This is a genomic window from Aggregatibacter actinomycetemcomitans (assembly GCF_003130205.1).
GTDB classification, from domain to species: domain Bacteria; phylum Pseudomonadota; class Gammaproteobacteria; order Enterobacterales; family Pasteurellaceae; genus Aggregatibacter; species Aggregatibacter actinomycetemcomitans_A.
In genome coordinates, this window is sequence record NZ_NRDF01000001.1 from 115344 (window position 1) to 230686 (window position 115343).

Consider the following 115343-nt stretch of genomic DNA (forward strand, 5'->3'; position numbering starts at 1 on the left):
GGCGGATTCCTGCGCCTGTTCTTGTGCCAGCCGTTTTTCTTTTTGTTCCAACCAAGAGGAGTAATTGCCTTCCCAAGGAATGCCTTCACCGCGGTCAAGTTCTAAAATCCAACCGGCAACGTTATCCAAGAAGTAACGGTCGTGGGTGATTGCCACTACAGTGCCTTCGTAGTCGTGTAAGAAGCGTTCCAGCCATGCCACGGATTCCGCATCCAAGTGGTTGGTCGGTTCGTCTAACAACAGCATATCTGGTTTTTCTAACAACAAACGACACAAAGCAACGCGACGACGTTCCCCCCCGGATAAATGCTCGATTTTGGCATCCCAGTCCGGTAAACGCAGTGCATCGGCGGCACGTTCTAATTGATTTTCTAAGTTATGCCCGTCGTGAGCCTGGATAATGGCTTCCAGCTCCGCTTGTTCGGCGGCAAGCTTGTCGAAGTTCGCATCGGGATCCGCATATAAGGCATACACTTCATCTAAGCGGGTTAAAGCGCGTTTCACTTCGCCTACCGCTTCTTCAATGGCTTCGCGCACGGTGTGTTGCGGATCCAGTTTCGGTTCCTGCGGAAGATAGCCGATTTTAATGCCCGGTTGCGGGCGGGCTTCCCCTTCGATTTCTTTATCGATGCCCGCCATAATGCGAAGCAGGGTGGATTTACCGGCGCCGTTTAAGCCAAGTACGCCGATTTTGGCGCCCGGGAAAAAGCTGAGTGAAATATTTTTCAGAATATGACGTTTCGGCGGAACTACTTTGCCTACTCGGTGCATCGTATAAACGAACTGTATTGACATAATTATTCTCTGGGTTAAGGGAAAAGTGCGGTCGGAATTCAAGGCGTTTTTTCGGCACCTGATGACCGATGGAATTTAATCATTCGGGGGTTCATTCTACTTGATGTTTCATCTTTGTGCTAATCATTCGCGGAAAACAGATATAAAAAAACCTCTCGCGAGGAGAGGTAGGAAAGTAGTTTAGCTATTTATGATTATTTTATTTAGGAACTTTATGAATATCAAGCAATCACTTGACGCGATTGAATGCTATAGATTTTTTCGTGTGAAGAAAAATACTAAATTAAGTTTTTTTGATATAGATCACAAAACTGAGCGTGTTTTTTTCTTTTTGCTGATTTTTTATACTTGTTCTGTGTAATTTTATTTTATGTTAGAATGCGTTATAGCTATTTTTCGGAAGGTGAATTTGTGAAGAAACTTTTTTTATTGCTATTGTCTTTGTTATCCGCTCAGTATGTTTTTGCCCATCCTCATGCTTTCATTGAGATAAAAACCAAAACCTTGGTAGAGAATCAACAATTAGTCGGTTTTTCAATGCAGTGGATTTTAGACGAGCCAAGCTCTGCAGCGGTTTTATACGATTTAAGACAAACCAAAGGCGATAAAAACGCGCGACAAAAACTCATTGATGAAGTCATGGGCAATGTGGTGAACGAGCATTATTTCAGCTATTTTTTCGACAAGCAGGACAATAAAATTAAATACCGTGCTAAACCACAAAATTACGGCATGAAATCCAACGGTTCACAAGTGATGTACTTTTTCGATTTCATGCTGTCTAAACCGCAGCCCTTGACGGATAACGAATATACTTTAAGCACTTACGATCCAACCTATTATGTGTCTATGTATTATGCCGAACCGACCAAAAGTGCGGTGGATTTTTCCGCGCTTCCGGCAAATTGCCGAGGAGAGGTGCTTGAGCCGCAAGTGGATGAAAAAGTGAAACAATACGCCTCATCATTAGATCAAACGCAACGTGATGAGGACAATACATTGGGTGCGCTATTTGCACAAAAAGTGCGGTTGATTTGCCGTTAGTTTTTTTAGAGTTTTATGAAAGCCCGTTTATTTTATAGCATCGTATTTACTGCCTTAGTTCTCGCCATTATTTATCTTTTCCCCTGGCTATTTAAGCAGGTTGTTTTATGGCAGCGGGAATTTAATCAGCTGATTTCAGGTTATTTGCGCGAAATCAAGCAACAACCCGTGTATGCCGGTAGCCTGCTGATTGCCGTTAGTTTTTTGTACGGCGTGTTTCATGCGCTGGGTCCGGGACACGGTAAATTTATTATTGCCGGTTATTTAGCCACCCACCAAACCAAGCTTGGACGCAGTATGCAAATCACATTCTTTTCTTCTTTAACGCAGGGCGTGGTGGCAATTTCGGCGGTGTCTATAGTGGTTTTGCTGCTTCAGCTTTCTTCCGCTTATTTTAATTTAAGCCAACTATGGCTGGAGCGAACCGCTTATGCGTTAGTGATTTTGTTGGGATTAAATTGGTGTTGGAAGAACGGGAAAACGCTGTTGAGACAACATCGGCAAACGAAGAAGCAACTGCAAATCAAAAAAATTGAAGGCGGTTTGGTAAATGAAATGCGTGTCGGTTCATTGATCGCAGGAAAAAGTGCGGTCGGAATTTCAGGTGTTTTTGCGAACGGGCATACGGAACACCACGAAAATTGCGGTTGTGGGCATCAACATATGCCGAATCCCGAACAACTCAATCAAGGTACCAATATTAAAGAAAGTTTGCTGATTATTTTAAGTATCGGTATGCGCCCCTGTTCCGGCGCGATTTTCGTACTGTTTATGGCGTATATGTTAGATCTCTATGCTTGGGGCGTGATAGCGACGCTGGCAATGGCTCTCGGCACGGGAATGACATTATCGGCCTTTGCGTTGTTGGTGCGCTATGCCCGTTCCACTGCCGTGAAAATGGGGCAGTGGTATCGCCTGCCGTTTGCCAATGTGAATATGGAAGCCTTAATGAAATGCCTTGCCGGTATCATATTGATTTTCTTTGCGATGAGTTTACTTTATGGCACTACGTTGCCGATAAGTGGCGGGGCAGCATTATTTGTTCGATAAGGAAGATTTTGTAAGGTGAAAGAATCTGGTAGAAAAAATAAAAGCCCATAAGGAAGATATGGGCTCAAATTCTTTTGGCATGCTTTAGTTTTATAATAAGGAGATAACTAAAAACTATCCAAAAGAAAAAATTGGCTCCTCCTGCTGGACTTGAACCAGCGACATATGGATTAACAGTCCACCGTTCTACCGACTGAACTAAGGAGGAATAATCTGGTGCCAAAAAAGACAGGCCGCGTATACTACTGATCTGATTCCTGCTTGTCAACACCTTAAATTGAAAATTTTTTGAATATTTTTGAGTGGAATTTTCTATCCACAAAGTCTGTGGATAAGTTTGTGGGTTATTATTTTACGAATGGGCTAATACCCGATGAAATAAGGCTTCAACAAAATCCTAAGAGAAACTGATTGTAAAATAACATTTATTTAATTTTCAAATAGTTAATAAAAATCTAGCGAATTTTTTGAAATTTTTTTCTAAATTTGTGAAGTAACCTGCTTGACAAATATAACTCTGTGTAAAACTTGATTTTTTAACGCTCAATTTAGTGCCTTAACGTGTTAAAATAGCCGCCATTAAAAACAATGCTAAAATCGGTCGCACTTTATGTCAGAAAAAATTAATATTAAACCTTTTATTCTTCATTCCCATTTCAACCCCTCCGGCGACCAGCCCCAAGCCATCGCAAAATTAGCCGAAAATTTAGAAGATGGCTTAGCACATCAAACCTTGCTTGGGGTAACCGGTTCAGGAAAAACCTTTACCATTGCCAATGTGATTGCGCAATTAAACCGCCCGGCGATGGTGTTGGCACCGAACAAAACCCTTGCCGCCCAGCTTTATGCCGAAATGAAGGATTTTTTCCCGGAAAATGCGGTGGAATATTTCGTTTCTTATTATGATTATTATCAGCCCGAAGCCTATGTGCCGAGCAGCGATACCTTCATTGAGAAAGACGCGTCGATTAATGATCAAATTGAACAAATGCGACTTTCCGCCACAAAATCTTTCTTAGAGCGGCGCGATACTATTGTGGTGGCGTCTGTGTCTGCCATTTATGGTTTGGGGGATCCCGATTCCTATTTGAAAATGATGCTGCATTTGCAACAGGGGGCGATTATTAATCAGCGCCAAATCTTGGCAAAATTGGCAGAGCTGCAATATACCCGTAACGATCAGGCGTTTCAGCGCGGAACGTTCCGTGTGCGGGGAGAGATTATTGATATTTTTCCGGCAGAATCGGACGATCGGGCGGTACGCATCGAATTATTTGATGATGAAATTGAACGCCTGAGCTTATTTGATCCGCTCACCGGCAGCAGCTTCGGCGCGGTGCCGCGCTTTACCGTTTATCCGAAAACACACTATGTCACACCGCGCGAGCGTATTTTGGATGCTATCGAAAAAATCAAACTGGAATTGGCAAAACGGCGGGAGTATTTCATTAAAGAAAATAAATTATTGGAAAAACAACGTATCAGCCAGCGCACGCAATTTGATATTGAGATGATGAATGAACTTGGTTATTGCTCGGGTATTGAAAACTATTCCCGCTATTTATCGGGCAGAAATGAGGGCGAACCGCCACCGACCCTATTTGATTATATGCCGTCCGACGCCATTCTGATTATTGACGAATCCCACGTCACCGTGCCACAAATCGGCGGAATGTATCGTGGTGACCGCTCCCGTAAAGAAACCCTAGTGGAATACGGCTTCCGCCTGCCTTCCGCGTTGGATAACCGTCCGTTACGTTTTGAAGAATTTGAACGTTTGGCACCGCAAACCATTTACGTTTCCGCCACCCCGGGACCTTATGAACTGGAAAAATCCGGTGGGGAAATTATCGATCAAGTGGTGCGTCCGACGGGTTTGCTTGATCCGCAAATTGAAATTCGCCCGGTATCCATTCAGGTGGATGATTTACTGTCCGAAGCACGCCAAAGAGCGGATAAAAATGAACGCGTTTTAGTGACTACATTAACGAAGAAAATGGCGGAAGATCTTACCGATTATTTAGATGAGCATGGTATTCGCGTACGTTATTTGCATTCTGATATTGATACCGTCGAACGGGTGGAAATTATTCGTGATTTACGCTTGGGGGAATTCGATGTTTTAGTTGGCATTAACTTATTACGGGAAGGTTTAGATATTCCGGAAGTGTCTTTAGTGGCAATTTTAGATGCGGATAAAGAAGGTTTTTTACGCTCCGAACGTTCATTAATTCAAACCATCGGACGCGCCGCACGGAATTTACACGGAAAAGCCATTTTGTATGCGGATAATATAACTAAATCGATGGAGAAAGCTATTACCGAAACCAATCGTCGGCGTGAAAAACAGGCGAAATATAATGAAGCACAGGGCATTGTGCCGCAAGCATTAAATAAAAAAGTCGGCGAGTTGTTGGACATCGGTCAGGGCGCCAATCAAAAAGCCAAAGCCAATAAACAACGCGGAAAAATGGTGGCGGAACCGACCGCACTTTATACAACACCGAAATCACCGAAAGAATACCAACAACAAATTAAAAAGCTGGAACAGCAAATGTATAAATTTGCACAGGATTTAGAATTTGAGAAAGCTGCTGCAGCGCGCGATCAGTTACAACAATTACGGGAAAGTTTTATGCTATCAAGTGAGTAAAATTTCATATAAAAAGCAATAAAGGAAAGTTGGTTATATTGATCTGAAAAATAAGTGGAATTTGATTTTTTATTTTTTTATAGGATAATACTAAAGCTTTAGCATTTTATTTTAAATAAAGGACTGAATTTACCCAAATAAATCGGTTCAATTTGCCTTTAGTTAAATTAAAAGCTTAAGTTAGCATATTTTTAGTTAATCAAATTAATAATATAGGAGAGCAAAAATGAAAAAAACTGTAATCGCATTAGCTACTACTGCGGCTTTAGCCGCGTCAGTAGCGGCCGTTGTGCAGGCAGCGCCGCAAGCCAATACCTTTTATACGGGAGCAAAAGCCGGCTGGGCATCTGTCCGTCACGGTTTAAATCAATATCAGTATGAACAGGACGGCACAGTAGTGGGTAAAGCCAAGAAAAATTCGGAAGCCTATGGCGTCTTTGCCGGCTACCAAATTACCGATAATTTCGCTGTTGAAGCAGGGTATGAATTTTTCGGTCGCGGTAAAGTAAAAGAAGCTACCGGAGAAAAACGAATTACCGCGCATGGTTCCAGCTTGTCTCTTAAAGCAAGCTATCCTGTATTGCATAATTTAGATCTTTATGCACGTGCAGGTGCAGCATTAATCCGTGTTGATTACAAAGATAACACTTTCGGAGAAACTCATAAATTCCACGATTTAAAAGTTTCTCCGGTATTTGCCGGGGGGCTTGAATATGCCATTCTTCCTGAATTAGCATTACGTTTGGAGTACCAATGGGTGAGCCGAGTAGGCAATTTCGGCAAAGCAGAAAGAAAAGCCAATTATTATGGAAATAATGAATCTGATGTCCGCTATTCTCCGGATATTGGTTCAGTAGCTCTAGGTTTATCTTACCGCTTTGGTCAGGGAGCGGCGCCTGTTATTGCTCCTGAAGTAGTTAATAAAGTATTCAATTTGAATTCGGATGTGACTTTTGCGTTCAACAAAGCGAATTTAAAACCGCAGGCGCAAAACACTTTGGATGGCATTTCCCACGAAATTGCACAAGTAAACAACGCTAACGTTAAAGTTGCAGGTTATACAGACCGTATCGGCTCTGACGCTTACAACCAAAAATTATCTCAAAGACGTGCTGAAACTGTGGCAAACTACCTTGTATCTAAAGGTGTTTCTCAACAGGCAATTTCTGCTGCCGGTTACGGTAAAGCAAACCCGGTTACCGGTAATAAATGTGACACGGTTAAAGGTCGTAAAGCGCTGATTGCGTGCTTGGCTGATGACCGTCGTGTAGAAATTGCAGTAAACGGCACGAAATAATTTCTTTTTAATTGAAGAATAAATAAGTAATAAATCTGCATGCTGTGAAGTATGCAGATTTTTTTATCTCTTTTTTCAGAAAATCGGCCATGAAAAACACCTGATTTTTTGACCGCACTTTACAGCAAGTAAAACAATATGACGTGCTTATAAAAAGTAAAAGGGCGAAAAATTCGCCCTTGTATTTATTTTATTGCAGATTATTGCACCAATAAATAGAAGTTACTATCGCCGCGAATAATGTTTAAGGCAACGGCAGACGGTTTTTTATCTAACTCTTTGCGCAGCTGTCCGAGATTTTCTACTTTTTGGCGATTGATTCCGATAATCACATCACCGGTTTTTAAACCACGTTGTTCTGCCAAAGAGCCGGTTTTTATTTTGCCCACAGATACGCCTTTCAGGCCTTTTTCGTCGTAATTATTTAATTCCGCGCCGTCTAGTGCAGGGAGCAAATTGCCGGCACTGGTTTGGATTTTGTCATCGGATTGTAAGACTACTTTTGTGGTGTTGGACTTGCTATCACGTAAATACGTTAATTCAATTTCTTTGCCTGCACCGGAGGTGGCAATTTTAGCGCGCATTTCGGCGAAACTGGAAATAGATTGTCCGTTTATGGCTGTAATCACATCGCCTGCTTTCAAGCCGGCTTTATCTGCGGCAGAACCCGGAATGACTTCACTTACGAAAGCGCCTTTTTTTGCTTCAATATCGAAAGCCTGTGCTAAATCAGCGTTTAATTCGCCGCCTTTAATACCTAACATGCCACGACGCACCTCACCGAATTCAAGAATTTGTTGAATCAGGTTATTCGCCATGTTGCTCGGAATCGCGAAGGCGATACCCGCATTACCGCCGCTCGGGGAAATAATGGCAGTATTAATGCCGATTAATTCGCCGTTCAAATTGATTAATGGGCCACCTGAGTTCCCGCGATTGACTGCCGCATCAGTTTGGATATAGTTTTCGTACATTCCACTGTCGGACCCTGTGGAGCGCCCTAACGCCGAAACAATCCCGGAGGTCACGGTTTGACCTAAACCGAATGGGTTACCAATTGCCACGGTAAAATCGCCCACGCGTAATTTGTCGGAATCGGCGATTTTAAGTGCGGTCAGATTTTTCGGTTTTTCTATTTGAATTAATGCCACATCGGACAGTTCGTCTGCGCCGATGACTTTGGCTTTAAATTCACGACCATCTTGTAACTGAACAATGATTTTATCCGCATCTTTAATCACATGGTTATTGGTTAAAACGTAACCTTTTTCTGCATTGATAATTGCACCGGAACCGATGCCTCTAAAGTTACGCGGTGCACGATCGCGGTCAAACATATCAGGACCAAAGAAAAATTTGAACTCTTCGGGAATATCGTCAAATTGTTGTGCAGAGCGGCCTTTTTGCTTGCCTTCTACTGAAATGGAAACAACGGAAGGTAACACTTTTTCCAACATTGGTGCCAGACTTGGCATTTGTTGTCCTTCAACAATGGCGGGAATTTCTGCTTGGCTTAACATAGGTGTACTTAACAGGCTCAATCCGAGCGCGATACTTGTTAATACAAAATTGTGTTTTTTCATTAAATGTGTTCTCCAATAAACATTAACATACTCGAAATTTCCATGCGATTTCGGTAACTGCTATGACAAAAAAAATTCTTGAATGTTCGGTGGGTTGTATGGCTTTTCAGATAAAAAATAAAAAAGTGCGGGCACTCCGGAAATCAAATTTTATGACCGCACTTATATTAGTTATTAGTTTTTAGCTTAATAAATAACTATTTTTCCGCTTTGAATAAGCCGGACGATCCTTCCGAATAATCTTTTGGTTGATCGTCGGTATTTTGTGGGTTAATCGGATTGCCTTTGTCGTCTAATAAATTATGTTGGAACAGCGATTTATCATTCAGTTCAGGCAATAATCGGGTAGAGGATTGCGCGAGGTGTTGGTACAGTTTTTGATAATTCTGCGCGAGGGATTTCAGCAAATCGGCGCTTTCCGCAAAATGTTTTTCCAATTGCTGTTTTTGGCTTTCCAGTTGCTCTTTTGCCACGCGTAATTCCGCTTCGGTTTTCACTTGTTTTTTGGCGGATTCTTTGGTGATGCGTAATAAGAAATAGCCGATAATGAAACCGACCACTAAACCGATTAACGCCGCTTGCCACATTTCTGCTGTCCAGGTTTGCATAAATAAACTCCTCTAATTTATGGGAAACAGTCGACCGGATCATAGCTTGAACGTGTTGATATTTCCATGTGTTAGATCACAGAACGAAGATTTACTTAAAAATATTCATGGAAAATAAAAGGGCGAATCAATTTCTTCGCCCTTAAAAATACTTAAAAAAACCACCGCACTTTATTGCCAATTTTCCCGTTTGGCTTTTTGCAATTTGGCGTATGCCGCCAGCAGTTTTTGATGTTCGCCAAACGTGGCGAGGGTTTTGTCGCCGGCAGGCAGGTTGTAGAACGGATTGCCGCCCTGAATGGCATTCCAGGCAAATTCAACGGCGTCGTTGCCGTACATTTTTTCGAACACCATGCGGTATTGTTGCGGATCGCGATTGCCATCCATAAACAATTCAAGGCTGCTGATTAAGCAACGGTAATAATTGGCGCGTTCGGCGGTGAAGACGGAGCCATTCATGTTGTATGTCCAGTTCGCCCAATCCAGCGCCATTTCCAGGTCGCCCAAGGCGAGGTAAAGCATGGATTTTAATTCGCCGATGCGCAATGTCGTCCAGCCACTGCCTTTTGGCGCTACGATGCCGATAAATTCGCGTACGCGGGTGGCGTCGTCAATGCCTTGCTCATCCAGCTCTTCCAACAGTTCCTGGTAGGTTTCTTTTTCATGGTGGAAATGCGGTAAATCCAACAGAATTTCGCGCCAGTCCATGCCCATGTTGCTGTTGGCGTAAATTAAATCGTCCGCAGGATAAATATCGGACATACCCGGCACGATAATACGGCAGGCATAAACCCCTAAGTGGTTGTAGTCCATAATGTAAACTTCTTTGTTTTCCACCCGGAAAATCGTCATCAGGTTGTCGTATTCTTCGTGGGTGTCTTTGCCGGAGAAATTCCAGTCGGCGAAGTCGTAATCCGGCGTATTTTTGAATAAATCCCAAGAAATTAAACCGCTGGAGTCGATAAAGTGGGTCTCCAGATTGGCATGTTCGGCGACATCATCATTATTGAAGGACGGCGGGGCGAATACATCCAAATCTTTTAAGCTGCGACCTTGCAACAATTCGGTAACGGTGCGTTCCAATGCCACTTGGAATTTCGGGTGAGCGCCGAAAGAGGCGAAGCAGGTGCCGTTGGTCGGGTTGAGTAAAATCACACAAATCACCGGATATTTTCCGCCGAGAGAGGCATCATACGCCAGAATCGGGAAGCCTTCCTGTTCCAGCTTTTCAATGGATGCCTGAATGGACGGATAACGCGCCATCACGTCTTGCGGAATAAGCGGCAGGCTGATGGCTTCGGCGATGATTTTGTTTTTTACATAGCGTTCAAACACTTCCGATAAACCTTGCACGCGCGCTTCAAATCGGCTGTTGCCGGCGGACATGCCGTTAGAAACGTACAGGTTGGAAATGATATTTTGCGGAATATACACCGCCTGTTGATCCGATTGGCGTACATAAGGCACGGCGACAATGCCGCGTTCATAATTGCCCGATTGCAAATCTACCAAAAGTTCAGGCGTAAGTTCTTGATTCGGATCGAAATGTTCAAATAAATGATCGTCTAAAATGCCGCGTGGTAACAGGGCTTCATCTTCAATGGGGAACCATTTTTCACTCGGATAATGCACAAAATCGCCGTTGGCAATGTCTTGCCCTAAATAGAAATCCGTCCAGAAATAATTGGTGGAAAGTCGCTCGAAATATTCGCCCAATGCCGATGCCAACGCGGCTTTTTTGCTGGCGCCTTTGCCGTTGGAAAAACATTGCGGGCAGTCTTTGTCGCGAATATGCACCGACCATACGTTCGGCACCGGATTTAACCATGAGGCTTCTTCAATATGAAAGCCAAGTGCGGTCAGTTTTTGCTGAAATTTTTCAATACTTTCCTCAAGGGCGGCATCTTTGCCGGGAATAAAGGTTTGTTGTGTCATAGTCGTTCCTATATTGTGTTTGACATCATAAATGTGTGTAAAAACACGTTTCTTCCTCCGTTAACGGAGGCGTGAAGAAAAGTGAAAAAACTAAGTGGGTAAGCCCGCCAATACAGCATAGCCTGCCTGAACGCCCTGTACGTGGTATTCCGTCTCCGCTTCAATAAACGCCGCCTGTCCTTGCTTCAAGGTGAGTTTTTGCTGTGCGCCTGCCAAGGTCATTTCACCTGCCATCACAAACAGAATCGAACCGTTTAAAGTGCGGTCGGAAAATTTGGTGTTTTTCGCGTAGCGCAAATTGCTCAATGCAAAATCTTCACCGGGTGTTGAATAGGTGTAATAAACGGCGTCTTTCGGTGCCGGTGCGATCACCTGCGGAATTACTTCACGGCAGTCAATGACGTTCAATAATTGCGCAATATCAATGTGTTTCGGTGTTAAACCGCCACGAATCACATTGTCGGAGCACGCCATTAATTCAATATTTTGACCGCGTAAATAGGCGTGCGGAATCCCTGCCGCCTGAAAAATGCCTTCGCCGACGTGTAAATTGACGATATTGAACAAGTAGAAACACATCAAGCCCGCGTCCAGTTTCTCTCTGGAAATATCCATCGCCTGTAAGCTGTAAAGCACCCAATAATCCGGATTTTGCATTGCCAATTGATGTTGTTCGAAGGCGCTTTGTTGCGCGTCAATGATCGGTAATAACCAGCGTGCCAACTGATCCTGTTCCGCCAGCATAATGTCGGCATAAAACGCCGATAAATCCTGTGATTCCAGTTTCGTTGCCAAATCCGCCAATGACGGGCGTTGGCGCAGGGTATCGAGAATTTTATCTTTGGTTTTGAAACCGTGCAGGAGCCAGAAATCGGATAAGGCGATCATCATTTCCGGCTTGTGGTTATCGTCCTTATACGTACGTTTCGGATCGTTCAACGCAACACCGGCGGCATTTTCCTGTGCAAAGCCGATTTCCGCTTGCTTTTTGGTCGGATGCAACTGAATGGAAAGGGGATTGGCAACATCCAGAATTTTGAGTAAATAGGGCAGATTTTCACCAAATAAACCACGGCTTTGCGTACCAAGTGCGGTCGGATTTTGCCGTAAAAAATCACTCAACGGTATTTCACCTTGCGCGGTAACGAGCTGTGACGGCGCGGAAGCGTGTGCGCCGAGCCAGTATTCGGCATAATGTACCTGCGTTTTATTGATATGCAATAAATTCGGAATGTAATTTTCTCCGCCCCACACATAATGTTGAAGGCTACCGTTAAGCGGATAAATACCTGCCATGATGTTCTCCGATGTTTTGTTGGAATGGGCACGCATTCTAGCATATTTTGCCGAGGGCGGTTGTGCCGACGGTTTTTTATAGGAACTTTTAATTGAGGGAAAGAGTCAAAAATATGCCTTTTCGGCAATGAACAAAATAACCGTTAAATAACGATTAAGCCTGGGAGAAATTAAAATGGCACAAGGATATTACGAATTAAAATTGGCAAAAGATGGACAATTTATGTTCAATTTAATGGCAACTAACGGACAAATTATTTTAACCAGCGAGCTTTACAAATCGAAAGCCTCCGCGCAAAACGGCATTGCTTCCGTACAAAAAAACGGAGTGGATGCGAAAAACTTTGAATTTCGTACCACAAAAAATGATCAGCCTTATTTCGTATTAAAAGCGGCAAATCATCAGGAAATCGGTCGCAGCCAATATTATTCTTCGCAAGCTGCCGCACAAAAAGGCGTGGATTCCGTAATGAATAACGCTTCCAGCGAAGACATTCGGGATCTTACCGTATAACATGCAATAATAAATAGATTGGGATTGTCGGCACTTCGGTGCCGATTTTTTTGCTTAAAATGCGATCTCAGTCATGTTTTTTTATCAAGTGTTGAAGTAGTATTTCAAAAAATTGTTGGCATTTATAAATGTAACTCCATAAAAATATTTCAAGATAAATCATAAATTGCGTCGTAAAGAGGAGAGAATTTATGTTTAAACAACTTCAACAGGTCGGAAAGGCATTTATGTTGCCTATCGCCATTTTGCCCGCCGCCGGTTTGCTGTTAGGGATTGGCGGTGCGTTGTCCAATAAAGCCACCGTGCAGGCGTATCCGTTGCTGGATAATCCCGCATTGCAGGGCGTTTTTCAGATGATGTCCGCCACCGGATCCGTGGTTTTCGGCAATTTGGCGCTTTTATTGTGTATCGGTTTAGGCATCGGTTTGGCGAAACGGGATAAAGGTGTGGCAGCATTGGCGGCGGTGGTCGGTTATTTGATCGTGACCGGTACCATTTCAGCGTTAATTCCGCTGTTTTCGCCGGAAACCAAAAGCATTGATACGGGCGTCATCGGCGCGTTAGTGATGGGTTTGATTACGGTAAAACTACATAACAAATATCACAACATTCAGTTGCCGCAAATTTTAGGCTTCTTCGGTGGTTCGCGCTTTGTGCCGATTGTGACGGCATTCGCGGCGATTTTTGTGGGTGCGATTTTCTTCTTAATTTGGCCGACGTTCCAAAACTGGTTATTGTCTGCGGGTGAACATATCGCTTCCATGGGCGCAATCGGTACTTTCTTCTACGGTTTCTTAATGCGTTTATGCGGCGCGGTAGGGTTACATCACATGATTTACCCGCTGTTCTGGTACACCGAATTAGGCGGAACGGAAATCGTCAACGGCGAAACCATTACCGGCGCGCAAAAGATTTTCTTCGCCCAATTGGCGGATCCGAACCATCAAGGGTTATTTACCGAAGGCACACGTTTCTTTGCCGGACGTTTCGACACCATGATGTTCGGCTTGCCGGCGGCTTGTTTGGCAATGTATCACTGCGTGCCGAAAGCGCGACGTAACGCTATCGGCGGTTTATTTTTAGGCGCGGCGCTCACCTCTTTTATTACCGGTATTACCGAGCCTATTGAATTCATGTTCTTGTTCGTCGCCCCGTGGTTATATGTGTTCCACGCCTTTTTAGACGGCGTTTCTTTCTACATCGCCGACATTCTGAACATTTCCATCGGTAACACTTTCTCCGGCGGTTTTATCGACTTCTTGTTATTCGGTATTTTACAAGGCAACGACAACACTAACTGGCTTAAAGTCATTTGGGTGGGCATCGGCTGGGCGGCGTTATATTATTTCAGCTTCCGCTTTCTGATTACCAAATTTAACGTTATGACCCCGGGACGTGCGGAAGAGCAGGACGAGGCGGTTGAACAACAAACTTCCTCGTTAACGGAAAATGCCCATGAGATCATTAACGCCCTTGGCGAAAGTGAAAATATTGAAAACGTGGACGCGTGCATTACCCGTCTGCGCGTGGCGGTGAAAGACGTTAAATTGGTGGATAAACCGCGTTTGAAAGCTTTGGGCGCCATTGATGTGCTGGACGTGGGCGGCTGCGTGCAAGCCATTTATGGTGCGAAAGCTGTGCTGTATAAGAGTGAAATCAATCAGATTTTAGGTAAAGAAGATTAGCCGGCGCATCTTATTAATGCAAACGGTCAGAACGGGTTTTCTGACCGTTTTTTTTCATTTCTACGGATTTTCTCCCGCTTCCTTCAAGGCTTCCGCCGGTTGTAAAAACGCCGGGATTTTTGACCGCACTTTTTGCGGATTAAGGATTAAAGGGTAAGTGCGTTTTTGCGCTACCATCACGGTAAGCGGCGAAAACCAGCCGGCTTGTCGCTCATGCAGCGCCAAATTTTGTTGTTCCAGAATCTCGAAATTCAATAACTCCAACCAATCCGCAACACGCCAGGCGCAGTAATGACGCAGGGGAAATTCTCCCAATTTGGTTTTAAACAGGAAGGCACTCAACGGGTTAAACAAACTGAGAAACAAATAACCGTCGTCTGTCAGCACCCGATGGACTTCACGCAGAATCTGGTGCGGATCCTGTGCAAAATTAAGGGTGTTGGTTAAAATGCAGGCATCGATTTGTTGTTCGATAAAAGGCAATTCGGTTAGTTTGCTTTGCACGACGGAGTGGTAGTCGCCCAAAAGTGCGGTCAGATTCGGAGGTGTTTTTTCATTGAGGCTGATTTGATGACGCAGCGGCAAGTCGCAGGTAATTTCCGCGCTGAGTCCGCCGATTTTCAGAATTTGGTAGCCACAAATTTTTGTAAACCAAGGCGCAAAATAGTCGCTTAATGCGCTACAATACGTACTTCCGTTGGGAAGCTGCTGCCAGCCGCTCGGCATGGTGAGCGATTTTTCATATTTAGCACGCCACATCGTTGTAACTCCGAGGTTCTATGTTAATTCCGATTCCTACCTTAAATGACAACTATATTTGGCTTTATGCCCGAGACAATTTACCGCCGTTAATCGTTGATTTGCCGCAATGCGAGGCGTTATTTCGGCTATTGGATACCCGTCAATTAACGCCGGAAGCGCTGTTGCTGACGCATTTGCATGATGACCACGTCGGCGGCGTCGGCGAGTTTAAAGCGCGCTATCCGAACGTGCCCGTTTACGGTCCCGCCGAATGTGTCGACAAAGGCGCAACGCATATCGTTAATGAAGGCGACATTAACACCGAACATTATCGAATTCAAGTGTTGCCCGCCGCAGGACACACGGCGCAACATGTGGCTTATTTAACGGATGGGCATTTATTCTGCGGCGATGCGTTATTTTCCGCAGGTTGCGGACGGGTATTTACCGGCGATTACGCTGCCATGTTCGCCGCCATGCAACGTTTCGCCCGATTACCCGATGAAACCATCGTCTGCCCGGGGCATGAATATACGTTGAGCAACCTGAAATTCGTGGAAAGCGTTTGGGCGAACAAAAGTGCGGTGGAAAATCAGCGCGTTTTGGTGGAACGGCAACGCGCCGCCAATCAGCCAAGTTTGCCGAGCACCATCGGTTTGGAAAAACAAATTAATCCGTTTTTAACGGCAACGAGTCTGGCGCAATTTACGCAATTACGTCAGGCAAAAGATCATTTTTAGAAATTTGACAATCCGCAATAAAATCGCAGATTGATAGCCTGTTTTTATTGCTTCAATTTGCTCAAAAGCAGGCAATTCAGCTAGAATATGCCCCGTTTTTAGTTTGTATTTTTTAACTTCTGTGGGATGAATTTTAGCCGCTTTGACGTTTCTTAACTATAAAGTGCGGTGACTTTTTCATGTATTTTTTATGACGATTTTAGTTCTGGGTATCAATCACAAAACCGCTTCCGTGGAGTTACGGGAAAAAGTGGCGTTTTCCGATGAAAAGCGCGCTTTTGCCTTGCGTCACATTCAACAAACGCAGTTAGCGGAAAGTGCGGTGATTTTATCCACCTGTAATCGCACGGAAGTTTATCTGCACAATAAAAGCGTTCCGCCGCAAGAGACGCAAACCTGGATCACACTGGTGGTGCAGTGGTTTGCCGACATTCATCAACTAGCGTTGGCGGAGCTTCAGCGTTGTGTTTATACCTACGAAAATCTCCAGGCGGCTAATCACTTAATGGAAGTAGCGTGCGGTTTGGATTCGCTAATTTTAGGTGAACCGCAAATTTTGGGGCAGGTGAAGCAAGCCTACCACACGAGCGAACAGCATTACCAACTGGAACGACAAGCCATTTCCGGCGAATTATCCCGTTTATTCCAAAAAACCTTTGCCACCGCCAAGCGGGTGCGCACCGAAACCAATATCGGCGAAAGTGCGGTGTCCGTTGCCTATGCCGCCTGTAGCCTGGCGCGTCAGATTTTTGAATCCTTACGGGAGTTGACGATTTTATTAGTGGGCGCAGGTGAAACCATTGAGTTGGTGAGCCGCCATTTGTTACGACACGGCGTGAAAAACTTATTTATCGCCAACCGCACGTTGGCGCGTGCCGAGGCGTTGGTGGAAAAACTGGATTCGGCGGCGAATATTCAAGTCTTTTCTCTGGAACAGTTACAGCAGGGCTTAAATCAGGCGGATATTGTGATCAGCTCCACAGGCAGCCCGCACATTCTAATTAGCCGCGACATGGTTCAGCAGGCGCAAACGGCGCGTGATTATCGTCCGATGCTGTTGGTGGATATTGCCGTGCCCCGTGATATTGATGAAAGTGCGGTGGATTTAGACAGCGTTTATCATTACACGGTGGATGATTTGCAAAACATCATTCAGCATAATTTAAATCAGCGTGAACAGGCGTCCGAGCAGGCAAAAGCCATTATTCGGGCGGAATGCGCCGATTTCTTTGAATGGTTGAAAGTACATCAATTTTCCAATTTGATTCGACGTTATCGCGAAAATGCCGAACAAGCCCGGCAGGATTTATTGGAAAAAGCGTTGAGTTCATTACAACAAGGGGAAAATGCCGAACAGGTGTTGCAGGAATTGAGTTATAAATTAATGAATAAATTGATTCATTCGCCGACCCGGGCTATGCAAACTATGGTAAAAAGCGGCAATGCCGGCGGCTTGCAGACCTTTTCAAAAGCCTTGGGAATGGAAGAAGAATAGCTATTTCCAATTGCTTAAATTCTTTTTAAAATAAGCCAACTTATCTTTGCGGGAGAAAAAAATGCGAGAAAATCCTCAAATCGCGAATGTTGATCTAGTGAAACAAATGAATAGTGCGGTTGTGTATAAATTAATCGATCAGCAGGGCCCCATTTCCCGTATTCAAATTTCTGAAATTAGCCAGCTTGCCCCGGCGAGTGTCACCAAAATTACCCGTCATCTCCTTGCCCGCGGTTTAATTAAAGAAGTGGAACAACAGGAATCCACCGGCGGTCGTCGAGCCACTTCTATTGTGGCGGAATATAAGAATTTTCGTTCTATTTTAGTTGGCCTCGGGCGTGAACATTTAACGCTGGCGATCATGGATTTGTCGGCGAAGTTGCTGAAAAAAGAAGTGTTCATGCTGCCAAATCACCAAGCCCCGCAAGAATTTGAGCTGTTTTTATTCCGGCATTTAGATAAATTTATGCTGAATAATCAAACACGAGGTAGTGAATTTATTGCCATCGGCATTACCGTACCGGGCTTTGTAGACATGAAAAGCGGCATGATTGAACAGATACCGCATTTTGTTTTAAGTGAACCTTGGGATTTGGCAAATCATATTGCCGAACGTTTTCATTTAGCCACGTATATCGGGCATGATGTGCGCAGTCTTGCGCTTGCCGAGCATTATTTCGGTGTGACTAAAGATTGTTACGATTCCCTGCTGTTGCGAATTCATCGCGGTGTTGGTGCAGGGATCGTGATTAATCACGAAGTGTTTTTAGGCTACAAAAATAATGTGGGTGAAATCGGGCATATTCAGGTGGATCCACTGGGTAAGCGTTGTATGTGCGGCAATGTCGGTTGTTTGGAAACCGTTGTGAGTAATTCAGCTATTGAAAATAAAATGTCGGAATTGCTGGAAGATGGTTATCAAAGCAAATGGCTTTCTTTGGAAGCCCATGATATTGAAGCTATTTGTAAAGCCAGTAATAAGCAGGACGCGGTGGCGACAGAACTCATTGAACATGTCGGCGTACAAATCGGGCGGGTATTGGCGATGAGCGTAAATATGTTTAATCCGGAAAAAATCGTGATTTCCGGCGAAATTACGCAAGCGAAGAATGTATTATTTGCAGCAATCCGCCGTACATTGGAAAGTCATGCATTGCCTGCATTTGTACAAAATACGCCATTGGTTACATCGGAATTAAGCAATGAAGATGTAATAGGCGCCTTTGCATTAATTAAAAGGGCGTTATTTGACGGCAGTTTATTGCGTCGTTTAATTGAAGAATAAGCGTTTACAGCCTTAAAGTGCGGCGATAAAAAATAGTGTTTTTTGAATGTTGGTTTGCCAATGACGTCAAGGGAATGAGCAAGTTTGTAGAGACTTGTGAATAAAATTAATGCGATTTGTTTAATCTCTATCCGAATGTCTTAATTTTATTTATTTTCCTAAAAAAATGGTTGACGAGTAAAGGCAATATCTGCATAATACGCCCCGCAAAGTCAATGAGATGGTTGCAAAGAAATGGCTATGTAGCTCAGTTGGTTAGAGCACAACACTCATAATGTTGGGGTCACAGGTTCGAATCCCGTCATAGCCACCATATTTGCGGGACTGGCGAAATTGGTAGACGCACCGGATTTAGGTTCCGGCGCCGCGAGGTGTGTGGGTTCAAGTCCCTCGTCCCGCACCATTCATTTTGTTGATAGTCAATATAGTTGTTGGGGTATCGCCAAGCGGTAAGGCACCGGGTTTTGATCTCGGCATTCCTAGGTTCGAATCCTAGTACCCCAGCCACTCTTTTCTTATTTCTACGTCAAATTGTTATTTTGTACTTTTTCTTTTAGTTGTATTTGGATAAATAAAAAGCCATTCCGTGGCTTAAGAATGGCTTTTTCTTCTTGTTAAGGGATTAGTCCAAGATTTTATCTAATTTTTTGCTTACCTCTTCCACTTTTTGTGTGCCGTCTAGGCGGAAATATTGTGTGTTACCCGCTTTAGCTTCAGCTTGGTAGTAGTCAACCAACGGTTTGGTGGTGGTGTGATACACTTTTAAGCGATCTAACACAGTTTCCGGTTTGTCATCGGCACGGATAATTAAATCTTCGCCGGTAACATCATCTTTGCCTTCTGTTTTCGGCGGATTGTAAATGATATGGTAAGAACGACCGGACGGTTGGTGTACACGGCGACCGCTCATGCGCTCTACAATCACTTCATCCGGCACATCGAATTCCAATACATAATCAATGGCGATGCCGGCAGATTTCAACGCATCCGCTTGCGGAATAGTGCGAGGGAAGCCGTCCAGTAAGAAACCTTTTGCGCAGTCCGGTTGGGCGACACGTTCTTTAACTAACGAAATGATTAAATTGTCAGGCACTAATTGACCTGCGTCTATTAAGGTTTTGGCTTGTTTGCCTAATTCGGTACCCGCTTTAATGGCGGAGCGTAACATATCGCCGGTGGAGATTTGCGGAATAGCAAATTTATTCATAATAAATTGGGCTTGTGTACCTTTTCCTGCGCCCGGTGCACCTAATAGAATAATTTTCATGTTGTCCTCTTTATATCGATAAAAAACGCTTGAAAAAACCACCGCACTTTGGGTTCATTAATGAAAAGTGCGGTTGATTTTGAAGATGTTTTAGTAAATCGTCGCGTATGGTTGCGTAATTCCCTGAAAATGTCAATTGTCGGATTTTTCCGCTACCGTTTTTTCGTTCCATGGGGCGACCCAAAACAGGCAAAGCATACCTGGTACGGCTAGCAATAAACAAATCCGGAAAAAGTCATAATAACCGACGACTTTGACCAAATAACCCGAGAGTATTCCGAACCCTTTGCTTGGCAGTGCCGACAGGCTGGTAAATAAGGCGAGTTGGGTGGCGGTGTAAAGCGGGTTGGTTTCCCGTGCCATAAACGCCACAAAAGCGGCGGTGCCGAGACCGACACCGATATATTCGGCCGCAATCACAATGCCGAGTTTCCAAAGTTCGGTTGAGTTAATCTGTGCAAAATGCCCGAAACCGGCAAGCCAAACGAATCCGCCAATGGTGATTAATTGTACGAAACCGAAAACCCATAAGGCGCGATTAATGCCGAGTCTAATCATAATCACGCCGCCCACGAGACCGGCGGAAATACTTGCCCAGAGGGAAGTGCTTTTGACAACCAGGGCAATATCCTCTTTGCCGAAGCCCATATCATAAATAAATTTGGTTTGTAGCGTGGTGGCGAAGGAATCCCCGAATTTATATAAAAACAGGAAGAGTAAAAAGCCCAATGCCTGTATTACGCCTTTACGTTGGAAAAATTCTTGGAGCGGAACCCAAAAGGCAAGATAAGCCGGTTGATCGCGGTTTACAATGGTAATTTGTGGTTCTTTGGCGAGAAATAAGGTCATGAACAAGCTGAACAGCATACAAAGTGCGGTCCATAAAAAAACCGTTTCCCAAGGGTAAAGGGTGGCGAGATAAAGGGAAAGCCCGCCGGGAATCAAGCCCGCCACGCGATAAGCATTAATGTGAATGGTGTTACCCAACCCCAGCTCGCTGTCGCTTAAAATTTCACGGCGGTAAGCATCAAGCACAATGTCCTGCGTCGCCGAAAAAAACGCAATAAGAAAGGCGATATTCGCCACAATGCTCAGCTGCGTGCGTGGATCAAATTGGCTAATGGCATAAAGCAAAATAAGCAAAATGACTTGTGTGATCAACAACCAACTGCGTCGTCGTCCGAGAAAATTGGGAAAGTAGCGATCCAGCAGGGGCGCCCATAAAAATTTTAAACCGTAGGGCAGAGTGACGCCGGTCACTGCACCGATAAGTTCAATAGAAAGCCCTTTGTCCGTCAGCCATATGGGCAACATTTGTAATAAAACGAATAAGGGCAGGCCCGAACTAAATCCGGTAAATACGCAAATCAGCATATTGCGGCTGAAAATTTGTCGGGCTAAGGAAGGTTGTTGGGGAGTTTGAGGCATAATAAATTATTCAACGGCAATTTCTTTAATTCGTAATTCATCACCGCTTTGGCGTTGTAAATGCACACTGCCGCAATTCGGGCAAGTGCTGTTATTGGCTTGAATTTCAACGAATGTTTTGCAATCCCAACACCAGGCTTTGGCGGGAATCGGGATTAGGTGGAGCTTGCAATTTTCGGCAGGCGTGCCTTTGGATGCCATTTCAAAGCCAAATTCCAAGGCGCTGGGTTCAATACAAGAAAGAGCACCGACCTCAAGCCAGAGGCCGGTGACTTTGTTGACGTTGTGTTGTTTGCATTGCTGCTCAACAATTTCAATGATGTTTTGACACAACGATAATTCGTGCATGGTGATTAATCCCGATAACCTTTCGGGTTATTCTTTTGCCAATTCCAAGTGTCTTTCATCATTTCTGTCAAGCTGCGTTCCGCCTTCCAGTTTAACTCTTTGGCAGCGAGGCTCGGATCGGAATAACAGGTGGCAATATCTCCGGGACGACGATCTACCAATTTATATGGGATTTGAATGTCATTTGCCTGTTCAAAGGCTTTCACCATATCCAGCACGGAATAGCCCACGCCGGTTCCCAAGTTATAAATATGTAAACCGGCGTCATCTTGATGGCGATCCAAGGCTTTAACGTGACCGATAGCCAAATCCACCACGTGAATATAATCGCGCACCCCAGTGCCGTCGTGGGTATCGTAGTCGCTACCGAACACGGAAAGCTGCGGCAGCTTGCCGATGGCGACTTGGCTGATGTAAGGCAACAAATTGTTTGGAATGCCGTTCGGATCTTCCCCCATTAAACCGCTGGCGTGCGCGCCTACCGGGTTGAAGTAGCGCAAAATCGTCATGCTGAATTTCGGTTCTGCCTTGGCAATATCGCGCAGGATTTGTTCCACCATGTATTTGGAGGTGCCATATGGATTGGTGGTGCCGCCCACTTCGCAATCTTCGGTAATCGGGATCACTTTCGGATCGCCGTAAACCGTAGCGGAGGAGCTGAACACGAAATTCCACACGCCGGCTTTCTTCATTTCCTGTACCAATACCAAGGAACCGGTGATGTTATTCAAATAATATTCCGCCGGCTTTTGCACGCTTTCACCTACGGCTTTTAACCCGGCAAAATGAATCACCGAGTCAATCTTATTTTCGGCGAAGATTTGCTGCAATAACGCGCGATCTAATACATCCCCCAGATAGAATTTCACTTTCTTACCGGTGAGTTGTTCAACGCGTTCTAAGGATTTCGGGGAGGCATTGCAAAGATTGTCTAAAACCACCACTTCTTTGCCTGTATTGAATAATTCCACGACAGTGTGCGAACCGACATAACCGGCACCGCCGGTGACTAAAATGGTCATAATTTCTTTCCTTCTGAATGAAATAACTGCGGGTTAGTATAGCCCTTTTTAGCGGTGAAGCAAAATTACGGCAATGGTGTTTTGCTCCAATGAGCGGATTTATACGTTAAATCAACGTAGAGTCATTGCTTATTTTATTCAGAATGAATAAAATTCAGCTCCCTTTCACTTACTATAATTAAGGAGCCTAAAAAATGAATTGGTATTTACATGTATTAAAAAATTATGCCACCTTTAGTGGCAGAGCCAGACGTAAAGAATATTGGATGTTTGTGTTGTTCAATTTTATTGCTACTTTCGTATGTATGTTGATTGATGCCGTTATTCAGATGCCTATTTTTCAATTTGTTTACGGTTTTGGTGTTATTATCCCTTATATTGCGGTAACAGTGCGTCGCTTGCATGATACGGATCGTAGCGGATGGTGGATTTTAATTTCTTTTATTCCGCTTGTTGGTTCTATCGTTCTGCTCGTCTTTATGTGTTTTGACAGCCAACCGGGTACAAATCGTTTTGGTGACAATCCTAAAGAAAACGCAGTTTCCAACGAGGTTTCAGAAAAAAGCCGTCTTATCAGTTAATGCTAATAGGGTTAGCCGAAAGGTTAGCCCTTTTATGTAATGATTTGCGCAAACGTTTACTTATTTAATGTTTTCGGTAAAATGCCGCCCTTATTTTATTTTTTCTTCTATCATCAAAGGTAATTTTCAATGTCATCTTCTCGATCAGCTGCTTTAGAACAACGCTTTGAGTTGATTAAACGCGGTTCCACCGTGCGTAAAGAAATCATCGCCGGTTTAACCACGTTCTTGGCCATGGTGTATTCCGTTATCGTGGTGCCGAATATGTTAAGTACGGCGGGTTTCCCGGCGGAATCGGTTTTTATCGCCACCTGTTTGGTTGCCGGTCTCGGCTCCATTTTAATTGGCTTTTGGGCAAACGCGCCTATGGCGATCGGTTGTGCGATTTCCCTTACCGCATTTACCGCCTTCAGTTTGGTTATCGGGCAAAAAGTCAGCATTCCCGTGGCGTTAGGTGCGGTCTTCTTAATGGGCGTTTTCTTTACGTTGATTTCCGCCACCGGCATTCGTGCTTGGATTTTACGCAATTTGCTGGTAGGCATTGCCCACGGCGCCAGCATCGGTATCGGTTTGTTCCTGCTGTTAATCGCGGCGAATGGCGTCGGTTTAGTGGTCGGCAATCAAGCCGGCTTGCTGGTGAAACTCGGTGAATTTACCTCCTTTCCAGTGATGATGTCCTTAATCGGTTTGGCATTAATAGTGGGTTTGGAAAAAAAGCAGGTAAAAGGCGGTATTTTATGGGTAATTATCGCCATTACCATCATCGGTTTAATTTTTGACCCGAACGTAACTTTCAACGGTCAAATGTTCAAAATGCCAAGTTTCGGCGATGAATCCCTGTTCTTGAAATTAGATGTGCTTGGTGCATTGCAACCGGCGATTTTACCGGTGGTGTTCGCCCTTGTGATGACGGCGGTATTCGATGCTACAGGCACCATTCGCGCTGTTGCCGGACAAGCGAATTTATTGGACAAAGACGGTCAAATCATCAATGGCGGTAAAGCCTTAACCTCCGATTCCGTGAGCAGTTTATTCTCTGGTATTTTCGGCACAGCGCCGGCAGCGGTTTACATTGAATCCGCCGCAGGCACCGCAGCGGGCGGCAAAACCGGTATCACCGCTATTGTGGTCGGCGTGTTGTTCCTATTAATGCTGTTCTTCCAACCGCTTGCTTTCTTAGTGCCGAATTACGCCACTGCGCCGGCATTTCGCGGCATTGGTTATCGGACGTGTAGTGAGCGGTGATTTAAAACGCTTAAATATTGGCACGGTGGTGATTGCTACGGTCTTGGTGGCGTTTTACGCTTGCGGTTGGGCGATTTAATCCGACGGCTAAAATAGCAAAGGCGCATCAATATGCGCTTTTTTGTTTGGATTCATGTTGAAAAACGCGGAAAAAACCCACCGCACTTTGTAGCGCATCGCCGTAGAAAATCAGCGGAATCCGTTGCCGCTGCCAAGGTGGCACGTTCAAACCTTGCCATACTTTTTTTATGTCCTGATTCACGCCTTGTTGTGTTAATTTAACTTTGCCCGAATAACCGAAACGGATCCAAACTTTCGTTCCCGCTAACGGTAAACCGAGGGTTTCTTTATATTCCTGCCCATTTTCATCGCGCCAAAGTGCGGTCATTTTTTCCAGTGTTTTTTTCAGGCTTAACGTGCCCAAGTTGTCCGGCAAATTCATGGGATCGTCAAATTGGGCTTCCAAACAGACTGGCGAAATATCCGTAAATACCGGCGTGAGAAACAATCGGTTTTGATAACGGCGAAGGATCTTATCCTCCAAACGAAACTGCGGCTGCGCATCGCTTTTGGCGAAAATGACATCGGAAATGAGCTGCTCCAGTTGTGCCAATGAGGGCATCATCACACCCTGTTCCTGCAACCATAAACGCAGCAACGCCCGTTGTTTCGCCGGAGAATAGGTGGTGAAGTCGTGCACCTTGAAAGTGCGGTCATTTTCCACGACGTTTTTTTGGTATTCCTCCGCCAGCAGTTCATTGAGCAGTTGTTGTTGCTCATAACAATGTTGTGCCGAACGTTGCACCGCGGAATCAAAATGCGCCCAGCGTTGGCGAAATTCAGGCAACACCACATTGCGCAGAAAATTGCGGTCGTATTGATTGTCTTCGTTACTTTCGTCTTCAACCCAAGTCAGCTGTTGCTGTTGCACGAATGCCATCAGTTGCTGACGGCTAAAATTCAATAGCGGGCGAAAAATCGGTACGCCGTAAACGATGCTGTTAGCTTGCATTGCACCTAACCCCTGCAAACCGCTACCGCGTTTGAGCGCAAGAAAAAAAGTTTCCGTTTGATCTTGCTGATGGTGCGCCGTGGCTAGCCATTCTTCGGGCAAAATATGTTGTGCGATGGCTTCATAACGTGCCTCACGGGCACCGGCTTCAATGCCGTTTTGCAAACGCACTTTAACCGGCTGAATCAGCAACGGAATATTCAATTGTCGGCAAATTTGTTGGCAATGTGCCGTCCAGGCATCGGCATTAGGGCTTAAGCCATGGTGAATGTGAATAGCGCGCAACTGAAAGTGCGGTCGATTTTCCCGGTGTTTGGCAAATAAGGTGAGAAGGGCGGTAGAGTCCAAGCCACCGCTAAATCCAATGAGAAATTGCGTTTGATTTGGTGCGTGCCGTTGTAACTGCTGTGAGAATTGTTCGAGAAGCATAGCGGATAACATAGCCTCCCGCTAAGCGGGAGGAAGTGGCAGATTAAGCGATTTTTTGTGCTTTATATTGGCTGCGCGGGTTGATGATAAGATCGCGGGCGGCGATGATTTGTAATTCGTATTCGCCACGTTCCAGGGTGGTTTGCATCACATCGTTGACTGCGTTTGCCATGTGTTCAAAAGCCTCCACATCGGATTTGCCGTTGAGTAAATTGGCTAAGAATAAGCCGGCGGTTAAATCACCCACGCCAACGGGTTCGTGGTCGAACGGATGTAATGGACGGGATAAATGCCAAATGCCCTGTTCGGTAGCAAGCAACATTTCAAATTGATTGGCGTTTTTGCCCACTTTGCTTAAATGTTTCACCAATACTTTTTTCGGCCCTTTTGCCAAAATGGCTTTCACGGCAGCCAATGCCTGTTCAAAATTTTCTACCGGTAAACCGCTTAATTCACGCAGTTCCACCAGATTCGGTGTAATAATATCCGCTTCCGATACAATATTAATCAACCCTTCACGCACACCATCGGCAACGATACAGCCTTTTTCAGGATGGCCCATCACAGGATCGCATAAATATAAGGCGTTTGGATTGATGGCTTTGATTTTATGAACGGCGTTGACTATTTCATCGATTTGCTCGGCGGAACCTAAGTAGCCGGAGACCACGGCATCACATTTGTGCAACGCTTGAATCTCTTCAATGCCACGCACGATTTCGCCGATTTGTTCTTTGGGAATGATAATGCCCGTCCATTTGCCATATTGGGTGTGATTGGAAAATTGCACGGTATTTAATGCCCAAACATCAATACCGAGTAATTGCATCGGGAAGGTTGCCGACTTGTTGCCGGCGTAGCCATAAACCACATGAGACTGAATTGAAAGTACATTTTTCATTGTTATTTTCTCCTTTTAAAATCCTTTTTAAATACAGCAAATACGGTTTTTATAATGATATTTTAAACATAGCCGTAACTCATTAAGCGCTGATAACGACGCTCCAATAACTGTTCTGCATCTAATACGTCTAAATCCGCTAAGTCGGACAAGAGCCGTTTTTTCAGGTTTTGCGCTATTTTTTCATAATTACGATGGGCGCCACCAAGCGGCTCAGATACGATGTTGTCAATCAAACCGAGTTCTTTTAAACGCTTTGCGGTTAAGCCCATGACTTCCGATGCGGTAGAGGCTTTGTCGGCGCTTTTCCATAAGATAGAAGCGCAACCTTCCGGCGAAATAACGGAATAGGTGGAATATTGCAGCATATTCACTTTATCACCGACACCGATGGCCAACGCGCCGCCAGAACCGCCTTCACCGATAACGGTACAAATGACAGGTACTTTTAAGGTGGACATTTCACGTAAGTTGCGGGCGATAGCTTCCGATTGTCCGCGTTCTTCCGCACCTACGCCAGGATAAGCTCCTGGGGTGTCGATGAAAGTAATGATTGGAAGTTTGAAACGTTCCGCCATTTGCATGAGGCGTAATGCTTTGCGATAGCCTTCCGGTGCCGGCATACCGAAGTTGCGTTTTACTTTTTCTTTTACCGTGCGACCTTTTTGGTGACCGATAACCATCACCGGTCTGCCGTCTAAACGGGCTAAACCACCGATAATGGCTTTATCATCGGCAAAAGCACGATCGCCGGCAAGTTCGTCAAAATCGGTGAAAATATGTTCGATATAGTCAAGAGTGTAAGGACGATTCGGGTGACGGGACATTTTGGACACTTGCCACGCATCTAAATTTGCAAAGGTTTTTTCGGTGAGTTCCATGCTTTTTTTCTGTAAACGGGCAATTTCATCATCAAGATTAATGTCGTTATCCTGATCCAAGACGGAGCGTAATGATTCGATTTTCGCTTCAAGTTCGGCAATAGGTAATTCAAAATCTAAGTATTCTTGACTCATTTGGTTGTTCCTGGTTTTGTGAAAAATTTGCACCGCACTTTAACAAGATTTTAGTGTGGGCGCAATCTGACGGGTTATTTTATGTATTTTTTTCACAAATACCATAAAAAATTAATCCGATTACACCGGCTAACACTCTGTAATTACAGTAATTTGTTGTTATCACTGAATAAATTTTCGATGAAGAAATTAGTCAACATATCTTGCAGTATTGATTGACAGTCTGCTAAAACGATTTTATTATGCAGTTACTTTCTGAGTAAGATATTTGAAAGTCAGGATTGTTCTCCTGAAATAAGCGGCTGAAGATATAAAACGCTTTTAGTATGAGTTTTATGTCGCACACTACAAGGCATCATCTGTCAATGGTGGACTAGGTAGAAGTCCGCAGGGATGCGACGCAGTAAACCGCTTACTGTTAAGACCAATTCTGCTTAGTTCACCACCTTTCTTTTAATTATACTTCTTCCTTGTTAATAGGTTTTCAATATCTTAGGCTAGTAAATTTAGGTTTTTACTAGCGAACGGTTTTTAGCTAGAAATGCTAGGTGGGCTATGCCTTATGATTTTCAAAGCATTCTAGGAAAATTTTCTAAAAAAGATCCATTTATTTTAATTCTGAAAAATTAGGGCTGGCAGTAAGAGGGTAACGCATTGCTTACTTCTTTCAAGTCAACTGACTCTTTACGTTTTCGAAAGGTCATTTTTATCTTATTCCTATCCCTGTAGGATTTCAGGTAGTAAAGCCGTTGATGAATTTTGGCGAAGATTATTTAAAGCCAATGGATAGGCGCAGTACGTCATTATTGTATGAGCGACTTAAATAACCAATTTGGTTACGGTAAGTAATAGCAGAATTAGTATGATAATATACAATTTTAGCTAAGAAAGATTTATACTTTACACTAATCCTATGTCTAATAAAGTCCATCTTTGATTTTGAAATGAACAGGGAAATCGTATTTTTTTATAAATTTCTTTTTTCTATAGCGCTGTTTTATCTGAATAAATTCTGTATTGTGTATTTTATTCAGTGAGTAGACTAAGTCAATTTTAAAATAAATTTTAATTATTTGTTAAATTTGTGAACTAGATCACATTTATAATGGGAATTAAAATGTGAAATAAAAGTCTAACCTAAAACCTTGTTTTAAAATTATACACGGAGGATTGAATGAATTTAAAGAGTAAAGTAGCTGGGCTAGCAATGATGTTTGTTGTATCAAGTAGTTTTGCTACAACATACCAGTTGAGTACGCATATTTTAGACATTAATAAAGGAGTGCCTGCACCGAATGTTGGAATTGAGTTGTATAAATTCAATGAAAAAACTGAGGATTGGGTGCAGGTGGCAAAAACTGTCACAGATGGAAATGGTAGAGTTAAAGGATTATTGCCGCTTCAGGACGGAAAAGATAATAAAGGTATCTATAAACTAAAGTTTCAGGTAAAGCAATATCTCGAACAATTATATACGAAGAGTTTTTACCCATTTATTGAAGTACCTTTCGAATTAAAGGATAATACGCATTATCATGTGCCGATTACACTGTCTCCTTATGGTTACTCTACATATAGAGGTAGCTGAGCTTGTTCTTAGGTAAAGAAAAAACGCCTAATTAGGCGTTTTTTAGATTTTCCTTCACAGTGTCATTGCTAGACTGGCTAGCTGGTGTCGAGCTAATATTTAGGTATGTAGTATTATGTTATGACTTATGAATAGTACTAGCGAAAGAAAAATTTAGGTAGATAAAGTAATTTTTACAATTAAAGGAGATTGTATGAAATCACGTGACATTATGTATTTGTCAGGGCTTTTAGAAAATGATTGTAAGAATATTCCGACATTTTCTAGACCTCTAGATGAAAGTGAGCGTATTATCTATAAAGGTTTCTTTCCAAACCTTAACTTATCCACGGCTAAAGCTACTAGCATTAGTACTGAATGTTATAATTGTGTTGCTTGGACTCTGGGTATAACTGATGACTGGTTGTGGCCTGAATTTCACGCATATACGACGGATAAAGATACAACGCTTGAAGATTTTGATAAGTTTTACAAAAAAATGGGATTTGTTCGGGCAGCTAGCGACAAAGAAGCGCATATTACCGCCTGGGGAAATACTACACCTGAAGGTAAATTATATATGACACATGCTTCTGTAACTTATCCAGATTATCAAGGACAATGGGAATCAAAATTGGGTAAGTTTATTAGAATGAAGCATGATCCAAATGATTTACAAGGTAATAGTTACGGTAGGCGCGTTGCTTATTATAAGAAAAGCACTACTCAAGATTTATTACAAACAAGGCTACGCTTAATAAAAGAAAGACGTCCTGTTACCTATGACGAGGCTATAAAGCTTAATGGAAAGTTAGTAATGTTACCTAAGGCGCTTATTGATAGCTTTGATAATAAGTATGAGTTTTGGAAAGAAACTTGGGATGATTCGTCTGATGTATTGGCTACGTTCAGTTCAAATCCTACAACTTTTAAATTATCTAACGAATATCAAGAATTAGTTAAACTGGGTAAAAACAGTGATATCTTACCACTCATTGTTTTGAGGCTTCTGTTTTTTAAAAATGATTTCTTTGCGTTACAGCTTTATGATGAATTACAAGCAAATAAAAGTTTGGTTGTTGAATATGATGATAATTTTCACCTGTTAGAAGGGGAAAAAGGGCGAGCTCACTTGACAGTTAAAAAATATATCTCTTCGCTTTAGTTTTATTTTTAATTAGCCAGAGTTAGTCAGTTTTTATTTTAAGGGAAAAGGCTGCTTAAATTAGTCCTAGTAGCTACGTGAATTAGCTTGCTTCACTAGGAAGGTAGTTGTAAATATAAGTGAAAAAATGCATCAATTCAGAATGAAGTGGTACCCTGCTAACGATAGAAGCTTAATTTGATATATAAGATTGTTCGCTTATAAAAAATTTTTAGGTGTTAGAACCTTAGATATCTGATGGCACTGGAGTAAAAACCTGATATAGATCGTGTGTTGAACGATGTTGTACATTTGATGCTAAAGTGCCCTACTTGGGTATGCTAATTACGTAAGAGCGGTAATTATATAAAACGAATTTAAATAAACAGAAAATTATATGAAATGGGGAAGTATTATTCCCACTCAATCGTTGCTGGTGGTTTTCCGCTGATGTCATATACCACACGGGAAATGCCGTTTACTTCATTGATAATGCGATTGGAAATTCTGCCGAGCAAATCATAAGGCAGGTGTGCCCAATGTGCGGTCATAAAATCGATCGTTTCTACGGCGCGCAGGGAGATAACCCAGTCATATTTACGCCCGTCGCCCATCACACCTACCGATTTCACCGGCAGGAATACGCTGAAGGCTTGGCTGGTTTTCGCATACCAACCGTTGTTATGCAATTCTTCGATAAAAATTGCATCGGCGCGACGTAATAAATCGCAGTATTCTTTTTTCACTTCGCCGAGTACGCGCACCCCTAAACCCGGGCCGGGAAACGGATGACGGTTGATCATTTCTGCCGGTAAGCCTAATGCCAAGCCGATTTTGCGCACTTCGTCTTTGAATAGTTCACGTAACGGCTCAACTAAGCCTAATTTCATGTAATCCGGCAAGCCGCCTACGTTATGGTGGGATTTGATCACATGGGCTTTGCCGGTTTTGCCGGCGGCGGATTCGATCACGTCAGGATAAATGGTGCCTTGCGCGAGCCATTTTACGTTGGTGAGTTTTTTCGATTCGTCGTCGAACACATCCACAAACACCTTGCCGATAATTTTACGTTTTTCCTCAGGGTCGGAAACGCCCGCCAACTCGCTCAAGAAACGGCTTTCTGCATCAACACGGGTAATGTTCAAACCGAATTTATTGCCGAACATTTCCATCACCTGAACGCCTTCGTTTAAACGCAATAAACCGTTATCCACGAACACGCAATGTAAGTTTTTGCCGATAGCGCGATGTAATAACAGCGCCACCACGGAAGAATCCACGCCGCCGGATAAGCCTAAAATCACTTCGTCATCACCTACTTGCGCTTTAATGCGCGCCACGGCATCTTCAATGATGTTTTCTGCCGTCCATTTGGTTTCGCAACCGCAAATGTTTACTACGAAATTGGTTAATAATTCCAAGCCTTTTTTGGTGTGGGTTACTTCAGGGTGGAATTGCACGCCGTAGAAACGACGATTTTCATCAGACATGGCGGCAATCGGGCAGGTCGGCGTGGTGCCGGTGATTTGGAAGTCCTTCGGCAGGCGGGTAACTTTATCGCCGTGGCTCATCCACACATCTAATTTGCTGTCGCCGTCATTTAAATGGGCAAAAAGTGCGGTCGGATTTTCTATTAAAACGGAGGCATAACCGAACTCGCGGTGATCAGAGGTTTCCGTTAAGCCGCCAAGCTGCATTGCCATGGTTTGCATACCGTAGCAAATGCCTAATACCGGCACGCCGGCATGAAAGACATATTCCGGTGCGCGCGGGCTGTTTTCTTCCGTGGTGCTTTCCGGACCACCGGAAAGAATAATCCCCGTTGGGTTGAAATCACGGATTTGTTGTTCGGTCACATCCCACGCCCAAAGCTCACAATACACCCCGATTTCACGCACACGGCGGGCGATGAGTTGGGTATATTGGGAACCGAAGTCGAGGATGAGGATTTTATGGTTATGGATGTTGGTCATGGTTTTCTCTAATATGTAATGGATATGAATTTTATTTAAACACTTCCGAGTGAGAATTTAGCCTTGCAAAATAGAGGGTGTCTGCTTCTATTTTGTAAATTAAAACGAGATCATTTTTGATGTGGCAATCTCGAAATCCCTGCCAATTTCCTTGCAAAGCATGATCTTTATATCGTTCGGGTAGGGATTTTTGATTGAACAGGCAATATAAAACCTCTGCATATTCCGGACCGGATTGAATTTCGACCGGAAGTTTTTTTAAGTCCCGTTTATATTCTTTTGATAAAACGTAATCCATGAAAATCCTTTTTATTTGCTTAAATCACGAATTTTTTGTTGAAATTCATCAAAGGAATCTACGCTAAATCTTTCCCCTTTTCCGCTCATTAATTCATTGATTGCATTAGCTGTTTTTGTATTCGGCTGATAATCCAAACTGAGCGGAATTGTGTTGGTTTTGGCAATTTGGGTCAAAAACATATTTAACACCTGAGCGGGCGTTAAGCCATAGCTTTTAATGACGTTAAACGCTTGCTCTTTGATGTCGGCTTGAGTACGGAAATTCACTGCGCTATCTAACATAATTTTTTCCTCCATGGTGAAATACGAGGAAATTATACGTCAATCGTATTGCAATGCAATACAAAATAGCGCGAATTTTAACCGCACTTGCTTATGATTTTTTGTCTCTCTTGTAAAACGGTGGCGCATTCTACCACTTCCCTTGAATAACGTAAACGATTGCGGTGTTTTGGCAAACAAAAGTGCGGTGGATTTCACGGGTGTTTTTTTAGTGTAGAAAAACATCGGGAAAAACCACCGCACTTTACGGTGAATTAGGCGGGAATGAATAACTCTGTGGCGATAACCACACAAATGAAACCTACCGCCATCGGCACGGACATTCGTTTTACGATTTCAAACGGAGAGATTTTCGCCATGCCGGACACCGCGACCACTACGCCAGACACCGGTGATAAGCCGCGACCTAAGTTGGAGGCTTGTAACATCGGAATAGTTAAATAAGCCGGATTGGCGCGCATTTGCGTCGCTAGTTTCGGAATTAATTCGGCGAAGGCATAGAATGCCGCGTTGCCGGAACCGGTCGCCATGGTGGCTAAAATGGTGATGGCGGCGAGTACCAACATCGTAATTAAGCTGCCGCCGCCGAAAGATTGGGCGGAATTAATGAGATTGGTGATAAAGCCGATAGTGCTTAAACTTTGTGCGAATACGCCTGCAGCGACCAATAACATCACCACGCCAGCAAAGGCGTCCGCCATGCCGCGGTAGGCGATCACCAAGTTATCAAAAGTTTTCTTGGCACTGAAATTACGGGCGAAATCAATCACGGCGGTAATGATGAAACATAGAATAATGATGGTCACAATGTGCAGTTTCGGTAACCCGAATTTGCCATCGAAAAGTAACACGCCGATGATGGGCAAAAGTGGCAGAATAGCGTAGAAATTTGGAGCGATGGTTTTGATTTCAGACGCGTCAACCCGTTCGATTTTGATGCCTTCTTTGCGATCCAAATAACGTTGCCAAAAGAAATGGGCGACGGCGATGCCGCAAATAGCGGAAAGGGAAACCGGCAGGCTGGTGCCGAAGGCAAATTCGCTTAACGGAATTTGGGAGATTTCGGCGGATAACACCACATCACCGGAGGTCGGTGACAAAATAATGGAAATCGGTGAGGCGCAAATGGCCGCTGCCGCACCGCGAGAGATACCCACGTTAACGATAACCGGGAACAGGGTCGCCATTAACAATACGCCCAATCCGGTGGCAGAGGCGACCGCAAAGGACATCAGGCATGCCAGAAAATAGGCGAATACCATTAAGATATACGGCGAACGAATATTTTTTAACGGTTTGGAAACCAGTTTGACCACCACATCGTTGGCGCCTAAATGGGTCATGTAGGCGGAGAAGCCGCATAAAATCATGATCATTAAGCCCAAGCCGCCTGAGCGTTCGGAAAGTAAATATTTGACATATTCCAGAATGTCAAAAAAATCGGAGCCTGTGCTTTTCACTTTTTCCGGCAAAATGGGGTGCCCCAATAGCACGGAAATCAATAACAGCGCCAAGCCGCCGAACATTAATACGCCTGTCGCCGAATAGCCTTTTACTATGTAGTAGGCGACGGCGACAATGGTGATCAAACCGATAATTAAATCCATAATTGCTCCTTAGATGGTGAGATTTATTCGTAGAACATTGAATGTAGCGAAAAAATAAAGCCACTGCAAACGGCTTTATGTACAAAGTTTGAAGTGGATCATAAAAGTGCGGTGGATTTTTTCGGTGTTTTTTATGTTGACTTTTGCTGATTTAAACCTTGCTATTTTCATTACAGATCACTATAATACGCCACATATTTCGGACGCGGGGTGGAGCAGCTTGGTAGCTCGTCGGGCTCATAACCCGAAGGTCGTCGGTTCAAATCCGGCCCCCGCAACCAATCATAAGTTCAGTAAAAAGAACCCCAGTTTTGGGGTTTTTTTATACGATAAATTTGTTGTTTAAATATCAATGATTGATTTTAATTATTTGAAAACTGGGCTGTAAGCCCTTTTTTTACGTCTATCGTTTGAGGGAGGTTGTTTTGGCAACTTTGGAACAAAAATTACAGGATTTATTGCAAAGTTCGGTGGAAGATCTTGGCTGTGAGCTTTGGGGCATTGAATGCCAGCGTGTCGGTCGTTATTTAACCGTGCGTTTGTTTATTGATAAAGAAGGCGGCGTGACGGTGGAGGATTGCGCCGATGTGAGCCGTCAGGTGAGTGCAGTGCTCGATGTGGAAGATCCTATTGTGAATAAATATAACCTTGAGGTTTCCTCGCCGGGATTGGATCGCCCGTTATTTACCTTGGCGCAATATGCCCGTTATATCGGGCAGGAAATCGTGGTGCATTTGCGTATTCCGGTAGCGGATCGTCGTAAATGGCAAGGGGAATTGGCGAAAATTGAAAATGATATGATTACGCTGATTGTGGATAAACAGGAACAGATTTTAGCGTTCGGCAATATTCAAAAAGCCAACGTTGTCGCGAAATTTTAAATTTAAAGAAGGATAGAAACAGCATGAGTAAAGAAATTTTATTAGCGGCAGAAGCCGTATCCAATGAAAAATTATTGCCACGCGAGAAAATTTTTGAAGCGTTGGAAAGCGCAATTGCCCTCTCAACCAAGAAAAAATACGAATATGACGTAGATGTTCGCGTCGCCATTAATCCAAAAACTGGTGAATTCGATACCTTCCGTCGCTGGGTGGTGGTTGAAGAGGTGAATAATCCGACTAAAGAAATCACGTTGGAAGCGGCACGTTTTGAAGACCCTAACGCGCAAGTGGGCGATTATGTGGAAGATCAAATTGAGTCCATCGCCTTTGACCGTATCGCCATGCAAACCGCCCGTCAGGTTATTAGCACCAAAATTCGTGAAGCGGAACGTAGCAAAATTGTTGATCAATTCCGCTCCAAAGAAGGGCAAATTATTACTGCTACCGTGAAGAAAAGTAACCGTGACAGTATTATTTTAGATGTCAATGGCGAAGACGGTAACAAAGCGGAAGCCGTCATGTTACGTGAAGATATGCTGCCGCGTGAGAATTTCCGTCCGGGCGACCGTGTGCGCGGCGTGTTATATCAAGTCAGCCCGGAAAGCAAAGGTACGCAATTGTTCGTGACCCGTGCCAAACCGGAAATGTTGATTGAATTATTCCGTTTGGAAGTGCCTGAAATCGGCGAAGAATTAATCGAAATCAGAAGTGCCGCCCGCGATCCGGGTTCCCGCGCGAAAATCGCGGTGAAAAGCAATGATAAACGTATTGATCCGGTGGGCGCTTGCGTGGGTATGCGTGGTGCGCGTGTCCAGACAATTACCAATGAATTGGGCGGCGAGCGCATTGATATCGTACTTTGGGACGACAATCCGGCACAATTTGTGATTAACGCCATGGCGCCGGCAGATGTGAGTTCCATCGTGGTGGATGAAGATAAACATTCCATGGATATTGCCGTCGAAGAAGCAAATCTGGCGCAAGCCATCGGTCGTAACGGGCAAAATGTGCGTTTGGCGACCCAATTAACCGGTTGGGTGTTGAACGTGATGACGACACAGGAATTAAACGCGAAACACCAAGCGGAAGATGACAAAGTGTTGAACTTGTTCATTGACGCGTTGGAAATTGATGAAGAATTTGCCCAATTATTAATCGACGAAGGTTTCTCTACGTTAGAAGAATTGGCTTATGTTTCCGTCAGAGAATTGACTGCCATTGACGGTTTGGAAGACGAAGATTTGGTCGAAGAATTGCAAACCCGTGCGAAAAACGCCATTACGGCACAAGCTTTGGCGGAAGAAGAAGCCTTGAAACAAGCGAAAATTGAAGATCGTTTACTCAATCTTGAAGGCATGAGTCGCCATATCGCGTTTAAATTGGCGGAAAAACAAATCACCACGCTGGAAGAACTTGCAGAGCAAGGCGTTGATGATTTAGCAGATATTGAAGAACTCGGTGCCGAACAAGCTGCTGATTTAATCATGGCAGCCAGAAATATTTGTTGGTTCACTGAGTAATAGAGGAGTGAAAAGATGGTAGAAGAATTAAAAGGCGCGCCAAAGAAACTGAGTTTACAGCGCAGAACGAAAACCACTGTCAGTGGTACCAGCGCTTCCGGCAAGAGTAAAGAAGTACAGGTGGAAGTGCGTAAAAAACGTACTATTCCGACAGAATCCGCACAAAAAGCCGAAGAAGCGGCAAAATTGAAAGCTAGACAAGAAGCCGAGCAAAAAGCGGTGGAAGAAAAAGCGCAAAGAGCGAAAGCGGTGAAGGAAAAAGAAGCCGCCGAAAAAGCAAAACAGACACAGGCGGTTCAGTCACAAAGTGCGGTCAATAATCAAGTTAAATCTCTGGATCCGGAAAAAGAGAAACGCAAAGCGGAAGAAGCGGAATTGCGTCGTAAAGCGGAAGAGCTAGCCCGCCAAAAAGCGGAAGAGCAAGCGCGTAAAGCGGCGGAAGAGGCGAAGCGTTATGCGGAACTTTCCGATGATAATCATCACGGTAGCAATGCAGAAGATTACTCCGATTACAATTTAACCTCCAGCTATGCCCTTGAAGCAGAAGATGAAGAAGAGCGTCGCAATGAAGGTCGCGGTCGTGGTAAAAATAAAGTTGCCAAGGCGAAAAAAGGCGGACGTGATGATGACAGCAATAAAAATGAACGCGAGTCTAACCGTCGCAACCAAAAAGATGTGAAAGGCGGCAAAGGTAAACAAGCGAAAAAAAGTAGCGCATTACAGCAAGCCTTTACCAAACCGGCGCAAGCGGTTAACCGTGACGTCGTGATCGGCGAAACCATTACCGTTGCCGAACTTGCCAATAAAATGGCGGTAAAAGCCACCGAAGTGATTAAAACCATGATGAAAATGGGCGCCATGGCGACCATCAACCAAGTGATCGACCAAGAAACCGCACAATTGGTGGCGGAAGAAATGGGTCACAAAGTGATCGTGCGTAAAGAAAACGAGTTAGAAGAAGCGGTGATGAGCGATCGTGATGTGGACGCCGAATTGGTTACCCGGGCACCGGTGGTGACTATCATGGGGCACGTTGACCACGGTAAAACCTCCTTGCTTGACTATATTCGTAAGGCCAAAGTGGCGGCAGGCGAAGCCGGCGGGATTACGCAACATATCGGTGCGTATCATGTGGAAACCGACGACGGCAAGATGATCACTTTCTTAGATACCCCGGGACACGCGGCGTTTACTTCCATGCGTGCCCGCGGTGCGAAAGCAACGGACATCGTGGTGCTTGTGGTTGCTGCCGATGACGGCGTGATGCCGCAAACCATCGAAGCGATCCAGCACGCCAAAGCGGCGGGTGTGCCGATTGTGGTGGCGGTAAACAAAATCGATAAACCGGAAGCCAATCCGGAACACGTCGAGCAAGAATTATTGCAATATGATGTTATCGCCGAAAAATTCGGTGGTGATGTGCAATTTGTGTATGTTTCCGCGAAAAAAGGGACCGGCGTTGACGAGTTGCTTGAAGCCATCTTGTTGCAATCCGAAGTGCTTGAGTTAACCGCCGTGAAAAACGGCATGGCGACAGGCGTGGTGATTGAATCCTACTTGGATAAAGGTCGGGGTCCGGTAGCTACCATTTTGGTTCAATCCGGTACTTTAGCTAAAGGCGACATCCTGCTTTGTGGTTTCGAATACGGACGCGTGCGTGCAATGCGCGATGAAAACGGTAAAGAAATCGACGAAGCCGGTCCGGCAATTCCGGTGGAAGTGTTAGGGCTTTCCGGCGTACTGGCGGCAGGTGATGAAGCCACAGTGGTGCGTGATGAGAAGAAAGCGCGCGAAGTGGCGTTATACCGTCAAGGTAAATTCCGTGAAGTGAAACTTGCCCGTCAACAAAAAGCCAAACTGGAAAATATGTTTAGCAACATGGCGGAGGGCGATATGGCGGAATTGAACGTCATTGTGAAAGCGGACGTTCAAGGTTCCGTGGAAGCCATCGTTCAATCTTTAATGGAACTGTCAACGGACGAAGTGAAAGTGAAAGTGGTCGGCTCCGGCGTGGGTGGTATTACCGAAACCGACGCGACCCTTGCCGCGGCATCCAACGCCATTATTGTCGGCTTTAACGTGCGTGCAGACGGCTCCGCCCGCCGCATTATCGAAAGCGAAAACATTGATTTACGTTACTATTCCATCATTTACGAATTGCTCAACGAAATCAAAGCGGCAATGAGCGGTATGCTCCAACCTGAATTCAAACAAGAAATCATCGGCTTGGCAGAAGTGCGGGATGTGTTCCGTCATCCGAAATTCGGCGCGATCGCCGGTTGTATGGTGACCGAAGGTGTCGTGAAACGTAACAACCCAATCCGTGTATTGCGCGACAATGTGGTGATTTTTGAAGGCGAACTGGAATCCCTCCGCCGCTTCAAAGACGACGTCTCCAAAGTGCGCAACGGCATGGAATGCGGTATCGGCGTGAAGAACTACAACGACGTAAAAGTCAGCGACCAGATTGAGGTGTTTGAAGTGGTTGAGGTTAAACGCTCGATTTAATCCTTTAATTGCGGTCGATTTTTATCAAATTTGACCGCAAATTTTATGTTGTAGCTCTTGAAAGGATGAAAATATGTATCTAATTGAGTTAATTTGGAGGCCATGGGATATTTTTATCGTCGCTTGGGCATTCATTAACGCAGTTTGTGTTTTTTGGGGAGCATATACCCGAAAATTTTTGTGTGGTATTGGCTTACCTATCTTCATTAAACTTGGGTTTTGGGGCTATTCATTAACCCTTAGTAGCTCAGATGCAGGATGGATAGTATTTATATTATTTTTCGATATTGTAGCTACCATACTTATTGTGTTAGTAGCTTCATTATTAGGAAGGCGATTTTCAAAATTTGAGAATGAGTTGTAACAGAACCGCAAAATATAATTAATTGGGTAAATTATAATAATTATGCTCAATGAAATATTGAAAAATTACTCTTTCCCTACTAAATCTCTATGTGTAGATTGAGTTGTTACATACTCACGAATTTAATTAATAGTGGGTTAGCAAACCCACCTTACAAGAGATAACAAAATGGCTCGAGAATTCAAACGTAGCGACCGTGTCGCACAAGAAATCCAAAAAGAAATCGCGGTGATTTTACAGCGCGAAGTGAAAGATCCACGAATCGGCATGGTGACCGTGTCCGATGTGGACGTCTCCGGTGATTTGGCGTATGCCAAAGTGTTTGTCACGTTCCTGTTTGATCATGATGAACAAGCCATCGCGCAAGGTATGAAAGGCTTGGAAAAAGCCGCGCCTTATATTCGTACCCTACTGGGTAAAGCCATGCGCTTGCGTATCGTGCCGGAAATTCGTTTTATTTACGATCAATCCTTGGTGGAAGGCATGCGTATGTCGAATCTAGTGACCAATGTGGTGCGTGAAGATCAGAAAAAACACCATGAGGACAACGAGTAATGTCCAAACCGCGTAAACGTGGGCGTGATATTCACGGCGTGTTTTTATTGGATAAACCGCAGGGAATGTCTTCTAACGACATTATGCAAAAAGTGAAACGTATTTTTCAGGCGAACAAAGCCGGGCATACGGGGGCGTTGGATCCGTTAGCTACGGGAATGTTGCCCATTTGTTTGGGCGAAGCCACAAAGTTTTCCCGGTTTTTGCTGGATGCCGATAAACGTTATTTGGTGACGGCAAAGTTGGGCGAACGCACCGACACCTCCGACGCCGAAGGGCTGGTGGTGAAAACCCGGGTGGTGAATGTTAAAACACCTGAAATTTTGACCGCACTTGAGGCTTTTCGCGGCGATATTTTGCAAGTGCCGACCATGTTTTCTGCCTTGAAGCATAACGGCAAACCCCTTTATGAATATGCCCGTGCCGGCATTATGGTGGAGCGGGAAGCGCGTCCCATCACGATCTTTGAATTAAACTTCATTGAATACCACGCGCCGTATTTAACTCTCGAAGTGCATTGTTCCAAAGGCACTTACATTCGCACCCTGATAGATGATTTAGGCGAAGCCCTTGGCTGCGGCGCACACGTCACCATGCTACGCCGCACGGTGGTGGCGGATTACCCGACGGAAAAAATACTGGATTGGAATGCCTTGCAAGCCTTGGCGGAACAACAGGATTTGGCAATATTGGATGCGCTTTTGTTGCCGATGGATACCGCCGTAGCGAAACTCCCAGTGTTAACTTTAGATGAAAGCCAAACCCAAAGTATCGGATTCGGGCAACGCATAAAATTCGATAACCCGAAAAAATTACAAGGACAAGTGCGGTTGTTTTCTCACACAAATCGCTTTCTTGGCGTGGCAATGATTGATGAGAATAATGTGATTCGACCACAGCGGCTTGTGGTGTATTGATGAAAAAAGTGCGGTGAATTTTCACCGCACTTTTTGTGTTATCAATATTGAATTGCTACCTATTAGCTAATCTGCGAGTCTAATTTCCTTTCACTTGTAAGCCAATTTTCCTAATCCGCAAAAAAAGCGGGCAGTCAGCATTTTTTCGCCGTCATTCAGGAAAATTTCCACCATAGAACGATCAAATAACATTTCCATATTTTGCAGATTTTCAATGTTGTAATAGCATTTGCCGCCAAATTTTTCTATGAGTTCTGTTTGTTCCGTTGTGCCGCGATCTAAGTAAAGTACGCTGTTGTCATAAGACAAGTGACTTTTTTCTCTTTGGCGCTTTGAAGAAATCAAGTTTGAAGGCTTGATTGTTTGCATTGAACTTCACATAAGCGCGATCTAAATGGGCGATTTCCGCCTGATTTTCTAAGCTGAGCGCAGAAAGTGCGGTCAGATTTTCATACGTTTTTGCAATCGGGCGCTGATAGATTTTGGTTCCTGCCAAATGTAATTCCTGTGGCATGGTGAGTGTGGAATGCCATTTGAACGGATCTGTCGGATAGGTTACAGCAAACCGCCTACGAAGACATCGCCTGCGCCGGTGGTATCAATCGGTTGTGACAGTTTACCGGCGACAATATTGCGGGTTTGGCTGAGATGATAAAGCATGCTGTCTTTGCCTAAGGTAACGATAATCAATTTTCTGGACAAAGTGCGGTGATTTTTTCAGAAGCTTCGTCTAATGTTTGGGCGTCGGTAAGCAATGTTAATTCTTCTTCCGAGAATTTCAATGCGCCCGCCAATACCTCCGCCACATTTGCCGGCGCACCGCCCGCACAACGCAAATAATGGTTTTCCCCGTCCGGAATTAAATCCACCACGGCATCACCCGGCACTCGGATTTTTTGGTTCAACATATTCTCCCGCAAGCTATAGATTTATATTCTGTTTGAATGCAGAGTTTTGGAAAATCTCTACAGAAAAACACCCGTTTTTTCGATGAAATGATTTTACAAACTGACTCTTTTTCAAATAGTTTTTTATTTCGTGTTGGATAAAACCGTGGCTGACAATACAGCAATCTTGTTTTAGTAAGGTTGGTATTATTTCTTAACTCGCTTTTTTTCTTCACCAATCTTTTTTTGTGTTTTGTTTAGTCCCAGTAACCATAAGATTCTGGAAAGCATAAACCATGAATTAAGCGTTAGTTTTATTTTAGGCATATTTGTTATTTTCAGATCAAACTCTTTTAACTCCTCCAATGTAATTAATTCATGATCCGGGAATAAAGCGTTTGCTGTTTTCTGCGCTCTTATCAGAGGAGAAACAAATATTTTCTGAATTGTGAGAATATTTTGATATGAAGTACTTTGTTTGAAGGAATTTATTTCATCTAATGCCAAGGATTCAGTTTCGTTATATTCAACCAAACGATTTTGAGCAATAGTGGCGTTACATTTACTTCCATCAACTAACGGTGTTACATGTCTGATAAGAACGATTTTAGGCATACTATTTAAAAATGCAGTTACAAAACGCATGGCGTTTTGAGCGTTGGCTTTGCCAACGACTCCTATGGGGTGAGTAAATCAGCTATGCTGATTTACGAATAAAAATAACCGCACTTTATGGCTGGCATGAAAAGTGCGGTCGTTTCTTGTGATGTTTTTATTTCACCGTCACCTTGGCGAACCTGCGTTTGCCCACTTGGTAAACGGCGGTGGAGGCGGTGATGATCAGTTTGGCGTCTTCTGCTTTTTCACCGTCAATTTTTACGCCGCCTTGCTGTACCATGCGATTGGCTTCAGAAGTGGAGGCGACTAAGCTGGCTTCTTTTAACAGGTTGGCAAGCCCGATTTCGCCTTCGAAGGTGAATTCCGGCATGTCGTCCGGCATGGCGCCTTTTTGAAAGCGGTTGATAAATTCTTGTTCCGCTGCGTTCGCATCGGCTTCATTGTGGAAGCGGGCGATGATTTCTTTCGCCAGCAGGATTTTCACATCACGCGGATTTTTACCGTTCGCCACATCTGCTTTCAATTGGGCGATTTCCGTTAACGGGCGGAAGGAAAGCAGGTTATACCAATCCCACATTAGATCATCGGAAATGGACATGATTTTACCGAACATTTCGCTCGGTGCGTCCGTTACACCAATGTAATTACCAAGGGATTTGGACATTTTTTTCTCGCCGTCCAAGCCCACCAACAGCGGCAGGGTAATTGCCACTTGCGGTTTTTGACCGGCGGATTTTTGTAACTCACGACCCACCAATAAATTGAATTTTTGGTCGGTCCCGCCAAGTTCAACGTCGGCTTCTAAGGCAACGGAATCGTGTCCTTGCAGAAGCGGATAAATGAATTCGTGAATGGCGATCGGTTGGTTGTTGGAAAAGCGTTTTTTGAAATCATCACGTTCCAACATACGGGCAACGGTGTAGTTACTCGCCAGGCGAATCATGCCTTCGGTGCCGAGCTTGCCGAGCCAGTCGGAGTTAAACACGATGCGGGTTTTTTGCGGATCCAAAATTTTGTAGATTTGTTGTTTGTAAGTTTCCGCGTTACGCAATACGTCTTCGCGACTAAGCGGCGGGCGGGTGGTGTTTTTACCGGACGGGTCGCCCACCATGCCGGTGAAGTCGCCGATGAGGAAAATCACTTCGTGACCGAAGTTTTGGAATTGGCGTAACTTATTAAGCACAACGGTATGACCTAAATGAATGTCCGGAGCGGTTGGGTCTGCACCGAGTTTCACGCGCAGCGGGCGATTTTCTTTAAGTTTTTCAATTAAATCCTGTTCGGAAAGAATTTCATCTACACCGCGCTTTAGTTCTGCGAGAATGGTATTCATATCAGTCATGTTACTTCCTAATGTTATTCAATTTACAGAAAGGCTACATTATAGAGATTATTCGACAAATTTGAATTTTTTTTACCTCGGTGCGGCAAATTTCAGGCAAAAAAAACGCCTCTTTTGTGGGGGAGGAGGCGCTAAATGTTGGAGTGATTATCCATTTATTGTTTGAATGGTCCAAATGATAATTGTTCTCAAATATGAAGTCAAGCACCTTAGTGAAAATAATTATCAAATAAATGGCGATTCAAATTTAATCCGCTTTAAACGGTGCCACTTTAGTCAGATTAAGTGCGGTGGGAATGCCTTGTGTTTTTTCAAACTCGGCGGCATAAGCATAGGCTTCCACACCTTCTTTCAGCGCCTGATGAAGTAACTCGTCATATTTGGTGTCAATGTGTTTGGCGACTTGGAAATGATCAAAACCATCATGTAGCCCACAGAAGAAAATCACTGCACGATGTCCTTGTTTTTTCATAGTGATCAATTCGCGTAAATGTTTTTGACCGCGAGTGGTTACCGCGTCGGGAAACATACCGAGCTTTTTATCATTATCCACATAAGTGATGGATTTCACTTCCACATAGCAATCAGGCAGATCTTTGCCTTTCAGCAAGAAATCAATACGACTGTTCTCTTCGCCGTATTTCACTTCGGGGTAGATTTTATCATACATGGCAAGTTCAATAATTTGCTTTTTTTGTAGCGCATCAAAGGTGAGTTGATTGGAACGATGGGTATTGATACAAACCAAGTAGCCGTTTGCCAATTGGGTCAGCTCCCAGGAGCTCGGGTATTTGCGCGTGGTGCTGTCGGAGGTGGAATACCACAGAGTGTCGCCTTCTGTGCCACAACCGATCATGGCACCGGTATTAGCGCAGTGCAAGGTAGTGATCTCGCCGTTCGGTAGTTGTACATCGGCGAGAAAACGTTTGTAACGACGAATTAGGGTAGCGGATTGGAGTGATGGTAATTGCATAGTGTTGACCTTTGAAGAATAAAGTGCGGTTGATTTTTTAAGTGTTTTTAGCACGCCAAAGTTAAAAAGCTAAATAGCGGAAAACGATTAGTGCGCTAAAATAGCAAAGTTAGTAGTGAATTTCTAATTTTTTTGCATAAATGAAGTATTGTAATAGGGATTACATATCAAAGAAAAAGCTGAAAAAATTTTTTTACTTTTTCCCCATCAATGATAGAGTTAGTTACAGTTTGGCTGTTTTAGAATAGTCACTTGGGGTGGGTAATTTTACCCGGATTATTAATCAATCAAAGGGAATCATTATGTTAATTGGTGTACCTAGAGAACTACTTGATAATGAAAGTCGCGTGGCGGCAACGCCGAAGACGGTTCAGCAAATTTTGAAGCTTGGCTTTGAAGTGATTGTTGAACATGATGCGGGTTTTAAAGCAAGCTTTGAGGATCAGGCATTTGCGGCAGCCGGCGCGAAAATCGGCGATACGGCGCAGGTTTGGAACGCGGATATAATTTTTAAAGTTAACGCGCCGACTGATGATGAAATTACCTTAATGAAGGAAGGTGCGACTTTAGTCAGCTTTATTTGGCCTGCGCAAAATCCGCCATTAATGGAAAAACTCTCCGCGAAAAAGATCAATGTGTTGGCTATGGATGCCGTGCCGCGTATTTCACGGGCACAAGCGCTTGATGCGTTAAGCTCCATGGCGAATATTGCGGGTTACCGTGCGGTAGTTGAAGCCGCTCATGAATTCGGTAGCTTCTTCACCGGACAAATTACTGCTGCAGGTAAAGTACCGCCGGCGAAAGTGTTGGTGATTGGTGCGGGCGTTGCGGGTCTTGCGGCGATTGGTGCGGCAAATAGCCTCGGTGCCATTGTGCGTGCTTTTGACTCCCGTCCGGAAGTGAAAGAACAGGTTGAAAGTATGGGTGCCAGCTTCCTTGAAATTGATTTCAAAGAAGAAGGCGGCAGTGGCGACGGTTATGCGAAAGTGATGTCCGATGAATTTAATCGTCGCGCGTTAGAACTTTACGCCGAACAAGCGAAAGAAGTGGATATTATCATCACTACCGCGTTAATTCCGGGCAAACCGGCACCACGCTTGATCACTAAAGAAATGGTGGCATCCATGAAACCAGGTAGCGTAATCGTGGATTTGGCGGCAGCCACCGGCGGTAACTGTGAACTCAGCAAAGCAGGCGAAGTGGTGGTTACCGACAATCAAGTGAAAATCATCGGTTACACTGATCTGCCAAGCCGTTTACCAACTCAATCTTCACAGCTTTACGGCACTAATCTTGTTAATTTATTGAAATTACTTTGTAAAAACAAAGATGGTCAAATTGACATTAATTTTGGTGATGTAGTATTGCGTGGCGTGACTGTGATTCGTGACGGTGAAATTACTTGGCCGGCACCACCGATTCAGGTTTCTGCTCAGCCGCAGCAAGCAAAAGCGGCGGTAAGTGCGGCCAAAAAAGAAGATGAAAAACCGGCAGATCCGCGTAAGAAATACGGCATTATGGCAGTAGTCGGTATTCTTTTCCTGTGGCTCACTTCCATTGCACCGGCGGCTTTCTTATCACATTTAACCGTGTTCGTGTTGGCTTGTGTGGTGGGTTATTACGTGGTCTGGAACGTCAGCCATGCGTTACATACGCCGTTAATGGCAGTCACTAATGCTATTTCGGGGATTATCATTGTAGGAGCGTTGTTGCAAATTTCACAAGGTAATCTTTTTATCAGCATGTTGGCGTTTATTGCGATTTTAGTGGCAAGCATCAACATTTTCGGTGGCTTCCGCGTCACTCAACGTATGCTTTCTATGTTTAGAAAAGGCTAAGGAGAAAACGATGTCAGAAGGTTTAGTACAAGCTGCATATATTGTAGCAGCGTTACTCTTTATCATGAGCTTAGCCGGTCTTTCCAAACATGAAACCGCCAAAGCGGGTTGCTGGTACGGCATTATCGGCATGGGTATTGCGCTCATCGCCACGATTTTCGGACCAAAATCCGAAGGTACCTTGTGGATCATTATTGCGATGGTAATCGGCGGTGTTATCGGTATTCAACGTGCATTAAAAGTGGAAATGACCGAAATGCCGGAGTTGGTGGCGATCTTACACAGCTTCGTGGGTTTGGCCGCCGTATTGGTTGGCTACAACAGCTACGGTTTGCATGATATCCCAACCATGCCGAATGGCTTAAACGATGTAGAACAAGCTAAATTTTTGGCTGAACAAGCCGCCCTTACGAGCGTTCATAATGTGGAAGTGTTCCTCGGTATCTTTATCGGTGCAGTAACCTTCACCGGTTCCGTAGTGGCATTCGGCAAATTAAGCGGAAAAATCAATTCCAAAGCCTTGATGTTGCCGCATCGCCATAAATTAAATTTAGCGGCGCTCGTGGTTTCCGCTTTATTGATGGCGGCGTTCCTGAACAATCCGGACAACATCTTCCCGTTGTTAGTCATGACCGTTATTGCCCTTGCTTTCGGTTGGCACTTAGTGGCATCCATTGGTGGTGCGGATATGCCGGTGGTGGTTTCCATGTTGAACTCCTACTCCGGTTGGGCGGCTGCGGCGGCAGGTTTCATGCTAAGCAATGACTTGTTAATCGTGACCGGTGCACTCGTGGGTTCTTCCGGTGCGATCCTTTCCTACATCATGTGTAAAGCCATGAACCGCTCTTTCATCAGCGTTATTGCCGGTGGTTTTGGGAATGACGTACAGGTTTCTTCCGATACGGAACAAGGTGAACACCGTGAAACCAGCGCAGAAGAAGTGGCGGAATTATTGAAAAATTCCGGTTCTGTGATCATCACGCCAGGATACGGCATGGCGGTTGCACAAGCCCAATATCCGGTAGCGGAAATTACGCAAAAATTACGTGAACGCGGCGTCAACGTGCGTTTCGGTATCCACCCGGTTGCCGGACGTTTACCCGGCCACATGAATGTATTATTGGCGGAAGCGAAAGTGCCTTACGATATCGTATTGGAAATGGATGAAATCAACGACGATTTCGCCGACACTGATACTGTCTTAGTTATCGGCGCCAACGACACTGTTAACCCGGCGGCAATGGATGATCCGCACAGCCCAATCGCCGGTATGCCGGTGTTAGAAGTCTGGAAGGCCGCTAACGTAGTGGTATTTAAACGTTCAATGAATACCGGTTACGCGGGCGTACAAAATCCGCTCTTCTTCAAAGAAAACACCCAAATGCTATTCGGCGATGCCAAAGAGCGTGTGGATGACATTTTAAAAGCGTTGTAATTTTTTTACATTGTAATATAAAGATAAAAAGTGCGGTGATTTTTCACCGCACTTTTTTATGGGGCATCCACCTTCCGAAAATAAAATTTTGTGATTCCCCTCCCAAATCGGTCTTATACAGTATAGTTTTCGTTTTTTTTTATGTGTATATTTATCCAGTAAATAATTGGAGTGAATAGACATGGATAATATTCAACTTTTTGAGCAGAAACAGGTGCGCTCCCATTGGGACGAAGAATAGGAGCAATGGTATTTTTCGATTGTGGATGTGGTAGGTATCTTAACAGACAGCCCAAACCCGAGGAAATATTGGAGCGTCTTGAAAACCTGTAATAAATTAACGGACTATTGGAAAGAATCGGATATTGAAAAAACGCCTAAAGAATTTGCCTTGTTAACCAGTAATCTTTTTCAGGTTGGCTAAGACCTCATCATTGGATTTTACTTTAATTTCGCCATTGTCAATTTTAGTGAAAAATACAACTTCTTCTGAAAGCGTCACTTTTTGCGGCAAATAGCCTTCCTTACGATAGGTTTCTTGTGTTGTTATGCTCATAGTTATTTTCTTTTTAAAATTTAGTCGTCATCATCATACTGAAAAACGGTAGTAATGACAATCAACACATAAAAACATACCTATACTAAAAAATAAATTTGTGTAACAACTTTATGCGAAATAAAATCAGGGACTAATCAAATCACTAATAAAATTTTACCGCGCTAAGAGAACAAGTATGAGTAAACTAACACAAGGTCATTAACCAGACAATCCGGGTTATTTATGGGAACGATTGCAAAAACAGTTATGCCACAACTAAACAAAAGAAGAAATGATGGTTGCCAAATAACGTACAACTATCATGAGCCCTGTTATGTTTATAAAGCAGCCAAAAAATATGCATTATTAAATGATATTAATATAAAAGAGTGCTTAATGAGTACCCGCCCAAGATTTAACAGAAAAAGGGATTTTATAAATAAATGCATAAAAACATAATTATGTTTTAGTATGATGGAGTAAATATGAATATCTTAGACGAACTAAAGAAAGTATTGGATTCAAAGCGCCCGATTGACCTCATTACAGCAAAATCCTTACAAGATGATTTTATGCTACGTTATAACCAAGCTTCTAATGCTATTGAAGGTAATCAGCTCACCTTAATGGAAACCCGGGTATTATTGGAAAGCGGGATTACGGCCAAGGGGAAACCGTTTAGAGATCACCTGGATATAATCAACCACCGGGAGGCTATTAATTACCTATTGGATATAGTCAAAATACAGGAATCTTTATCAGAACAACATATTAAAGAATTTAATGCATTATTACTGAAAGGTTCTGAAAAAGAAATCTATGCTGGAAAATATCGCACTGTACCAGTAGCCATTCAGGGTGCTGAGCATATTCCACCACAACCTTATTTATTACAAAGTGCGATGGAAAATCTGATTATAAAAAATCAACAGGCAAAAGATAACGGACAACCAGATATAGACCGAATTGCCGAATTACACGCAGATTTTGTAAAAATTCATCCGTTTGTTGATGGCAACGGACGCACCGGTAGATTAATTATGAATCTCGAACTGATGAGCGCAGGATACAGTATCGCCATTATTGAACCGACAGACAGGGAAGCTTATTACAACGCATTAGCGAAAGCCGATAATGGGAATTACCAGGCTATCACCAGATTAGTAAAAGAAACGGTGCAACGTTCAATAGAACGTGAATTACAGATAGTTTATCCACAGTGGCAAAAGGATTATCCTAAACTTGCCTACCAGCTAGCTAAACAAAAGGAGGTTAGCGAAAAAAGCATGAACTTACCCTTGTTAAAGAGCAGGAAAAATTATATAAAATTTGAATCATAGTCTATTGTAATGGTATCAGTTTAAATTTTTACAAGAATTCTATTTTTATTAATTCCTGAACCGCCGCGTAACTTTTCTCACACGGGAATAATTGGAACATTTTACATATTGGTATAGTTGAGATTAATTTCTCTTACATATAGGGCGCTTTTTCGATGTAATTGGTTCCGTAGATAAACCTAAAGAGGAACATTAATGCCTTCCACTATATACAGCAAATCGAAGAAGTGAAAATGAAATATAATTCATATATATCTGATGAGGAAATAGAAGATGAAAAGATTCAGTATGTAGAAAAGAGGTGCTTAGCTCTAATGTCTGATTTTCATTGAGTATATTTTAAATTCCAAAAATGGATTGGTTTCTATAATCATATTTTTAATGTATTCTAAAAATCACTTTCTAAACAGCTTTTTAGAAAATCATCTGGTAGATACCCTTTTTGGTTTTGCGAAGAAATTGCTTTCAACTAATGAATCCTTAGTACGAGAAGACTATAATCGTGTGGTTCATTGATAAAAAAGGAGCAAAAAATGACAGAACAGGCTTTGCACGGTGTGCAAGATGAAATCACTGCGGATAATATTCGATTGACGCAATACAGCCATGGAGCAGGGTGCGGTTGTAAAATCTCACCTAAGGTATTAGAGCGTATTCTGCACTCAAAAATGGAAAAATTTATTGATCCGAATTTATTGGTCGGTAATGAAACCAAAGATGATGCGGCAGTATATGATATTGGCAATGGTATCGGGATTATCAGCACGACAGACTTTTTTATGCCGATTGTAGATGATCCTTTCGATTTTGGACGCATTGCGGCAACCAACGCCATCAGCGATATTTTTGCTATGGGCGGTAAGCCGATCATGGCGATTGCCGTATTAGGGTTCCCGATTACTAAATTACCCGCAGAGGTTGCCCAACGTATTGTTGATGGCGGCCGTTTCTCTTGTCAGGAAGCGGGCATTGCTCTTGCCGGCGGACATTCCATTGACTCGCCTGAACCAATTTTCGGCTTGGCGGTAACCGGCATTATCGACACGGAAAAAGTCAAACGAAATGCTTCCGCAGAAGCCGGTTGCAACCTGTATTTAACCAAACCACTGGGCATCGGCGTATTAACTACGGCGGAAAAGCAAGGCAAATTAAAACCGGAACACAAAGGCTTGGCAACCAAATGGATGTGCCAAATGAATCTAGTGGGAAGCCAATTTTCAAACATTGACGGGGTAACCGCCATGACCGATGTAACCGGTTTCGGCTTGTTAGGGCATTTAACGGAAATTTGTGAAGGCTCCGATCTGAATGCCGAAGTGGATTTTGCCAACATTAAAACCCTGGATGGGGTGTCTGATTACATCGCGCAAGGTTGCATCCCAGGCGGCACCAACCGTAACTTCGACAGCTACGGACACAAAATCGCCCCAGTTACCGATTTGCAAAAAGCCGTCTTATGCGACCCGCAAACCTCCGGTGGCTTGCTTATTGCCGTCAAACCGGAAGCGGAAAGCGAGGTCTTTGCTGTTGCACAGAAAGCCGGTGTGGCACTTTATCCTGTCGGCAGATTAATTGAACGACAAGCGACACCAGAATTTATTGTGGTGAAATAGCCCTCATCGTTTAACTTTTCGCATTTAAACTGCGGTCAATTTTCTTGGTGTTTTTCAAATAAAAACGTTGAGAAAAACGACCGCACTTTGTTTTAAAGATGTTAATAAATTCAATGAGACCTGTGATCTCTATCACGATTCCAAGATTCTTCCGTCTATTCAATTGACAAGCCAATTCCTGCAAGCATTTAATACATAAGTAAATTCAATAAGCCAAGCTGGAAGGATGTAAAAATGGCAAAACTGGAAGTGAAAAATATCACGAAAAAATTCGGTGATTTTTATGCGGCGAATAACATTACATTTACCGCAGAAGAAGGGGAGTTCGTCACCTTACTTGGTCCGAGCGGTTGTGGTAAGACCTCATTATTGAAATTGATTGCGGGGTTTCATATTGCCGATGAAGGTGAAATCCTCATCGGCGGCAAAAACGTCAATGAGGTGCCGCCGGAAAAACGCAATACCGCCATGTGTTTCCAATCTTATGCACTCTTTCCCCATCTCAACGTCTCCCATAATATCTGCTACGGTTTAAAGCAACGTAAAATTGATATTGAAGAACAAAAACAACGGCTGAATTTGGCGCTAAAGCAAATGGATTTGGATTTTCATAAATTGAAATTACCAAGCGAATTGTCTGGCGGTCAGCAACAACGGGTCGCATTGGCGCGCGCAATGGTCACCCGCCCGGATGTGATTTTGTTTGACGAACCGTTATCCAATCTGGATGCGAAATTACGTGAAAGCGTGCGTTTTGAAATTAAACAGCTTTCCAAACAATATCACCTTACCAGCATTTATGTGACCCATGATCAGGCGGAAGCCTTGACCATGTCCGATAAAATCATTGTGTTGAATAAAGGGGCGATTGAGCAAATCGGTTCGCCGCAGGAAATTTATCACCAACCGAAAAATCGTTTTGTCGCAGACTTTATCGGCATTGCCAACATTGCCGAGGCGCGGGTTGAATCCATCGATGAAAATCTGTATTCCGTCAAATCGATTTTCGGTGATTTCACGGTATTTTCTGCCAAACCGCCTGAATCTGAGCACATTTATATTTGTTTCCGTCCGGAAGATATTGAATTGCTGCCGAATGCGCATAAGCACGCAGAAAATCAAATAACCATAGATATTACAAACACCGCGTTTATGGGTAATATCACGGAAGTGCAGGGCATGGTACAACGGGACGGCGAAGAGAAAAAATTACGTCTGCAATTAACGAAATGCCCGAATTTGAGCGATACGCTGACGTTTACGGTTCCTCGTAATGCTATTAAATTCTTGGAGTCGGTAAAATGAAAAATCTCAAAAATGATTTAAAAGCCTGGCTGCTGTTATGCAGCGGTTTGGGCACGATCCTGTTTTTAATGGGATCCACGTTCTATATTGTTGTGTCGCAGAGCCTTGGCTTATATAGTATGGCGGGCGAGGAAAGCCGGTTTAGTCTGGAATATTGGCAAACCGTATTAAGCAGCCTGGTGTTTCAAAAGTCCTATATTTATTCTGTGAAAGTGTCATTGCTTGGGGCGATTTTTTCCATTATCGTGGCTTACCCCATCGCGATGTGGTTGCGTAAAAAATTGCCGGTGAAAGTCACTATTATCACCATTTTGCGGGCGCCGATGCTGGTGCCTGGCTTGGTTGCCGCATTTCTGTTCGTCAACATGATTTCCTATCACGGTATTTTAAATGAAGTCTTTGTTTATTTGGGTATCTGGGACGAACCGCGTACGTTGCAAAATGACGAATTCGGCTGGGGCGTGGTGATTTTGCAAATGTGGAAAAATATTCCTTTCGCCTTAATTTTAATCGGCGGTGCGGTAAATTCGCTAAAAACCGATTTATTGGATGCGGCGGCAAATTTAGGCTCGACGCCGTGGCAACGATTTCGCTATGTAATCTTCCCGCTGACACTCGGTGCCGTGCAAGTTTCCTTTATTTTGATTTTCATCGGCGCGCTGGGCGATTTTGCCTTTTATAGTATTGCCGGTCCGCGCAGCACCTATTCCTTGGCGCGTTTAATGCAAATGTCCGCTTATGAATTTGAAGAATGGAATCAAAGTGCGGTAATGGCGTTAACGATCATGCTGACTTCCGCCTTTTTCACGATTTTGGTGTCGTTGCTGATTAAGCCGTTGGCGGTGAAACGGGGAGAAGTCAAATGAATAGCAGTGCACAAATTACGACCCAAAACGGTCGATTAATCGCCCGTATTTCCCTCATCTTTTTTATCCTTGCGAATTTTATCTGGTTATTTTTGCCGTTTTTGATGGCTGGCTTGTGGTCGTTGGTGGATCCGTCAAAGCCTTGGAGTTATCCCGACATTTTCCCGCAATCATTGTCTTTTGAACGCTGGAAAATCGTGTGGGAAACCACCTCGTTATCGGAGGCAATGTTCAATAGTTATACCATTGCACCGATGGTTTCGCTGATTACCATCTTGCTTTCACTGCCTACCGCCTATGCCTTCGGGCGCATGGAATTCCGCGGGAAAAAACTGGCGGAGTTGCTGACGTTAATTCCATTGGTGATTCCGGGCATGATTATCGCGTTGTTCTTCAGCCGTATGTTGCTGGATTTTAACATCAACAATCCGTTTATCGGCATTGTTATCGGGCATGTGGTGCTCACGCTGCCTTACGCCATTCGGATTTTGTCGGCGGGATTTTCTTCCGTGCCGCAGGATTTGATTGAGGCGAGTCGCGACCTTGGCGCGTCTAAATTGACTGTGTTTAAAGACGTGTATATGCCGATGCTCAAACCTAGCTTTTTGGCGTCTATTATTTTCTGTCTGGTGAAAAGTATTGAAGAATTTGCCATTTCATTTGTTATCGGTTCGCCGGATTTCATCACCGTGCCGACCATTTTATATTCTTTCCTCGGTTATTCCTTTATTCGCCCGAATGCCGCCGTAGTATCCATTATTCTATTGGTGCCGAACATTATTTTAATGATGATTATCGAAAAACTGCTCAAAGGTAATTATCTCTCTCAATCCACAGGAAAAGCATAATTTTAATAAGGAGAATTTTATGCAAAAAAATATTCGTAAACTTGTTTCTATCGGCTTAACCGCCGCCGCATTCGCCGTAACCAATTTTGCGTTGGCGGCAACGGATTTAAGCGGCAAATCCTGGAGCGAAATTGAAGCACTAGCTAAAAAAGAAGGCAAAGTGACGGTCAGCGTATGGTATTTGCAGCCGCAGTTTCGCAATTTCGTGAAAGAATTTGAAAGCCAATACGGCATTAAACTCAAAGTGCCGGAAGGCACCATGGACGGCAATATCAATAAACTGATTGCCGAGAAAAATCTGGAAACCGGCAAAATGGACGTGGTGGTACTGAACGCGGATCGCCTGAGTAACGTAGCGAAAAACGACACTCTCACCAAGCTGAATCAGTTACCGAATTTCGATAAATTAAATCATCATTTGCAAGGCGTTGACCTGGGCGATGTGGCGGTGGGTTATTGGGGCAACCAAACCGGCTTGGCTTATGATCCGCTGCGTATCAAAGAAGAGGAATTGCCACAATCCTGGCAGGAGATGGAAAACTATATTGATAAAAATCCGAAAAAATTCGGCTATTCCGACCCGAACGGCGGCAGCTCCGGCAACGCTTTCATTCAGCGCGCTTTAGTTTATATCAACGGCGACTACGATTATCGTACCGACAAAATTGATGAAGCGCAAATGGCGAACTGGAAGAAAACCTGGGATTGGTTCAGCAGCAAAAAAGATTCTCTGATTCGCACCGCCTCCAATGCGGATAGCTTAACCCGCTTAAATGATGGCGAATTGGTGATTGTTTCCGCCTGGCAGGATCACTTGTTCAGCCTGCAAAAACAAGATGCAATCACCGACCGCTTAAAATTCTACATTCCGAAATTCGGCATGCCGGGCGGCGGTAATGTGATGACGGTGGCGAAAAACGCGCCGAATCCTGCGGCATCTTTAGTGTTTATCCACTGGATTACGTCCCCTGAAGTGCAACAAAAATTAAGCCAGGAATTTGGGGTTCGCCCGTTGGATAGCCAATCCGGCTTAAAAGACACCCTTTTCTTCTCCGCGCCATGGCGTAAAGCAGAAATGGAATCTTTCACTAAAGAAGTGATTTCACGTTAAGGGGAGCGGGTCTCATTACAATATCGGCACGTTTTTCTAAGGCGGCCTTTCATCTAAAAAGTGCGGTCACAAAAAATGACGTTTTTTGAACGTTGGCTTTGCCAACGGCCCCGTTAGGGGTGAACAAACGAGAGATCGAGTTTGTGAATAATTTTTCCACGTGTTTTTTGACATGAAAAACGTTGTGAAAAAGGACCGCACTTTTTTCCAACCTAATGCTGCAAGGTCTCAAAAATCTTTTCTGCCAGAGCTTTGGAAATACTGGGGACGGAGGCGATTTCGTCGAGGGTGGCGTTTTTGACGCCTTGTAAACCGCCGAGGTATTTCAACAGGGCTTGGCGACGTTTGGCGCCGACCCCTTCAATGCTCTCCAAACCGCTTTGAGTGAAATGTTGTTGGCGTTTTTTGCGGTGTCCGCTGATGGCGTGGTTGTGGCTTTCGTCGCGGATATGTTGGATCAAATGAAGTGCGAGGCTGTCCGCCGGCAAATGCAATTCTTTGTCCCATTTACTCAAAATCAGGGTTTCCAAACCGGCGCGACGATCCACGCCTTTGGCAACGCCGATTAAGTGCGGTCGGTTTTTGTTCCATTTTACGTTGAGTTTTTCAAACACCTGCAACGCGCGGTTGAGTTGCCCCTTGCCGCCGTCGATAAAAATAATGTCGGGAATTTTGTCATCTTCCAGATCTTTGTCGTAGCGTTTTAACAGGGCTTGTTCCATGGCGGCGTAATCGTCGCCCTTGGTAATTCCGCTGATGTTGAAACGGCGGTAATCGGATTTCAGCGGTCCGTCCTGGTTGAAAACCACGCAGGAGGCAATGGTCTGTTCGCCCATGGTGTGACTGATGTCGAAACATTCCATGCGTTTGATGGCATTGATACCGAGTAATTCCTGTAGTGCGACGTAGCGATCGAGCTGTAATGTGGATTGTTTTAATTTGGTGACTAACGCCGCCTTGGCGTTCATTTGCGCCAGTTGCAAATATTTGCTTTTATCGCCTTTGGCATGATCCTGAATGCTGACTTTACGTCCCGCTTGGTCGCTGAGCAGGGTTTCTAAATCGGCTTTTTCGTCCAGTTTTTGATCTACGATGATGGTGTTCGGAATGGTTCTGCCTTGGTGCGCCTGCAAATAAAATTGCCCCACAAAGGTTTCCGTGAGTTCCGCCAGGTTGGTATTGCTCGGTACTTTCGGGAAATAGCTACGATTGCCCAAAATCTTACCCTGACGAATAAACAACACCTGCACGCAAGCCACGCCGAGTTGGTAGGCGATAGCGATAATGTCAATGTCGTCATGGCGATCGTTGGCGACAAATTGTTTTTCAATTACTGCCCGCACTGCCTGAATTTGATCGCGAATGCGCGCCGCTTCTTCAAAATTCAGTTGTTGGCTCGCCTGTTCCATTTGTTGCACCAAATGATCCAACACCTGCTGATCTTTTCCCTGTAAAAACAAACGGGCGAAATTGACCTGCTGCGCATAGGCTTCATCGGTCACGTAACCCTTTACGCAAGGCGCCAGACAACGCCCGATTTGATATTGCAAGCAAGGGCGCGAACGGTTGTTATACACCGAATTTTCACATTGTCGAATGGGGAACAGTTTTTGCAATAAGGACAGGGTTTCACGCACCGCACCGGCATTCGGGTAGGGACCGAAATATTCCCCTTGGATTTTTTTCGAACCGCGATAAGCGGTAATACGCGGGTGGGTTTCTTTGGTTAATAAAATGTACGGATAGGATTTATCATCGCGCAACAGCACGTTATAGCGCGGCTGGTAGGTTTTGATGTAATTGTGCTCAAGAAGCAGAGCTTCCGTTTCCGACGTGGTAATGGTGGTTTCGATATGTTGAATCGACGCCACCAACGCTTCCGTTTTTTTGCTGCTTAACTGCTTGCGAAAATAACTGGATAAGCGTTTTTTCAGATCTTTCGCCTTGCCCACATAAATCACCGTGTTTTTATCGTCATACATCCGATAAACACCCGGTAAGTGCGGTACGTTGGCGAGGAATTTTTTGGCGTCGAAAGTCATAATGAATGATTAAGTTGGTTTTATATTGAAATGATTTTAAAGCATTATGGTCGTTACATCTTTAAAAAATCTTTGATAGTGCACGCTTCCCGGCGTGTGCCGGTCATTATGTTTATCGATTTTTGGCACGCGTTAGGAAACCACTGCTGTTTGAAACATTGTAATATATTGATATTTCAAAAGTATATTGCCTTCCCCCGTTTACGAGGGAAGGTGCCCGAAGGGCGGAAGGGGGGAATTTATCTCGATGTTTTGTTTAAAAATTGAGATTTAGGCCCCCTCAGGGCTTCGCCCAGCCCCCCCGTAAACGAGGGGAGCCAAGTTTTTCTTTTTTTATTAAATAGTTACAATGTTTCGAACAACTGTGGTTAGGAAACGCGCGCCGGCGGAGATTTGTGGTTCCTGATAACGGCGGAAGCGTAAATGGCTTAAATTCATTGATAAACGAATTATTTTCTCCGTTAATTCCGTCTGTCAAATCTCCCCCTGCCCCTCTTTTCTAAAGAGGGGAGAGATGTGCATTAATGAGATTTCTTCGTCAAAATCGACCGCACTTTTTCCAGATCTTCGATGGTGTCCACCCCTACGGCAGGCACGGCTTTGGCGAGTTCCACATGGATTTTTTCGCCGTGCCAAAGCACACGTAATTGTTCCAGTTTTTCGATGTGTTCCAGCGCAGTCGGCTGCCATTGCACATATTGTTTAATGAAACCGGCACGGTAAGCGTAAATGCCGATGTGACGTAAATATTCGGTGTTCAGCCGTAATGTTGCCATATCGCTCATTTGTGCGAATTGATCGCGATCCCAAGGAATCACGGCGCGGGAGAAATAAAGCACATAGCCGTTTTTGTCGGTCAGCACTTTTACTACGTTGGGATTAAACAATTCTTCCGCGTTATTAATTTTTACCGCAAGGCTTGCCATGTTTACGGGGTATTTTGCCAGATTTTCCGCCACTTGTTTCACGATAATGGGCGGGATAAGCGGTTCGTCGCCTTGAATATTGACGATAATTTCGTTGTCGGGCAGTGCCAGTTTTTTCACTACTTCCGCCAGGCGTTCGGTGCCGGAATTGTGGCTTTCGGCGGTCATGCACACTTCCGCTCCGAAATTTTCGGCGGCGGTAGCGACCAATTCGTTATCGGTGGCGATAATGATGCGGTCGGCGCCTGATTGTTTGGCTTGTTCAAAAACATGTTGAATCATCGGCTTGCCGGCAATGTCGGTTAAAGGCTTGCCCGGTAAGCGGCTGGAGGCGTAACGGGCGGGAATGATCACGGTGAATTGTGTCATATTAATTATCCTGTTCTTGATTTAACGGCTGTGCCTGTTCCGCCAGTAATACGGGAATGCCGTTTTTAATCGGGTAGGCGATTTTTTCAAAACGGCAGATTAAACGTTGATGTTGCTCATCGTATTCCAAACGTCCGTGACAGCTTGGACATGCCACGATTTCTAATAATTTTCCATTCATTATGCTGCTCTCGATTTGTTGCTATTTTTGACCGCACTTTTGCACGATCTTTTGAATCAATTGGCGGGCTTTTTCGCCGTGAATTTCTGTCGTCACCGGCACATACCACCAGTTTTTCTGTGCAAATGCAAGGCATTTCACCGCGTCTTTTTCCGTCATCAGAAGCGGTTGATTTTTGTCAAATTGATTGAATAAATCTGCGCTGAAACGTTGGTGATCCTGAAAGGCTTGAGTTGCGGTTAGGGTAATGCCGTACTGTTGCAACATGGCAAAAAAGCGCGGCGGATTACCGATGCCGGCAATGGCGGTCGCCTGCGAAAATTCCGCCAATGGGCGTTGTGCCAGGCTGACTAAATTGACGGCGTATTGCGGTTGCAATGTCATCACCGCGTCGCTGTATTGGTTTTCCGCACCGTTGGTGATGATGAAATCGACGGATTTTAAACGGTTTGGCAACTCGCGCAACGGTCCGGCAGGCAATAAGAAACCGTTGCCGAGACCACGTTGCGCGTCCATGATGACGACTTCGATATCCCGTTGTAATTTGTAATGTTGCAAGCCGTCATCGCTGATAATGACATCGCACTGGGCGTGTTCTAACAGGCATTCAATGGCTTGTTGCCGATTGGGCGAGATACAAACGGGGGCTTGGGTGCGGGTGGCGATTAAGACGGGTTCATCGCCGGCTTCCACGGGATCGCCGGTGGGAGTAACCAACAGAGGATACTGTTTGGCTTGGCTGCCGTAGCCCCGTGAAATCACGCCGACTTTTAAACCGCACTTGGTGAGTTCCTGTACCAACCAAATCACTGCCGGTGTTTTTCCGTTACCGCCGACGGAAAGATTGCCGACGATCACCACGGGAATCGGCGCACGATAAGATTTTAGCAGATTAAAACGAAAGAGCGCGCGGCGAATGGCGGTAATCAGCCAAAATAACAAGGAGAAAGGGCAGAGTAACCATGTGATCCACGAGCGGGAATACCAAAACTGCATACCTTCTCCTTACGCGTTAATTCACTTATTGACTGAATTGCATACTGTGCAATTGTTTGTAAGCGCCACCTTGTGCCAACAAGGCTTGATGATTGCCGCGTTCTTTAATTTGTCCGTGTTCGATGACTAAAATTTCATCGGCTTTTTCGATGGTGGATAAACGATGGGCGATCATCAAAACCGTACGATCTTTTTGGATTTCTTCCAATGCCGCTTGAATAGCGCGTTCGGATTCCGTATCTAAGGCAGAAGTGGCTTCGTCTAAAATCAATACCGGCGAGTTACGCAATAACGCGCGGGCAATGGCTAAACGTTGACGCTGACCGCCGGATAAGCTGGCGCCGTTTTCGCCGATAACCGTATCCAACCCGTTTTCCAAATGCTCGATAAATTCCATGGCGTGTGCCGCTTTTGCCGCTTTGATGATTTCTTCACGGCTGTATTTGTCTTTTGCCGCATAAGCGATGTTGTTGGCGATCGTGTCGTTAAATAAATGCACTTGTTGGGAAACCACCGCACAATTTTCGCGCAAATCGGACAAACGGTAATCCTGAATATTCACGCCGTCCAGCAGGATTTCGCCTTGGTTTATATCATAAAAACGGGTCACTAAATTGGCGATGGTGGATTTGCCGGAACCGGAACGCCCTACCAACGCCACGGTTTCGCCGTGCGGAATCTTGAAGGAAATATTGTCTAAAGCGGGTTCGTCTTTGCCTTGGTAACTAAAGGTGACGTTTTTAAACTCAATGTCGCCTTTTACCTTGTCCGCTTTATAGGTGCCGGTGTCTTTTTCCGTATCCATATCCAAAATGCCGAACAGGGTTTGGCATGCCGCCATGCCGCGTTGGAATTGTGCGTTCACATTGGTTAAAGATTTTAGCGGGCGCATTAAGGCAAGCATGGAAGAGAAAACGACGGTAAATGTACCCGCACTTAAGTTCTGATCCATAATGGAGGGGAAAGTGGCTAAATAAAGTACGGCAGCCAAGGCGAAAGAGGCGATAATCTGCACCACCGGATCGGCAATGGCATCAGCAGCGGTCATTTTCATGCCCTTACGGCGCATATCGTTACTTACACGGTTAAAGCGTTCTTCTTCAATGAATTGTCCACCGAAAGACAGCACCACTTTATGTCCTTTTAACATTTGTTCCGTAGTTGAGGTCAGTTCTCCCATCGAATTTTGCATATTGCGACTTAGCTCACGGAATTTCTTGGAAACCATACGAATTAAAATACCGATAATCGGCCCGATAACAAATAAAACCAAGGAAAGTTGCCAGCTGGTGTAAAGCATAATACTGAGCAAGGAAAGCAAATACGCACCTTCACGTACGATGGTAATGAGGGAACCGGAGGAAGCGCTGGCGATCATTTCGGAATCGTAAGTAATGCGGGAAAGCAAGCGGCCGGAAGAGTTGCTGTCGAAAAAACTCACCGGCATGAACATTAAATGTTTAAACAGACGGCGGCGCATGGTCATCACCACTTTGCCGGAGACCCACGCCAAACAGTAGTTGGAAATAAAGCTGGAAACGCCGCGAAAGAGAATCAGCAGCACCACAAATACCGACATTTGTTTTAAGAAAGAAGCGTCAGCTTTGCCAAAACCATCATCCAATAAGGGTTTCAGTAAGAAAATTAAGCCGGAATCGGTTAACGCGTTTAATATCAGTGCGACACCGGAAACAATCAAACCTGCTTTATACGGGCTAATCATCGGCCATAAACGTTTGAAGGTTTGCATAGTGGAAAGGTCTTGATCTTGCATAATAAATTTTCTGTCTTAGGTCAAAAAATAATGGCGCATTGTACCTTTATTTCGTGCTCAAGCCAATTAATCTGCGATACCAAGGCGAAAATTCCGCACGTGCGGTCTGAATTTTGATTTCATCATTGTAGAACAACAGACGGATTTGCCCGCTATGCGCCGTATTATAAATTTGCGATCCTTGTTGTTGCAGGCGCGCCACCACGTCTTTATGGGGAAAATGCCACGGGTTCCAACGCCCGCTGGAAATCAGCGCAATGTCCGGTTGAATATGCTGCACCAACGCCTGTCCCGTGGAGGTTTTGCTGCCGTGATGTCCCACTTGCAACACATGGATCTTGCCAAGTTTCGGCAGGATCTTATATTCCACACTAAGATCCGCGTCACCCGTCAGTAAGATATGGTGCGCGCCATCACTTAATAAAAGCGTACAGGAATTCGGATTTTCCGCACGGGGCACAATGTTTTCCGGCGATAGAACGGTAAAATGCAACCCCTGCCAATGCCATTGTTTACCGGTTTGACAAAAAGTGCGGTCATTTTTTTCGGCGTTTTGGGAACCGTATCGTCTCTGTGAAGCGGTGGTCAGCTGAATATGAGGATACGCCGCTAAAATGTCTTTGGCGCCGCCCGCGTGATCGTTGTCGTCATGGCTTAATATCAGCCATTCCAAATCAATGCCTTGCCGCTGTAAATAAGGCAGAATTTCCAACTGTGCCATACTGCCGCCCTCCCAGCTCGGTCCGGTATCGTAAAGCACGCCTTTGCCGTCTTTCACGATTAAGGTTGCCAAACCTTGCCCCACGTCCAAGGTTTCCAATTGCCAGTTCGGGCGAGAAATGCGCTGAGAAATTAAGGTCAGGCAACACAGGGCAATAAGCCCGACACCCAGACAATAAGCGCTTTTTCGTAACGGTAAACTTAAGGTACGTTCGGGACTCAGGTGAAATCCCTTAAAGCGGTGCTGCCTTGCCAATGCTAACGTGGACGTTATTGGTTTTGGTGGTTGATAAATAACATAGATCGCCACTAAAAAAAGAAAGGTTAAACAGAGGGTTACCCATAAACTGTGCGGAATGGAAATTGCCAGCCAGTCATCTTGCCAAGGCGTCAAAAGTGCGGTGATTTTTTCTACCAAATCGTTGGCGAGCTGCCACGAATGCCATGCGCCTTGGGTGACTACGGCAAATAACACCAGTGGTACCAATACAAAGCTATAAAGCGGCACGGCGATAACATTAGCAATAAAACTGTTTAACGAAATGCCGTTAAAAAACAACAGCTGAATGGGCGTGAACAGCCAGAGTAAACCGAATTGCAAATGAAACAAGCCGAAAACATACCGCACTTTTCGCCACGGCGAATTGGCAAGGGAATGGCCGCGCCATTGCAATAGAGACAACGGGAAACATTGGTACCAAATAATCAGACAGGTCACTGCGCCCACCGACAACCAAAAGCCGGTGGTAAGCAACATGAGTGGATCGATCAAGATTAACAAGGTAACTACTCTTAACAAGAATTGCCACACCGTCCAATATCGTCGCCAATGCTGGATCACGTAGAGCATGGCTAGCGCCACGATGGCGCGTAACGTGGGGATAGCAAGTCCCGCCAGTTGGCTGTATAACAGCGCAAAAATGAATCCGCAGAGAATAGGAAACGTCGGTCTGATGTAACGCGTCGGCAAGGCAAATTGCAGCAGGCGCGCCAAGGTAAAACCCAGCATCATCGCTAACCCGATATGCAGCCCTGAAATGGCAATTAAATGTGCCGTATTTGTTTTTTGATAAATTTGCCAAGTTTTTTGGTCTAAGCGGAAACGTTCACCAAAACTGAGTGCCAGCAGCAAGCCTTGTTGCGGTAAATTCTCAGTTTGTTGTAAGGCTTGATTGAGGGCGGTTTGGCGTAACGAAAAAACGTTTTCCAATTTGACCGCACTTTTAATCTCCGCCCAAGCGGTGATGCGCTTACCGAAATACCATGGCTGGCGGTCAAAACCGTGAAAGTTCAGGCGGGAAGAAAGCAGTCGCAGGCGTAAATTGCCCGCGTAACGTTCGCCGAGGTTGACTTGTTGTTTGAGTTTCCATTGCGCGTAAATGCGTTGTTCGGGTAGGTTTTCGGCGAGTTTGGCGCGGATAACCAGGGTTTGATAATGCTGCTGATGTAGGATTTCCTCAACGGTAAATTCGCTGTGTACGGTTTTCGGCAGATTGGCAAGATTATCCGCCAGTGTCAGTAAGGAAATTGCCGATTGGTGGACGTAAGCGGACTGAATCACCAAGATCAGCAGCCAGGTGAATATCTGCTTGATTTTTTCTTGCCGCAGGGCATGAGCAAGCAACATGAATGGGCATAACAAGAGGAGTAAATAGCACGCCGTTTGCCACGATAATAAAAAGCGATCGGGCAAAAACAATAATGTTAAACCGCTAAAAATCAGGGCTATAGCCAATTTATCCAACGAAACGCTCACATTTTCAACCGCACTTTTATCATCCGAAGGGCGGCTACTATGGAAGAAATGGGCGAGGCGTAAAACCGGCGGAAGTGAATATTGGAAGCTGAATCACAAAAATAAAATTTTTCATCAAAAAACCCCAATGGATGTGTAAATTTTATTTGATAAATAGGATAAGTTCTGCTATTTATACGCCTTCAAAATTTGGGTCCGTTTTTTAATCGGTTTACTTTGGTAGTAACAACATTAAGCAACACTGATTGTGGGGGCTTAGCAGTATGAAATGGATGAATTTTTTATTAGGAGATACAAATGAGTAAAGCGTCTTTGAGTTTATTAGCTTTAGCCGGTGTTGAGCCGTACAAAGAAAAGAAAGGCGAAGAATACATGAATGAGCACCAAGTGCTGCATTTCAAAAAGATCCTTCAAGCCTGGCACGATCAAATTAGAGATGAAGCTTCTCGAACCGTTGCTCATATGCAGGACGAAGCGTCTAATTTCCCGGATCCATCTGACCGCGCCACACAGGAAGAAGAATTTAGCTTGGAGTTGCGTACCCGCGATCGTGAACGCAAATTAATGAAGAAAATCGAAAGCACCTTGAAAAAATTGGATACGGATGATTTCGGTTATTGCGAATCCTGCGGCGTAGAAATCGGTATTAAACGTTTAGAAGCGCGCCCGACCGCCGATCTCTGCATTGACTGCAAAACCTTGGCGGAAATTCGCGAAAAACAAATGGTAGGTTAATCCTGCTAAATAATGGATAAAAGTGCGGTCAAAAAACACATCATTTTTCGACCGCACTTTCACTTTATTTTTGTGATAAATGGAGATGTATTATCTTTACCTATATTAAAAACCTTTTGAGCAAGAAAACGAAGAACAAAACCCCCGCTCAAAATGAAGTTAAAGTCTCGCCTAAAAAACAATCCGTTATTGAATATGAACCTGTAAAAAACAAGGCTCAAAGTTCTTCCCGTAACAAAAAAAACACGCACAAAAAAGATTTCAAACACAGTATTAAAGCCTCAACGCACGGTATTACGCCACGCATGATCAATCGTCACGCGTTGACCGTGGTGGAAAAATTACAACGCCAAGGCTATGAAGCCTATGTGGTCGGCGGTTGTTTGCGCGATTTATTGTTAGGCAAAAAACCAAAAGATTTTGATGTGGCGACCAACGCCCGTCCGGAACAGATTCAGGCGATTTTTCAGCGTCAATGCCGTTTGGTGGGGCGACGTTTTCGCCTGGCTCACGTCATGTTCGGGCGTGAAATTATTGAAGTCGCCACTTTCCGTGCCGGTCATGCGGAGCATCATAATGAAAAACTCGCCAAACAGAGCGAAGAAGGGATGTTACTGCGCGACAACGTGTACGGCACCCTGGAGCAGGATGCGGAACGCCGCGATTTTAGTGTGAACGCGCTGTATTACAATCCGCAAGACAACACCCTGAAAGATTATTTCAACGGCATTGAGGATTTAAAAAGCGGCAAATTGCGTTTAATCGGCGATCCGGTAACCCGTTATCAGGAAGATCCGGTGCGGATGTTACGTTCCATTCGTTTTATGGCAAAACTGGATATGTTTCTGGACAAACCGAGTGAAACGCCCATTAAAGAGTTGTCACATTTGCTGAAAAACATCCCGCCGGCACGCTTATTTGAAGAAAGTTTAAAATTGTTACAGGGCGGAAACGGTGTGAAAACTTATCGTTTATTGCGCCAATATGGCTTGTTTGAGCAACTGTTCCCACTGTTATCGAATTATTTCACCGAACGTGAAGACAGCATGGCGGAAAAAATGATTCTGCAGGCGCTTACTTCTACCGATGAACGTGTCGTCGATAAATTGCCGATTAATCCGGCGTTCTTATTTGCCGCGTTTTTTTGGTATCCGTTACGTGAACGGGTGGAAATGCTAAAAAATGAAGGCGGCTTGAATAACTATGATGCTTATGCGTTGGCGTCTAACGATTTGTTGGATGTGTTGTGCAATGCCTTAGCCGTTCCCCGCCGTCACACTGCGGTGATTCGTGACATTTGGTCGTTGCAACTGCAATTTTTAAAACGCACGCCAAAATCCGTGCAACGCGTTATGGAACAATCAAAATTCCGCGCAGGGTTTGATTTATTGGTAATGCGTGCGGAAATTGAGGGCGGGGAAGCCGTGGAATTATCCGCGTGGTGGCACGAATACCAATTCAGCAACGATAGCCAACGACAGGATTTGGTTAAAGAATTACCAAGTCAGCCGAAAAAACGCAAATACCATCGTCGCAAACGTAGCTCCACTACGAAAAACACAAATAAGGCTGCTCATGAATAACGTGTATGTCGCTTTAGGCAGTAATTTAGCAGATCCGCAGGCGCAGTTAGTCGCCGCATTACGGGCGATGAATCAACTGCCTGATAGCAAGATAGTGAGCGTGAGTTCTTTTTACCAAAGCAAGCCCCTCGGTCCGCAAGATCAGCCGGATTATGTCAACGCCGTCGCCTGCCTGGAAACGGCACTTTCTCCCCTTGCATTGCTGGACGAATTGCAACGTATTGAGCAGGAACAAGGGCGTGTCCGTCTTCGTCGCTGGGGCGAACGCACATTAGATCTGGATATTCTGCTTTACGCCGAACAAACCATTCAGTCGGAACGTCTTACCGTTCCTCATTACGATATGCACAATCGTGAATTCGTGATTATCCCGTTGGCGGAAATCGCTCCGACACTTTCCCTGCCAAACGGGCAATCCATTAGCGAACTGCTGCAAAAGTTTATTCATCATCAGATGGTGATTGTGAAAACGCAGAGTGAGATTGAATTTTAAAAGTGCGGTCGGTTTAAAAAACGTTTTTTAAATCCACCGCACTTTGAGTGGATGGAGTTTCTTACTTGTGTTTATGTTCGTGATGTTCGCCGACTAAGGTAACTAAAATCACCGTGTCCTCCGTCGCTTCCCCTTGGATAAAGTGCTTGCCGTCAAAATTCAACACTTGACCCATGCTGATGTCATGCTTTTCCGTATCGTCAAGCAATACGCTAATCTTTCCGTTCAGGACGGTAAAAATGACGCTTTCGCCCTCATGGTTATGGCGTTTTAACTGCTCGCCTTTTTTTAATGCTTTTTTCACCACGGTGAAATGATCGCCTTGTAAAATTTTGCCGAACCCATCTTTCACCGTACCGATGTCGGCATTCGTGTAAAATGCGATGGCGAGACCTAACGCCATGCCAAGCATGAATTTTTTCATAAACCGTCCTCTTGCTAATTGATAAATTGCTTATTCTTTGCTCAAGTCTGTTTATTGTGAAAGGTTAACGGTAGGTTTGTCAATGAGAATAGTTATCATATTTTGATATAAAGTGCGGTCGGTTTTTCCCGCGTTTTACATTTATCGACAGGTCGGGTGCAACAACTCCGGGCGATATTCAAAATGTCCGGAATCGTGATGGTACTATTTTCCACTCCAAATAAAGCCGATAATTAAAAATGGTTTTTTCATATTGTGAGTTCAATAGAATAAAGGCTTCCATAATGAAAGCCTTTATTTTTGCACTGAAGTGCGGTCATTTTTTCAAACGTTTTTAATGACGTTTTATTGTGTCGCTTGAATTGCGGTTAAGGCAATGGTGTACACAATGTCGTCAACCAATGCACCACGGGACAAATCGTTCACCGGTTTGCGCATACCTTGTAGCATCGGACCGATGGAAACGAGGTCGGCGGAACGTTGAACCGCTTTGTAGGTGGTGTTACCGGTATTCAAATCCGGGAAGATGAAGACGGTGGCTTGACCTGCAACCGGTGAGTTAGGCGCTTTGGAGCGTGCCACGTCTTCCATCACCGCTGCGTCGTATTGTAACGGGCCGTCGATGAGTAAATCAGGACGTTTTTCTTTCGCAATACGGGTGGCTTCTTTTACTTTTTCTACGTCGGCACCGCTGCCTGATGTGCCGGTGGAGTAGGAGATCATTGCCACTTTCGGATCGATACCGAAGGATTTTGCCGATTCGGCAGATTGAATGGCGATTTCCGCCAATTGTTCCGCCGTCGGATCCGGGTTCACCGCGCAGTCGCCATAGACTAATACTTGATCCGGTAGCAACATGAAGAAGATGGAAGAAATAATGGAGCTGCCTGGTGCGGTTTTGATGATTTGCATCGGCGGACGAATGGTGTTGGCGGTGGTGTGCACGGCGCCGGAAACCAAGCCGTCCACTTCGTTGGCTTCCAACATCATGGTACCGAGCACAACATTGTCTTCCAGTTGTTCACGTGCCATGGTTTCGGTCATGCCTTTGGCTTTACGTAATTCAACCAAACGCGCCACATAGTTTTCACGCACGCTTGCCGGGTCGATGACGGTAATGCCTTTCACTAATTTAACGCCTTGGGATTCCGCCACGCGTTGTACGTCTTCCGGTTTAGCTAACAAGACACATTCTGCAATACCGCGTTCGGCACACAAAATCGCTGCTTTGATGGTACGCGGCTCATCACCTTCCGGTAAGACGATGCGTTTTTGGGCGGCGCGGGCTAATTCAGTTAATTGGAAACGGAATGCCGGCGGAGATAAGCGACGTAAACGGCTTGAGGCTTCCACCAAGCCGTTGACAAACGCCGCGTCTAATTTTTCGCCGGTGTAACGTTTGATGTTTTCGATACGTTCTTTGTCGTCAACCGGTACTTCAAGGTTGAAACTTTGCAGGCTTAAGGCGGTTTGCCATGTGTTGCCTTCAATACGGAATACCGGTAATTTTTTGCTTTCAAAGACGTGTTGGCACAGCTTTTTGATTTGCGGATCCAATTTGTAGCCGCCGGTTAATAATAAACCGCCGATTTCAATGTCGTTAGACACGGCAAGCGCCGCCGCGACGATGACATCAGGTCGGTCTGCAGAGACCACTAATAAGCTGCCGGCACGGAAATGTTCCACCATGTTCGGTAGGCTTCTGGCACAGAAGGTAATGCCGCGAATCCGACGGTTCACATCGCCTTCATTCATAATCGCTGCGCCTAAATGCTTGATTAAATCAATAGCACGGGTGGCGATCAGATCGGCGGACCAAGGAACGCAGGCTAATAATTTAATCGGGCTTTGGGCGAAAAGTCTGACAAGTTCGGATTCGCTGTTGTGGCTGTGTTGGAAGGAATCGAAAATTTCGCTTAAATCAGGGCGTGTTCTGCCGGATTCGTCAACCGGTGCGTTGAATTTGTTCACGATCACACCGAGGAGATTTTTATTGCCTTTACCGCCGAACAAGGAGGCAGCGGCTTCGACACGTTCTTTTAATTGTGCCGGGGTTTCCGTTGATGGGGCGGCAACCAATACAATTTCCGCATCAAGGGCTTGGGCGATTTCGTAGTTAATACTGTTGGCAAAGGTATGTTTACGGGTTGGAATCAAGCCTTCCACGATCACGATTTCGTTGTTTTTAGCCAGTTTTTGGTGGTTCTCAACAATTTTTTCCAATAACACATCGGATTGATTTTGACCGATTAAGGATTCCGCCACGCTTAGCATAAACGGCTCAGCAGTTTCTAAAGCGGTGCCGGTACGCACGATGGAGGTGGTGCGGTCGATAACATCCTCACCGGTGTTCGGTTGGGATATTGGTTTCATAAAGCCGACTTTGGCGCCTTTTTGTTCAAGAGCGTTGATTAAACCGAGGCTTACACTGGTTAAACCTACGCCGGTGCTAATCGGAATGAGAATAATAGTACGGGACATAATTTACCTTTATTTTGTAAGTAAAAAAGAAACTGCCGATTTAATCGGCAGTTCGTTTGATTAATGTTCAAATACAAAGACGTGCAGTATCTTGTGCGATAACGAGTTCTTCGTTGGTTGGAATTACTATAGCAATAGGAGTGTTATCGGCCGTGATGATCCCTTCTTTACCGAAACGGGCGGCAAGATTTTTCTCTTGATCTAGTTTATAACCGAATAATTTTAAGTGCTCCAAGGTGATTTCACGCACATGGGCGGAGTTTTCACCGATACCGCCGGTAAACACAATAGCATCCAGACGTTCACCGATTACCGCCATATAAGAACCGATATATTTGGCTAAACGATAGCAATAGACACCTAATGCACGTTTTGCCGGGATTTCTTTGTCATAATTATCTTCTGCATAACGACAGTCACTGGTCACCTCCGTTAACCCTAATAAACCGGATTTTTTAGTTAACGTATCGTTAATTTCCTTCACGGACATACCCAACGTATCGTGCATATAGAAAATGATAGCAGGGTCGATGTCGCCGGAACGGGTACCCATTACCAAACCTTCCAATGGCGTCAAACCCATTGAGGTGTCGATACATTTGCCGTGACGGATTGCCGATACGGAACCGCCGTTACCTAAATGACAAGTGATCACGTTGATTTTATCTTCCGACACACCTAACCGTTTTGCTGCTTCACGGCTGACATAATAGTGGCTGGTACCATGCGCGCCGTAGCGACGAACACCATGTTCGCGGTATAAAGAGTACGGTAATGCGTATAGGAATACTTCTTCCGGCATGGTTTGGTGGAAGGCAGTATCGAACACCACGACATTTTTATCTTTCAGGTGTGGGAATAATTTGAAAGCCTCTTTGATCCCGATTAAGTGTGCCGGGTTGTGCAGCGGTGCGAATTGAATTGCTTCTTCAATGCCTTTGACCACTTCATCGGTAACGATAACGGAAGAGGTGAATTTTTCGCCGCCATGTACGATACGATGGCCGATGGCAACTACGCCTTTTTGTAATTCGGGATCAAGAGAGAAAATGTTATTAACAATGAAATTTAATGCTTCGGCATGCGCGGCACCGGCACCTAAATCTGCCTGCCCTTTTTCACCGTGCAATTTCCATTTAATACGGGCTTCAGGTAAATAAAATGCTTCGGCTAAGCCGGATAATTTTTCTTCGCCTGTTGCAGGATTAAGAATTGAGAATTTTAATGAGGAACTACCACAATTGAGAATTAGGACTAATTTTTCAGACATAAACGACCTATACTGGTTTGAGTTAAACAAAATCCGTTCAAATAATGAACGAGTAATAGAAAGTTAAACTGCCATAGGATACACCTTTCACCATACAAAATAAATTCTCAACAGTAAAAAACACGACATTAATCGAAAAATTTGATGATTTTGGCGAACGTTAAATTTTGTGATTTACGTTCTGAGCTAAAACACCGGGGGATTATAAAAAATAGCGGCTTTATGTTATGGTGAGCGCCAAGTTAAAAAGAAGGATAAGGTAGTACATGAGCTTTTTCAGCACCCTAAAAACCGGTCAGCAATATTTGAAAAGCTGGCCGTTAGAACCTAAACTTGGTGCGATTTTTCCGGAAAATCGTGTCATCAAAACCACGTTATTCGCCCAAAAATTCATGCCGTTCTTGGCGGTGTTTTCTATCGTATGGCAACAGTTTTATGCGCGAGGTGACGGGATTGCATTGGCGGTAGCGGTTCTGACAGCGTTATTTGCGTTATTTTTACCCATGCAAGGCATTTACTGGTTGGGTAAGCGCGCTAAAACACCGTTACCACCAAAAAGTGCGGTCGGTTTTCAGCGCGTTTATGAGGAGCTGAAAGAAAAACAGGCAGCATTGCCGGTACGTCCCGAAAAGCCGACCTACTTTGATTTAGCATTGTTGTTAAAACAGGCGCAACAAAAATTAGGACGGGATTTCTGGCAGGATCTTTAAGCCCCGTGTTTTTCTATATTTATAAATATAACAATAGGATAGTAACTTCCTTTGGGGTATTTGCTCAAAAGGACGCTTTTTTGAGCGCATAATTTTTTTGCGCAAATGTTTTCGTTTTTTGCTAGAATAGCGCCCATTGCAAATGAAAATATCTTTTTTCAACGCACAGAGATGATTTAATGATTGATTACATTATTGTCGGCATTATTGTTTTTTCCATTATTGTCAGTTTATTACGCGGTTTTGTCCGCGAAGTCATGTCACTAGCCAGCTGGATTGTGGCATTTTTAATTGCAAGCAATTTTTATATGTATCTTGCCGGACTCTTAACATCAATTGAGTCCGTTTATATTCGTAACGGCACGGCTATCGGTATTTTATTTATCGCTTCGCTCATTGTCGGCGCCATTGTCAATTATGTCTTGGGGCAGTTGGTGGATCGTACCGGGTTAAGCGGCACGGATCGTGTGCTCGGCGCCTGTTTCGGTTTATTACGCGGAATTTTGATCGTCGCCGCCATGTTGTTCTTCTTAGATACATTTACCGGTTCAAATCAAACCGATTGGTGGAAAGAATCCAAATTAATACCGCACTTTCGTTTCGTGGTGGATTGGTTCTTCCAACAATTACAAGCCAATTCCGGTTTTTTAAATTCAACCCTGAATTTGGAGCAGATTGCCAACCCTGCAACAAATGCGGTTCCGGCTTCAACTACAAACTAGGGTATCTATTTGGTTGGAGATCAGATGAATGTCCCTTGGAATGGGATTTATTTGAACGCTGGCGGGGTTTAGGTGTTTAAAGTGCGGTGGGTTTCAAAAACGTTTTTAAAACCCACCGCACTTTTCGTTTATATTGGTTATGTCGGTACTTACCCTTTACGTTTAGCATTCACCTCTTTCAGCAATTTCTGAATGTCTTGAACGGCAAAAATCGCGTCGGTGTTTTGCGTTAAACGGCGGCGCCAGTTGGCGTATTGCATACTGGTGCCCGGGATGTTGACCGGTTCGGTCATGCCCAGCCAGTCTTCCGGTTGGAAGCCGAACAGGGCGCTGCTCACATCGGCGACATAAGATTGCAGCTGATGAACAAATTTTTTGTTCACATCGGAAGACAAGGTTTCATCAATGCCGGCGCCCACCTTAATATCATGTTCTTTCAAACGTTGCAGGATCCCCGCTTTCGCTTTCACACGGCCTTTTTTCAGAATTTCCAGAATTTGCGGGTTCGGATACACGCCGTATTTTTGCCCCAATTCAAAATCATAACCGCGCCAATAACCGTTAATGGTTGGCAGGTCGTGGGTGCTTAGGGTGGTCATTGCCTGATACGGATAATCTTGTAAGTCGCGACTTTGTCCCTGTTTATCAAACTCAAAATAGAAGATTTTGTAAGACAAAATGCCGGCATTTTTCAATTTGCTGACGATTTCTTTCGGCACGGTGCCCAAATCTTCGCCGATAATCACGCAGCGACGACGCTGGCTTTCAAGGGCGAGAATGGCAATCAAATCATCGACCGGATAACGCACATAGGCGCCGTTGACCGGGCTGTCGCCTTTCGGGATCCACCATAAACGCAACAACGACATAATGTGATCAATACGCAATGCGCCGCAATGATTCATATTGGCGCGCACCAGGTCGATAAACGGCTGGTAAGCGCGTTGTTTCAGAATGTGCGGATTCATCGGCGTTAAGCCCCAGTTTTGTCCTTGCGGACCTAACACATCCGGCGGCGCGCCCACGGACGCCCGCAGACAGTACAATTCCTTATCGCTCCAGGTTTCCGAACCGCTGCCGGTGACGCCTACCGCTAAATCGCGGTACATGCCGATGGTCATTTGTTGCGCTTTACATAAGGCATCGCATTCGGCAAGTTGTTGGTCGGCGCAGAATTGCAACCAGGCATAAAATTCGATTTCCTCGCCATATTGACGACGGAATTGCGCGACGGTTTCCGTGTGGTAATCACGGAATTCCGGCGCCCAGAAATCCCAGCCCCATTGTTCTGCATATCGGCTGCTCAAATGGGCATGCAGCGCATCAAAAGTGGCTTGCACCTGTAAACTTTCACCACCGTCACGCACGAAATCGGCAAAAGCCTGTTGGGAAGGTGCGGTCGGATTGGCTTTAAATTCGGCAAAGGCAAAATGCAGCCCTTTTAATTTCAGCGCCATCACATCGGCATAATTAATCCATTCGGCGGCGCGTAAGGCTTTCAATTTTTCCTGCACTTCCGCCGAGGTAAACCAACGTTGCGCCGCCGCGCTTTGTTGGAATTCCGGCAGTTGATCGATGTTGATGTAAATGATGTTAAGCCATTTGCGCGAAGACGGGCTGTACGGGCTGGCGCCATCGGGATTGCCCGGGAACAGGGCATGAATCGGGTTTAAACCTAAAAAATCCGCTTGGTACGGCGCAAGTCCGCGAATAAATTCTTTCAAATCACCGAAATCACCCACGCCCCAGTTGCGCGCTGATTTCAGGGTATAAAGCTGAATAAAGCTGCCCCAGAGTTTTTTCTGTTCGGCAAAGGCTTCCGGTTCATAACAACGTTGCGGCGCAACGATAAGGCGGCAATGCACTGCTTCCTTCCCGCCGTGTAAAACCAAATCGTGATAACCCAACGGCAGATCGCGCGGCAGGGTTATGCCATTTTTTTTCACTTTGCCTTCAATGGTGCCGGCATTGTCTTCCAGGTGAAGCTGCCATTTACCCTGCCATGAACGGGTGGCATCGGAAACATTTAACAATAAAAAGTGCGGTTGATTTTGACGGAGAATTTTCACTGGCGGCAGCGGGTGAGTGCGGCTGGTAAGATGACCTTCAAAGGTGGAAAGCAAGGTTTTTTTAATGGCAAGGGGCGCGCGAATTTTCAGCCCGCGTTCGTCAAAAAAGTAGGGCATGATGCCCGCTTGGTCGAATGTTTTTTCTTTGATAGACATAGCGATTCCTTAAAGGATTGTCTGATTTCGGTTGTGTTGGTTTAGCTGATGGTGCGCATCTCCCGACGCGTACCCTTTGTTTGTTCGAGGCACGCGTCGGGAGACGCGCGCCATCGGTGGTTTTACAGTTCGCTAAAAAGTGCGGTCATTTTTTCAGCCAGATTCGTTGTTGATAATCGCGAATGGAGCGATCGGAGCTGAACATGCCTAAACGCGCGGTATTTAAAATGGCGCTGCGTAACCAGGCGTCCTGATCCAAATAGGCTTCGCCGATTTTTTGTTGCGCGTTGACATAGCTGTCGAAATCCGCAAGCACAAGGAACGGGTCATGCTTCAACAAGCTGTCCAGCATCAGTTTGAACATCTGTTTGTCGCCGTGGCAGACTTTGCCTTTGGTTAAGAAATCCATAGCGTTTTTTAACACCGGATTGCGTTTATAGTAATCGCGCGGTTTGTAGCCTTTTGCCAATAACTCGCGCACGCTTTCCACAGTGTGACCGAAAATAAACACGTTTTCTTCGCCCACCATCTCGGCAATTTCCACGTTCGCGCCGTCCAATGTACCCAATGTCAATGCGCCGTTGAGCGCCAGCTTCATGTTGCCGGTGCCGGAGGCTTCTTTACCCGCCATGGAAATCTGCTCGGACACGTCCGCCGCCGGAATGATTTTTTCCGCCAGGCTGACGCGATAATCCGGCAGGAACGCCACTTGCAGGCGATCTTTCATGGCTTTGTCGTTATTGATGACCTCCGCCACGTTGTTAATGGCGTGAATGATATTTTTCGCCAGATAATAGCCCGGCGCCGCTTTACCGGCGAACACGAACACGCGCGGGGTGTAATCCTGATTCGGATTGGCTTTCAGCGATTGGTATGTGGCGATAATGTTCAACAGGTTCAAATGCTGGCGTTTATATTCGTGGAAACGCTTAATTTGAATATCGAAAATCGCATCGGTATTCACGGTAAAGCCCAACGTGCGTTGAATTTCATCGGCTAACACCACTTTGTTGTGATGTTTAATGGCGCGATATTCTTCACGAAATGCCGCGTCGTCCACAAATTTTTCCACGCCTTTGAGCAATTCCAGATCTTTCGCCCAGTCTTTTTTCAGGGTTTTATCCAATAGCGCGCTTAATTTCGGGTTGGTTTGTTGGATCCAGCGGCGCGGTGTAATGCCGTTGGTGACGTTGCAGAATTTGGTCGGGAACAGTTTGTGGTATTCCGGGAACAAATCGCTGACCACCAAATCCGAGTGAATTTGCGCTACGCCGTTGACTTTGAAACAGGTCACCACGCACAGATTCGCCATGCGCACACGGTAGTCGAACAGAATCGCCAGTTTTTCCCACACTTTCGGATCCGCGCCGAATTTCGACCGCACTTTTTCGTGGAAGATGTTATTGATTTTTTCCACAATTTGAAAATGGCGCGGCAATAATTGTTTGAATAAACGCTGATCCCATTGTTCCAGGGCTTCCGGCAACAACGTGTGGTTGGTGTAAGCGAAGGTGTGGGAACAGATTTTCCAGGCGTCGTCCCAGCTAAGATCATGTTCATCCAACAACACGCGCATTAACTCCGGAATGGCGAGGGTCGGGTGGGTGTCGTTCAGTTGAATCACTTGATATTTGGCGAAGTCTTTCAAGGCGTGACCTTCGGCAAAATGGCGCGCCAGAATATCGGCGACGGAGCAGGCGCAGTGGAAATATTGCTGCATTAAGCGCAGTTTTTGTCCCGCTTTGTGGTTATCGTTCGGGTAGAGCACCTGAGTAAGTGCGGTGGCATTGACGATAGTTTTGTCCGCGTTAAGGAATTTACCGTCGTTGAACAACGCCAAGTCGAACGATTGTTCGCTGTCCGCCTGCCATAAACGCAGCGGTTGAATAACCTCGTTTTTATAGCCGACAATCGGCAAATCAAAGGCTTTGCCTTGAATGGTGAGTTTGGGCTCCCAGGCGTATTTGCCGCTTTTAATCGGCGTGATTTTACCGCCGAAGCCGATATTTTGCGTTTTGGACGGATTGTAACGGTGCCATGGATAACTGTTGCGTGACCACAGATCGGCGCTTTCTTTCTGCATTCCATCTTCAAAAGATTGTTTAAATAAACCGTATTGATAATGCAAGCCGTAGCCGGTGGCATTTTGTCCGAGCGCCGCCATGGAATCTAAAAAGCACGCCGCCAAACGCCCTAAACCGCCGTTACCTAAGGCAGGATCCCGTTCCTGTTCCAATACATCCGCCAGTTCCACATCGTATTTTGCCAAATAGGCTTTGATGTCGTCGTAATAACCGAGATTCATCAAATTATTGCCGGTGAGACGACCAATCAGAAATTCCATGGAAAGGTAGTTTACATGACGACCGCTTTTTTTCGCGGCATGCTTGCCATAAGCCAGTTCGAGGGTACCTTCGGCAATCACGCGATACCATTGGTCGAGGGTGAATTGTTGCGGTGATTGCACGTCGAAATAACGGCAATATTTTTTGACAATCGCATCAAATGCGTTGTCATAGGTACGTTGTTTAGGCATAAAGGGGCTCCTGATTAATCAATATTATTTCGTTGTTTTATTATGTTTAATCAAAGTAAAAGGAAATCCTCCCTGCTATAATCTTGCCGGTATGACAACAAGGAAGTAATTCGTTAGACTAGGTAGGAGAAATCCTCCTTCTTTCGCTCCAATTTAATTTACGATTAAAGTTATGTTAATTCCATCAAAGTTAATTTGTTCTTATCGCCTGCAAAACAGTATTCAACGGGATCGTTTAACCCGCCTGCTGGACAAGGCGCATCTTTATCCGCTGGTGCTGATTCATGCGCCGGCAGGCTATGGCAAAACCACCTTAATTTCCCAATGGGTTGTCGGACAAAAAAATGTCGGTTGGTATTCTTTAGATGACAGCGACAATGAAGCGGAGCGTTTCGCCACTTATTTTAGTGCGGCGTTACATCGTGCTATCGGCGCGACATCACCGAGGGTTGAAGAAGGGTTTAATCAGGCGAATTTGCTTTCTTCGTTAAATCAGTTGCTGATGAAAGCCTTGGATTTCAAGGAACATTTTTATTTGATTATTGATGACTATCATTTGATCGACAATGACGAAATCCATGACGCATTAAAATATTGGATTCGCCATCAGCCGGAAAACATGACGCTGATTCTCATTTCCCGCGCCGTACCGCCGTTCGGCATTGCCGGTTTGCGGGTGCAGGAACAATTGCTGGAAATTGATATTCACCAGCTTTCTTTTAATCATCAGGAATCCCTCGCCTTTTTCCACTCCCGTTTAGGGAATGAACTGCCCGAGCAGGAAATCATTGCGTTATGTAACGAAGTGGAAGGCTGGCCGACCGCACTTCAGCTGATTAGCTTATCCGCCAAGCAGGCTATGGATAAATCCGGTGGCGTGTTGCCGTTGCAGGAAATGGAAAAACGGCTGGCAAAATTAAATAATTTCCACATTAACGAATATTTGAGCGATGAAGTGCTGAATCATGTGGACAACGAAACCCGCACTTTCGTGTTGCAATGTTCCATTTTGCGTTCCATGAATGAAAATCTGGTGAAAGAAGTCACCGGTTTAACCAATAGCCGTCGCAAACTGGAGGAATTGGAAAAGCAGGGACTGTTTATTCAGCAAATGGATTCCGACGATAACTGGTGGCGTTTTCACCCGCTGTTTGCCTCTTTCCTGGCGTATTGTTGCGAACTGGAATTAACGGAGCAACTGGAAGAATTACACCGTCGCGCCGCACAAGCCTGGTTAAAACTGGGCTATTTTACCGAAGCGCTCTATCACGCCATGCAATTAAGCGATGTATCTACGTTATTGACCATTTTGCAACAGCACGCCTGGCGCTTGTTCCATCAGGGCGAATTGAAATTACTGGAAGAAAGCCTGAACCGCATTGATTATGCGGCGCTGATTCAACACCCGAATTTGGTATTGTTAAAAGCCTGGTTGGTGCAAAGCCAGCACCGTCATGCGGAAGTGGACGGCATCTTTGCTCATTTTCAGGAAGCTTTGGCAGAGCACAATGTGCAACTGAGCAAAGAAAATCAGGCGGAATTTGATGTGCTGAAAGCGCAGGTGGCGATTAACAGCGGCGATGAAAACACCGCCTTTTCCCTGGCGTCCAAAGCCCTTGCCGATTTGCCGGAGAATTATTGTTACGCGCGCATTGTGGTAACCTCCATTATCGGCGAAGCCTACCATTGTTACGGCAACCTTAACGAAGCGTTAATTATGTTGCAGGGGGCGGAGAAAATGGCGCGCCAACACCATGCCTATCACAATATTTTGTGGTCGTTGCTGCAACAATCGGAAATCCTCATGGCGCAGGGTTTCCTGCAAGCCGCTTACGATATGCTGGATAAAGCCAGTCTATTCGTGAAAGAAAACCACCTGCAAAAAGTGCCGATGTATGAATTTTTACTTCGTCTGAAAGGGCGCATTTTGTGGGAATGGTACAATCTGGATAAAGCGGAAGCCATGGCAAATGCCGGTATCGCCGTGCTGAATGAGCCGAAAGATAAATTACAGTGCATTGCCCTGTTGAGCAAAATTTCCCTGGTGCGCGGCGATTTGGACAACGCCACCCGTTTATTGCGGGAAGCGGAGCAGTTACAAAATGCCTACAACCACCATCATGACTGGCTGGCAAATGCGGATCAGGTGAAATTATTTTTATGGCAAATGACCAACGACGAAGAGGCGGCGCATAATTGGCTGATCCAAAATCAACCGCCGGCAACGGATCGTAATCATTTTACCCAGGTTCAATGGCGCAATATCGTGCGTGCGCAAATGTTGGTGGGGCAGTTTGAAGAGGCTAAACAGATTCTGGATAAACTCATCGCCACGGCGGAAGAATATCATCTCACCAGCGATTTAAACCGTGCCTTGATATTACGTAACCGTTGGTATTTCCTGCAAAACGAAAAACATTTGGCGCAAAAGGATTTAATTGAGGCGTTGCGTTTGGCGCGTCAAACCAATTTCATCAGCGCCTTTGTGATTGAAGGGGAAATGATGGCGCAACAAATTCGCCATCTGTTGCAGCTGAACGTATTGGACGAACTCGCTTTGCATAAAGCACAATTTATTTTGCGTAACATCAACCAATATTACCGTCATAAATTCGCCCATTTTGATGAACAATTTGTCGCCAAACTGCTTGCCAACCCGCAAGTGCCCGAGTTACTCAAAATCAGCCCGCTCACCCAACGGGAATGGCAGGTGCTGGGGCTGATTTATTCCGGTTACAGCAATGAACAAATCTCCGACGAACTGCAAGTGGCAACCACCACCATCAAAACCCACATCCGCAATCTCTACCAAAAAATCGGCGTGGCAAACCGCAGCGAAGCCATTTCTTATACGAAAGATTTGTTGAAGCTGATGGGGTATATATAGTGAGAAAGAAAGTGCGGTGACTTTAAAAACTTAACGACATAGCAGAAAACAAAGTTGCTTTTATTAATTTTTGTTCATAAATTCAAAAAAGTGAGTTAACCCTGTACCGGTATTGTCAGGTCTTAACTCACTTTTTACAAACTATTTAACCTATTGAGCCTATTTCTTCCTTGCCAACATTGTCACAAATTTCATTTTAATTCGATTGCCGCTTTCATCGGTTTTGTGCAATTCGCCCATATTTTCGTTGTACTCAAGAAATTCCCAGTCTTTGTAGTATTGTTTTAATTCTCCTTCGGCTAAGGTGAAAGAAAACGGCAGTGGGCAAGGGACTTCCGGTGTGGACATGGCGGCAACGATTAAATTGTAACCACTCGAGTTGGTGCGATCTTGTATATTTTCGATAATTGCCGGCATGCGGGCGCGATCCAGGAACATGAAGACCACCGTGGAAACGATGAAATCATAGTTTTCTTGAATATTGGCATCGTTGATGTTGTAAAGTGCGGTCTGAATATTCAGATTTTCTTTTTCTTTGATCTCATTTAAAAACATGAGACTGCTTTCATTGTGATCCCAAGAGGTCACGTCATAACCGAGCAAACTTAAATAAAGGGAATTACGTCCTTGTCCGCAGCCTAAATCCAACACCTTGCATGGTTTGATGATTTTGGCGACATTCACCACATCGCCGTGGGTGGCAGTTATGTTGTATTTTTTGCTGAAATAGTCTTCTTTGGCGCAATAGAATTCAAGGAAACATTCTAAATCGTCGGACAGCGCTTCGACACGGTGCCAAAGTTGCGGTTCGATAAACGGCGTTTCATCTCGTGGGGTGAAAATGTGCTCACTGACCACATTGCCGTCTTCGGTCAGTACATAAAATTTTAATTTTCCTTTTAAGATAGTGATTTTGCCCCAAGTGCCGGCTTTGGTGTTGTGCTTTTCCTGAAACATTTTGGGCAATGTGTGTTTAGTCCAAACAGGCATTTTTTTATAAGAAATCAGCTCGCTTTGCATTTTCTTCTCCAACATAAAATAGTTGAGTGTAATGGTAGGTTAATTTGCTTTGCTATGCAATATTTTATGCGCATTATGTGACGGGCAAATAAAATTGGTAAAAGTGCGGTCATTTTTTTGATTACTTTGGCAAATTATACCAATTTGTGATTATTTAAAAATGAACGACAAATAGGATATTTTCTGGCTTAGCGTGAAAAACCGCTATCATTTTTTCAAAAAATCTAATAAGATTCATATTATTTGTTAAAAATTTGTAATGCTTGTTTTTTGTACAGAAATTGTGTAAGAATTTTTGACAGATTAAACATATTTTAGTTATCAATTCGTTGTTTAATTTCTACAAAAGTAGGTTAAACGTACTTCTAACTTAACAAAGATAAGGAAAAAGCTATGTCAGAATTGTTAAAAAATGACGTAGATCCGATCGAAACTAACGATTGGTTGGCAGCAATTGATTCGTTAATTCGTGAAGAAGGTGTTGAGCGTGCGCAGTTCATTATTGATCAAGTGATGCAGCAAGCTCGTATTGGCGGCGTTTCTTTGCCGACAGGGATTACTACAGATTACGTGAATACGATCCCGGTTTCTGAACAGCCCGAGTACCCGGGAAATTTAGACATTGAGCGTCGTATTCGTTCTTATGTCCGCTGGAATGCTGTGATGATGGTGTTACGTGGCCAGAAAAAAGACCTTGATTTAGGCGGTCACTTATCTACTTTTCAATCTGCCGCAACGGTTTATGAAGTTTGTTTTAATCATTTCTTCAAAGCCGCAACCGAGAAAAATGGCGGCGATTTGGTCTTCTTCCAAGGCCACGCTGCGCCGGGTATGTATGCGCGCGCATTCCTAGAAGGTCGTTTGACCGAAGACCAATTAGACAATTTCCGTCAAGAAGTGCACGGCAAAGGTTTGTCTTCTTATCCGCATCCGAAATTAATGTCTGATTTCTGGCAATTCTCAACGGTATCTATGGGTTTAGGTCCGGTCAATGCGATTTATCAAGCCCGTTTCTTAAAATACTTGGAAAATCGCGGTTTGAAAGATACGACTGATCAAAAAGTGTATGCGTTCCTGGGCGATGGTGAAATGGATGAAATTGAATCTAAAGGTGCATTGACATTTGCCGCCCGCGAACATTTGGATAACTTAATTTTTGTGATTTCCTGTAACTTACAACGCTTAGACGGACCGGTAAACGGTAACGGTAAAATCGTTCAAGAATTAGAAGGTTTATTCGTCGGTGCGGGTTGGGAAGTGATTAAGGTCATGTGGGGTAGCGGTTGGGATAAATTATTCGCCAAAGACACCACAGGCAAACTCACCCAATTAATGATGGAAGTAGTTGACGGGGACTACCTTACATTCAAATCAAAAGGTGGTGCCTATGTGCGCGAGCATTTCTTCGGCCGTTACCCTGAAACTGCCGCTTTAGTTGCCGACATGACAGATGATGAAATCTGGGCATTAAGGCGCGGTGGTCATGATTCGAAGAAAGTTTTTGCCGCGTTCAAGAAAGCACAAACAGCGGGCAAACCAGTGGTGATTTTAGTGCATTCCGTGAAAGGGTATAAAATTTCCGAAGCAGAAAGTAAAAATACTGCGCACCAATCCAAAAAAATGTCTATGGATAGTCTTAAAGCCTACCGTGATTATTTCCATATTCCGGTGAAAGACGAAGATTTGGAAAAACTGCCTTACATGACCTTCCCGGAAGGTTCGGACGAGTACAATTACTTACATCAACACCGCAAAGCGTTACAAGGTTATTTACCGGCGCGTCAACCAAAATTTGACATTGAATTCAAGGTGCCTGAGCTTAGCGAATTCGCACCGTTGTTAGACGCCCAACCGCGTCCGATTTCAACCACGATGGCATTCGTGCGTTTCTTAAATACCTTATTGAAAGATAAAAATATCGGTAAAAACATTGTTCCGATCGTCGCGGATGAAGCCCGTACTTTCGGTATGGAAGGCTTGTTCCGTCAGGTGGGTATTTATAACCCGCACGGTCAAAACTATGTTCCTTCAGACCGTGACCTCGTGGCGTACTATCGTGAAGCGAAAGACGGTCAGGTATTGCAGGAAGGTATCAACGAATTAGGTGCGACATCTTCTTGGTTGGCGGCGGCAACGTCTTATTCCATCAGCAATGTGCCGATGATTCCGTTCTTTATTTATTACTCTATGTTCGGCTTCCAACGTGTTGGCGACTTATTGTGGGTGGCGGGCGACCAATTGGCGCGCGGCTTCATGATCGGCGGTACATCAGGTCGTACGACATTGAACGGTGAAGGCTTACAACACGAAGACGGACACAGCCACATTCAATCTTTAACCATCCCGAACTGCGTGTCTTATGACCCGGCATTCGCTTATGAAGTGGCAGTCATCATGCAAGACGGTATTCACCGTATGTACGGCGAAAAACAAGAAGACGTGTTCTATTACATCACCACCTTAAACGAAATTTATGACCAACCGGCTATGCCTGCCGGTGCGGAAGAGGGTATCCGTAAAGGTCTGTATAAATTTGAAAGCGTTGAAGGCAAAGGTAAAGGCGCGGTGCAATTATTAGGCTCCGGTGCGATTTTGCGTCATGTTCGTGAAGCGGCTCAAATCCTGGCGAAAGATTACGGCATCAGCTCCGACGTTTATAGCGCGCCGTCTTTCACTGAAGCGGCTCGTGAAGGTGCAGACGCGGTACGTTGGAATATGTTACACCCAACCGAAACCCCGCGCGTGCCATACGTTGCACAAGTGATGAACGACAAACCGGCAGTGGCGGCAACGGACTACATGAAACTGTTCGCCGAGCAAATTCGTGCCTATGTGCCGTCTAAACACTATCATGTGTTGGGTACCGACGGTTTCGGTCGTTCCGATAGCCGTGAAAACTTACGCGATCACTTTGAAGTCGATGCGCGCCACGTTGTTGTTGCAGCATTAAATGTGTTGGCGCAAGAAGGCACTGTTGATAAAAAAGTTGTTGCCGAAGCAATCGCTAAATACGGTATCGATCCTGAAAGATTGAACCCGCTATACGCATAAAAAAATACACGAAAAAACCACCGCACTTGAGTGCTCGACATGAAAAGTGCGGTCGGTTTTAAAAACGTTTTTTAAAGGTAAAAAAGAAATGGCTAAACAAATTCAAATCCCGGATATCGGTAGTGATGAAGTTACCGTAACCGAGGTGATGGTAAAAGTTGGAGATAGCATCACTGCGGATCAATCCATTATTAATGTTGAAGGTGACAAGGCTTCTATGGAAGTGCCGGCACCGGAAGCGGGTGTGGTAAAAGAGATTTTAGTAAAAGTGGGCGACAAAGTGACTACCGGTACGCCGATGTTGGTGTTAGATAGCGCCGATGCGGCACCGGCTCAGGCGCCTCAAGCTGCGGCACCTGCACCGCAAGCCGCGCCTGCCGCCGTACAAGTAGTGGATGTTAATGTGCCTGATATCGGCGGTGACGAAGTGAACGTGACCGATGTGATGGTGAAAGTGGGTGATCGTGTTGAAGTGGATCAATCCATCATCAATGTGGAAGGCGATAAAGCCTCTATGGAAGTGCCTGCACCGTTTGCCGGCGTGGTAAAAGAAATTTTAGTGAAATCCGGAGACAAAGTATCCACCGGTTCTTTAATTATGCGCTTTGAAGTCGCGGGCGCAGCACCAGCCGCCGCGCCGGCGCTGACTGCACAAGCGACAGCACCACAAGCTGCACCGGCTCCGACAGCACAGGCTTCCGCGCCTGCCACAGCCTCTTCTTCCCAAGCGGATGTTGAAAGTGCGAAAAACTATGTACACGCCACACCGGTGATTCGTCGTTTAGCGCGCGAATTCGGTGTGAACCTGGATAAAGTGAAAGGCACAGGGCGTAAGGGTCGTATCTTAAAAGAAGATATTCAAGCCTATGTGAAAGCCGCCGTGAAAGCTTTAGAAAGCGGTGCTGCGGCAACAGGCGCGGCGAATGGCGCAGGTTTAGGCTTGCTACCGTGGCCGAAAGTAGATTTCAGCAAATTTGGCGAAATCGAAGAAGTGGAATTGAGCCGTATCAACAAGATTTCCGGCGCGAACTTACATCGTAACTGGGTCATGATTCCGCATGTTACCCACTTCGATAAAGCGGACATCACCGAGTTGGAAGCATTCCGTAAAGAACAAAACGCCTTGGCGGAAAAACAAAAACTGGGCGTGAAAATCACCCCTGTGGTCTTCATTATGAAAGCCGTTGCCAAAGCGTTGGAAGCCTTCCCGCGTTTCAACAGCTCCATTACAGAAGATGCACAACGTTTGATCCTGAAAAAATACATCAACGTGGGTGTGGCGGTAGATACGCCGAACGGCTTGGTTGTACCGGTCTTTAAAGATGTCAACAAAAAAGGCATTATTGAGCTTTCCCGTGAATTGATGGAAGTATCCAAAAAAGCCCGTGACGGTAAATTAACCGCAGCGGATATGCAAGGCGGCTGCTTCACTATTTCCAGCCTTGGCGGCATTGGTACAACACACTTTGCACCAATCGTGAATGCACCTGAAGTCGCGATTTTGGGCGTATCCAAATCCGCTATGGAACCGATCTGGAACGGCAAAGAATTTGCTCCGCGCCTGATTCTGCCGATTTCCTTATCCTTCGACCACCGTGTTATTGACGGTGCAGACGGTGCGCGCTTCATCAGCTACATCGGTTCCGTATTAGCCGACTTACGTCGCTTAATTATGTAATTTGCCACGCCTCTCGCATTGAGGGGCGTTGTTACATTGACACTGATCGCTAAAAAGTGCGGTCAGAAATTTCAACGTTTTTACGAGGTAAAAATGAGTAAAGAAATTAAAACCCAAGTGGTTGTACTTGGTGCAGGTCCTGCCGGTTATTCCGCCGCCTTCCGTTGTGCCGACTTAGGCTTAGAAACCGTCATTGTAGAACGTTATTCCACCCTTGGCGGTGTGTGCTTAAACGTCGGTTGTATCCCGTCCAAAGCGTTATTGCACGTTGCGAAAATTATTGAAGAAGCAAGACACGTGGAACATCACGGTGTGGTATTTGCCGAACCAACCATCGATTTAGACAAAATCCGTGCCGGTAAAGAAGGCGTGGTTTCCCGCTTAACTGGCGGTTTGGCGAACATGGCGAAAATGCGTAAAGTGCAAGTGGTGCAAGGCGAAGCGAAATTTGCCGATTCCCACACTTTAGCAGTGACCGATAAAGACGGTAACGTCACCAGCGTGAAATTCGACAATGCTATTATCGCGGCGGGTTCACGTCCGATTGAACTTCCATTCATTCCTCATCATGATCCGCGCGTTTGGGATTCCACCGACGCCCTTGCTTTGCATGAAGTGCCGAAAGATTTGTTAATCATGGGCGGCGGTATCATCGGTTTGGAAATGGGTACCGTGTATGAAGCCCTGGGTTCCAACGTTGACGTAGTAGAAATGTTCGACCAAGTGATTCCGGCGGCAGATAAAGATATCGTGAAAATCTTCACCAAACGTATCGAGCAAAAATTCAATTTAATGCTTGAAACCAAAGTGACTGCGGTCGAAGCTAAAGAAGACGGTATTTACGTGTCTATGGAAGGCAAAGCGGGCAACATCACTAACCGTTATGATGCGGTGTTGGTTGCCATCGGTCGTACGCCGAACGGCAAATTAATCGACGCCGAAAAAGCCGGTGTGAACGTTGATGAGCGCGGCTTTATCCGTACCGACAAACAAATGCGTACCAACGTTTCCCACATCTTCGCCATCGGCGACATCGTGGGTCAACCGATGTTAGCGCACAAAGGGGTACACGAAGGTCACGTTGCCGCCGAAGTAATTGCGGGCAAAAAACACTATTTCGACCCGAAAGTGATCCCGTCCATCGCTTACACCGAACCGGAAGTGGCATGGGTCGGTAAAACCGAGAAAGAATGTAAAGCCGAAGGCGTAAACTACGAAATCGCCAACTTCCCATGGGCGGCTTCCGGTCGTGCAATCGCTTCCGACTGCGCCGATGGTATGACCAAACTGATTTTTGATAAAGACACGCATCGCGTACTTGGCGGCGCCATCGTTGGCACCAACGCCGGTGAATTGTTAGGCGAAATCGGGCTTGCCATCGAAATGGGTTGTGACGCGGAAGACATCGCATTGACTATCCACGCCCATCCGACTTTACACGAATCCGTCGGTCTTGCTGCCGAAGTGTTCGAAGGTTCGGTCACCGACTTACCGAATCCAAAAGCGAAGAAAAAATAATTTGCTTCATTCAAAATAAAAGCCTTTCCGTTTGGGAAGGCTTTTTTGTAAGTATAATTTAATTAACCGATGAAAATCACTTTATCAAACAAATAAAGTGCGGTCGGAATTGAGTGCAAAATCTGCGGCTTGTTTGGTGCGATTGACAATCGTCATGCCGGTAGTGGCCTGTTGTGTGTAGTTCTCAATACGTTGAGAGTCACTAATTATGGGGTATTTCTATATGATAAGAATAAATCCCTTATGAAAATAAGGAGATATAAAACGCCAATAAAAATGACCGCACTTTTAGAACAAGGGTGAAAAAAAGCAGCCCCGAAGGGTTGTATGATGTATGCGTGATAAAAATGCTTACAAATAACTCACCAGTTCACTGCAATTGACGGCTTTTTTATCCCGTTCCGCTTTTTCTTCAGCAGAACCGATCATGACGAAACCGATAATTTTGTCCTGTGCCGAACAATGGAAGGCGTCACGCAATGCGGCGCCGTCCAGCCACGGACCGCTGATCCAAACATTTTTAAAGCCTAAGGCGTTGGAGGCCAGTTGGATGGCGTAAGTGGCGCAACCTGCGCAGAGTAACTGCTCCCATTCCGGCACTTTTTTAATGCTCGGATCCAATTTCGCTACCACGCCGATAATCATCGGCGCGCGGGTTGCCAGATTTTCCGCTTTTTTCAAGCGTTCTTCGCCAAGGTCGAATTCCTGCACGGCATCTTTTAATAACCCGCTGAAGTTATTCATTTTGGCTTGTTCAATGACGATAAAACGATACGGTTGCAATTTGCCGTGATCCGGTGCGCGTAATGCCGCCTGAAAGATCAGATCTAATTGTTGAGGCGTCGGAGCGGGGGCGTTGAGTTTTTTTTCCGAACTGCGTTCGGTGAGTAATTGTAATGCGTCCATTTGTTTTATCCTTTTAATGTGAAAAGTGCGGTGGATTATAACATAGTTTCTTGAATTCAGCGGTTTATTGTACCGGCGGATTGTGGTATTTTAGACGCCGTTTTATTGATTTCCCGAGGTTATATGAAAGTGATTTTTTCGATTATTAAATTTGCTTGGCGCACATTAAATTTTATTCGTGATTTGGTCATGAATGTTGTGTTTCTGGTTTTCGTTTTATTATTGCTGACTGCTCTGCCTTTTGTAGTGGGGCTGGATAAGCAAACTGTGGCATTAAAAGGCGATCAGGGGGCGTTGTATTTAAACCTGGATGGCTATTTGGCGGACAATCGCGATAATCAAGGTGGCGTAAAAACGCTTTTAAAAGAACTGGATAATCAACATATTCCACAACAATATTCCACTTTTGATGTAGTTTACGCTATTGATTCGGCCGCACTGGACGACAAGGTTCGCGGTTTGGTGCTGGATTTGAATTATTTTCAAGGCGGCGATTTCCCTTCGTTGGAATTTGTGGGTGCTTCCATTGAAAACTTCAAGAAAAACGGCAAGCAGGTTATTGCGTATTCCGATAATTACAATCGGGCGCAATATTTTTTGGCCAGTTATGCCGATGAAGTTTATATGAATCCGGTAGGAACGGTATCTATTGATGGCTTGGTGCAGGAAAATCTGTATTACAAAGATATGCTGGATAGCTTGGAAGTAAACCCGCACGTTTTCCGCGTCGGTACATACAAATCGGCCGTCGAACCGTTTTTGCGCAACGACATGTCCGATGAAGCCAAAACCAATTTGCGCCGTTGGTTGGATATTATGTGGAACAATTACAAACAGCGTGTAGCGGAAAATCGTAACGTTAAAGAAGCGGCTGTTGCACCGAATGCGTACACCTATTTAACCGAATTAAAAGCGTTACAAGGCGACATGACGGCTTATGTGAAACAACGTAAGTTGGTTAACGGCGTGTTGGACCGCTTTAATTTAGATAAAAAACTGACCGCACTTTTCGGTGAAAATGAAGATAAGCAGCCGAAAATGGTGGATTACGATACTTACCTGGCGTCTTTGCCGAATCGTATGTCGGGCGACACCAAGAATAAAATTGCCGTAGTGAACGTGGAAGGAGCGATCATTGATGGCGAAACCGATGAAGAAAACGTTGGTGGCGATACCATCGCAAACTTGTTACATAACGCATATGATAATAACGAAGTGAAAGCTGTCGTTCTGCGCGTTAACAGCCCGGGCGGTAGTGCCTTTGCATCGGAAATCATTCGTCAGGAACTCAGCCATTTACAACAAGCGGGCAAACCAGTGGTGGTTTCCATGGGCGGCATGGCGGCTTCCGGCGGGTATTGGATTTCTTCTACCGCCGATTATATTGTGGCGGATAAAAACACCATCACCGGTTCTATCGGCATTTTCGCCGTGTTACCGACATTCGAGAAAACCATCAAGAAAATCGGTGTGTCCGCCGACGGGGTGAAAACCTCCGATTTGGCGTTAGGTTCCGCGTTCTCGCCGTTATCTTCCGAATTAAATGATGTATTACAATTAGAAATTGAACATGGTTACGACGAATTCCTGGCTAAAGTCAGCCAAGGTCGCCGCTTAAGCAAAGCGCAAGTGGATAAAATCGCCCAAGGTCAGGTTTGGCTGGGTTCCGAAGCGATTGAACATAAATTGGTGGATGAACTGGGCGATTTGAATACCGCTTTAGGCAAAGCCATGGAGTTGGTAAACGAAAAACTGGATGAAAGTAGCAAAATTCGGGAAGAAGACTTTTCCGTAGAATGGCTGGATGACGACAGCGGTTCGTTCTTCAAAAAATTCATGCGTGATTTTAAAGGCGATAGCAAAGCATGGGTAACGGGGCTGGTGACTGAAGCCGTCGGCTTACCGAAAGAATTTACGCAGGTGAAAAAACAACTTGGTTTATTGAATACCTTTAACGATCCGAAAGGGCAGTATTTATATTGCTTAACTTGCGGCAAAGTGCAATAAAAGTGCGGTCGTTTTTTCAAATGTTTTTTAGATGGGGATAACATGGAACGCTTGGCGGAATTAAGAGAGCAAATTGATTCATTGGATCAGGAACTGTTACAACTGCTGGCGAAACGTCAACAAGTGGTGCACAAAGTGGGGGAAGTGAAACAGCAACACGGGTTGCCCATTTATGTGCCGCAGCGCGAAGCTGAAATGTTGCAACGCAAGCGTGAAGCCGCCGAGCAAATGGGGTTGTCCCCCAATCTGATTGAAGATGTGCTGCGCCGCATTATGCGTGAATCCTATGTCAGCGAAAATCAATTCGGCTTTAAAACCGTCAATCCGCAAATTCGGAAAATCGTTATCGTGGGCGGACGAGGCAAACTCGGGGGCTTATTCTGTCGCTATTTGCAGGGTTCCGGCTATCAGGTGGAATGTCTGGAACAGGACGATTGGGCGCGCGCCGACCGGATTTTGCAGCATGCCGATGTGGTGATTGTGTCCGTGCCCATTGCCAACACGTTGGCGGTTATCGAACGGCTCAAACCTTATTTAACGGAAAACATGCTGCTGGCGGATTTTACTTCCGTGAAACGCACGCCGTTAGAAAAAATGCTGGAAGTGCACAAAGGCGCGGTGGTCGGCTTACACCCGATGTTCGGACCTGACGTAGCGAGCATGGCGAAGCAGGTCGTGGTGTGCTGCGACGGGCGTTTTAGCGAGCGTTATCAATGGTTGTTGCAACAAATTCAAATCTGGGGCGCAAAAATTTATCAGGTTGATGCCGCCGAACATGATCATCACATGACTTATATTCAGGCGTTGCGCCACTTTTCCACGTTTGTTTATGGCTTGTATCTGCCACAACAACCGGTGGATTTGGACAAATTACTGGCGCTTTCTTCACCGATTTATCGTCTGGAACTTGCCATGGTCGGGCGTTTATTTGCGCAAGATGCGGCATTGTATGCGGACATTATCGCCGACAAGCCGGAAAACCTGGCTGTTATCGAACATTTGAAAAACAGCTACGAGGCGGGTTTCGCCTTTTTCAAACATCACGATCGGCAAGGCTTTATTGAACAATTTAATCAGATTCGTGACTGGTTCGGTGATTATTCCGAGCAATTTTTACAAGAAAGCCGCCAGCTACTTCAGCAAGCCAATGACTCTCGAAATGCTTAGGGAGACCTGAATAAAAGTTATCTTACGCGAAGTTAAGTGTGTATAATGATACGTCTATTTACTCGAGAGTAAGCCAATGAGTCAATTTTTTTATATCCATCCGGAAAATCCGCAAGTTCGTCTGATTAATCAAGCGGTCGAAATTTTGCGCAACGGCGGGGTGATTGTGTATCCCACCGATTCCGGCTATGCCTTGGGTTGTATGATTGGCGATAAGCACGCGATGGACAGAATCGTGCACATTCGTCAATTACCCGAGGGACACAATTTTACGCTGGTGTGCAGCGATTTGTCGGAATTATCCACCTATTCGTTGGTAACCAATTCCGCTTACCGTTTGATTAAAAATAACACGCCGGGGCGTTACACGTTTATTTTAACGGCGACCAAAGAATTGCCGCGTCGCTTAATGACGTCCAAGCGCAAAACTATCGGCATTCGCGTGCCGGATAATCAAATTGCGCTGGATTTGTTAAAAGCCCTTGGCGAGCCGATTTTATCCTGTTCGTTGATGCTGCCGAATGAAGAACATTTGACGCAATCGGATCCGGAAGAGATCCGCGATCGTTTGGAACATCAGGTGGATTTAATTATTCACGGCGGTTATTTGGGACAAGAACCGACAACGGTGGTGGATTTAACCGAAGACACGCCAGTGATTTTGCGTGAAGGCAGCGGCGCGGTTACTCCATTTATTTAAATTAGACACTTAGTTAAATTAACACAGACGCTTGGGAAAGCGACACGAGGATTTATGAAACCCACAACAAAACGCACTCAAAATCGACCGCACTTTTCGTCGAATAAAGATAAAAATGCGACGGTGAAACCGCGTCCGATTGGCAGCACAAACAAAACCTCCGCAGCAGAAGGCGAAAAATTACAAAAAGTGTTAGCCCGCGCAGGGCAAGGTTCGCGCCGTGAAATCGAATCCATTATTGCGGAAAACCGTGTTAGTGTGGACGGTAAAATTGCCACCTTAGGGGATCGGATTAACGTGCATGCCGGCGTGAAAGTGCGTATCGACGGACATCTGATTAATTTAATCCAAGCGCAGAAAGAAGTGTGCCGTGTGTTGATGTACTACAAACCGGAAGGCGAGTTATGTACCCGTCACGATCCGGAAGGGCGCGCCACTGTTTTTGATCGCCTGCCGCGTTTAACCGGCGCCCGCTGGATTGCCGTAGGGCGTTTGGATATTAATACCTCCGGTTTATTGTTATTTACGACCGACGGCGAATTAGCTAACCGCTTAATGCACCCGAGCCGCGAAGTGGAGCGCGAATATTCCGTGCGCGTATTCGGGCAAGTGGATGACGCCATGTTGAACCGCTTGAAAAAAGGCGTGCAACTGGAAGATGGTCCGGCAAATTTTAAAGAGATTAAAGTCGTTGGTGGCGTAGGCATGAACCAATGGTTTGACGTGACCTTAATGGAAGGGCGTAACCGTGAAGTGCGCCGTTTATGGGAATCGCAAGGCGTTCAGGTTAGTCGTTTGATTCGCATTCGTTACGGCAACATTAAACTGATGAAAACTTTGCCGCGCGGCGGCTGGCAGGAAATGGAACTGGCGGATGTGAATTACCTGCGCGAACTCGTCGGTTTGCCGCCGGAAACGGAAACCAAATTGAGCGTCAATAAAACCCGTCATAAACCGAAAGTCGGTCAAATCCGTAAAGCGGTAAAACGTTACTCAGACTTAAATAAACGTTATAAAAAATAGCAAGAATAGCTATGGATAAAAGAGGAACTTATGAAATTTCAGCAACTTCGTTACGTGGTTGAGATTGTGAACCAAAATTATAATGTCACGGAAGCCGCGCATGCGTTATACACCTCCCAGCCTGGAATCAGTAAACAGGTTCGTTTATTGGAAAATGAACTCGGTTTGGAGATTTTTGATCGTCACGGCAAACATATTAAAGGTCTCACGCCCGCAGGCAAAAAAATCGTGGGTATTTCCCGTGAATTGATGGTGAAAATGCAAGCGATTCGCTCCGTGTCCGACGAATATACTAAACCGGATCACGGTGTGTTGCGCATCGCTACTACGAACACCCAGGCCCGTTATATGCTGCCTCATGTGGTAGAACGTTTCGCCAAACGTTATCCTGATGTGAGTTTACACATTCATCAGGGCTCTCCAATGCAGATTTATGATGTGTTATTGTCCGGTGAAGTGGACTTGGCAATTACCACGGAAGCGCAATATTTATTTGATGGCGTAGTGTTGCTGCCATGTTATATGTGGAATCGCTCGGTCATTGTGAAGTCCGATCATCCGCTAGCCAAATGTGAGCTGCTGACTCTCGAAGAATTAGGCAAATATCCTTTAATTACTTATACTTTCGGCTTCACCGGCGTTTCTGATTTGGATTATGCCTTTAATAGTGCCGGTATCTTGCCGAATATTGTATTTACCGCCACCGATGCGGATGTTATCAAAACCTATGTCCGTTTAGGCTTAGGCGTGGGCATTATGGCATCCATGGCACATACACCGGCGGACGTTGATTTAGTGGCTCTAAAAGCGGATCATTTGTTCCGCGCCAGCATGACGCAAATCGCTTTTAAACACGGCGCTTTTCTGCGTAATTATATGTATGATTTTATTAATTATTTTTCACCGCACTTAACCCGCGAAAACGTGGAACGGGCGGAGCGTATGCAAGACAATAATGCGTTGAAAAGATTATTTGATGACGTCAGATTGCAAACCTTGTAATTGAAAAGCCGCCTTTTAATACATTGAATTTGCAACGACAAACACCCGAATCCCCTTTTATTAACATTGATATAGGAAGCAAAATGTCAAACTTACAACAACTTATTGAAAACGCTTTTGAAAAACGTGCTGAAATCACACCGAAAACCGTTGATGCGCAAACCCGTGCGGCTATTGAAGAAGTGATTGAAGGCTTGGACAGCGGCAAATATCGTGTTGCCGAAAAAATCGACGGCGAATGGGTGACTCACCAATGGTTGAAAAAAGCGGTCTTGTTATCTTTCCGCATCAACGACAATCAACTTGTTGACGGTGCAGAAACCAAATACTACGACAAAGTGCCATTGAAATTTGCCGATTACACCGAAGAACGTTTCCAACAAGAGGGCTTCCGTGTCGTGCCGTCCGCCACCGTACGTAAAGGCGCATATATTGCTAAAAACTGCGTGTTAATGCCATCTTATGTGAACATCGGCGCTTATGTGGGAGAAGGCACCATGGTAGATACTTGGGCAACCGTAGGTTCCTGTGCGCAAATCGGTAAAAACGTGCACTTATCCGGTGGCGTAGGTATCGGCGGCGTGTTAGAACCGTTACAAGCCAACCCGACCATTATCGGCGATAACTGTTTCATTGGTGCCCGTTCCGAAGTAGTAGAAGGCGTTATCGTGGAAGACGGATGCGTGATTTCCATGGGCGTATTCATTGGCCAATCCACCAAAATCTACGATCGTGAAACCGGCGAAGTGTATTACGGTCGCGTACCGGCAGGTTCCGTGGTGGTTTCCGGCAGCCTTCCGAGCAAAGACGGCAAATACAGCCTCTACTGCGCGGTTATCGTGAAAAAAGTGGATGCGAAAACCTTAGGCAAAGTGGGGATCAACGAGTTATTACGTTCTATTGAAGAATAACAATTAAGGCGACCGCACTTGAAAAACATTTATCTGTTCAAGTGTGGTTTTATTTTATCTCTACTTTTTTAAATTTAATTTTTCGGCATAGTAGATAAAATATCTCATTTCATTTACGCTTTCCAAACAATATGATACTGCCGATCTTCTTCGCGGTGAGAAATGAGGAATTTAGCCAAGATGTTGTCCATTTCATCTTGTTTGTTTACCAGCCCGATCCAGACTTCCGCGTATTCTTGCGGGTCGATAAGTACGCCGATTTGTTCTTCCCAGTTGTCAGCGGTTTCCACAAATTCTACTGCACCATATTCTTCAAACCGGAGATTGAACAGCATAATATCTGCCGGGTCTAAGTTTTCCGGTGCCATTTCAAGAAAAATATCGTAGGCAATGTCGATGGCTTTATCGGGATCAAGTCGGGTTAATTCTGTCATTTTAGGTTTCCGGTGAGTTAAATTCGGTGCACATCATAGCATAAGATAGCATAAGCCAATAAAAAGTGCGGTCGAAAAAAATGATGTTTTTTCCAACCGCACTTTTGGGGCCTTCGTTCCGATAACTATCTATCGCTTTACTAAAAATCATTGCCGACAATGAACCGCTGGTGACAATGCGCATACCGTACCCTATTAAGGACAATCGCAATCGTATAATAGTTCGCAACTAAAAATGATAATATAGGAATATAGAAAAAGGGCATGTGAATGACGCCCTCATACGGTTTGGCTTAAAGTTTTTTTACCGATTTACGCATTACTAATTCAGGATGAATTTCGATAATTTCCCGTTGATCGGATTTGTGATTAATGCGTTCAAATAATAAATTTACCGCCTGTACGCCCAAGCGGGATTTGGATTGGTGAATGGTGGTCAACGGTGGCGAATAAAAACGGGAGGCGTGAATATTGTCGTAGCCGATAATGGAAATGTCGTCCGGCACGTGTAAGCCTTTTTCGCCGATAGCAGAAATTGCCCCTAACGCCATAACGTCGTTACAACAAAACACCGCGGTGGGTAGGGTTTCCTGACGCAGGATTTTATTCATACATTCATAGCCGTCTTCCGGTTCAAAAAAGCCTTCCATGACCCAGTTTGGGTTAATTGCCAGCCCGGCTTCCTGCATGGCGTGTACGAAGCCTTCATAGCGGGTTTTCGCTGTGGTTTTGTTGAGTTCGCCGGCGATAATGCCGATATTTTTATGTCCGTTTTCAATCAGATGTTTAGTCGCCAGATAGCCGCCGTCGAAACTGTTATCTTGAATAATATCCGTGTGGGCATTCGGGCCCCAATCCATTACCACCATCGGAATAGAAGAAAATGCCGTAAGTAAATCCTGCGGATCCTGCAAATATTCGGAACACATCACCAAAATGCCATCAACACGTTTTTTCGCCAGCATTTCCAAGTGATTTTTGATCTTTTCCGCATTATTTTGCGTATTGCATAAAAACAGAGAATAGCCTTGGCGATAACAATGTTCTTCCACTGCATGAATGATTTCGGCGAAATAAGGGGCTTCACTGGTGGTGACGATCATACCGATGGATTTGGTAGTGTTGACTTTTAAACTGCGCGCCACCGCACTGGGTGAATAATTCAGATCTTTTATCGCCTGCAAAACCTGCTGCTTGGTCTCGGCGGCAACAAAACGGGTTTTATTAATAACGTGGGATACCGTGGTGGTGGATACGCCTGCCATTTTTGCGACATCTTTGATGGTAGCCATAATTTTCTCCGTAAAAAATTTTGGCTATTATAAAGATTGAATAGGTTTTGGTTAAGGAGATTCGCGGGAAATCTGATGAAAAATTACACTTTTTTATATTTGGCTAGTTTTTTCTGAATTTTTTGTTAGAATGCACCGCAAGTTACTGTAAACAGGAAAAATGAGGTAATAAATGGGTACGTTCGGTTATGCAATGATGATGGTTGTGCTTTCTCTCGGCTTAATTCTGGTGTTGGCATTTGCGATTTTCTAATCGAAAAATAACTTGAAATCGAACCGCACTTTAATCACTTAAAGTGCGGTTTATTTTTTTGTTAAATCTTGATTATCTCCCGCCAGTCCGTCACGGATTTTATTTTCAAAAAACGCATAGTCCACTAAAAACGCGTCATGCCCGTAATCGGAGTTGAATTCGTAATAATTCAAGTTAACGCCGTGTTGCTCCAGTAATTGTTTACTTTTGCGTAATTCGGGCAGTTTGAACAGCTGATCGTTATCCACCGACACCAGCGTATAACGGGCTTTGATTCGGGAAAGGGCGGTTTTTAAGTCGGCATAGCCGACACTTGGATCGTATAAATCCAGCGCGCGTAATAAATGCAAATAACTGTTGGCATCAAAACGCGCCAGAAATTTTTGTCCCTGATAGCTTAAATAGGATTCCACCTGAAAATAATCGCCCTGCAAATTCCCTTCCGCTTTGGTGGCGCGCCCGAAGGCTTTGCTGAGTTGTACATCGGTGCGATACGTGAGCATACCGAGCATACGGGCGATGGCTAAACCTTTGTCCGGACGTTCACCGTCATAATAATCGCCGTTATTGAAATTCGGATCGTTAATCACCGCTTGGCGCATGACGTGATTAAAACCGATGGCTTCCGCACTGAAGGAAAGGGAAGAGCATAGATTCACCACATTGGAGACGAAATCGGGATAATCAATCGCCCATTGGGTTGCCTGCATACCGCCGAAGGAACCGCCGATAATGGCGTGTAAATGCGGAATTTCAAGAAAATCCAGCAGTGCTCTTTGCACTTTGATGATGTCTTGCACGATTACCGCAGGAAATTGGCTGCCGTAAGGGCGGTTGGTTTGCGGGTTAATTGAGGACGGACCGGTCGTGCCTTTGCAGCCGCCAAGCACGTTAGAACAAATAAAAAAATAGCGGGAGGTGTCCAATGCCAAGCCGTCGCCCATAAAATTTTGCCACCAGCCTTCCTGGTTCGTGCTTTTATCAAAATAAGGTTCGGCGTCGCCGGTAAGTGCGTGACAGATTAACACCGCATTGCTTTTATCCGCATTCAGTTCGCCATAGGTTTGATAAGCCACGTCAATTTGTTGAAGTTGGCCGCCTAAAACGAGGTGTAAAGGTTGATGGGTAAAAACAGTGGTTTTTTTTATTGTCATTGCCGAGTCCAACGCAATTCTTATTGTTATGGCTAGTGGGGCATAACGTTACATCTTGCCTTATACCTTGTCAAGAAATTTTAGCCGTCTAAACATCTGGAAGTTTTGAAGTCTATAAATAAAGAGATTGGACTTGAATTCTGTGTTTTTTTTCTTTATGTTGGGCACCAGTATTTTTTGACAATAATGCCAATGAAATTGAATTTAAAAGAAAAGTTACAGGCCTATTTAACTGCAGCGCGAATTAAACGGATTGCCCGTTACTTTGCCTCATTTTTTGCGGGTTTTGCTTTGTTATTGATCGTTGTGGATCAAATTATTGGTTATTATGTACGCAAAGATATTTATTATGACATCGACAAAGTGCCAAACCGCCCGTATGGTTTAGTGCTTGGTACCTCAAAATATTTCTCCAATAACACATTAAATCTGTTCTATTATAATCGGTTACTTGCTGCGCAACGTTTATTTGAAGCGAGAAAAGTGGACTATCTGTTGTTAAGCGGTGATAACCGTACATTGCAATACAATGAACCGCGCACCATGTTGCAGGATTTGAAAAAAATGGGTGTACCGCAAGAGTTTATTTATCTGGATTTTGCGGGCTTTCGTACGTTGGATTCGGTGATTCGTGCCGATCAGGTATTTAAAGCCCATTCCCTGACGATTATTTCACAGAAATTTCATTGTGAACGCGCTTTATTCATCGCTAAATTCCATAATATTGACGCCATTTGTTTTGCGGCGGATTATCCGCAGGTGTATTCTTTCGTGCGTGTGCGGGAATTTTTTGCCCGTTTGCAGGCGGTGTGGGATTTATTGGTCGAAAGGGAACCGCACTTTTTGGGGGCGCCGGAACCTTTGCCCCCGCCGGTGACGATTCCCGATGTTAACAGTGATATTTAATAATACTGCGGGTTAACGGCGTCGCATTGACGCTGCTTTTGTGTTTCTTCGACATGGCATCAAAAGTCAACGTCAGTAAAGATTGCGACACTTTGTCATAATCCTGCACGCTGCACAGCACCCTGTTTTCCAGTAGCTTTAACATCTCAACATGCCCGAAGGTGGCAATCACTAAGTCTTTCGGCACCTGTCCAAGTTTTTGCAACAAGACCAATAACACGCCTTCCAACAAGGTAAAAGAAGTGGTGAAAATTGCTGTTGGTAACGGATTATTTTCTAACCATTGGGCAAAACATTGCGCCGCTTCGTTTTTACGGAACATATCGCTGTAAAGATATTCGGCGGAAGCCCTCCGATACCTTAATGCCGAGCGAAATCCTTCTTCCCGTTCCCGGCTTGTCGGCAAATCCGGTAACGCGCCGAAGAACAAAATTCGTTTTTGATGAGGGATTTTCAGCAATTCTTTGGTTAAACGATATGCATCGCCTTCGTCGTCGGTCAGGGCATTGACCACTTTCGGTGAGCTAATACGGCGATCAAAACCAATAATCGGCACGCCAGCGTTTTGGTAAAAATCCGTGTCCGGTGGCAGCGCCGAGGAAACCAACAATGCGTCAACCTGACGTTGTAATAAATGTTTCACGCAATCTTGCTCATTTTCCATTTTGTCGTTAGAGCAGGCAATGAGCAGTTGATAGCCTTTTCCCCGTAAACGATTTTCCAAATTATTGGCGATTTTCGCATAACTGATATTTTCAAAATCGGGAATAATTAAACCGATAGTTTTACTTTTCCCCACACGCAGGCTTGCCGCCATGGCGTTAGGTTTAAAGTCATATTGTTTAATCAAGGCTTGGACTTTTTCGATAGTACTATCGCTTACACGATATTGTTTGGCTTTCCCGTTCACAACGTAGCTCACCGTGGTGCAGGAAACGCCCGCAAGCTTGGCTATTTCATCTAATTTCACATTAACTCCTTAAAATGTCAGAAATAGATAGTTGATTGATTCCGAATTAACTAAATATTGGTTGTTAAAATGAGAGTATAAATCCATGCGGATTATAGCACTTCAGTATGATAAAAATTGAATAAATGTCCACAAAATTATTAAATAATAGAAGAAATTTGCATAATTTGATTTATGTACACAATGTATATTCATAGATAATCATTGATTACGATGAATCTTTACTAGTCGGAAAGAAAATGGGCTTTTAGAATAGACATGCTTGTTACAATAGTAGAAGGTAGAAAATTTACAGAGGTAAATAGCTAGCAATACAAGCTAGGATGTATGTACTATAAAAGTGAACTAAAGAGAATTCTATAAAAAAAGAATAGAAAGTTTTTCATCTGAAATGTGTAAAGAATTAGAGTTTTATGTTTATCGTTTAATTGATCTAAGAAATGGTGAAAATTTTATACTGGTAAATGAAAGGATCACCGTGTTTTTTAACATGTAAACACCTCTGTTTAGTATGATAAAAAAATTTATGATTACTAGGGGAAAGATGAAACTTCCCTCAACTATTTGAGAATTAGAGAAATTCATAATGTAGGTTTAAAGGTCATTCATATTATTGACCGTTATAAAATGACACATAAAATTGCTCATGAAGTTTATGGCGCATTAATTGAGGCTTATCCAGGATTTTCAAATATCCAAAGTAGGCCGCGGGAATAATGAATATAGTGTAATAAATGTTTCTCATATTGAGATAAAGTATAAGATGCTGCGCGCGATAAATTAACTGTTTTTGGTGCGATAAATCAAATTTAATTTTATTGCACATACTGAAATATTGTTACAAAAAGAAGTGTGTTTGTTACAGAGAGAGCCCTTTTTAGTCGCTTTAATTTCGGGTATTTTAAGAAAAAATCTCTGCAATTGTTACAGAATCAAAATTGATAACGCTAGGCCAATTTTGCACACAAACAACGACTAATTCTCTGAACTTTTACACAGCATTACCATATCCACATAAACAAAAACGGCAAGCTATTAACCTTGCTTCTTTTGTCTGCTTATTCAGAAGTTAGACGTCTATACCTCCCCAGCTTAAGTTGACCGCACTCAGTTATTTGTTACCCAATAAAGAGCTATGCCAATTTAACGGAGTAATCCTGTGGTCACGTTAAACAAAATAAGGAACAACAAAATGACAAATATCAACATGAGAACCGGGCGGGAAATAATGCAAGAATTAGCACTAGTTGCCGTAAAAGAACATACCTATGTTATAAATGATGGATCGCAATATACTTTGCCAAATGTGCGCGGACAAAACCTTATGTATAACACCGAATTTTTAGATATTAGATTTGTTGAAGACGGACGCAAAGATAGCGTAGTAAAATCTCTACCCTTGCCCCATCCACTCCGCCGTTTTATTGCTTATTATCCGAATTGAATGAAGAAGAATGATTAATAAGGCTTAGCGAAAAAACTAAGCCTTTATTCTATCTAAAATTATACACTAAATTATCTTCATATTGCCCTTGATAGTTCAGGCTTGTCTTAATCGTAATTTTTTGTGCGCCATCAAATGCCTGCCAATTATTGACTTTATCTTCACACATATACTCAATAAACCGCACGAACTCGCTTTTTGTCGATGAGAAGAAGATATAGGGTGGTCGTGTAATGTTAATTAAGCGTAGGAAGTTGATAAGATCGAAATAATGTGCTTGCTTATAGCTCTCTTGTTTCGTCCACAAATATGGCGGGTCTAAGACGAATACCACTCTTTCGTCATTGATAAAACGCGGAAGTAACGTATGGAATGATTCATTGGTAATCTCTATGCCATTCAAATAGCCATCCATCTGATTGTCTAGTACAATTCCAAAAATCTTTATGATAAAGATCACTAAGTGTTGCGACTTGCTGACCGCTAAATAATAGCCAACCGGCTAAACAGTTTAAATCCTTATAACTATCAAATGGTTAGATTTCTTTGGATGGTTTTCAAGGCACTATAACCATATGTATAATTGCTGTCAAAAATGATTTTAAGATTGTCGGCACAAGTGCGCTGGTAAGTAAGCAAAACTACGATACAGAGATTTGTAAACAGATCGCTTATCAAAATTTGATAAATTGTGATAGCTAGAGGGGTATTTATTAAAACAGCGTATTTATGAACAATGTGACTAAAAAGTTATTCTACGCAATGTTGGTTAATTTACTTAAACCGATTTCGCAAAATATTAACTGTTGAAGATAATATGATAATGAGTTATCTAACTATATGATGATATACCAAAATGGTTTATTTTATTTTGATGTAGAAATTGAATTTGATATAGTGCATAGATAACAAATAAAAGTTCTTTAAAGTCCATTTAAAGACTTTTAAAATTTTAGCGTGGCCAAATAAAAATCAGTATAACTATACCTTATTTCAAAATGAAGAAGGTATGGTATCATCTCAATATTTGCATGGTTCTAAAGACGAAAATTATGTAAATAAAACCGCGACTTTACAATATTGCGGATTACTTATCATGTTGTCTGCCTAGATATATTAACACCCTAAAAAATGTTAAGATGAGTTAAGTTGAAGCGCAGTATTTTAACATAGATTCACGTCTAATGTTAAGACAAAAATTAAATTCTCAGCTGATGAAGTTTAGCCATCTCACGGATACCAAAATCCTGCTCGGCGCTACTTGATAATTTTTAAACGAAATTGATAAGAGTAGGACATAATCCGCACCTCAAATTAGGTGTCAAGGTTTTGGGGAGTAGATCAAAGTGCGGTCAAAAAACACAATGGATTTTGACCGCACTTTTTCGTATTAGGGAATTAATTTCCTGCCAGCTGTTTAATTTGTGCCGTGCCTAAATGTCCTGGTACGGTTTTTTGGATATTCAAATCCGCGTCAAGTAATACGCTGGAAGGGTAACCGCGCACTTTGGCACGTTTGAGGGTTTCGCCATTTTCATCTAACAATACGATGATATTTTTATAATCTAATCCTTTGTACCAATCGATGAAATCTTGCGTTTCTTTTTCCCCTTTTTTGCCCGGTGAAACTATGGTAACCACATCGAAGTTTTTGTTCGGTTCTCCACTTAATTCGTTGATTTCCGATAAGCCGGCCAAGCAAATCGGACACCAAGATGCCCACATTTTGACATAAACCGGTTTGCCTTTGCTGGTTACTTGATCCAGTGTGACCGTGGCGTTGTTAAGATCTTTAAACTGCACATCTTTCAATGAATTTTCTCCTTCTGCGAAGCTGTTTAAGCTAACTGCCATCAGAATTAATGCGATAAATTTTTTCATAATTCATGTATCCTTTTATTGTAATTTATTAGTGATGAGTAGAATCCCCATGACGATAATGAGTAAACCACCGATAATTTTAAATTTGTCTAAGTGTTTGTTTAGTGCTTTGGTGCGTTTGAGTAACTCTTGTGAGAATAAAGAGAATAGCACAAACGGCGTTGCCAAACCTAATACATAAACCAACATCATAGAAGCACCGTATAGAGCGGAACCTTCATCGCCGGACAATGCCAGCACTGATGCTAAAATCGGTCCAATACAAGGTGTCCAGCCAAGGCTGAAGGTAAGCCCTAGGAAAAAGGCTTCAAAAGAGGCACTTTTGCCTTCGGTTTTTACTTCAACTACTTTGGTTCTTTCCAGGAAATTCAATTTGATAATACCTAATTGATGGATTCCCAGAATAATCACGATGATGCCGGCGATAATGCGCACGTTGTCGTTAAAGAATAAATTGCCTAAAAATCCGAAGCTGAAGCCTAGGCTGACGAAGGTTAAAGATAAACCTGCAATGAACAAAAAGGTGTTCACAATTTTTCTACCGCCTTTCGCCAAGATGCCGAAATAAATCGGGATAATGGGGAAAATGCAAGGCGATAAAAAGGAGGCTAAACCCGCTAAGAATACGGTGCCGATTAATAGTTGTTGATCAAACATCCTTTACTCCTTCACAGCATTAGTTAGGTAACCATAGTTTTCTTTTACCATGTCTTCTAACGGAATAAACTTAACTGCGGCACTATTAATGCAATAGCGCAAACCGCCTTTGTCTTTTGGACCGTCATCAAAAACATGTCCTAAATGAGCTTTACCACTGCGGCTTATTACCTCCGTTCTGAGCATGTTAAAACTGTGATCGTCTTGATAGGTAACGACCTCTTTTGTAATCGGTTTGGTGAAACTTGGCCAGCCGCAACCGGATTCAAATTTATCTTTGGAAGAGAAAAGTGGTTCACCGGTGGTGACATCCACATAAATACCCGGTTTAAAGTTATCCCAGTATTCGTTGCTGAAAGAATGCTCGGTATTTTTGTTTTGCGTGACGCTATATTGCAGCGGAGTCAATTTAGCTTTCAGTTCCGCATCGCTCGGTTTCGGATAATCTTTCTCGTCAATAATAACATTATTGGCTTGCTCCAAATCAATATGGCAATAGCCGTTTGGGTTTTTCTTCAAATAATCCTGATGGTATTCTTCTGCCACGATATAGTTATGTAGCGGCTCCACTTCAATCTGAATTTTATTTTTATACTTTCCTTGCAAAGCAGTAATTTCTTTTTCGATTATAGATTTATCAGCAGTATCTTGATAATAAATACCGGTACGATATTGTCTACCGCGATCATTGCCTTGTTTGTTCACGCTGGTCGGATCAATAACTTGGAAATAGTATTTCAACAATTTATCCAAGGAAACTTTATTGCGGTCATAAGTTACTTTGACCGTTTCTGCATGATCGGTAATGCCGATCTTTTGGTAATTGGTTTTATCACTTTTACCATTAGCGTATCCTGAAATCGCATCTTCCACGCCGTAAATGCGCTCCATATAAGCTTCTATGCCCCAGAAGCAGCCACCAGCCAAATAAATTTCGTGAAGATCTTTTTTAGCTTCGGACATATTGCTTTTCTCCATAGTTTGTTGAACGTTATTTTCTGCCATAACGGTTGTCGGGATTGCTGCACAAGATAAAATTGCGGCTAGCGCCACAACTAATTTTGATTTTTTCATAATAACTCCTTCATAATTTAGCATAATGAAAATGGTACCTTTTCATATACGTTAGACGGAGTAGGGCGCAAATGCTTACAGATTATTTTTATTATTTTTCGGTTAGCCGAAAAATTACTATTGGAAATAATAGGTTATGCTAAAAAGAAATTTTATCAAGTAGCGGTTCTGGGCTATACTATGTTCCTTTTTGATTTATCGCAGGAGTAGGAACATATGAAAAAAATAGAACAACTGTTTGCCAATAATTACAGCTGGGCAACCCGTATGAAAGAGGAAAATTCCACCTATTTTCAGGAATTGGCGGAGCACCAGCAGCCCCATTATTTGTGGATCGGTTGTTCGGACAGTCGTGTACCTGCGGAGAAATTAACCAACCTGGAACCGGGAGAATTATTTGTGCATCGTAATGTTGCAAATCAGGTGATTCACACTGATTTAAACTGCCTTTCCGTAGTGCAATATGCGGTGGATGTGTTGAATATTGAGCATATTATTATTTGCGGACATACCAATTGCGGCGGTATTCATGCAGCAATGAACGATCAGGATTTAGGGTTGATCAATAACTGGTTGTTACATATTCGCGATATTTGGTTTAAGCACAGTCATTTGCTTGGTAATCTTTCTTCGGAGCGCCGTGCCGATATGCTGACAAAATTAAACGTTGCGGAACAGGTATATAACCTGGGGCGTTCGTCTATTGTGAAAAATGCCTGGAAGAACGGGAAAAAATTGTCGTTGCACGGTTGGGTATATGACGTAAAAGACGGCTTTTTAATTGACCAAGGCGTGATGGCGACCAGTCGTGAGAGCCTGGAAATTTCTTATCGCAATGCCATTTCCCGTTTGTTGAAATTAAATGAAGAGGAAATGTTGAAAAAGGCGCATGAGCTGGAGGCAGAATAATTTCTGTTTAACGTAGGGACAGGGGTCTGTGCCCGTCCGAATATCTCATACAGAAAAAAGGCGGGTATAAAGCCCGCCCTTGCGATAAAAAACATCTTTAAAAACAACCGCACTTTTTGTGGGTTAGTTTAGGATTAGTTTAAGTAATTGAACACTTTAATGACTTTCGTTACCCCTGCTATGTTACGCGCGATTTCTGCGGCGGCGTTGGCTTGGTCTTGGGTCACGTTGCCCATCAGGAATACTTCGTTGTTTTCGGTGATGACTTTGATGTCGCTGGTTTTCACTTTGGAATCAATCAACATTCTGGATTTGATTTGGCTGGTGATCCAACCGTCTTTGCTGATTTGGGTGAAATTCACTTTCGGTCCGACGCGTACTTCGTTGTACACATCATTGACGTTTGGTACGCCTTTCGCCAAATTGGTGGCGACTTCGCGCAAACTTTCGTTTGGAACCTGGCCGGTCAATAACACACGGCCGCTGTAAGAGGTGACGCTGATACGCGCTTCGGATTTAAGTTGTTGGTCTTTTCTGATTGCCGAATCCACGCGGGTTTCCAGGGTTTCGTCATCAATTTGCGTACCAACGGTTCTCGGGTCGGTTGCCACTTTGGTTGCGCCGGCAACTGCGGCGCCTCCGATGGCAGCGGCAACGCAACCTTGTAATAACATTGCGCTACCGAAAATTAATACCAGTTTTTTTAGTGGACTTGTTAACATGGTCATCTCCTTTATGTGTAACAACCGGGCGCTAGTGTGGCTTGAAACGTCCGATTTTGTCAAGTTATGAATGTGAAAATAATTGAAAATCAATGAGTTCACACATGCTGTTAATTATGAACAAATGGTTCTCCAGTATGCGACTTTCCTTACTGCTCGGCACTGCAATTTGTAAATCTTTGTCTGTCAAAATTCCCTGAATATGATCGTTACTGTTACCCGTTAAGACAATCACATTGATCTCTTTGTTCACGGCATGTGTAACCGTATTGAGCACATTGTTTTCATTTCCTAAAGGCGCGAACGCCACCAAAATATCGCCTGACCGTGCGATGGCGTTGAATTGGTGTTGGTACAGTTTTTCCGGCGTATTGTCGGAAACAAAAGTCGAACCGACCGCACTATCCAGGCTCAATAACACGGAAGGAAAACTCGGGCGTTTTAGCTCATAACGGTTAAGCAAATTTGCCACTAAACATTGTGCATTAATGTAAGAACGACCGTCGCCGCAGACAATGACTTTATTGCCGCGCAACAGGCAGGCAATCAGGTGCTGTGTCGCATCGATGATTTGCGCACTGAGCAGACTTTTGGAATAAATATGAGTTTTGATATTTTCCTCATATAAATCATTGAGTTTGTTTTGCATATTGAAGAATATTAATCAAGAAAGTTGGGGATCCATTGAATGTCTTGCTCGGTTTTACCAAACGCGACCAAATCGAAACGGCAATCGGTGTCTTCTAAACTTTGTTCCCGCTGTGCCAGCCAAAGTGCCGCCGCATTCAGCCAGCGTTGTTGTTTTTGCCAATCTACGCTTTCCACGGCGGAACCGAAATGATCGTTTTTACGTTGGCGCACTTCCACAAATACGATGGTATTTTGTTCCAACATAATCAAATCCAGTTCACCGCACTTGAAATTTTGGTTGGCGGCAAGAAATTTCATGCCTTTAGATTCTAAAAAGAGGCGAGCTTTGTGTTCAAATCTCGCCCCTTGTTGACGTTTTAGTGAGAACATCGGTTCCGCTTAATTCAATACCTGAATACCGCCGTTTTGGTATTGGAACCAGGTCATATCACGTTCGATATTACAATTCGGGCCGGCGCTTAATTTACCGGTTAAACCGTCAATGTTGTAGCCCGGTACTTGGCGAAGTTCATTGAAATGGTTGATTAATAACCAGGAATCGGCACCCATCGCATATAAACGCATTAAGGAATAATCATTATTGGTTTCGGTCGCCACTTTTTGATATCGCGCGGAATCCGTATCTTTAAAGAACGGAATATCGCTGAATTGCAATCCGTTCATCAATAAACGATATTCAGGTCCATTGTTGGAGGAGTTGCTGCGTGAGCTGGCGTACAATTTAATGTTGTTGCCGCTGTTATCAATGACGCTTTTCAAGTCGGATAATTCTTCACTTTTCGCAACGATATACAGCCCTTGTACGCTTTGTCCTTGTAATGCAACGCCGACATCACCGGCTTGGTTGTAATATTTGATATTCGCATCGGTGCCGGATAATTGTTGCCAACGCACATTGAATGCGGTTGCGGTACGCTGTCCTAAATCATTTTGCGGCACGGCGACCATCGGTTCGCGAATGCCGTCACGCCACATTTTGTTGGCGGCGGATTCCGCTTCGTCTTCAGGCGATAAACCGTAGTAACACACCTGACCGATGGCGCGGGCATTCGGGGTGGAATTCAGGGCAAGCACGTCTAAGCCTTGAATGGCGGACGGATTGTTAAAAATAACATCCACATTTTGTTTCAATAACGGACCGATAAGGGCGCGCACACCGGCTTGTCTGGCTTGTTCGATGATTTCGTTCATCGGGGTGGCTACGGTGTCATACACTTGCACCTGAATAGTGGTATCTTCGCCTTTTGCCGCATCAAAACCGGATTTAATGGTGTTACCCAAAACCTGACCGTTACCGCTTAACGGTAAAAGCAAACCGATTTGTGAAAGGGCGGTTTGTTGGAAGTTAAATAAACCCTGTAACTCGGTTGGGAATAAATAGGCGGCGGAGTGGCTCGGATAGGATGACTTCCAGCTTTGTAATGCCTGACTTAATTGAGTCGCTTGATTTAAGTTGTCGTTATAGGCGCGGGCTAATGCCAACCAACCGGCTAAAGCCAAATTGCCTTCATCGGACGTATTATGGATTAAACCACGATTAGTACGACGTAATAATGCCCAAGTGCGGTCATTATTTTCTTGTTTTCTTTGCACATCGCTCAACACCTGATCCATTTCAATGCGCGCTTTCAGCGCATCAATAATGGCATTTTGGTTTTCTGCAACACGGGCTTTCACCGCGTAATAACGCCCGACTTGAGAAGCACTTAATTGGGTTAAATCAATGTCTCTGAGTAAGTTTTCCGCCTCGTTATTTTGACCTTTCACTGCTGCAATATCGGCATCAATCAAGGTTTTATCTAATAACTGTTCCGGATTTAACTCGGTCAATTCATTTAATAAAGATTGCGCTTGCGCCACTTTATTTTCGGTAACTAAAACGCGCGCGGCTAAAAGTTTATAGGTTTGCTGATCTTCAATATCTTGTGTTTGTCCGATTTTGTTCATGTAAAATTCGGAGCTGGCATTCGCATCTTTTTTTAGCTCGCCGGTGAAGCTGCTGCCGAAGAAATTCGTCGTACAACCGGCTAAAAAGAGCGTAAATAAAAAGGGCATTAATCGATTTTTTAAATTAATGCGTTGTAATAGAATAGGCATAATTACTCCATTGGTTTAAACAATCGGAGCGATCTTACTTATCTCACCAACTAAAAGCAAATAAAAGAAGCACGAAATGAGCAATTCAAAAGGAATTTTATACATCGTCGCCACCCCCATCGGCAATTTGCAGGACATCACCCAACGGGCGTTAGACGCCTTCCAAAAAGTGGATTTAATCGCGGCGGAAGACACCCGTCACAGCGGGTTGTTATTAAGCCATCACGGGATTAAAAAGCCGTTTTTTGCATTGCATGATCATAACGAACAACAAAAAGCGGGCGCGTTGGTGGAGAAATTATCACAAGGCATCAACATTGCGTTAATTTCCGACGCAGGTACGCCGCTTATCAGCGATCCGGGCTTTCATTTGGTGCGTCAATGTCGTCAGTCCGGCATTCGGGTTGTGCCGCTGCCCGGTGCTTGCGCGGCAATTACCGCGTTATGCGCGTCCGGCATCGCGTCCGATCGTTTCTGTTTTGAAGGCTTCCTACCGGCGAAAAGCAAAGCCCGTTTGGACAAACTGAAAAACGTCGCCGAAGAAGACCGCACTTTAATCTTCTACGAATCCACCCATCGCATTTTAGACAGCCTTGCGGATATGCAAACGGTGTTCGGTGGCGAACGTTATGTGGTTTTAGCCCGTGAAATCACCAAAACCTGGGAGACCATTCATGGTGATCAGTTGGCGGATTTGCTGGCTTGGCTGCAAGAAGATCCTAATCGCACCAAAGGCGAAATGGTGGTAATCGTCGAAGGCAAAAAGAAAGAAGAAAACGCCGAAGAAATCTCGCCGCAAGCCATAAAAGCCCTTGAGCTCATCAGCCGCGAATTGCCGTTAAAAAAAGCTGCTGCTATTGTGGCGGAGCTTTACGGTTATAAGAAAAATCAGTTGTATCAATTCGGATTGGCATTTTTGAGTTAAAAGTGCGGTGGTTTTCTTCAGTGTTTCTTATTCTCCAAAGGTGTGTTTAGTCAATACATTGGCATGCTATTCTCCCCCAAATTTTTCATTAAACTGGAAACTAAATCCACTATCTGAATTATGAATAGTGTTAAGCGTGATCATGATCACAATATTTGAAAATTGTCCGCGCCTTTGTTTCCTTTGGTTTCGTTTGCTATGCTAAAATGAGCATAAACGAACATTTGGGTTTAAAAATAAACAAATTTACATCAAATTCGAGGTGGAAAATGCAAAGAAATACTGAACTTGAAAAAGTGAAGAGTGCGGATAAGTGGGATTTTATCGTCATCGGTGGCGGCGCCAGCGGTTTAGGGATTGCTTTAGACGCGGCATCCCGCGGCTATAAAACCTTGCTGTTGGAAGGTTATGACTTTGCAAAAGGGACTTCAAGCCGTAGTACCAAATTAGTTCACGGCGGCGTACGTTATTTGGCGGCAGGCGATGTGGCGTTAGTAAGAGAAGCTTTGCGCGAACGCGGTCGTTTAGCAAAAAACGCGTCCCACCTGTTCAAAAATCAGAATTTTATTATTCCTAACTACAATCTTATCGACAGCGTGAAATATCGTGTCGGCTTGGGGTTGTATGATTATTTATCCGGCGATTTAAGTTTGGGCAAAACCATTGCTATTAATAAAGACACCACGATGCAGCGTTTACCAACCTTAAACGGAACCGATTTAAAAAGCGGCGTGGTGTATAAAGATGGTCAGTTTGATGATTCCCGCCTAGCGGTAAATATCGCGCAAACCGTGGTTGAACAAGGCGGTACCGTACTTAACTATGCGAAAGTGACCGAGTTGTTAAAAGACGAGCAAGGTAAAATCAACGGCGTTAAATTTACCGATGAATTAAACGGCGAACAATATAACGTGCATGGTACGGCAGTGATTAATGCCACCGGTGTATTCATGAATGAGGTTTTATCCATGGATCACGGTACCGATAAAAAATTCGTGGTGCCAAGCCAAGGGGTGCATTTGGTATTGGATAAATCCTTCTTACCGAGCGATGACGCGTTAATGATCCCGAAAACCTCCGACGGTCGTGTTTTATTCGCCGTGCCATGGCATGAACGACTGGTAGTCGGGACAACGGATACGCTGGTGAAAGAACCGTCTTACGAACCAATTGCATTGGAGCAGGAAATTCAATTTATTTTGGATACGGCAGGTCAGTACTTAACCAAGAAGCCTACTCGCGATGATGTATTGAGTATTTTTGCCGGTTTACGTCCGTTAGCGGCGCCGGAAAAAGCCGGTCAAAGCACCAAAGAAGTGTCCCGTAGCCATAAAGTGGTGGTGAGCGATAGCGGTTTGGTGACCATTACCGGCGGCAAATGGACGACTTATCGTCAAATGTCGGAAGATACGGTGGATGAAGCCGTGAAAGTGCATCCGCAATTGGCGAAAAAAGCCTGTGTCACCACGAATTTGGCGATTCACGGTAAAATTCCTGCGGAACAGGTGGATTTGAAAAATCACTTATATATTTACGGTGCCGACATCCCGGCAATTAAAGCCTTAGAAGCGGAAAATCCGGAAATGGCGGAAAAAATTCACCCGCGTCACCCGAATACTGTTGCAGAAGTGGTTTGGGCGGCTCGTCAGGAAATGGCGCAATCTGTGGAAGATGTCCTTGCCCGCCGCGTGCGTTTGTTGTTCCTTGATGCCCGTGCGGCGATGGACAGTGCAGCAAAAGTGGCAAATATTCTGGCGAAAGAATTAGGCAAAGATGCGCAATGGGAAAAAGAGCAAACAGAAAAATTCTTAAACATTGCGAAACATTATTTGCTTGTGGATCACACGCCGCAAGTCTAGTCAAGAATATAAGAATACTCAATGAACTCTTAAAGGCAATTCTATATTGCCCTTTTTTGTATTTACATAATGGTAGCGAGGTATTTTACTTTTTTTACAAATCAACCCTAAGCAAAAATAATAAATTGGTGTTAAAATATTGTTAATTAAATTTTGCAATTTTTTTATTTAGTTTAGAGGTAGTTATGAAAAACATCGTTATTGTCGGTGGTGGTGCCGGTGGGTTAGAACTTGCCACCCACTTAGGCAACAAACTTGGATGTCAAAAACGCGCTAATGTCACTTTAATTGACCGTAACCAAACCCATTTATGGAAGCCGTTATTGCATGAATTGGCAACAGGCGCATTAGATGACGGCGTAGAGGCTTTGAGTTATCGTGCCCATGCCTGCAATCATCATTTCAATTTTGAGCAAGGTTCCATGGTTGGCTTAAATCGTCAGCACAAATATGTAGAACTTGCCCCGGTTTACGGTGAAGACGGCGATATGATTGTGGTTTCCCGTCGTATTCCTTATGATTATTTAGTCATTGCCATCGGCAGTAAATCCAACGATTTCAATACCAAAGGCGTGGCAGAAAACTGTATCTTCTTAGATAACCCGTCACAAGCCATGCGCTTCCAACACAAAATGTTGGAGCTGTTCCTTAAATTCCGTGAAAATCAAGCCCTGGATGATATTGGTGAGGAAGAGAGTAAACAACAATTGGTGGAAGACGGGCGTATTAATATCGCCATTGTTGGCGCGGGCGCAACGGGCGTGGAACTTTCTGCCGAACTTTATAATGCGGCAGAGCATTTGTCTTCTTATGGATACGGTCAAATTGACAGCAGCCGCTTAAAAGTCACCTTAGTAGAAGCCGGTCCGCGTATTCTGCCAGCCTTGCCGGAGCGTATTTCTAATGACGCCACGGAAGAATTACGTAAACTCGGCGTAGATGTAAAAACTAATACGATGATTGTTGAAGCGAATAAAAAACAATTGGTGACAAAAGATGGTCAGTTAATTGCTGCAGATTTAATCGTGTGGTCGGCGGGCATTCGCACGTCAACCATTACAAAAAATTTCGATGGTTTGGAAATTAACCGCATTAATCAACTTGTTGTGAAGAAGACGTTACAAACTACAAACGACAGTACGATTTTTGCTATGGGGGACTGTTGTTTCTTGATGCAAGATGATGGAAAACCGGTTCCGCCTAAGGCGCAGGCAGCCCATCAAATGGCAAGTTTATGTGCGAAAAATATGGTTGCTTTATTTGATAATAAACCGTTAAAAGACTTTGAATATAATGATAAGGGATCGTTGGTTTCCTTATCGGAATTCACCGCTTTTGGTGCCTTAAGCGGTAAAATCACGGGCGGTTCTTCGATGACCATTGAAGGGAAAATCGCGCAATGGGTATATGTTTCACTTTATCGTATGCATCAGGCGGCGTTACACGGCTGCTTTAAAACCGGTTTGATTATTGTGGTAGGGCATTTGAATCGCTTCCTGCGCCCATCATTAAAATTGCATTAATAAAAAACGTTGTTTTTTATGACCGCACTTTAATTTCACTGTACTTTAGATAAAAAAGCACCTGTAAGGTGCTTTTTTGTTTCTTATAGAATTAAAGTGCGGCCACAATTTTATCTATTTCTGCTTTCGCTTGCGCTTGTGCTTTTTCAACCGCTTCAGGACCAAAACCAATGCCTTCTGCATACACGAATTGCACATCGGTAATGCCCACGAAACCTAAAATCATTTTTAAGTATGCGGTGACAATATCAGAAGATTGATTTTGATGTAACCCGCCGAATGCAGCTAATACCACGGCTTTTTTGTCTGTTAATAATCCTTCAGGGCCTTTCTCTGTATATTGGAATGTTACGCGAGGGCGTGCAATGAAATCAAAATAGCTTTTTAATTGGGTAGGGATATTAAAGTTATACATCGGTGCATTGATGATAATGGTGTTTGCGTTTTTAATTTCGGCGACCAATTCATCAGATAACG

Annotated in this window: 95 protein-coding genes, 5 tRNA genes and 5 pseudogenes (2 of these 105 cut by a window edge); 54 read left to right on the forward strand and 51 right to left on the reverse strand. The window is 44.3% G+C overall.

What is annotated here, in order from left to right; all coding sequences use genetic code 11:
* Window positions 1-795, reverse strand: the 5' portion of a protein-coding gene (gene ettA, locus DK423_RS00570; RefSeq protein ID WP_032996587.1) for an energy-dependent translational throttle protein EttA. Its footprint begins 876 nt before the window's first position; only the first 795 of its 1671 coding nucleotides appear in the window; it begins with the start codon at window positions 793-795; its stop codon lies off the left edge, out of view.
* A 378-nt stretch (window positions 796-1173) separates the two neighbouring features.
* On the opposite strand from ettA, the gene zevA reads away from it, so the two are divergent.
* Together zevA and zevB are read left to right on the forward strand one after the other, a co-directional pair.
* Complete coding sequence (gene zevA, locus DK423_RS00575) at window positions 1174-1839, forward strand: zinc transporter binding subunit ZevA (RefSeq protein WP_005556576.1); 666 nt, start codon at window positions 1174-1176, stop codon at window positions 1837-1839.
* Window positions 1840-1854: 15 nt separating this feature from the next.
* On the forward strand, window positions 1855-2889 hold the full coding sequence (gene zevB / locus DK423_RS00580) for a zinc transporter permease subunit ZevB (protein WP_005556578.1): 1035 nt from the start codon (window positions 1855-1857) through the stop codon (window positions 2887-2889).
* Between the two features lie 132 nt (window positions 2890-3021).
* Here zevB and DK423_RS00585 read toward each other — a convergent pair.
* A tRNA-Asn gene (locus tag DK423_RS00585) sits at window positions 3022-3097 on the reverse strand.
* 402 nt (window positions 3098-3499) lie between these two features.
* Here DK423_RS00585 and uvrB point away from each other — a divergent pair.
* Together uvrB and ompA are read left to right on the forward strand one after the other, a co-directional pair.
* Window positions 3500-5542, forward strand: a complete 2043-nt coding sequence (gene uvrB / locus DK423_RS00590) for an excinuclease ABC subunit UvrB (protein ID WP_061886939.1) — start codon at window positions 3500-3502, stop codon at window positions 5540-5542.
* Between the two features lie 226 nt (window positions 5543-5768).
* The gene (gene ompA, locus DK423_RS00595; RefSeq protein WP_005556582.1) at window positions 5769-6839 is read left to right on the forward strand and encodes a porin OmpA; all 1071 of its coding nucleotides are present in this window, start codon (window positions 5769-5771) and stop codon (window positions 6837-6839) included.
* A 200-nt stretch (window positions 6840-7039) separates the two neighbouring features.
* Here ompA and DK423_RS00600 read toward each other — a convergent pair whose 3' ends face one another.
* The 4 genes from DK423_RS00600 to manA all read right to left on the reverse strand — a co-directional run bounded on the left by DK423_RS00600 (window position 7040) and on the right by manA (window position 12261).
* Window positions 7040-8422, reverse strand: coding sequence for a Do family serine endopeptidase (locus DK423_RS00600; protein ID WP_005556584.1), 1383 nt, complete (start codon window positions 8420-8422; stop codon window positions 7040-7042).
* A gap of 197 nt (window positions 8423-8619) precedes the next feature.
* Entirely contained in the window at window positions 8620-9030 is a 411-nt protein-coding gene (locus tag DK423_RS00605; protein ID WP_061885791.1) for a Z-ring associated ZapG family protein, read from the reverse strand.
* A 171-nt stretch (window positions 9031-9201) separates the two neighbouring features.
* The gene (ycaO, locus tag DK423_RS00610; protein WP_005556591.1) at window positions 9202-10965 is read right to left on the reverse strand and encodes a 30S ribosomal protein S12 methylthiotransferase accessory factor YcaO; all 1764 of its coding nucleotides are present in this window, start codon (window positions 10963-10965) and stop codon (window positions 9202-9204) included.
* 90 nt (window positions 10966-11055) lie between these two features.
* Window positions 11056-12261, reverse strand: a complete 1206-nt coding sequence (gene manA / locus DK423_RS00615) for a mannose-6-phosphate isomerase, class I (RefSeq protein ID WP_005556593.1) — start codon at window positions 12259-12261, stop codon at window positions 11056-11058.
* 175 nt (window positions 12262-12436) lie between these two features.
* Here manA and DK423_RS00620 point away from each other — a divergent pair, with 175 nt between their 5' ends.
* Window positions 12437-12775 carry a YegP family protein gene (locus tag DK423_RS00620; protein WP_005556596.1) on the forward strand — a complete coding sequence of 113 codons (339 nt, stop codon included), beginning with the start codon at window positions 12437-12439 and terminating at the stop codon, window positions 12773-12775.
* 191 nt (window positions 12776-12966) lie between these two features.
* On the forward strand, window positions 12967-14460 hold the full coding sequence (locus DK423_RS00625) for a PTS transporter subunit EIIC (RefSeq protein ID WP_109043840.1): 1494 nt from the start codon (window positions 12967-12969) through the stop codon (window positions 14458-14460).
* A gap of 60 nt (window positions 14461-14520) precedes the next feature.
* Here the strand turns inward: DK423_RS00625 and DK423_RS00630 are convergent, their stop codons facing one another.
* Window positions 14521-15219: a methyltransferase domain-containing protein gene (locus tag DK423_RS00630; protein ID WP_005556600.1), complete on the reverse strand. Its 699-nt coding sequence runs from the start codon at window positions 15217-15219 to the stop codon at window positions 14521-14523.
* 20 nt (window positions 15220-15239) lie between these two features.
* Between DK423_RS00630 and gloB the strand changes: the two genes are divergently transcribed.
* From gloB to DK423_RS00660, 6 genes are all read left to right on the forward strand, one after another.
* On the forward strand, window positions 15240-15941 hold the full coding sequence (gloB, locus tag DK423_RS00635) for a hydroxyacylglutathione hydrolase (protein ID WP_061885788.1): 702 nt from the start codon (window positions 15240-15242) through the stop codon (window positions 15939-15941).
* Between the two features lie 190 nt (window positions 15942-16131).
* On the forward strand, window positions 16132-17436 hold the full coding sequence (gene hemA / locus DK423_RS00640) for a glutamyl-tRNA reductase (RefSeq protein ID WP_005556604.1): 1305 nt from the start codon (window positions 16132-16134) through the stop codon (window positions 17434-17436).
* 61 nt (window positions 17437-17497) lie between these two features.
* On the forward strand, window positions 17498-18721 hold the full coding sequence (locus DK423_RS00645) for an ROK family transcriptional regulator (protein ID WP_005556606.1): 1224 nt from the start codon (window positions 17498-17500) through the stop codon (window positions 18719-18721).
* A gap of 236 nt (window positions 18722-18957) precedes the next feature.
* Window positions 18958-19034, forward strand: a tRNA-Met gene (locus DK423_RS00650).
* A 5-nt stretch (window positions 19035-19039) separates the two neighbouring features.
* Window positions 19040-19124, forward strand: a tRNA-Leu gene (locus DK423_RS00655).
* A 29-nt stretch (window positions 19125-19153) separates the two neighbouring features.
* Window positions 19154-19228, forward strand: a tRNA-Gln gene (locus DK423_RS00660).
* A gap of 115 nt (window positions 19229-19343) precedes the next feature.
* On the opposite strand, the gene adk is transcribed toward DK423_RS00660, so the two are convergent.
* From adk to galE, 4 genes are all read right to left on the reverse strand, one after another.
* Complete coding sequence (gene adk / locus DK423_RS00665; protein WP_005556608.1) at window positions 19344-19988, reverse strand: adenylate kinase; 645 nt, start codon at window positions 19986-19988, stop codon at window positions 19344-19346.
* 132 nt (window positions 19989-20120) lie between these two features.
* Window positions 20121-21416: an MFS transporter gene (locus DK423_RS00670; RefSeq protein ID WP_005556609.1), complete on the reverse strand. Its 1296-nt coding sequence runs from the start codon at window positions 21414-21416 to the stop codon at window positions 20121-20123.
* Window positions 21417-21422: 6 nt separating this feature from the next.
* On the reverse strand, window positions 21423-21764 hold the full coding sequence (hypA, locus tag DK423_RS00675; protein WP_005556611.1) for a hydrogenase maturation nickel metallochaperone HypA: 342 nt from the start codon (window positions 21762-21764) through the stop codon (window positions 21423-21425).
* 5 nt (window positions 21765-21769) lie between these two features.
* The gene (gene galE, locus DK423_RS00680) at window positions 21770-22786 is read right to left on the reverse strand and encodes a UDP-glucose 4-epimerase GalE (protein WP_005556613.1); all 1017 of its coding nucleotides are present in this window, start codon (window positions 22784-22786) and stop codon (window positions 21770-21772) included.
* A gap of 194 nt (window positions 22787-22980) precedes the next feature.
* Here galE and DK423_RS00685 point away from each other — a divergent pair, with 194 nt between their 5' ends.
* Both DK423_RS00685 and DK423_RS00690 read left to right on the forward strand, forming a co-directional pair.
* Entirely contained in the window at window positions 22981-23367 is a 387-nt protein-coding gene (locus tag DK423_RS00685) for a DUF805 domain-containing protein (protein ID WP_005556615.1), read from the forward strand.
* A gap of 129 nt (window positions 23368-23496) precedes the next feature.
* Window positions 23497-24691: pseudogene (locus DK423_RS00690) on the forward strand (NCS2 family permease).
* A gap of 27 nt (window positions 24692-24718) precedes the next feature.
* Here the strand turns inward: DK423_RS00690 and tilS are convergent.
* From tilS to accA, 3 genes are all read right to left on the reverse strand, one after another.
* The gene (gene tilS / locus DK423_RS00695; protein WP_061886064.1) at window positions 24719-26065 is read right to left on the reverse strand and encodes a tRNA lysidine(34) synthetase TilS; all 1347 of its coding nucleotides are present in this window, start codon (window positions 26063-26065) and stop codon (window positions 24719-24721) included.
* Window positions 26066-26096: 31 nt separating this feature from the next.
* Complete coding sequence (gene pdxY / locus DK423_RS00700) at window positions 26097-26954, reverse strand: pyridoxal kinase PdxY (RefSeq protein WP_061886936.1); 858 nt, start codon at window positions 26952-26954, stop codon at window positions 26097-26099.
* 62 nt (window positions 26955-27016) lie between these two features.
* Window positions 27017-27970 (reverse strand): acetyl-CoA carboxylase carboxyl transferase subunit alpha, encoded by a 954-nt coding sequence (accA, locus tag DK423_RS00705; RefSeq protein ID WP_005545962.1) that lies wholly within the window; start codon window positions 27968-27970, stop codon window positions 27017-27019.
* Between the two features lie 1174 nt (window positions 27971-29144).
* Between accA and uraH the strand changes: the two genes are divergently transcribed.
* Together uraH and DK423_RS00715 are read left to right on the forward strand one after the other, a co-directional pair.
* On the forward strand, window positions 29145-29558 hold the full coding sequence (uraH, locus tag DK423_RS00710; RefSeq protein ID WP_032996591.1) for a hydroxyisourate hydrolase: 414 nt from the start codon (window positions 29145-29147) through the stop codon (window positions 29556-29558).
* A 193-nt stretch (window positions 29559-29751) separates the two neighbouring features.
* On the forward strand, window positions 29752-30702 hold the full coding sequence (locus DK423_RS00715; RefSeq protein WP_005556622.1) for a DUF7689 domain-containing protein: 951 nt from the start codon (window positions 29752-29754) through the stop codon (window positions 30700-30702).
* Between the two features lie 392 nt (window positions 30703-31094).
* On the opposite strand, the gene guaA is transcribed toward DK423_RS00715, so the two are convergent.
* From guaA to dcuC, 4 genes are all read right to left on the reverse strand, one after another.
* A complete protein-coding gene (guaA, locus tag DK423_RS00720) occupies window positions 31095-32654 on the reverse strand; it encodes a glutamine-hydrolyzing GMP synthase (protein ID WP_061886310.1) in 1560 nt (519 codons plus the stop codon).
* Between the two features lie 31 nt (window positions 32655-32685).
* Window positions 32686-32952, reverse strand: a complete 267-nt coding sequence (locus tag DK423_RS00725) for a type II toxin-antitoxin system RelE/ParE family toxin (RefSeq protein ID WP_005539226.1) — start codon at window positions 32950-32952, stop codon at window positions 32686-32688.
* A gap of 11 nt (window positions 32953-32963) precedes the next feature.
* A complete protein-coding gene (locus DK423_RS00730; protein ID WP_005539223.1) occupies window positions 32964-33236 on the reverse strand; it encodes a type II toxin-antitoxin system RelB/DinJ family antitoxin in 273 nt (90 codons plus the stop codon).
* A gap of 254 nt (window positions 33237-33490) precedes the next feature.
* Entirely contained in the window at window positions 33491-34843 is a 1353-nt protein-coding gene (gene dcuC / locus DK423_RS00740) for an anaerobic C4-dicarboxylate transporter DcuC (protein WP_109043841.1), read from the reverse strand.
* Between the two features lie 204 nt (window positions 34844-35047).
* Here dcuC and DK423_RS00745 point away from each other — a divergent pair.
* From DK423_RS00745 to truB, 7 genes are all read left to right on the forward strand, one after another.
* Window positions 35048-35124 (forward strand) — tRNA-Met (locus DK423_RS00745).
* Between the two features lie 144 nt (window positions 35125-35268).
* Window positions 35269-35724 (forward strand): ribosome maturation factor RimP, encoded by a 456-nt coding sequence (rimP, locus tag DK423_RS00750; protein WP_005556630.1) that lies wholly within the window; start codon window positions 35269-35271, stop codon window positions 35722-35724.
* A 23-nt stretch (window positions 35725-35747) separates the two neighbouring features.
* A complete protein-coding gene (gene nusA / locus DK423_RS00755; protein WP_005556633.1) occupies window positions 35748-37244 on the forward strand; it encodes a transcription termination factor NusA in 1497 nt (498 codons plus the stop codon).
* A gap of 15 nt (window positions 37245-37259) precedes the next feature.
* Window positions 37260-39752 carry a translation initiation factor IF-2 gene (gene infB, locus DK423_RS00760; protein WP_005556634.1) on the forward strand — a complete coding sequence of 831 codons (2493 nt, stop codon included), beginning with the start codon at window positions 37260-37262 and terminating at the stop codon, window positions 39750-39752.
* A gap of 73 nt (window positions 39753-39825) precedes the next feature.
* On the forward strand, window positions 39826-40116 hold the full coding sequence (locus DK423_RS10990) for a hypothetical protein (protein ID WP_032996592.1): 291 nt from the start codon (window positions 39826-39828) through the stop codon (window positions 40114-40116).
* A 168-nt stretch (window positions 40117-40284) separates the two neighbouring features.
* Window positions 40285-40671, forward strand: a complete 387-nt coding sequence (rbfA, locus tag DK423_RS00770; protein WP_005556636.1) for a 30S ribosome-binding factor RbfA — start codon at window positions 40285-40287, stop codon at window positions 40669-40671.
* Window positions 40671-41588: a tRNA pseudouridine(55) synthase TruB gene (truB, locus tag DK423_RS00775; protein WP_061886339.1), complete on the forward strand. Its 918-nt coding sequence runs from the start codon at window positions 40671-40673 to the stop codon at window positions 41586-41588. Before rbfA ends, truB begins: the two co-directional genes overlap by 1 nt.
* A gap of 90 nt (window positions 41589-41678) precedes the next feature.
* Here the strand turns inward: truB and DK423_RS00780 are convergent, their stop codons facing one another.
* From DK423_RS00780 to sfsA, 6 genes and pseudogenes are all read right to left on the reverse strand, one after another.
* The gene (locus DK423_RS00780) at window positions 41679-41897 is read right to left on the reverse strand and encodes a GH32 C-terminal domain-containing protein (RefSeq protein ID WP_005556640.1); all 219 of its coding nucleotides are present in this window, start codon (window positions 41895-41897) and stop codon (window positions 41679-41681) included.
* Window positions 41887-42084 carry a SacC protein gene (locus tag DK423_RS00785; RefSeq protein WP_231093241.1) on the reverse strand — a complete coding sequence of 66 codons (198 nt, stop codon included), beginning with the start codon at window positions 42082-42084 and terminating at the stop codon, window positions 41887-41889. The genes DK423_RS00780 and DK423_RS00785 overlap by 11 nt, the downstream gene beginning before the upstream one ends.
* Window positions 42085-42146: 62 nt before the next feature.
* Window positions 42147-42397 (reverse strand): annotated as a pseudogene (locus DK423_RS00790) (PfkB family carbohydrate kinase); the annotation flags it as partial.
* 112 nt (window positions 42398-42509) lie between these two features.
* Window positions 42510-43120: pseudogene (locus tag DK423_RS00795) on the reverse strand (histidine phosphatase family protein).
* Between the two features lie 127 nt (window positions 43121-43247).
* The gene (gene tyrS, locus DK423_RS00800; RefSeq protein ID WP_005556650.1) at window positions 43248-44435 is read right to left on the reverse strand and encodes a tyrosine--tRNA ligase; all 1188 of its coding nucleotides are present in this window, start codon (window positions 44433-44435) and stop codon (window positions 43248-43250) included.
* Window positions 44436-44682: 247 nt separating this feature from the next.
* Window positions 44683-45408, reverse strand: coding sequence for a DNA/RNA nuclease SfsA (gene sfsA / locus DK423_RS00805; RefSeq protein ID WP_005556652.1), 726 nt, complete (start codon window positions 45406-45408; stop codon window positions 44683-44685).
* Window positions 45409-45710: 302 nt separating this feature from the next.
* On the opposite strand from sfsA, the gene pntA reads away from it, so the two are divergent.
* Both pntA and pntB read left to right on the forward strand, forming a co-directional pair.
* Window positions 45711-47246: a Re/Si-specific NAD(P)(+) transhydrogenase subunit alpha gene (pntA, locus tag DK423_RS00810; RefSeq protein WP_005556655.1), complete on the forward strand. Its 1536-nt coding sequence runs from the start codon at window positions 45711-45713 to the stop codon at window positions 47244-47246.
* A gap of 10 nt (window positions 47247-47256) precedes the next feature.
* Entirely contained in the window at window positions 47257-48681 is a 1425-nt protein-coding gene (pntB, locus tag DK423_RS00815; protein WP_005556657.1) for a Re/Si-specific NAD(P)(+) transhydrogenase subunit beta, read from the forward strand.
* A 394-nt stretch (window positions 48682-49075) separates the two neighbouring features.
* On the opposite strand, the gene DK423_RS11065 is transcribed toward pntB, so the two are convergent.
* Window positions 49076-49237, reverse strand: a complete 162-nt coding sequence (locus tag DK423_RS11065; RefSeq protein WP_005578549.1) for a hypothetical protein — start codon at window positions 49235-49237, stop codon at window positions 49076-49078.
* Between the two features lie 225 nt (window positions 49238-49462).
* Between DK423_RS11065 and DK423_RS10995 the strand changes: the two genes are divergently transcribed.
* The 7 genes from DK423_RS10995 to DK423_RS00850 all read left to right on the forward strand — a co-directional run bounded on the left by DK423_RS10995 (window position 49463) and on the right by DK423_RS00850 (window position 56302).
* Window positions 49463-49678 (forward strand): hypothetical protein, encoded by a 216-nt coding sequence (locus DK423_RS10995; protein ID WP_162097607.1) that lies wholly within the window; start codon window positions 49463-49465, stop codon window positions 49676-49678.
* 26 nt (window positions 49679-49704) lie between these two features.
* Window positions 49705-50559: a Fic family protein gene (locus DK423_RS00825; RefSeq protein WP_005556663.1), complete on the forward strand. Its 855-nt coding sequence runs from the start codon at window positions 49705-49707 to the stop codon at window positions 50557-50559.
* A gap of 533 nt (window positions 50560-51092) precedes the next feature.
* Window positions 51093-52172 (forward strand): selenide, water dikinase SelD, encoded by a 1080-nt coding sequence (gene selD, locus DK423_RS00830; RefSeq protein WP_005556665.1) that lies wholly within the window; start codon window positions 51093-51095, stop codon window positions 52170-52172.
* A 234-nt stretch (window positions 52173-52406) separates the two neighbouring features.
* Entirely contained in the window at window positions 52407-53477 is a 1071-nt protein-coding gene (locus tag DK423_RS00835; protein ID WP_005556669.1) for an ABC transporter ATP-binding protein, read from the forward strand.
* Complete coding sequence (locus tag DK423_RS00840) at window positions 53474-54343, forward strand: ABC transporter permease (protein WP_005556671.1); 870 nt, start codon at window positions 53474-53476, stop codon at window positions 54341-54343. Before DK423_RS00835 ends, DK423_RS00840 begins: the two co-directional genes overlap by 4 nt.
* Complete coding sequence (locus DK423_RS00845; RefSeq protein ID WP_005556673.1) at window positions 54340-55191, forward strand: ABC transporter permease; 852 nt, start codon at window positions 54340-54342, stop codon at window positions 55189-55191. Before DK423_RS00840 ends, DK423_RS00845 begins: the two co-directional genes overlap by 4 nt.
* Before the next feature lie 19 nt (window positions 55192-55210).
* Window positions 55211-56302 (forward strand): extracellular solute-binding protein, encoded by a 1092-nt coding sequence (locus tag DK423_RS00850; protein WP_005556675.1) that lies wholly within the window; start codon window positions 55211-55213, stop codon window positions 56300-56302.
* 212 nt (window positions 56303-56514) lie between these two features.
* On the opposite strand, the gene uvrC is transcribed toward DK423_RS00850, so the two are convergent.
* The 6 genes from uvrC to DK423_RS00880 form a co-directional block, all read right to left on the reverse strand.
* Window positions 56515-58344, reverse strand: coding sequence for an excinuclease ABC subunit UvrC (gene uvrC / locus DK423_RS00855; protein WP_005556679.1), 1830 nt, complete (start codon window positions 58342-58344; stop codon window positions 56515-56517).
* A gap of 521 nt (window positions 58345-58865) precedes the next feature.
* Window positions 58866-59639 carry a 3-deoxy-manno-octulosonate cytidylyltransferase gene (gene kdsB / locus DK423_RS00860; RefSeq protein WP_109043842.1) on the reverse strand — a complete coding sequence of 258 codons (774 nt, stop codon included), beginning with the start codon at window positions 59637-59639 and terminating at the stop codon, window positions 58866-58868.
* Between the two features lies 1 nt (window position 59640).
* Window positions 59641-59820: a Trm112 family protein gene (locus DK423_RS00865; RefSeq protein ID WP_005556684.1), complete on the reverse strand. Its 180-nt coding sequence runs from the start codon at window positions 59818-59820 to the stop codon at window positions 59641-59643.
* A 21-nt stretch (window positions 59821-59841) separates the two neighbouring features.
* On the reverse strand, window positions 59842-60816 hold the full coding sequence (gene lpxK, locus DK423_RS00870; RefSeq protein ID WP_005556686.1) for a tetraacyldisaccharide 4'-kinase: 975 nt from the start codon (window positions 60814-60816) through the stop codon (window positions 59842-59844).
* Between the two features lie 25 nt (window positions 60817-60841).
* Entirely contained in the window at window positions 60842-62590 is a 1749-nt protein-coding gene (msbA, locus tag DK423_RS00875; protein WP_061886042.1) for a lipid A ABC transporter ATP-binding protein/permease MsbA, read from the reverse strand.
* 46 nt (window positions 62591-62636) lie between these two features.
* Complete coding sequence (locus DK423_RS00880; protein WP_005556690.1) at window positions 62637-65066, reverse strand: DNA internalization-related competence protein ComEC/Rec2; 2430 nt, start codon at window positions 65064-65066, stop codon at window positions 62637-62639.
* 297 nt (window positions 65067-65363) lie between these two features.
* Here DK423_RS00880 and dksA point away from each other — a divergent pair, with 297 nt between their 5' ends.
* The 3 genes from dksA to folK all read left to right on the forward strand — a co-directional run bounded on the left by dksA (window position 65364) and on the right by folK (window position 67877).
* Window positions 65364-65801, forward strand: coding sequence for an RNA polymerase-binding protein DksA (gene dksA / locus DK423_RS00885; RefSeq protein ID WP_005556693.1), 438 nt, complete (start codon window positions 65364-65366; stop codon window positions 65799-65801).
* Between the two features lie 116 nt (window positions 65802-65917).
* The gene (gene pcnB / locus DK423_RS00890; protein WP_109043843.1) at window positions 65918-67384 is read left to right on the forward strand and encodes a polynucleotide adenylyltransferase PcnB; all 1467 of its coding nucleotides are present in this window, start codon (window positions 65918-65920) and stop codon (window positions 67382-67384) included.
* Window positions 67377-67877: a 2-amino-4-hydroxy-6-hydroxymethyldihydropteridine diphosphokinase gene (gene folK, locus DK423_RS00895; protein WP_005556696.1), complete on the forward strand. Its 501-nt coding sequence runs from the start codon at window positions 67377-67379 to the stop codon at window positions 67875-67877. Before pcnB ends, folK begins: the two co-directional genes overlap by 8 nt.
* A gap of 61 nt (window positions 67878-67938) precedes the next feature.
* Here the strand turns inward: folK and DK423_RS00900 are convergent, their stop codons facing one another.
* The 3 genes from DK423_RS00900 to DK423_RS00910 form a co-directional block, all read right to left on the reverse strand.
* Window positions 67939-68301: a cupin domain-containing protein gene (locus DK423_RS00900; RefSeq protein ID WP_005556698.1), complete on the reverse strand. Its 363-nt coding sequence runs from the start codon at window positions 68299-68301 to the stop codon at window positions 67939-67941.
* 345 nt (window positions 68302-68646) lie between these two features.
* Entirely contained in the window at window positions 68647-70782 is a 2136-nt protein-coding gene (pta, locus tag DK423_RS00905) for a phosphate acetyltransferase (protein WP_005556702.1), read from the reverse strand.
* 67 nt (window positions 70783-70849) lie between these two features.
* Window positions 70850-72052 carry an acetate kinase gene (locus tag DK423_RS00910; RefSeq protein ID WP_005556704.1) on the reverse strand — a complete coding sequence of 401 codons (1203 nt, stop codon included), beginning with the start codon at window positions 72050-72052 and terminating at the stop codon, window positions 70850-70852.
* Between the two features lie 266 nt (window positions 72053-72318).
* On the opposite strand from DK423_RS00910, the gene yfbV reads away from it, so the two are divergent.
* Both yfbV and DK423_RS00925 read left to right on the forward strand, forming a co-directional pair.
* Window positions 72319-72762 carry a terminus macrodomain insulation protein YfbV gene (gene yfbV, locus DK423_RS00915; RefSeq protein ID WP_005556705.1) on the forward strand — a complete coding sequence of 148 codons (444 nt, stop codon included), beginning with the start codon at window positions 72319-72321 and terminating at the stop codon, window positions 72760-72762.
* A 179-nt stretch (window positions 72763-72941) separates the two neighbouring features.
* Window positions 72942-73484, forward strand: a complete 543-nt coding sequence (locus DK423_RS00925) for a CvpA family protein (protein WP_061886612.1) — start codon at window positions 72942-72944, stop codon at window positions 73482-73484.
* Between the two features lie 149 nt (window positions 73485-73633).
* On the opposite strand, the gene malQ is transcribed toward DK423_RS00925, so the two are convergent.
* Together malQ and malP are read right to left on the reverse strand one after the other, a co-directional pair.
* Window positions 73634-75709, reverse strand: a complete 2076-nt coding sequence (gene malQ, locus DK423_RS00930) for a 4-alpha-glucanotransferase (protein ID WP_061886172.1) — start codon at window positions 75707-75709, stop codon at window positions 73634-73636.
* Between the two features lie 145 nt (window positions 75710-75854).
* Window positions 75855-78245 (reverse strand): maltodextrin phosphorylase, encoded by a 2391-nt coding sequence (gene malP, locus DK423_RS00935; RefSeq protein ID WP_061886927.1) that lies wholly within the window; start codon window positions 78243-78245, stop codon window positions 75855-75857.
* A gap of 172 nt (window positions 78246-78417) precedes the next feature.
* On the opposite strand from malP, the gene malT reads away from it, so the two are divergent.
* Window positions 78418-81132, forward strand: coding sequence for an HTH-type transcriptional regulator MalT (malT, locus tag DK423_RS00940; protein WP_061886926.1), 2715 nt, complete (start codon window positions 78418-78420; stop codon window positions 81130-81132).
* 159 nt (window positions 81133-81291) lie between these two features.
* Here the strand turns inward: malT and tehB are convergent, their stop codons facing one another.
* A complete protein-coding gene (gene tehB, locus DK423_RS00945; RefSeq protein WP_005556717.1) occupies window positions 81292-82152 on the reverse strand; it encodes an SAM-dependent methyltransferase TehB in 861 nt (286 codons plus the stop codon).
* A 393-nt stretch (window positions 82153-82545) separates the two neighbouring features.
* Here tehB and aceE point away from each other — a divergent pair, with 393 nt between their 5' ends.
* The 3 genes from aceE (at window position 82546) to lpdA (ending at window position 88399) form a co-directional block, all read left to right on the forward strand.
* Window positions 82546-85203 carry a pyruvate dehydrogenase (acetyl-transferring), homodimeric type gene (gene aceE / locus DK423_RS00950; RefSeq protein WP_061886924.1) on the forward strand — a complete coding sequence of 886 codons (2658 nt, stop codon included), beginning with the start codon at window positions 82546-82548 and terminating at the stop codon, window positions 85201-85203.
* 88 nt (window positions 85204-85291) lie between these two features.
* Window positions 85292-86881 carry a pyruvate dehydrogenase complex dihydrolipoyllysine-residue acetyltransferase gene (gene aceF, locus DK423_RS00955; protein ID WP_005556720.1) on the forward strand — a complete coding sequence of 530 codons (1590 nt, stop codon included), beginning with the start codon at window positions 85292-85294 and terminating at the stop codon, window positions 86879-86881.
* A 93-nt stretch (window positions 86882-86974) separates the two neighbouring features.
* Window positions 86975-88399 carry a dihydrolipoyl dehydrogenase gene (gene lpdA, locus DK423_RS00960; protein ID WP_005556722.1) on the forward strand — a complete coding sequence of 475 codons (1425 nt, stop codon included), beginning with the start codon at window positions 86975-86977 and terminating at the stop codon, window positions 88397-88399.
* 351 nt (window positions 88400-88750) lie between these two features.
* On the opposite strand, the gene DK423_RS00965 is transcribed toward lpdA, so the two are convergent.
* Window positions 88751-89305 (reverse strand): NAD(P)H nitroreductase, encoded by a 555-nt coding sequence (locus DK423_RS00965; RefSeq protein WP_005556724.1) that lies wholly within the window; start codon window positions 89303-89305, stop codon window positions 88751-88753.
* 123 nt (window positions 89306-89428) lie between these two features.
* On the opposite strand from DK423_RS00965, the gene sppA reads away from it, so the two are divergent.
* The 6 genes from sppA (at window position 89429) to dapD (ending at window position 96115) form a co-directional block, all read left to right on the forward strand.
* Window positions 89429-91312: a signal peptide peptidase SppA gene (sppA, locus tag DK423_RS00970; RefSeq protein ID WP_005556725.1), complete on the forward strand. Its 1884-nt coding sequence runs from the start codon at window positions 89429-89431 to the stop codon at window positions 91310-91312.
* Window positions 91313-91354: 42 nt separating this feature from the next.
* Window positions 91355-92479, forward strand: a complete 1125-nt coding sequence (gene tyrA / locus DK423_RS00975; protein ID WP_061885863.1) for a bifunctional chorismate mutase/prephenate dehydrogenase — start codon at window positions 91355-91357, stop codon at window positions 92477-92479.
* A 76-nt stretch (window positions 92480-92555) separates the two neighbouring features.
* A complete protein-coding gene (locus DK423_RS00980) occupies window positions 92556-93179 on the forward strand; it encodes an L-threonylcarbamoyladenylate synthase (protein ID WP_005556729.1) in 624 nt (207 codons plus the stop codon).
* Window positions 93180-93233: 54 nt separating this feature from the next.
* Window positions 93234-94202, forward strand: coding sequence for a 23S rRNA pseudouridine(2605) synthase RluB (gene rluB, locus DK423_RS00985; RefSeq protein WP_005556731.1), 969 nt, complete (start codon window positions 93234-93236; stop codon window positions 94200-94202).
* A 30-nt stretch (window positions 94203-94232) separates the two neighbouring features.
* Window positions 94233-95204, forward strand: a complete 972-nt coding sequence (gene cysB / locus DK423_RS00990; RefSeq protein WP_005556732.1) for an HTH-type transcriptional regulator CysB — start codon at window positions 94233-94235, stop codon at window positions 95202-95204.
* An 83-nt stretch (window positions 95205-95287) separates the two neighbouring features.
* Window positions 95288-96115, forward strand: coding sequence for a 2,3,4,5-tetrahydropyridine-2,6-dicarboxylate N-succinyltransferase (gene dapD / locus DK423_RS00995; RefSeq protein WP_005556734.1), 828 nt, complete (start codon window positions 95288-95290; stop codon window positions 96113-96115).
* A gap of 113 nt (window positions 96116-96228) precedes the next feature.
* Here the strand turns inward: dapD and DK423_RS01000 are convergent, their stop codons facing one another.
* From DK423_RS01000 to metX, 3 genes are all read right to left on the reverse strand, one after another.
* Window positions 96229-96549 (reverse strand): HI1450 family dsDNA-mimic protein, encoded by a 321-nt coding sequence (locus tag DK423_RS01000; protein WP_005556736.1) that lies wholly within the window; start codon window positions 96547-96549, stop codon window positions 96229-96231.
* Between the two features lie 293 nt (window positions 96550-96842).
* The gene (gene purR / locus DK423_RS01010) at window positions 96843-97841 is read right to left on the reverse strand and encodes an HTH-type transcriptional repressor PurR (RefSeq protein ID WP_005556741.1); all 999 of its coding nucleotides are present in this window, start codon (window positions 97839-97841) and stop codon (window positions 96843-96845) included.
* A gap of 303 nt (window positions 97842-98144) precedes the next feature.
* On the reverse strand, window positions 98145-99248 hold the full coding sequence (gene metX, locus DK423_RS01015) for a homoserine O-acetyltransferase MetX (protein ID WP_061886153.1): 1104 nt from the start codon (window positions 99246-99248) through the stop codon (window positions 98145-98147).
* Window positions 99249-99440: 192 nt separating this feature from the next.
* Between metX and DK423_RS01020 the strand changes: the two genes are divergently transcribed.
* Window positions 99441-100154, forward strand: coding sequence for a SanA/YdcF family protein (locus tag DK423_RS01020; RefSeq protein ID WP_005556744.1), 714 nt, complete (start codon window positions 99441-99443; stop codon window positions 100152-100154).
* On the opposite strand, the gene cra is transcribed toward DK423_RS01020, so the two are convergent.
* Entirely contained in the window at window positions 100138-101124 is a 987-nt protein-coding gene (cra, locus tag DK423_RS01025) for a catabolite repressor/activator (RefSeq protein ID WP_005556746.1), read from the reverse strand. The genes DK423_RS01020 and cra overlap by 17 nt on opposite strands.
* Before the next feature lie 1192 nt (window positions 101125-102316).
* On the opposite strand from cra, the pseudogene DK423_RS01030 reads away from it, so the two are divergent.
* Window positions 102317-102582 (forward strand): annotated as a pseudogene (locus DK423_RS01030) (hypothetical protein).
* Window positions 102583-102617: 35 nt separating this feature from the next.
* On the opposite strand, the pseudogene DK423_RS01035 reads toward DK423_RS01030, so the two are convergent.
* Window positions 102618-103101 (reverse strand): annotated as a pseudogene (locus DK423_RS01035) (hypothetical protein); the annotation flags it as partial.
* 13 nt (window positions 103102-103114) lie between these two features.
* Between DK423_RS01035 and DK423_RS11630 the strand changes: the two are divergent.
* A complete protein-coding gene (locus DK423_RS11630; protein ID WP_162541084.1) occupies window positions 103115-103270 on the forward strand; it encodes a Gp49 family protein in 156 nt (51 codons plus the stop codon).
* 696 nt (window positions 103271-103966) lie between these two features.
* On the opposite strand, the gene DK423_RS01045 is transcribed toward DK423_RS11630, so the two are convergent.
* The 3 genes from DK423_RS01045 to msrB are packed head-to-tail and all read right to left on the reverse strand — an operon-like array spanning window position 103967 to window position 106180.
* Window positions 103967-104449, reverse strand: coding sequence for a redoxin family protein (locus tag DK423_RS01045; protein ID WP_005556755.1), 483 nt, complete (start codon window positions 104447-104449; stop codon window positions 103967-103969).
* A 15-nt stretch (window positions 104450-104464) separates the two neighbouring features.
* Window positions 104465-105106 carry a cytochrome c biogenesis protein CcdA gene (locus tag DK423_RS01050; RefSeq protein WP_005556757.1) on the reverse strand — a complete coding sequence of 214 codons (642 nt, stop codon included), beginning with the start codon at window positions 105104-105106 and terminating at the stop codon, window positions 104465-104467.
* Window positions 105107-105109: 3 nt separating this feature from the next.
* Window positions 105110-106180: a peptide-methionine (R)-S-oxide reductase MsrB gene (msrB, locus tag DK423_RS01055; protein WP_005556759.1), complete on the reverse strand. Its 1071-nt coding sequence runs from the start codon at window positions 106178-106180 to the stop codon at window positions 105110-105112.
* 216 nt (window positions 106181-106396) lie between these two features.
* Here msrB and can point away from each other — a divergent pair, with 216 nt between their 5' ends.
* Window positions 106397-107089 (forward strand): carbonate dehydratase, encoded by a 693-nt coding sequence (gene can, locus DK423_RS01060; RefSeq protein ID WP_061886063.1) that lies wholly within the window; start codon window positions 106397-106399, stop codon window positions 107087-107089.
* 134 nt (window positions 107090-107223) lie between these two features.
* On the opposite strand, the gene dolP is transcribed toward can, so the two are convergent.
* The 4 genes from dolP to DK423_RS01080 all read right to left on the reverse strand — a co-directional run bounded on the left by dolP (window position 107224) and on the right by DK423_RS01080 (window position 110559).
* Entirely contained in the window at window positions 107224-107811 is a 588-nt protein-coding gene (dolP, locus tag DK423_RS01065) for a division/outer membrane stress-associated lipid-binding lipoprotein (protein ID WP_005556764.1), read from the reverse strand.
* 64 nt (window positions 107812-107875) lie between these two features.
* Entirely contained in the window at window positions 107876-108460 is a 585-nt protein-coding gene (locus DK423_RS01070) for a D-sedoheptulose-7-phosphate isomerase (RefSeq protein ID WP_005556766.1), read from the reverse strand.
* 11 nt (window positions 108461-108471) lie between these two features.
* Window positions 108472-108831 carry a YraN family protein gene (locus DK423_RS01075; protein ID WP_005556768.1) on the reverse strand — a complete coding sequence of 120 codons (360 nt, stop codon included), beginning with the start codon at window positions 108829-108831 and terminating at the stop codon, window positions 108472-108474.
* A 9-nt stretch (window positions 108832-108840) separates the two neighbouring features.
* A complete protein-coding gene (locus DK423_RS01080; RefSeq protein ID WP_109043844.1) occupies window positions 108841-110559 on the reverse strand; it encodes a penicillin-binding protein activator in 1719 nt (572 codons plus the stop codon).
* A 76-nt stretch (window positions 110560-110635) separates the two neighbouring features.
* Here DK423_RS01080 and rsmI point away from each other — a divergent pair, with 76 nt between their 5' ends.
* From rsmI to DK423_RS01095, 3 genes are all read left to right on the forward strand, one after another.
* Window positions 110636-111484 (forward strand): 16S rRNA (cytidine(1402)-2'-O)-methyltransferase, encoded by an 849-nt coding sequence (rsmI, locus tag DK423_RS01085; RefSeq protein ID WP_005556772.1) that lies wholly within the window; start codon window positions 110636-110638, stop codon window positions 111482-111484.
* A 269-nt stretch (window positions 111485-111753) separates the two neighbouring features.
* A complete protein-coding gene (locus tag DK423_RS01090; RefSeq protein WP_005556774.1) occupies window positions 111754-113343 on the forward strand; it encodes a glycerol-3-phosphate dehydrogenase/oxidase in 1590 nt (529 codons plus the stop codon).
* 185 nt (window positions 113344-113528) lie between these two features.
* On the forward strand, window positions 113529-114866 hold the full coding sequence (locus DK423_RS01095) for an NAD(P)/FAD-dependent oxidoreductase (protein WP_005556776.1): 1338 nt from the start codon (window positions 113529-113531) through the stop codon (window positions 114864-114866).
* Window positions 114867-114957: 91 nt separating this feature from the next.
* On the opposite strand, the gene DK423_RS01100 is transcribed toward DK423_RS01095, so the two are convergent.
* Window positions 114958-115343, reverse strand: partial view of an NAD(P)H-dependent oxidoreductase gene (locus DK423_RS01100; protein WP_005556778.1) — the 3' portion only. Its footprint extends 205 nt past the window's final position; the window shows 386 of its 591 coding nt (coding positions 206-591); its start codon lies off the right edge, out of view; the stop codon is at window positions 114958-114960.

Coding starts and splice junctions, on each gene's coding strand:
- DK423_RS00725 (WP_005539226.1), bottom strand. CDS start 32,952: ATGGATTACGTTTTATCAAAAGAATATAAACGGGACTTAAAAAAACTT.
- dapD (WP_005556734.1), top strand. CDS start 95,288: ATGTCAAACTTACAACAACTTATTGAAAACGCTTTTGAAAAACGTGCT.
- rbfA (WP_005556636.1), top strand. CDS start 40,285: ATGGCTCGAGAATTCAAACGTAGCGACCGTGTCGCACAAGAAATCCAA.
- tyrA (WP_061885863.1), top strand. CDS start 91,355: ATGGAACGCTTGGCGGAATTAAGAGAGCAAATTGATTCATTGGATCAG.
- ompA (WP_005556582.1), top strand. CDS start 5,769: ATGAAAAAAACTGTAATCGCATTAGCTACTACTGCGGCTTTAGCCGCG.
- gloB (WP_061885788.1), top strand. CDS start 15,240: ATGTTAATTCCGATTCCTACCTTAAATGACAACTATATTTGGCTTTAT.
- DK423_RS00620 (WP_005556596.1), top strand. CDS start 12,437: ATGGCACAAGGATATTACGAATTAAAATTGGCAAAAGATGGACAATTT.
- pntA (WP_005556655.1), top strand. CDS start 45,711: ATGTTAATTGGTGTACCTAGAGAACTACTTGATAATGAAAGTCGCGTG.
- dcuC (WP_109043841.1), bottom strand. CDS start 34,843: ATGGATTTAATTATCGGTTTGATCACCATTGTCGCCGTCGCCTACTAC.
- infB (WP_005556634.1), top strand. CDS start 37,260: ATGGTAGAAGAATTAAAAGGCGCGCCAAAGAAACTGAGTTTACAGCGC.
- DK423_RS00630 (WP_005556600.1), bottom strand. CDS start 15,219: ATGTGGCGTGCTAAATATGAAAAATCGCTCACCATGCCGAGCGGCTGG.
- cysB (WP_005556732.1), top strand. CDS start 94,233: ATGAAATTTCAGCAACTTCGTTACGTGGTTGAGATTGTGAACCAAAAT.
- DK423_RS01000 (WP_005556736.1), bottom strand. CDS start 96,549: ATGACAGAATTAACCCGACTTGATCCCGATAAAGCCATCGACATTGCC.
- DK423_RS00900 (WP_005556698.1), bottom strand. CDS start 68,301: ATGAAAAAATTCATGCTTGGCATGGCGTTAGGTCTCGCCATCGCATTT.
- manA (WP_005556593.1), bottom strand. CDS start 12,261: ATGGCAGGTATTTATCCGCTTAACGGTAGCCTTCAACATTATGTGTGG.
- lpxK (WP_005556686.1), bottom strand. CDS start 60,816: ATGCAGTTTTGGTATTCCCGCTCGTGGATCACATGGTTACTCTGCCCT.
- DK423_RS00715 (WP_005556622.1), top strand. CDS start 29,752: ATGAAATCACGTGACATTATGTATTTGTCAGGGCTTTTAGAAAATGAT.
- lpdA (WP_005556722.1), top strand. CDS start 86,975: ATGAGTAAAGAAATTAAAACCCAAGTGGTTGTACTTGGTGCAGGTCCT.
- malP (WP_061886927.1), bottom strand. CDS start 78,245: ATGCCTAAACAACGTACCTATGACAACGCATTTGATGCGATTGTCAAA.
- DK423_RS00850 (WP_005556675.1), top strand. CDS start 55,211: ATGCAAAAAAATATTCGTAAACTTGTTTCTATCGGCTTAACCGCCGCC.
- malQ (WP_061886172.1), bottom strand. CDS start 75,709: ATGTCTATCAAAGAAAAAACATTCGACCAAGCGGGCATCATGCCCTAC.
- folK (WP_005556696.1), top strand. CDS start 67,377: ATGAATAACGTGTATGTCGCTTTAGGCAGTAATTTAGCAGATCCGCAG.
- uraH (WP_032996591.1), top strand. CDS start 29,145: ATGAATTTAAAGAGTAAAGTAGCTGGGCTAGCAATGATGTTTGTTGTA.
- msrB (WP_005556759.1), bottom strand. CDS start 106,180: ATGAAAAAATCAAAATTAGTTGTGGCGCTAGCCGCAATTTTATCTTGT.
- DK423_RS00605 (WP_061885791.1), bottom strand. CDS start 9,030: ATGCAAACCTGGACAGCAGAAATGTGGCAAGCGGCGTTAATCGGTTTA.
- pntB (WP_005556657.1), top strand. CDS start 47,257: ATGTCAGAAGGTTTAGTACAAGCTGCATATATTGTAGCAGCGTTACTC.
- DK423_RS10990 (WP_032996592.1), top strand. CDS start 39,826: ATGTATCTAATTGAGTTAATTTGGAGGCCATGGGATATTTTTATCGTC.
- truB (WP_061886339.1), top strand. CDS start 40,671: ATGTCCAAACCGCGTAAACGTGGGCGTGATATTCACGGCGTGTTTTTA.
- DK423_RS00645 (WP_005556606.1), top strand. CDS start 17,498: ATGCGAGAAAATCCTCAAATCGCGAATGTTGATCTAGTGAAACAAATG.
- guaA (WP_061886310.1), bottom strand. CDS start 32,654: ATGACCAACATCCATAACCATAAAATCCTCATCCTCGACTTCGGTTCC.
- DK423_RS00835 (WP_005556669.1), top strand. CDS start 52,407: ATGGCAAAACTGGAAGTGAAAAATATCACGAAAAAATTCGGTGATTTT.
- hemA (WP_005556604.1), top strand. CDS start 16,132: ATGACGATTTTAGTTCTGGGTATCAATCACAAAACCGCTTCCGTGGAG.
- DK423_RS11065 (WP_005578549.1), bottom strand. CDS start 49,237: ATGAGCATAACAACACAAGAAACCTATCGTAAGGAAGGCTATTTGCCG.
- adk (WP_005556608.1), bottom strand. CDS start 19,988: ATGAAAATTATTCTATTAGGTGCACCGGGCGCAGGAAAAGGTACACAA.
- uvrC (WP_005556679.1), bottom strand. CDS start 58,344: ATGACTTTCGACGCCAAAAAATTCCTCGCCAACGTACCGCACTTACCG.
- DK423_RS01080 (WP_109043844.1), bottom strand. CDS start 110,559: ATGCCTATTCTATTACAACGCATTAATTTAAAAAATCGATTAATGCCC.
- DK423_RS00670 (WP_005556609.1), bottom strand. CDS start 21,416: ATGCCTCAAACTCCCCAACAACCTTCCTTAGCCCGACAAATTTTCAGC.
- sfsA (WP_005556652.1), bottom strand. CDS start 45,408: ATGCAATTACCATCACTCCAATCCGCTACCCTAATTCGTCGTTACAAA.
- pta (WP_005556702.1), bottom strand. CDS start 70,782: ATGTCCCGTACTATTATTCTCATTCCGATTAGCACCGGCGTAGGTTTA.
- tyrS (WP_005556650.1), bottom strand. CDS start 44,435: ATGACTGATATGAATACCATTCTCGCAGAACTAAAGCGCGGTGTAGAT.
- DK423_RS00825 (WP_005556663.1), top strand. CDS start 49,705: ATGAATATCTTAGACGAACTAAAGAAAGTATTGGATTCAAAGCGCCCG.
- aceF (WP_005556720.1), top strand. CDS start 85,292: ATGGCTAAACAAATTCAAATCCCGGATATCGGTAGTGATGAAGTTACC.
- DK423_RS01020 (WP_005556744.1), top strand. CDS start 99,441: ATGAAATTGAATTTAAAAGAAAAGTTACAGGCCTATTTAACTGCAGCG.
- aceE (WP_061886924.1), top strand. CDS start 82,546: ATGTCAGAATTGTTAAAAAATGACGTAGATCCGATCGAAACTAACGAT.
- rsmI (WP_005556772.1), top strand. CDS start 110,636: ATGAGCAATTCAAAAGGAATTTTATACATCGTCGCCACCCCCATCGGC.
- pdxY (WP_061886936.1), bottom strand. CDS start 26,954: ATGAAAAATGTACTTTCAATTCAGTCTCATGTGGTTTATGGCTACGCC.
- sppA (WP_005556725.1), top strand. CDS start 89,429: ATGAAAGTGATTTTTTCGATTATTAAATTTGCTTGGCGCACATTAAAT.
- DK423_RS00730 (WP_005539223.1), bottom strand. CDS start 33,236: ATGTTAGATAGCGCAGTGAATTTCCGTACTCAAGCCGACATCAAAGAG.
- metX (WP_061886153.1), bottom strand. CDS start 99,248: ATGACAATAAAAAAAACCACTGTTTTTACCCATCAACCTTTACACCTC.
- uvrB (WP_061886939.1), top strand. CDS start 3,500: ATGTCAGAAAAAATTAATATTAAACCTTTTATTCTTCATTCCCATTTC.
- dksA (WP_005556693.1), top strand. CDS start 65,364: ATGAGTAAAGCGTCTTTGAGTTTATTAGCTTTAGCCGGTGTTGAGCCG.
- DK423_RS00685 (WP_005556615.1), top strand. CDS start 22,981: ATGAATTGGTATTTACATGTATTAAAAAATTATGCCACCTTTAGTGGC.
- can (WP_061886063.1), top strand. CDS start 106,397: ATGAAAAAAATAGAACAACTGTTTGCCAATAATTACAGCTGGGCAACC.
- purR (WP_005556741.1), bottom strand. CDS start 97,841: ATGGCTACCATCAAAGATGTCGCAAAAATGGCAGGCGTATCCACCACC.
- DK423_RS00600 (WP_005556584.1), bottom strand. CDS start 8,422: ATGAAAAAACACAATTTTGTATTAACAAGTATCGCGCTCGGATTGAGC.
- galE (WP_005556613.1), bottom strand. CDS start 22,786: ATGACCATTTTAGTCACCGGCGGTGCCGGTTATGTCGGTTCGCACACT.
- nusA (WP_005556633.1), top strand. CDS start 35,748: ATGAGTAAAGAAATTTTATTAGCGGCAGAAGCCGTATCCAATGAAAAA.
- DK423_RS00625 (WP_109043840.1), top strand. CDS start 12,967: ATGTTTAAACAACTTCAACAGGTCGGAAAGGCATTTATGTTGCCTATC.
- DK423_RS00925 (WP_061886612.1), top strand. CDS start 72,942: ATGATTGATTACATTATTGTCGGCATTATTGTTTTTTCCATTATTGTC.
- DK423_RS00865 (WP_005556684.1), bottom strand. CDS start 59,820: ATGAATGGAAAATTATTAGAAATCGTGGCATGTCCAAGCTGTCACGGA.
- zevA (WP_005556576.1), top strand. CDS start 1,174: ATGCGTTATAGCTATTTTTCGGAAGGTGAATTTGTGAAGAAACTTTTT.
- DK423_RS01050 (WP_005556757.1), bottom strand. CDS start 105,106: ATGTTTGATCAACAACTATTAATCGGCACCGTATTCTTAGCGGGTTTA.
- tehB (WP_005556717.1), bottom strand. CDS start 82,152: ATGCAAAGCGAGCTGATTTCTTATAAAAAAATGCCTGTTTGGACTAAA.
- kdsB (WP_109043842.1), bottom strand. CDS start 59,639: ATGACACAATTCACCGTGATCATTCCCGCCCGTTACGCCTCCAGCCGC.
- zevB (WP_005556578.1), top strand. CDS start 1,855: ATGAAAGCCCGTTTATTTTATAGCATCGTATTTACTGCCTTAGTTCTC.
- DK423_RS00980 (WP_005556729.1), top strand. CDS start 92,556: ATGAGTCAATTTTTTTATATCCATCCGGAAAATCCGCAAGTTCGTCTG.
- hypA (WP_005556611.1), bottom strand. CDS start 21,764: ATGCACGAATTATCGTTGTGTCAAAACATCATTGAAATTGTTGAGCAG.
- DK423_RS10995 (WP_162097607.1), top strand. CDS start 49,463: ATGGGAACGATTGCAAAAACAGTTATGCCACAACTAAACAAAAGAAGA.
- DK423_RS00840 (WP_005556671.1), top strand. CDS start 53,474: ATGAAAAATCTCAAAAATGATTTAAAAGCCTGGCTGCTGTTATGCAGC.
- yfbV (WP_005556705.1), top strand. CDS start 72,319: ATGAGCTTTTTCAGCACCCTAAAAACCGGTCAGCAATATTTGAAAAGC.
- selD (WP_005556665.1), top strand. CDS start 51,093: ATGACAGAACAGGCTTTGCACGGTGTGCAAGATGAAATCACTGCGGAT.
- ycaO (WP_005556591.1), bottom strand. CDS start 10,965: ATGACACAACAAACCTTTATTCCCGGCAAAGATGCCGCCCTTGAGGAA.
- DK423_RS01070 (WP_005556766.1), bottom strand. CDS start 108,460: ATGCAAAACAAACTCAATGATTTATATGAGGAAAATATCAAAACTCAT.
- msbA (WP_061886042.1), bottom strand. CDS start 62,590: ATGCAAGATCAAGACCTTTCCACTATGCAAACCTTCAAACGTTTATGG.
- dolP (WP_005556764.1), bottom strand. CDS start 107,811: ATGTTAACAAGTCCACTAAAAAAACTGGTATTAATTTTCGGTAGCGCA.
- tilS (WP_061886064.1), bottom strand. CDS start 26,065: ATGTTATCCGCTATGCTTCTCGAACAATTCTCACAGCAGTTACAACGG.
- accA (WP_005545962.1), bottom strand. CDS start 27,970: ATGAGTCAAGAATACTTAGATTTTGAATTACCTATTGCCGAACTTGAA.
- DK423_RS00910 (WP_005556704.1), bottom strand. CDS start 72,052: ATGTCTGAAAAATTAGTCCTAATTCTCAATTGTGGTAGTTCCTCATTA.
- DK423_RS01045 (WP_005556755.1), bottom strand. CDS start 104,449: ATGAAAAAATTTATCGCATTAATTCTGATGGCAGTTAGCTTAAACAGC.
- DK423_RS00845 (WP_005556673.1), top strand. CDS start 54,340: ATGAATAGCAGTGCACAAATTACGACCCAAAACGGTCGATTAATCGCC.
- DK423_RS01090 (WP_005556774.1), top strand. CDS start 111,754: ATGCAAAGAAATACTGAACTTGAAAAAGTGAAGAGTGCGGATAAGTGG.
- malT (WP_061886926.1), top strand. CDS start 78,418: ATGTTAATTCCATCAAAGTTAATTTGTTCTTATCGCCTGCAAAACAGT.
- DK423_RS01075 (WP_005556768.1), bottom strand. CDS start 108,831: ATGTTCTCACTAAAACGTCAACAAGGGGCGAGATTTGAACACAAAGCT.
- DK423_RS00965 (WP_005556724.1), bottom strand. CDS start 89,305: ATGGACGCATTACAATTACTCACCGAACGCAGTTCGGAAAAAAAACTC.
- rluB (WP_005556731.1), top strand. CDS start 93,234: ATGAAACCCACAACAAAACGCACTCAAAATCGACCGCACTTTTCGTCG.
- DK423_RS01095 (WP_005556776.1), top strand. CDS start 113,529: ATGAAAAACATCGTTATTGTCGGTGGTGGTGCCGGTGGGTTAGAACTT.